Raw genomic sequence first — 108,005 nt, forward strand, 5'->3', positions numbered from 1 at the left:
ACGGCGTGGCGGTGGAAGAAGGTGCCACGGCCGGAGTCTTCACCGGTAAAGCGGATGCGGGACCCCTTGTCCACCAGAGTGGCGTAGGCCAGGGTCTCGGCAAAGCCCCAATCCACCAGCTTCTCGCCAGCGGCCATCAGACGGCGGTCTTCGTAAATCTTCTCGACCTGACGCTGTAGCACGTGAGTGGCCGGATACTGGCTCACCCGCTCGCCGAGGCTCTTGAGGTGATCCATCGGCACGGCACTCTCATAGGCCATGTTCCAGTCGTGGCCCAGATAAGGGGTCCAGTCGACGGAGTGCAGCTCCATCGGCCGCCACTCCTTGCTCACCCGCTCGCCGCGATCCAGCGCTTCGCGATACTCGTTGACCAGTTCGGTCGCCCGCTCCTGGGCGAGGCTCCCCTCAGCCACCAGCTGATCGGCGTAGATCTTGCGCGGGGTCGGGTGCTGCTTGATCTTCTGGTACATCAGCGGCTGGGTCGCGCTCGGCTCGTCCGCTTCGTTGTGACCGTGACGACGGTAGCAGACCAGTTCGATCACCACGTCGCGTTTGAAGGTGTTGCGGTAATCCAAGGCAATCTGGGTCACCAGCACCACGGCTTCCGGATCATCCCCGTTGACGTGCAGCACCGGCGCCTGCACCGCCTTGGCGATGTCGGTGCAATATTCGGTGGAACGCAGGTCACGGATATAGGAGGTGGTGAAACCAACCTGGTTGTTGATGACGATGCGCACCGTCCCGCCTACACCATAGGCGCGGGTCTGGGACATGTTGAAGGTCTCGGCCACCACGCCCTGACCGGCCATGGCCGAGTCACCGTGAATGGTGATGGGCAACACGCTGGAGCCATCCTTGTCACCGCGACGATCCATCCGGGCACGGACCGAGCCGATGACCACAGGGTTGACGATCTCGAGGTGGGAGGGGTTGAACGCCAGCGCAAGGTGGACGTTGCCACCCGGGGTGGCGAAGTCGGAGGAGAAGCCCATGTGGTACTTCACATCACCGGTGCCCCAGGATTCGCCATGCTTACCGGCAAACTCGTCGAACAGATCCTGAGCGCGCTTGCCCAGCACGTTGATCAGCACGTTGAGGCGACCGCGGTGGGCCATACCGATAACGGCCTCTTTGCAGCCCTGCTCACCGGCGCGACGGATCAGCTCCTTGAGCATGGGGATCATGGCGTCGCCACCTTCCAGCGAGAAGCGCTTGGCTCCCGGGAACTTGGCGCCCAGATATTTCTCCAGCCCTTCGGCGGCAGTCAGGCTCTCGAGGAAACGGGTCTTCTCTTCGAGGGTGTAGCTCCCCTTCCCCTCAATGGATTCGAGACGCTGTTGCAGCCAGCGCTTCTCTTCCGTGGAGGTGAGGTGCATGTAGTCGGCGCCGATGGAGCCGCAATAGGTCTTCTTCAGCGAGGCGTAGAGGTCGGAGAGCACCATGGTCTCACGACCGATGGCGTAGGAGCCCACATTGAAGGTGGCCTCCATATCTGCGCCCTGCAGGTTGTGGAACGCAGGCTCCAGTTCGGCAACGGTTTCACGCTGCCACAGGCCCAGCGGGTCCAGATTGGCATTCTGGTGACCACGGAAACGGAAGGCGTTGATCAGCTGCAATACCCGCACCTGCTTGGCATCCACTTGCGGATCGGAGACGGGGGCACTGTAGCGAGAGGGATCCTTGGCCAGACGACGGAAATAATCGCGGACCTGGGAGTGGGGTTGTTCAACCGCATGGCCATTGACCTGGGGCAGCTCGCTAAACAGGCTGCGCCACTCGTCGGACACGGAGTCAGGATTTTCCAGGAAGGATTCGTACAAATCCTCGATATAGCTTGCATTCGCACCAGCCAGGTGAGATGACTCCAACCAGGCCTTCATCACGCCGTTATGCATTTCTATCCCTTGTACTTCTTGTTACTGCTGCGCAGCTTGTAGGGGTCAAATAGCCATCCTGCCACGGGTGGGATGGCTATCCAGAGGTCGGGCCAGCACCTGGCCGGCCCTGATACTAAACAGCCCGATTGAGCAACATCGACTTGATCTGGCCAATCGCCTTGGTCGGGTTCAAGCCTTTCGGACAGACGTTCACGCAGTTCATGATGCCATGGCAGCGGAACACGCTGAATGCGTCGTCCAGATTCCCAAGTCGTTCGGTGGTCGCGGTGTCGCGGCTGTCAGCCAGCCAGCGGTAGGCGGCGAGCAGCCCGGCCGGACCGATGAACTTGTCGGGATTCCACCAGAAGGAGGGGCACGAAGTAGAGCAGCAGGCACAGAGAATGCACTCGTACAGGCCGTCAAGCTTGGCGCGCTCTTCGGGGGATTGCAGGTGCTCACGCACCGGCGGCAACTTGTCATCATTGATGAGGAAGGGTTTGACCTTCTCCCACTGGGTGTAGAACTGGGTCATGTCGATCACCAGATCACGGATCACCGGCAGGCCGGGCAAGGGGCGGATAACGACGTTATTGCCCTTCTTCAGCAGGTCGGAGAGCGGGGTGATACAGGCAAGACCGTTCTTGCCATTCATGTTGAGACCGTCTGATCCACAGACCCCTTCGCGGCAAGAGCGGCGGAAGGCGAGCGTGGGATCCAGCTCTTTCAACTGGATCAGTGCGTCGAGCACCATCATGTCGGAACCTTCAGGAATATCAAGACGATATTCCTTCATATGGGGGACGTTATCAACATCCGGATTGTATCTGTAGACAGAGAATGTGACGTTCATAGGGCTGGCTCCGCAATCAGTAAGTCCGGACCTTGGGCGGGAACGCCTCACGGGTCTTAGGTGACATGTTGACAGCGCGACGGGTCATGGACTCGGTGTCCGGATGATAGAGGCTGTGGCACAGCCAGTTCTCGTCGTCGCGATCCGGGAAGTCAAAGCGGCAGTGAGCACCGCGACTCTCGGTACGGAAGTTGGCGGCAACCGCCGTGGCAAACGCCGTCTCCATCAGGTTGTCCAGCTCCAGGCACTCGATGCGCTGGGTGTTGAACTCTTTGGAGGTGTCATCCAGACGGGCTGACTTGAGGCGCTCGCGGATAACCTTGAGCTCGGCCAACCCTTCTGCCATCGCCGCACCTTCGCGGAATACGGAGAAGTTGTTCTGCATGCAGCGCTGCAGGTCTTTGCGGATCTGCACCGGGTCTTCGCCGTTGCGGGTATTTTCCCAGCGGTTGAAGCGGGCCAGTGCGGCATCGAGATCCGACTCGGAAGCATCGCGGCCGTGATCCATCTCGCCCAGGGTGTTGACCAGATGCATGCCGGCCGCGCGGCCGAACACCACCAGATCCAGCAGGGAGTTGCCGCCCAGACGGTTGGCACCGTGTACGGAGACACAGGCAATTTCGCCCACCGCAAACAGACCGACCACCGGCACATCGTTGCCGTTCTTGTCCTGGGTCAGGCACTGGCCATTCACGTTGGTCGGTACGCCGCCCATCATGTAGTGGCAGGTCGGGATGATCGGGATCGGCTCTTTGACCGGGTCCACGTGGGCGAAGGTGCGAGAGAGCTCGCAGATGCCCGGCAGACGGGATTCCAGCACCTCTTTGCCGAGGTGATCCAGCTTCAGCTTGATGTGCGGGCCCCAGGGACCATCGCAGCCACGGCCTTCACGGATCTCGATCATGATGGAGCGGGCCACCACGTCGCGACCGGCCAAGTCCTTGGCGTTCGGCGCGTAACGCTCCATGAAGCGCTCGCCATCTTTATTGAGCAGATAGCCACCTTCACCACGGCAGCCTTCAGTTACCAGCACCCCTGCCCCGGCGATGCCGGTCGGGTGGAACTGCCACATCTCCATGTCCTGCACGCCGACACCGGCACGCAGCGCCATACCGACACCGTCACCTGTATTGATGTGGGCGTTGGTGGTGGACTGGTAGATACGACCGGCACCGCCAGTCGCCAGCACGGTGGCCTTGGCCTTGAAGTAGACCACTTCACCGCTCTCCATATCGATGGCGGTACAACCCACCACATGGCCATCCTGGTTTTTCACCAGATCCAGCGCATACCACTCGGAGAAAACGGTGGTCTTGTTCTTGACGTTCTGTTGGTAAAGGGTGTGCAGCAGGGCGTGGCCGGTACGGTCGGCGGCCGCTGCGGTACGAGCAGCCTGCTCGCCACCGAAATTCTTGGACTGACCACCAAACGGACGCTGGTAGACAGACCCGTTATCGAAACGGGAGAAGGGCAGCCCCATGTTCTCCAGCTCATAGATAGCCTCGGGACCGGTTTTGCACATATACTCGATGGCTTCCTGATCACCGATGTAATCGGAACCTTTTACCGTGTCATACATATGCCACTGCCAGTTGTCATCGTGGGCATTGCCCAGCGCAACCGTGATCCCGCCCTGGGCGGAGACAGTGTGAGAACGGGTTGGAAAAACCTTGGACAACAGAGCGCAGCTCTTGCCGGACTGGGCAATCTGCAGCGCGGCGCGCATACCGGCACCACCGGCACCAATCACCACCGCATCAAATTCACGAGTTGGAATAGTCACCTTACACACCCCACAGCACGACGAAACCCGTCATCAGATAGACAAACAGCACCACGACCAGGGCAAATTGCAGCGCCCCGCGCAGCCCTACCGGCTTGATATAGTCAGTCAGCACCTGCCACAGACCAATCCAGGCGTGGATCAGTACGCAGAGCAGGGTCAACAGGGTGAATACTTTGGTGAATGTTTTGGCGAAGAAGCCTGCCCACACCTCGTAGGTGATGTCGTTGAACGCGACAAAGCCCACCAGATAGAGGACATAACAGGTCATGATGAGGGCGGTGGCGCGGATCAGGATGTAATCATGAACGCCGCTGCGCCCGAAGGTTGCAGAATTGGTTACCATACAAGCACTCCCGCCAATACAGCCAGGATCGCGGTGATCACGAAGGCCACGCGGGCGCTCTGATTGCCGGATTCCAGCTCTTCCCAATAGCCCATATCCATGACCAGATGACGCAAGCCGCCCACAATGTGGTATGCCAGCGCAGTCAGGATCCCCCACAGCACGAGTTTGACCAGGAAGTTGTCCATGATGGCAACCACGGTTTCAAACCCTTCGGGAGAGGCGAGTGAAGTACCAAGCATCCACAGCAAGATGCCCAGTGCAACAAAGGTAATGACCCCTGAAACACGGTGCAGGATGGATGCAATGGCAGTGACAGGAAAGCTGATCGTCTGTAGGTCGAGGTTGACCGGTCTCTGTTTGTTTTTCACGCTTGCCCACTCAGCTCCATTGAGCACGTTAGTTATTGTTTTAACTCACACTTGAGGGCACGGAATGGTGATTGTTGGTTTTTTGTTACCAAAACACTCTGAAAAAGCCAAAACGCGAGTTTTCGGTTTCACATCAGGCTTTGCCAAAGCGTTTCAAACACCCGCAGCCATGACCCACGTGGCGCAGTATATCGGCGGCCTTAACCGAAGACAATCAATTAGCTACAAAGAAAACACAAAACCGCAAACTCGATCGCATATTTAATTTAACATTTCATTAATGCCATTAATGGGGTTCCAGCAAAATTGACATTGATAAGGAACTCTGTTTCAAATAAGGCGCTCCAGCCACTTCGGTATGGGTAACAACCTTTGCCAGCGTCATAAAAGTCGTAATAGAGTAGGACTGGAACCAAATTATAAAGAGCAAAGGAGACGTGCTATGGCTGATAAGATAGCCACCCTACACCTGCCCGGAAAAGATCCGGTCGAACTGCCGATCCTCTCCGGCACCATCGGCCCGGATGTTATCGATGTCAGAAAATTGGGATCACAGGGGTATTTCACCTTTGACCCCGGTTTTATGGCGACCGGTTCTTGCAAATCTGCCATTACCTACATTGACGGGGATCAGGGTGTCTTGCTGCACCGTGGTTACCCCATCGCCCAATTGGCCACCCAGGCCACCTATCTGGAAGTCTGCTATATCCTGCTGTACGGCGAAGCGCCGACCAAGGCCCAATATGCCGAATTCGAACGCTTAGTCACCCGCCACACCATGGTGCACGAGCAGATCGCCTTCTTCTTCCGCGGCTTCCGTCGCGACTCCCACCCCATGGCCATCATGTGCGGTGTAGTCAGCGCCCTCTCCGCCTTCTATCACGATGCCCTCGACATCAATAACGAGCAGCATCGCGAGATCTGTGCCTTCCGTCTGCTCTCCAAGATGCCGACTCTGGCAGCCATGTGTTACAAGTACTCCATCGGCCAGCCGTTCATGCAGCCGCGTAACGCCCTCTCCTATGCCGGTAACTTCCTGCACATGATGTTTGGCGTGCCGACCGAAGAGTACAAGGTCAACCCCATCGTTGAACGCGCCATGGATCGAATTTTTACCCTCCATGCGGATCACGAGCAGAACGCCTCCACCTCCACCGTTCGTCTGGCTGGTTCCTCCGGTGCCAACCCGTTCGCCTGTATCGCCGCGGGGATCGCCTCCCTGTGGGGACCGGCCCACGGTGGTGCCAACGAAGCCTGCCTGCGCATGCTGGAAGAGATTGGCTCGGTGGATCGCATCCCCGAGTACATCGCCAAGGCCAAGGACAAGAATGATCCGTTCCGTCTGATGGGCTTCGGTCACCGCGTCTACAAGAACCACGACCCCCGTGCCACCGTGATGCGCGAAACCTGCCACGAAGTACTGACCGAGCTGCAGATCAAGGATCCGCTGCTGGACGTGGCCATGGAGCTGGAACGTATTGCGCTCTCCGACCCCTACTTCGTCGAGAAGAAACTCTACCCGAACGTAGACTTCTACTCCGGTATCATCATGAAGGCGATCGGCATCCCGATGAGCATGTTCACCGTGATCTTCGCCATCTCCCGCACCATCGGCTGGATTGCCCACTGGAACGAGTTCCACTCAGACCCGGACAGCAAGATTGGTCGCCCACGCCAGCTCTACGTAGGCCACCCGCTGCGCGAGTTCACTCCACTCGAGCAGCGCTAACCACTGCGCTGATATGGTTTGTTACAAAGGCGGTCATTGACCGCCTTTTTGTTTGCCGCTCTAATGCCCCCTTTCGCGTTAAGGAGTCCATTATGAAACCACTGTTTATCAGCGCAGCCTTGCTGCTGACCGCCTGCCAGAGCACCCCCGCCTCGTCACAGGGGGAGACCCTCTATATCAACAGCCAGTTGGTCGATTGCGTCGGAGTTGGCCCAATGCAGTGCATGCAGGTTCGCAGTGATGAGCAGCAGCCCTGGACGCTGTTCTACCAAAATATTGAAGGTTTCCAGTTCGAGCCTGGCTATCGCTACCAGCTCACTGTCAGCAAAGAGCCGCTCACCGATGTGCCGGCCGATGCTCCCTCCGTGCGCTATCAGCTGATCCAGGTGGTGAACAAGGTCGCCAGCAAGTAACAAACACGATCAAAAAAACGGGGGATGGCTGATGCCATCCCCCGTTGGTTTATGGGTACTGCGCCTCATCAGGCACGATCAGGTCGTCGCCAGCGCCATATGCAGCAGCGGATAGGGCTTGCCCTGACCATCCAGCGGCGAGCGACCCGTCACTGTGAACCCCATCTTCAGATAGAAGCCCACCGCCTGTTCGTTCTGCTCGTTAACGTCAACCTGCGTCGCGCCGCACTGGCGGATGGCATGTTCCACCAGCCGGCGACCCACGCCACTGCCGCGCTCCGCCGGCGCCACAAACAGCATCTCTATCTTGCGATCGCACAGCCCGCAAAAACCGGCAATGCGCCCTTCCTCCGTCCGGGCACAGTGCAGTGTCACCGCATCGAAGTAGTGCTCCAGAATAAGCGGTTTAAGCGCGAGGATCTCGGCCTCGGGCAGGAAGTGGTGGGTCGCCCGAACAGAGGCCTCCCACAGATCGATCAGGGCCGGATAATCGGCCCGGGATACCGGAACAATCGTCATGAAATAACTCGATATGATAACCAGCGGGAAGAGACACCTTCCCGCTGGCAACGGTGATTAGCGCGCCTGCACCGCCTGCAGTAGCACCGACATATCAGCGCCAAAGTTGCGGCTGCGGATCGCCTCGCGAATATCCGCTTCGCTATAACGGCTGCCCGGATAGACCACCACACAGGAGGTGTCGCCAGGCTTGAGGAAGTGGGTCTCGCCAAACGGGGTATAACGGGTGGCGCCGATACTGATGAGCGCGTGGGGAGGATGCCCCGCCTGCGCCAGCAGCCCCTGAATGTGCTCCGCCGGCCCTTCATCCTGCTGATGATTGAACTTGTCGATGGCCCAGTCGAGCAGCTTGCCGTGGAAGTAGCTGTAGTCGATGGCGGCGCTATCTACCCCGTAGGCGTGCAGCTCACCGTCCCGCTCCAGATAGCAGGCGATGCGATAGTCATCGAGCTCGCAACCGGCGGTAAAACCGGAAAGCGGCAGCAGCTTGGCCGCCAACCCCTTGCTCTCTTCGCCCCAGTTCTTTTTCTCGCTGATCTTCTTGGCGTTGGGACGACGGATGGAGCAGTCGTTATAGGCACCAAAGGCACGGGGATGGATCGCCACCACCTGCTTGTCGGCATACTCCAGCTCGCACCAGAGGGCTACTTCCGGCTCGATCTGCACCTTCTCGTCACCGCTGACCGCCGCTTCCGGCAGGAAGATCGCCTTGTCGCTCAACGGGAATACCCCGAGCTGACCCGGATGGCCCGGCACGAAGAAGGGGAACAGCGCCTTGGGCGCCGTGGTATCGCGCACCACGACCGCCACGAAATCCGACGCTTCACCCGCCTGCTCCAGATGACCGGCGAAATTGCCCGCTACCCCGAGTCCGATAAACTTGCTCTCTGCTGTCACTTGCATCTTGCTCACCTGCATCTTGCCAACGCAAGGTAGCAGGCTCGTCGCCTACTACCGCTAAAGTGGCAAGATTAAACCACAAGGACCCCGCCTTCGCCCAGTCCGGCCCTGTCGTGGTGTGCGCCAGTCCGCTTTTTTAGGGACGAGAAGGCTGTGGTGAACCAGCCATTGCGCACTCATTCAGCTACGCGGTCACCGCGCTGGAAACAGTGCGTTTCCGGCATCTCCCCTCTTTCTCCTTGGGACTCAACTTCATCTTTGTTAGGCTGCCGGCATGCAAAACAACTGTGCGCTTGAGTGCGCCACTGCTCATCACGGCAACCCCATTGGAGAGAAAACAGATGATCGACAAACTCGCCTGGCTCACCTTTAAAGATCAGCAACTGCTCTGCGCCCGCTCCCACGGCAAGGGCATCTATTACATCCCGGGCGGCAAGCGGGAACCGGGCGAGAGCGACGAGGCGGCGCTGATCCGCGAGATTGAGGAGGAGCTGGCTGTCACCCTGCAACCCGACACCCTGCGCTTTGCCTGCGAGTTCAGCGCCCAGGCCGATGGCAAACCGGCAGGAGTCGAGGTGAGACTGCGCTGTTACACCGGCAAAACAAGCGGCACCCCGATCGCCTCGGCAGAAATTGCCGAGCTGCGCTGGCTCGACAGCTCTCACCTCGATGAGCTCTCCCCCGTCTCCCGCCTGCTGTTTACCTGGCTCGTTGAGCAGGGGCTGATCCGCTGACAAGCCGTACTCGCGGCGAGCATAAGTACCTCCCTCATATGAACCAACGGTGGCAATCAGCCACATAACAGCGCAACGACAAGGATGTCAGATGAACATTGTGGAAGTTAAGAGCGCAGCAACCTACCAAAGTGCGCTCATCACCCTGCTGCAAGATTGTGTCGATAGCGGCGCCTCGGTCGGCTTTTTACCGCCGCTGACCATGGAGGAATCTGCCCGCTACTGGCAAGGAGTTGACGCGGATCTGGCGACAGGTCACCGAAAGCTGTGGCTTGCCCTTGAGCAACAACAGATTGTGGGATCGGTTCAGCTCGCGCTCTGTGGCAAGGCCAACGGTCGCCACCGGGCCGAAGTGGAAAAACTGATGGTACTGCAAACGGCGAGAGGCAAAGGTGTCGGTCGTGCGCTGATGCAGGCCTTGGAACAAGGCGCCCATGCCGCGGACCGTTCGCTGCTGGTGCTGGATACTCGCGCCGATGATGTGGCCTCCCACCTCTATCGTCAACTCGGCTATCTGGAGGGGGGCCAGATCCCGAGCTTTGCACGCAACGCCGACGGCACCCTTGCAGCAACCGCAATCTTCTACAAACTGCTCTGACTATCTCCTATCTCTTATCCACATACAGCAGGGCCGCACCAAGCGGCCCTGCTTGTTGCCAGCGTGACTGTTTGTTGCAGCAATATGGCTTGCGACGGATTGCCACGATAGAGCCATTGCTCCTGTATGCCTCAACACCGCCAATTGCTCACCCCAAAATACAACCAAATAAACAGAAAGATTAATTAATGATTAAAACACCCCCCTTTTCTTCTTCATCTATTGCCTCATCAGGCGTATCGTGAGAGACCCATTTGATAATCAAATCTATGTTGTTCACTGCCTTGAGGAATAATGGATGCCCACTTTGTCCCGTACAGTTACCTCCCCCAAAAAGTTCATCATCGGTCAACACCTTCTCCCGCAACTCCATGAGCACGTTAAAGATTTTGGTGACTATGCGTTACTCATCAGCGATGAGTTCATTCTGGAGCGGGTACGGGAAGAAGCTTTGGCGGGGCTCCTGCAGGCAGGCCTCAGGGGAGTGGTCGACAAGTTTCGCTATGAATGCACCGAACAGGAGATCCACCGCCTGACCCACCTTGCAGAGCAATATGGTGCGAACGTGATTGTCGGGATCGGCGGCGGCAAGACGCTGGATGTCGCCAAGGCCGTGGCCTTCTATCTGCGCCGTCCGGTTGTGCTGTTCCCGACGATTGCCTCCACAGATGCTCCCTGCACGGCACTGGCGGTGATCTACAACCAGGCGGGGGAATTTGAGCGCTATCTGTTCCTGCCGCAAAATCCGGACGTGGTGCTGGCTGACACTGCCATCATTGCCGCCGCCCCTCCCCGCTTCTTTTCCGCAGGCGTTGGCGATGCCCTGGCCACCTATTTCGAGGCGCGCGCCTGCTATCGGGCGGACGGGCTCAATCTGGTCGGCAAGCGCCCTTCACGTACTGGCCTTGGTCTGGCACAGCTCTGTTACGAGCTGCTTGGTGAGAACATCGAGCTGGCCATGGATGCGATACGCCACCATGTCTCGACTCCGGCGCTGGAGCAGGTTATCGAGGCCACCATCTACCTCAGTGGCGTCGGCGCAGAAGCCGGTGGGCTGGCCGCCGCTCATGCAATCAACAATGGCATGTCACTGATCGCGGAACTCCATCGTGCCCAACATGGCGAGAAGGTGGTCTTCGGCCTGCTGACCCAACTCGTGCTTGAGCGCGCCCCGCAACATGAGCTTGATGAGGTGTTTCGCATCATCGACTGTGCAGGCCTGCCCATGACACTGCAAGAACTGGGGCTCACCCACTTTGATGAAAGCGAGTGGCGCAAGGTGGCGCAGCTGGCCTGCGATCCCCTCGATACCATGGGCAACATGCCGATGACAGTGAGTGAACAGGATGTCTACGCCGCCATGGTAGCGGCCAATGCCATGGCTGAGCGTTATCGCCTCTGCCATCCCCGCATCTGATTGCTTGCCGCACTAAATAGGCAAACAGTAAAAAGGCTTGCCCATTGGCAAGCCTTTTTCATCTGCATCCCCCCCCCTTGTCGGGGTAGACGAAAGTCCGCGTTGACTCAGGGGAGTTTCACCGCTCGCACTTCAACCTCTGGCAGGGCGAAGGCATCTTGCGCGGTGATGAGTTGCAGCTCGTAAGCCTGCTGGCGCCAGGTCTCCTGCAGCACCGCATCCACCGAGGCGTTGGTGCGCTCGAACGCGCTAACCGCATCGTGACCGGCCAGCAAATTGGCCAGCATCAGGGCGCTGATAAGATCGCCAACCCCCACCGGCTGGCGGGCAAAGTCATAGAGCGGACGGGCAATCAGGTAATCCCCTTGCGGGGTCGCCAGCAGCATCTCGAAGCGGCTGGAGTCCTGCGCCGCACGACCGAGATGCTTGACCAGCACCAGCTTGACGCCGCGGGCCAGCAGCTGATGGGCAGCCGCGCGGGTCTGATCCAGATCAGCCAGATGGGTATCGCAGAGGGTCTCCAGCTCCAGCAGGTTGGGGGCCATCATGTCGGCCACCGGCAGCGCCTGCTCGGTCAGGAAACGGGTGACGCCGGGAGCGACGATACACCCCTTCTCCGGGTGCCCCATCACAGGGTCGCAGAAGTAGATGGCATCGGGGTTGGCCGCCTTGACGGCGTTGACCACGGTCAGGATCTCGTCTCCCTGTTCGGCGGAGCCAAGATAACCGCTCAGCACGGCGTCACACTGGCTCAACACCTCGATATTGCCCAATCCTTTCACCAGCGCACTGATATGACCCGCCGGCATCGCCATTCCCTGCCACCCCTGGGCATATTGGGTGTGGTTGGAAAACTGCACCGTGTTGATGGGCCATACATCCATACCAAGGCGACGCATGGGGAAGACGGCCGCGCTGTTGCCGGCACAACCAAAGACCACGTGGGACTGAATAGAGAGAACGGATTTCATCGGGAATACCACAGCAAAGGATCAGCAAGGTGGGCAATATATCGGATGAAGATAACGATGCGCCACCTTGGCGCGGGATGAACAGGCAATTTCCTGACTAAAGACAGGTTTTTTACGCCATTTGGCCCGCGTCAACAGGGTGAGCGGCGCCATGATCCGCCGCGTCCGTCCGTCACATCCCGTTACGTTCAACAGCATGACGGGCAAAGTGATAGACCCATCCCTCATCACAAGGCATGTCACTGGGTGGCGAAATCAGCTCAGGCAATACCGTCACCTTGCCACCAGCGGCATATTGCAGCGCCATCAGGGCGCAGAGCGCCGCATCGTAGCGATCGGTGCCGACCAGCACATCCGCAGGCAGCTGTGCCGCCAGCTCGGGCCATGCCGGGGAGGCCTTGCCGCCCACTTTGGCCAATGCCGGATAGACCTCCAGCACGGCGCGACTGGTCTTCGGAGCAACGGTCGGCACCAGTTGCAGATCCGAGAGTCGCGGCAGCATGGAGAGCGCTAGGGTGGCGTTGTTGCCGAGCCGGTCGAAGGTAGCCGACAGCGGCTTCTTGCCGTACTGCTGATACAGCCAGCGCTCGCAGTCGCGGTAGGCGTAGGGGTTGTCTATCTCCCGCTCGGGCACGGCACAGCTGTGTGGCTGGCCATTGAGCAGATCCCGCAAGGCACGGGGAAAGGCGAGCGGAGCATCGATACCGAGCGCCAGTTGCGGGCAGGCTTCTACCTGCATCAGGGTCAGCTCGTTTTGCAGGGCCGGACGCAGCAGGGCGGCCAGATCCGGCGCCACCCGCGAGCTCAGACGAAACAGCGGCGACACCCCGAGCCAGTGCAGGCGGTTGGATTCGGCCTGCCAGCCCACCACGGCCACAGCCTGGGCACTGCCCTGCCAGCCACGCACATCCCAGCCGATCCCGATTGCACTCATCTGCCCTGCCGTCATCAATTACCTCTGTTCGCCTGTCACAAGTTGCAAGAGACACAGGGTAATCAGCAGAGGCCCTTAACGCAAAGCGAACCGCCCACTCAGAACGATTTCTGGAAGTTCACCAGTGGCAGAATGGGGAACACGCCGTTGGCGGCATAGTTGGCCAGCCCGATCTGCAAGCCGTCGAGGTGCTTGGTCGCATTGATAAAGCCAATCTGGAAGGTGGTACGCTCGGCATAGTTGACGAAGCCAACGTTGGCCAGCGCATTGCCCTTGGCGATATTGACCGCCCCCCAGTTAAGCCCCTGCACATTGTTGGTCAGGTTGACCAGCCCCAGATTGACGCCGGTATCCTGCCCTTCGTGCCAGTTGATGGCGTTGATGGCGACCCCGCCAAACTGGTGGCGCACCCGACCAGCACCGAGGAAGATCCCGAGCTGCAGGCCGCTGAACTGATCCACATCGGAGAGGGCGAAGATCGGCAGATCAATACCCTTCACCTGACCGGTCCGACCGTAGAGCAGCGAGGCGCGCGCCCCTTCCACCTGATGGGACGCGGGCAAATTGACCCCGGGCAGCGAGACCTGCACCGGAGTACTGGCCTGCGCGACACCGCACAGAGTAAGGGCGCTGCATGCCAGCAGCAGGCGGGAGAGTGTCATGGAAAGTTCCTTGGGCCATTGAGAGTGGCCCGATCCTAACAGTCAGGGGAGAGTGTGGGCACACCAGCAGGGACGAGGTGCGTCACGATACGTCACGGTTGGCCCTCTCACCTCTCCATCAGGACTTGCGAAAGCGCCACCTCAAGAACAATCGGCCACTTTTTCGCAGCGAGTGGCCCCTCTTCCTTTCTTTGCCTGAGCGAACTGCCTAAAATAGTCGCCCTGCTGTATCCGGCATTCATCCATCTAGAGGATTTCCCATGGAGACGTTTCTGCTCGAAGGTCACCCCTTCGTTGCCTTGTGTGACCTTATCAAACATCAGGGGTGGGCCGATTGTGGCGGCGCCGCCAAAGCCCTCGTTGCCGAAGGGCTGGTCGAGGTGGACGGTCAGGTGGAGACCCGCAAGCGCTGCAAGATCGTGGCCGAACAGGTGGTCAACTTCAACGGCATGAAGGTTGTGGTGAAAGAGGGCGTCAGCCCGGAGATTGGCTAATCCCGTCTTGGGGAGCCACTCTCCGGCAACCCGCTAGCTGGCCTTGATCGACAGGGTCAGCACAAAACGCGCCATCGCCTCATCCCCGTTCAATGACGGACAGGTGGCCACCACCCGGATGGGGCGATTGATGCGCTGACCGCTTGCCAACGATTCGTCGATCATGGCATCAATCTCCTCCCCCGCTGCGCAGTCGAACTGCACATCCCCCTCCGGTCGTTTCAAAAACTCCCCCTGCACATCCTTGAAGGCGAAGTGCACCTTCTTGCGCCGCTGCCGCCCCTTCTCCATCACCAGCAGACCGCCCACCAGATCGGCGCCAGTCGCCAGCGCACCAAAATACATGCTGCCCAGATGGTTTCGGGTACGCCAGCCAAGGGGAATGCGAATGCGCAGCGCCTTGGCGTTCATCTCTTCGATGATCGGGGCACAAAACCCGATGACGGGAATGTAGCGCCAGGCAAATAGCCGGAGCGCCAGATTGGCTTTGAAGCGTTGCAAATCCATATGCGAACTGATCCGATGAGTTAATGTAAACAACATGTTGCCTGCATCTGCGTCATTCGACAAGCACAGGGATCACGCTTACGACCTTTTGCCCAACCCAAAAAAACAGAGGAAACCGCACCGGTTCCCTCTTTTCGTTCATGTCGCTGTTACAGCAAATGTGCCGATCAGGCGCGCTTCTCTTCGAGCCAAGCCCCCTGACTCTGCATCTCGAACAGCTGGGCATAGTGACCGCCGAGGGCCATCAACTCACCATGGGTACCCCGCTCATTCACCTGACCGCGGGAGAGCAGCAGGATCTCGTCCGCATCGACGATGGTCGAGAGGCGGTGGGCGATGGCGATGGTGGTGCGGCCACGACGGGCAGCAGAGATCGCCTGCGACAGCGCCAACTCGGTCTGGGAGTCCACGCTGGCCGTCGCTTCATCCAGAATGAGGATACGCGGATCTCCCACCAGTGCACGGGCAAAGGAGAGCAGTTGCCGCTGGCCGGCGGAGAGGTTCTTGCCCCCCTCCTCCATCAAGGTGTTGATCCCCTGTGGCAAGCTGCGCACAAAGTCGGCCAGCTGCACCTCGCTCAACGCCTGCCAGAGCCGCGCTTCGTCTATTCCGGCGCGGCCGAGACGCAGGTTCTCCGCCAGGGTGCCGACGAAGATAAAAGGATCTTGCTGCACCAGCCCGATGCTGCGGCGCACCGCCGCCAGCGACAGGGTATCCAGTGCGTGATCATCGAAGCGGATCTGCCCCTGAACCAGCGGATAGAAGCCCATCAGCAGGCTGATAATGGTGGACTTGCCGCTGCCGGTATGGCCCACCAGCGCCAGCATCTGGCCCGGTTTTGCGGCAAAACTGACCTCCCGCAGCACCTGCTGCTCACCATCGTAGGAGAAGCTCACCCGCTCGAAACTGACCCGCCCTTCTAGCGGGATCATCTCGCCCTCGGTGCTTTCGCGGGTTTCATCGAGCAGGGCAAAGACCCGCTCCCCCGCCACCATCGCCTGCTGCAACTGGTTAAGCTGGTTGGTCATCTCGATGAGCGGCTCGATCATCCGGCCCAGATAGCTGATAAAGGCGTAGAGCACCCCTACCTGAATAGCACCCGCGTGGCTCCCCCCCTCATGAGCAAACAGCGCCAACAGGCCAATCAGCACCATCATGTAGAAGAGATCGATGAGCGGACGCAGCAAAATGCCGTTGATCTTGAGGCTCTTGATCCGTGCCGACCAGTGTTGCTGGTTCACCTCGGCAAAGACGTTGGCAAAGTGGCGCTCCTGCACCATCGCCTGAATAACCGGCATCCCCTGCAGCGACTCGTTGAGGCGGCTGTTGATGTCGGAGAGCAGACTGCGGGTCGCTCGCACCACCGGCACGCTCAGTTTCTGGTAGAGCCACATCACCCCACCCACTGCGGGCAGCAACAGGGAGCAGACCAGCATCAGCCGCAGATCCAGCAGCGCCATCGAGATGAGGATGCCGCACAAGAGCACCACTTTTTGCACCAGCAAGCCGATCACCTGCACATAGAGGTTCATGATCGCCTCGGTGTCGTTGGTGATGCGGGAAATCAGCGAGCCGGATCGATGCTTGTCAAAGTAGCGGGCCGGCAAGCGGATGGCGGTGGCAAACACCTGCTCGCGCAAGGTTTGCACCACCGCCTGGGCGATACGGTTAAAGCGCAGGGATTGCAAATAGAAGCCCGCCGCCGAGAGTACCTGTAAGCCCAGATAGCCCGCTGCAATCAGGGCTATGGTGGGCAGCACGATATTGCGAGGCGCCAGATAGTCATCGATAAAGAGCTTGATCAGCAGCGGCCCGGCCACTTCGGCGCCGGTGGCGAGCAGCAGGCAAATCCCCGCCTGGATCAGCCAGCGAGGATACTGGGCGCAGTAGGCGAGCAGTCGTTTAATGGTCGGATTCACAGGCTCTCCTCCACCGCTTCTTCGAGACGCTGATAACGCACCATATCTGCATACCAGCCATTGTGCGCCATCAGGGCACCGTGATGACCTCGCTCGCTAACGGCCCCCTGCTCTAGCACCAGGATCTCGTCGGCCTGCTCCACCGCCGTCATGCGATGGCTGACCAGGATCAGGGTGCGACGATGGGCTTTGAGAGCGTGCAGAATTTGCTGCTCGGTGTGGGCATCCACCGCCGAGAGCGCATCATCGAGCACCAGAATGGGCGCCTCCAGCAGCAGGGCGCGGGCAATAGCCAGCCGCTGTTTCTGGCCGCCGGAGAGGGTCACTCCTTTCTCGCCCACCTCGGTCTCATAACCCTTGGGGAAACGCACGATATCATCGTGGACACAGGCAATACGTGCCACCCGTTCGACCTCCTCGCGGCTCGCATCGGGTTTGCCCAGGGCGATATTGGCGGCGATAGTGGTGGAAAACAGGAATGGCTCCTGCGGCACATAGGCAAACTGGCTGCGCAATGTGGCGAGCGGCAGCTGGTCAATCAGAACGCCACCCATGACAATCGAACCGTGGGTCGGATTGGCAAGGCGCATCAACAGCTTGAGCAGGGAGCTCTTGCCTGCCCCGGTGCGCCCCACCACCCCGAGCATCCCCCCTTGCTTGAGGGTAACGTCGATATCCGCAAGCAGGGTGCGCTGCTCAAGTTGATAGCTCACCCCTTTGATCTGCAAAGGAAAGGCAGAGGTAAACGCGGCCGGCTGGGCGGGCTCTTCGATATCGCTGCGCTCCCCCAGCAGGCTTTCGATACGGGAGTAGGCGGCGCTGCCCCGCTCGATGATGTTGAACAGCCAGGCGATGGCAAACATCGGCCAGATCAGCTGGCCGAGGTACATGGTGAAGCTGGTGAGCTCACCCAGGGTCAGCTCATCGCGCAGCACCAGCACACTGCCCCCCGCCACCGCGAGGAAGTAGGAGCAACCGATACAGAGATAGATGACCGGATCGAACTTGGCATCGATGCGGGCCACCGCCATATTGCGCTCCCCCGCCTGTTTGGTCAGCTCGGCAAAGCCTTCATCTTCCAGCGATTCAACCGCATAGGATTTCAACACCCGCACGCCGGAAAGGGCCTCCTGGGTCTTGTTGTTGAGCTTGGAGAAGGCCCCTTGCGCCGCCTTGAACTGGGTGTAGATCTGGGTGCCGAAGCGGTTCATGAAATAGGCCATCACCGGCAGCGGCAGCAAGGAGAGCAGCGTCAACTGCCAGGAGTACTGGCTGCACATGATGGAGAGCACCAATACCCCGACCATGATGGAGTCCACCAGAGTCAGCACCCCTTCGCCAGCGGTCATCTCCACCGCCTGAATGTCATTGGTGGCATGGGCCATCAAATCGCCAGTACGGTGGCGCTGATAAAAATCGGGGCTCATCCGGGTGAAATGACTGAACAGGCGATTGCGCAACACATAGGCCAGACGGTAAGAGGCACCAAACAGCATCACCCGCCAAACGTAGCGCAGCAGATAAATCAGCACACCCAGACCAAACAGCCCCGCCAGATAGCGCATCAGGGTGCCATTGTCGAGACCGCCTTTGGTGATGCCATCCACCACCCAGCCCACCACTTTGGGCGGAATAACGGTCAACAGGGCCACCATCAGCAGCAGGGAGATGGCAGCCAGATAACGGGGCCACTGCTCCTTGAAAAACCAGCTCAATCGTAGAAATACGCTCACACCACCAACCTTTAGCGCTCTCTGCCCGTGACCGCTCCAAGGAGCGGCCATCAGAGAAGCCACGCAGAAATAGAAGAATGAAAACAATCGCCTCCGGCTGGAGGCGATTCGAACGAAAGCTCATCATATCCCGAACCGGGATGGTTGAGAATAATTACTATTTAATTCACTGTGACATGCGATCATCACCTGATGAATAGGGATTATACGAATTTTCATGCTGCTCACCGGTCAACAGGAAGTGTGACACCTCTTCCCGGGTCTGGCTGAACACCTGTTGCAACTGCTCCAGATCCGTCTCGCTTAGCACCTCGTTTTGCCGCAAGCGCCACTCCAGCTCGCCAGCCACCAATTGCAGACGGGCCGCCGAGATATTGGCAGACACCCCCTTGAGGGTGTGCAGCAGCTTGCTGGCCACCTCGGGCTGCTGACGGCGCAGGGCGGAGCGGATCTCCCACAGATCGTCCTTGTGCTCCGACATGAACAGCTTGAACAGGATCTGCAATGCCTCCTTGTCCTGCTCCAGCCGCTTGAGTGCATCCTGCAGATCGAGGATCCCGATCATATCCGGCGGTTTCACCTCCATGATCCCCGCCTGCTCCACCCCTTGCGGCTTTACCCACTGCAGCAGGTTGTTGTAGAGATCCAGCTTGCTCACCGGCTTGGTGACATAGCCATTCATCCCCACCCCCAGGCAACGCTCCTTGTCACCGGGCATGGCACTGGCGGTGAGGGCAATGATGGGCACATCGTGTTTGTCGACCATCTTGCGGATCTGGCGGGTGGCATCGAGTCCGTCCAGCACCGGCATCTGCAAATCCATCAGGATCACGTCAAAAGGCTGCTCGGCGACCCGCTCCACCGCCTCCCGACCATTGCTGACCACACACACTACCGCATCGACGCGCCGCAGATATTCGATGATAAGCTGCTGATTAACCCGGTTGTCTTCCGCCAACAGCACTCGGGTGCCCTGCAACAGGGATTTGAAGTGTTGCTGATCCCCCTGTGCCTCGGCCTTGCGCAGGTTGAGCTCGTAGGAGCTGCCGTTGAGCAGTTCGTCCACCTTGGCCAGCAGGGCATTTTCGGTCATCGGTTTGGGCAGAAAATGGGTCAGCCCCATGCTGTCCATCCGGGCGTGCAGCCCCTCTCTGGCCCAGGCGCTGATCATCAGGATGGGGATCCGCCGCCACTGGCTGTGCTGATACATCTCCAGCGCCAGATCGAGCCCATCCTCCTGACCCATGCGCCAGTCGAGGATCGCCAACCGCAGATTCGGTCCCTCTTCACGGAGCAGCTGACGGGCGCGGGAAAGGGAGTTGACCGGCAGCACTCGCACTCCCGCCCGAGTCAGAATGTCCCGGGCCAGATCCAGCACCAGTTCGTTGTCATCCATCACCATCACCAGCGGCTGGTTTTCGAAGAATACTTTCCGTCCAGCGACGCCGTAGACCGCCTGCGCCATCGGAATATCGAACTTGAACAGAGAGCCGACGCCAGGCTTGCTCTCTACGGTGATCCGCCCCCCCATCAGCTCCACCAGCCGCTGGGAGATGTTGAGCCCAAGACCCGAGCCGCCATATTTTCGGGTATTGCCCGCCTCCAGCTGGGTAAACGCCTGAAACAGTTGGGTCTGCTTCTCTTCGGCAATGCCGATTCCGGTATCGCGCACACTGAAGCGGATCCGCATTGGGTGAGGATTGGCCAGCTCGATGCGGACTTCGACTTCACCGCGTTCGGTAAACTTGATGGCGTTGTTCACCAGATTGACCAGCACTTGTCCCAATCGCAAGGGATCCCCACGCAAGAAGACCGGCACCTCCGGTGACTTGCGAATAACCACTTCCACGTGTTTGCGCTCCGCCAGATCGGCAAACATGCCCGCCAGCGAATCGAGCTGCTCGCTGAGATCGAAGTCGATCTCCTCCAACGTCAGCTTGCCTGACTCCACCTTGGTCAAATCAAGGATGTCGTTGATCAGCAGCAGCAGGGTATCGGATGAGGATTTGATCTTGCCCAGATAGTCCCGCTGTTGCTGATCCAGTTCGGTCTGCAGTGCCAGCGAGCTAAAACCTATGATGGCATTCATGGGGGTGCGGATCTCGTGGCTCATGTTGGCCAGAAAATCGCTTTTGGCCTGGGCCAGCAAGCCGGTCTGGCGCGACAACTCGCTCAGCTTCTGGTTGCGGCGCCACAGGGTGAAGGCCACCAGCGCAAAGCAGATCAAGGCCCCGCACAACACCATCAGATAGAAGCGGTTCATCAAAGAGGAAGCGCGCTCCAGCTTGTCGAGTTTCCAGCGCACCAGACTCTCGATCACATGCATGTCGATGAGCTGGTAACGCAAGGTGTGATAGGCCATCACCTGCTGGCTCACCTCCTTGCTCAGGCGGATCAGGGTAGCGATATCCGGCAAATCGCCATAACGGGATTGCAACTGCTGCTGCAACTGGTTCAGCGCAGTCTGTTCACGTTTGTCCCAACTGCGCTGTAAATAGCTACTCAGTTGCGCAAGCTCCTCCAGATCGCGATGAAGCGCACTGTCTGACGGGCTTATCCCCCGCACCTTTTTAATCTGGGCCTGCAGGGGCGCATTGAGGTACTCGATAGCCATCTCAATGGCATGAAGCCTGGCCAGCGCCATCAGATAGGTGTCCATGTCCTCAAGCAGTGCCTGGGAGAGATCGTCTTGCACCAGCTCGGGATCGCTTCTGACTTCCCGTACAAAACCGTCAAGGGTGATGGATAACTGGTTCAGTCGCTGCTGGACATTGCTGTCATTGGCCTGCTCCCGCCCAAGCAGATAGACGGTATCGGCGTTGATCCGGTTCAGCACCACCTCGGCCGCGTCGTTCAGGTCGTGGGCCTGTTGCTGCTGACTGAGCGACTGCCAGCAGTAGCCCGAAAAGGCGAGCAGCAAGGCAACGATCAGCCCTGGCACAGCACGGTTTTTCCGTGATCCTTTATTCATCCCGTCTCGACTCTCATCTGGTGGTCGCTGAATTATCCGGTCAGGCAATGAACCCAGGGGGAATTATCCACTCCCGCTGGGCACTGTGTTACCGTTATTGCTCTGATATTTCGCTATTGTTTCGCGATTGCTTCATTCTGGCTTCTCATCATATCCCCGGCCAGAGCTGATTTAGAAGGAACCAATTATGTCATTTATCACTACTTATTGTAGCCACTGCTTTACCAGGAACCGCCTGCCCGTTACCCATATCGATACATCTGCCAAATGCGGGCGCTGCAAAGCCCTCCTGTTCAGCCAGACCCCTTGCCTCGGGAAGGCGGATAACTTCGATACCCTGATCAACTCAGATATCCCGGTCGTGGTCGATTTCTGGGCCAGCTGGTGCGGCCCCTGCCAGCAGTTTGCTCCGGTATTTCATGAGGTTGCCCATGAACTCGAACCACGGATGCGCTTTGTCAAAGTCGATACCGAGCAGCAGAGCACCATTGCCGCCCGTTACGCCATTCGCAGCATCCCCACCCTGATGGTCTTCAAACAGGGCAAACTGGTGAACCAGATAAATGGCTCCTTGCCCAAGAGCATGTTCAAGCAGTGGCTGGAACAGTTCATGGATGTTTGATTTATATTTCGCACATGTTTTATTTATGTGTTCATTTCCTCATTTTTATCAATGAGTATGTGAGTAGAGGCTGATTTTCAACATGTGAGCCTGTTTCAAACAAGTGAACGGATGTAATCTCGGCAACACAAAAACAACCATAAATTAACCGAGAGAACATTATGCACACATCAGCTGTACCCTCTGCTCCATCTCGCTGGCTGGACATCAAATCAGGGATCGTCATCCTGGATGTCCTGCTACTTTGTGCCATGCTCGCCTGGCTCCCGTTTGACCCCATGGTCAACAAGGGGCTGGGCATTCTGGTCTTTATCGCCATCCTCTGGCTGACCGAAGCACTGCACGTCACCATCACCGCGCTGCTGGTACCCCTGCTGGCTACCGTGCTCGGGGTGTTTGACATGAGCAAATCCCTCACCGATTTTGCCAACCCGATCCTGTTCCTCTTTTTTGGCGGTTTCGCCCTCGCGGCAGCCCTCTCAAAACAGGGACTGGATACCCTGATGGCAGGCAAGGTGATGCACCTGGCCAATGGTCATCTGGGTTGGGGCGTCATCCTGCTCTTTACCATCACAGCCGCCATGTCGATGTGGATCAGCAACACCGCTACCACCGCCATGATGCTGCCACTGGCGATCGGTATGCTGGCACGCCTCGATAGCAAAAAAGAGCGCGCCACCTTCGTCTTCGTATTGCTGGGGATCGCCTACAGCGCCAGTATCGGCGGCATCGGTACCCTGGTGGGTAGCCCACCCAACGCCATCGCTGCCGCCCAGATGGGGATTGGCTTCACTGACTGGATGAAATTCGGTGTTCCAGTAGTGCTGATCCTGATGCCCTGCGGCATTGCCCTGCTCTATCTGGTAACCCGCCCGCGTCTCAGCCACCGCGTCGAGATCCAGGATGTCACCATCAACTGGACCCGCGAGCGTAAAGTGACGCTGGCAATCTTCCTGACCACCGTTGTGCTCTGGATCGGCTCACAACCCATCTCCAACGCCTTTGGCGGTATTCCGCAACTCGACACCCTGATTGCCATGGGCGCCATCGTGGCCATCGTGGTCAGCCGTGTCGCCAGCTGGGATGACGTCAACCAGAACACCGACTGGGGCGTGCTGATGCTGTTTGGCGGCGGTCTGACCCTGAGCGCCATTCTCAAGGCCACTGGTACCAGCGCCTTCCTGGCCAGCCATCTGTCGGCCGTGCTCTCCAACGCCAACATTTTTGTCGTGTTGCTTATGCTGGCCGCCTTCGTGGTGTTCCTGACCGAGCTGGTCTCCAACACCGCCACCGCCGCGCTGTTGGTTCCCCTGTTTGCCGGTGTCGCCGAGGCGCTGGGTGTATCACCTGTGGTGATGTCGGTGTTGATCGCTATCGGTGCCTCCTGTGCCTTTATGCTGCCAGTCGCCACGCCGCCCAATGCCATCGTCTTTGCCAGTGGCCACATCCGCCAAAGGGAGATGATGAAAGCCGGTATGGCTCTGAACGTGGTCTTTACCGTGTTGCTCGCCCTGCTGGCCTACTTTGTTGGCGATATCCTCTGATCCAGCTCCCCCCAATAAACAAAAACCCCCGCATTGCGGGGGTTTTCTCATTTATGAATCTGATTAGCCGATGTTGCAGGCCTTCAGATCCCATATCCGATCCACATAGTCCTGAATAGAGCGATCGGAGTTGAACTTGCCCATGGTGGCCGAGTTGATGATGGCCTTCTTCGCCCACAGTGCCGGATCCCGATACCAGGTATCGATCAGCTTGTGTGCATCCGAGTAGGACTGGAAGTCCGCCAGGGTCAGGTAAGGGTCTCCCCCTTCCAGCAAGGAGCGCTTGATGGAGGCCAGCTCACCCGGACGACCCGGCGTGAAGTAGTCGGTATCAAACCAGTCCAGCACCGCTTTGAGCTCGGAGTTGGCATAGTAGAAGTCATACGGGTTGTAACCGCGCGCCTTCAGCGACTTCACCTCGTCCACGTTCAGACCGAAGATGGCACAGTTTTCGGCACCCGCCTCTTCAGCGATCTCGATGTTGGCGCCGTCCAGCGTTCCGATAGTGATCGCACCGTTGAGCGCCATCTTCATGTTGCCGGTACCGGATGCTTCGTAACCTGCAGTGGAGATCTGCTCGGAGACATCTGCCGCCGGGATCAGCTTCTCGGCCAGGCTCACGCGGTAGTTCGGCATGAACACCACTTTCAGCTTGCCCTGGATACGGGCGTCGTTATTGACCCGATCCGCCAGCTTGTTGATGGCATAGATGATATCTTTGGCCAGCTTGTAACCAGGCGCCGCTTTGGAGCCGAAGATGAACACGCGCGGGTGCATGTCATAGTCCGGGTTGGCCAGCAGACGACGATAGAGCGCCATGATGTGAATGAGGTTCAGCTGCTGGCGCTTGTATTCGTGCAGACGCTTAATCTGAACGTCAAAGATCGCCTCGGCACTGACATCGATACCGGTTTCGTCCTTGATGACCTTGACCAGCTTCTCTTTGTTGTGACGCTTGATGGTCATGAACTGCTGCTGGAACGCCTTGTCATCGGCAAACTTCACCACGCCACGCAGTTTGTCCAGTTGCAGCGGCCACTCCTTGCCCACTACTTCGTTGTAGAGGCCAGCCAGTTCCGGGTTGCACGCCAGCAGCCAGCGACGCGGGGTCACCCCGTTGGTCACGTTGCACATTTTTTCCGGCCACAGCTCGGCATACTCGGGGAAGAGATCTTCCTTCACCAGCTTGGAGTGGATCTCGGCCACACCGTTCACTTTGGACGAACCGATCACGCACAGGTTGCCCATGCGAACCTTGCGCACATCTCCCTCTTCGATGATGGAGAGCTTGGCTTTGATAGCATCGTTGCCCGGCCACTTGGGCTCCACCAACTCGTTCAGGAAGCGGGCGTTGATCTCGTAAATCACCTCCAGATGGCGAGGCAGTACTTTCTCGAACAGGCTGACCGACCACTTCTCCAGCGCTTCCGGCAGCAGAGTGTGGTTGGTATAAGAGAAGACCTGATAGCAGATAGTCCAAGCGGCATCCCAGTTCAGATCTTCCTCGTCCACCAGCACCCGCATCAGTTCCGGGATGGCGACAGTCGGATGAGTATCGTTGAGCTGAATGGCAATTTGCGCGGCAAAGTTGCTGAAGTCACTGCCATGGACCCGCTTGTAGCGGCGCATGATGTCCTTGATGGAGCAAGCACAGAAGAAGTACTGCTGGATCAGACGCAGCTCTTTACCGGCATCGGTCTCATCGTTCGGATAGAGTACCTTGGAGATGGTCTCGGCCTGGGCTTTTTCAGCCTGGGAGTCGATATAACCACCAGCGTTGAACACATCCCAATCGAAAAACTCGGAGGCGCGGGATTCCCACAAACGCAGGATGTTGACGGTATGACCGCCAAAACCGACCACCGGAATATCCCAAGGCACCCCTTTAATCTTGCGACCGGCGTGCCATACCTTTTTCAGGCCGCCATTGTCACCAAACACGGTCTCGACGTAGCCATAGAGCGGCACTTCTTGCACCGACTCGGGACGGCAGATCTCCCAGGGGTTGCCATATTCACGCCAAGAGTCCGGACGCTCGATCTGGCGGCCATCCTGGATTTCCTGACGGAACAGACCGTGTTCGTAGTGGATACCGTAACCAACCGCCGGATAGTTCAGAGTGGCCAGCGAGTCAATAAAGCAGGCAGCCAGACGACCCAGGCCGCCGTTGCCAAGTGCCATGTCCGGCTCTTGTTCGCACAGGTCGGTCAGTTCCAGACCGAGTTCGCCCAGCGCCTCTTCGCAAGTCTTGTAGAGTGAGAGGTTGTGCAGGTTGTTGGAAGTCAATCGTCCCATCAGGAATTCAGCAGAGAGATAGTGAATCGCACGAGTATCTTTCTTGAAATGAGTCTGCTGAGTGCGGGTCAGGCGCTCGTACACCTGTTCATTGACAGCCGCAGCTGTGGCTTTCCACCACGCTTCGGGAGAGGCTTTCTGTTCGCTTGTTCCCAAGGTAGAACGCAGGTGACGCACGATACTCGCCTTGAGCTGATCTTTATCCAGTTGGAGATCCTGGTCTGTCTTCTTCTTGGTAGCCATAAACCATATTCCTTCGTTACAAATAAAATTGTTATCCCGCTTGCGGGACCGGCGCTGTTGTTATCTCAAAATATGTACCGGCGTGAGAATACTAACTAAAGCGGCAGAATTAAAAGTTAACGCAAGTCACACTTTAACCGATAAAAACAGCCTGAAAAGCTTGAAAACCCTTTCCTTTAATTGATCGAGCAAAAACAAATATTTTCTTTATTATCAGTAACTTAATGAAATAATAAAAATATTCTGGCATGAATAGGTTTTCAGAGATTGCCAAGCCTTGAAAATCCCTGAAAATAGGCAGCAAGACGGCACATTGAAACCGGTTTCAATGTGCCTGAAAAATTACCGTATAAATATGAAGCAATCATTGCACCCTTAAAGATGTGCTTTGAACTGATTACTCAATGGATCGTAATGGTACCCAATCTGATCCAGACGTCCTGCCAACTGCTCTTCACTCATATTGTAATAGGCCAGCAGCTCCTCCAACCCGTCACACTCAAGCCTTAGCTTCTCATTGATGATGCCCAGCAAGATGTTGGCATCAAGACGTTGCAAGGTACTGATATCCATGGCGGCACCTCCTGTAAATGACCTGTATAACCATGGGCGGTTACGCAAGGTTTGTCCATAGTACGAAAAACACCCAACCAGCTTTGTATTAAATAGTGTTTAAAAACATAACCTTACTAACGACACATGCCAACACCATCACATTTTTCAGCAAAAACACCTTGTCACTGCCACAGGATAGAACTACTGTATGCACATACAGCTTGGATATTCATACAGGAACCCCATATATGAACCAGCCCCTGCACTCACTGCCCTTTGCGATGAATCGTGTCATGAGCAAGCCCTGGCCAACCAGAACCGCCTGCAAAGCGGAGCTGGCTCATTATGGTGTGACTATCCAGTCTGATGATCAGTTTCTGAGCGAGCTGACAAAGCTTGGGGAGGCTCATACCGGCTGGATCTTGTTGATCGCCCCGCCGGGACGCCCCACAGTCAGCCGTCTGGAAGAGCGAGGTATCGATCCCAAGAGAGTGCTGGTGGTACATAGCCCCAAAATCAAGAACTGGCAGCAAACCCTAGAGCGCAGTCTGGGCAATGGTCACTGCGCCGCCGTATTTACCTGGCTACCCGAGCAGATCGAGCTGGATCACGTCAAGCTGCAGCGACTGGGACAGCAATCTGGCGTACTCACCCGCTTCTTTGGCGCGAAACGGACTAACCTCGGCACACCTCTGCTGGCCTATGCAGAGCAAGATATTTATCTAAATCACTAAGTTAAAATTTGGCCCATTCTTGGGCATGGCTGCAACGACAAAGCCATTGCCATCATTACTCAGTAAAATCCTAGCAAAATAAAAAGCGCCTACATTGCTGCAGGCGCTTTTCATTGGCAGCCAAGCGGGCCATTGGGCCTACTTACACCTTCACGCAAGATTACTCTTCGGGACAGGGTGCCAGCACCACCCGGCGGCGACCCATCACCACCGGACGCACCAGCAGCTGTGCCAGCAAGACACCCAGCAGGGTCAGCCCACCCCCGATCAGGTGATAGCTGGTTAACCGCTCACCCAGCAGGGTGATGGCAAGGCCAGCCGTCATCACCGGCAGCAGGTTCATAAAGATGGCGGTACGGTTGGCACCGAGCAGAGCGATACCCTGCATCCAGAGCCAGGGCGAGAGCGCCGAAGTGGGGATACCGGCATAGAGGATCAGCCACAGGGCCCGACCATCCGGCCACTGGCCATCCACCAGCAAAAAGAATGGGGTCAGGATCACCACACTGCAGATCACCTGACCGTAGAGCAGCGACCAGTTGTCGAGCCCCAGATCCCACTTCTTGAGCAGCACGCTGTAAAGGGCATAAGTACCGGCCGAAATCAGCATATAGACAGAGCCGATATGAATGCCTTGGGTAAACAGCCGGGTCGGATCCCCCTGCCCCAGCAAGATAGACAAGCCAAGGATAGAGAGCAGCGCCCCCAACACGGCGCCCCAGGTGGGCCGCTCGCGCAGCAGCCAGATGCTGAACAACACGGTCAGCAGCGGCGTCAGTCCCATCATCAACCCCATCTCTGTGGCCCCCAACGTTTGCGCCGCGTAGTACCCAAAAGTCTGGTTGAGCACCATGCCCAGCGAAGCCAGCATGGCGATCTGCCAACAGCCGGCGCGCAAGCGGGCACGCATACGCCATACCCGACGGGCCAGAAACGGACTTAATACCAGCGCAGCCACCACCCAGCGCGACCAGGCCAAGGCTGCCGGGGACAACACACCAACCGCCAGTTTGCTGACGATACCATTGCCAGCCCAGATGGCAATGCAGGAGAAGGGAAACAGAAAGGCAAGGGGCATGAGAGGATCCAGACCGAAGAGACAACAGCGGGCCAGTATAGGGGGCGATGGGAGAGAAACAAAGGTGTGGGCCTGAACAGCCACATGGTGAACGCCAGTCGCCAGAAACAAATATGCCCGCAAAAGTGCGGGCATATCAGTGCAGAAACAGGTTCAGAAGCGCATCACGCGGCATCCATGTGCAGTCTGGAGATCAGCTCGTTGACCTCGGTGACTGTCTGGCGGTGGGGAATATCCGCCGGATTCGGCATCAGCAACAAACCGGATTGGAAATCAAACCGCCCCCGACCATGGATGTAAATCCGACCTTTAAAGAAGGTTTTGACATGCTTTGCCACCATCAGTGGCAGGTACTTCTTGAACACTCTCATCGTTTGCAACCTCTTGCAGTTGTATCCGTATGACAGCAGCTTCTGCGAATTAATTCCGTAAATTATTTATAAAAATCCGGAAAACTCGCCCATCTCTTCCCAAAAAACTCAATCTATAACTTTTTATTAACTTTTAGCCTATTGTATGCGGCCCTTCGAGCCAGAGCAAGGCTCCTTTGCCATCAAGCCACTCGATACAGGCGATCCCCGAGGTGGCAAACATGGGTGCTCCTGCGGCCGGGCAGAGGCTTTGTACCAGATAACCCACCAGCGGCAGATGGCTGACCATCAGGATCTGGTCATGTTGTTCAGCCAGAGTGGTGAGGTAGCTGGCCACGAAAGCGGGATCACCGTAAGGGGTAATGTCGCCACTCTCTTCAACGGCTGCTGCGTCAGGTAATTCACTGCATATGGCTTGCCAGGTCTGGCGTGCCCGCAGATAGTTGCTGTGGATCACCCGATCCAGCGGGCCAATCAGCTGAGGCGCCAACCAGCGGGCCATCTGGATAGACTCTTCAATACCCTGCTCGGTCAATGGACGCTGTTCATCTGTTTTCGCATTCATGCCAGCCTGGCCATGACGCATGATATAGATCTTCATTACAACCTCGCCCAACGGGCCTGTTTTGATAGCCGGGGGATCTTACCCCGCCACGGGTGTGGAAACAATTGCGCTACCTCTCAGAAAAGGGTTTGCCTGACGGGATAGCGGGGTCGATAATCATGTTTAAATTCAAATAAATCCAACGTGAGTCACACGCCAATGAGCCCATATGCCAGTCCCAATGACCATCGGCAATACCATTTTCTGGAGCTGGCCAACCGGCTCAGGGTCTTGTTGATTTGTGATCCCGACACCGACAAATCCGCCGCCTCGCTGGCAGTCAATACCGGCCATTTTGACGATCCCGCCGACCGGCAGGGAATGGCCCATTTTCTGGAGCACATGCTGTTTCTCGGCACCTGCACCTACCCCAAGCCTGGTGAGTACCAGCAATTTATGAGCCGTCATGGCGGCAGCAACAACGCCTGGACCGGTACCGAGTTCACCAACTTCTTCTTCGAGATCGACAACGGCTTCTTCGAAGCGGGGCTGGATCGCTTCTCCCAGTTCTTTATCTGCCCCACCTTTGATCCGGAGTGGGTGGACAAGGAGCGTAACGCGGTTGACTCCGAGTATCGCCTCAAGCTGCAGGACGACATGCGCCGCAGCTATCAGGTGCATAAAGAGACAGTCAACCCGGCGCACCCCTTCTCCAAGTTCTCGGTGGGCAACCTCGATACCCTGGCCGATCTGCCGGGGCGGGATCTGCGCTCCGACCTTATCCGTTTTTACGAAAGCCATTACAGCGCGGATCGCATGGCGCTGGTGATGATCTCGCCGGAATCAATCGATACCCAGTTGCAGTGGTGCTGTCGCTACTTTGCTCCCATTTTGAATCGCAATTTGGGAACCCCGACCCTCACCATGCCGCTCTACCGGCTCGATGATCTCGGCGTGCGCATCCACATCAATCCGGTCAAGGAGACCCGCAAGCTGTCGCTGAGCTTCCCCTTACCCAATGTGGACGAGTTTTACGACAAAAAGCCCCTCACCTTCCTGAGCCATCTGATTGGTTATGAGGGGGATGGCAGCCTGCTCTCCCTGCTCAAGGCGAAAGGCTGGGTCAACCAGCTCTCGGCGGGCGGTGGCATCAGCGGCGCCAACTTCAAGGATTTTGGCGTCAACTTCGGCCTCACCCCTCTGGGCCTTAAGCATGTGGACGACATCCTCGCCGCCCTGTTTGGTTATCTGAAACTGATCGGCCGCGAAGGCCTGCAGAGCTGGCGCTATGACGAAAAACGGACCGTACTCGAATCGGCGTTCCGTTTTCAGGAGCGCGGCCGCCCCCTCGATACGGTGTCGGGGCTGGTGCTCAACCTCTTTAGCTACAAACCAGAGGATCTGCTCTACGGCGACTACATGATGCGCGAATATGACGAGGGGCTGATCCGCCGCTTCCTCGCCAAGCTCACCCCGCACAATTTGCGTATCACCATCACTGCGCCGGAAGTGGCGACCGATCGGCTGGCCCGCTGGTATCAGACCCCCTACAGCGTGGCGACCATTACCGAGGCCGAGAAAATTCGCTGGCAGCAGAGCGAGCCGGATCCGGCGCTGGCGCTGCCCAAGCCCAACCCCTTTATCAGCAGCCGGCTCGATCCGCGCACGCCAGAGCTTGCCGCCGACATGCCCGCCTGCCTTATCGATCGCCCCGGTTTTCGCCTCTGGCACCTTCATGAGCACCTGTTCAGCGTGCCCAAGGGCAATCTCTATATCTCCATCGATAGCGAACATGCGGTCAAAAATCCGCGCAATATCGCCATGGCGCGCCTCGCCGTGGAGCTGTTGGCCGACCACCTCAACGCCCTCACCTATCCAGCGGAGCTGGCGGGGCTGGGTTACCAGATCTATGCCCATCAGGGGGGTTTTACCATCAACCTGAGCGGCTTTGCCGACAAGCAGCCGCTGTTGCTCGACATGATCCTCGGCAACCGCACCTTGGGGTATCCGGATCCGGGCCGCTTCGCCGAGATCAAGGAGCAGCTCATCCGCAACTGGGACAACCAGTCCAAGGCGCGCCCCATCTCCCAGCTCTTTAACCAGCTCACCAGTTTGCTGCAACCGAACAACCCGCCGTTCGAGCAGTTGCTGCGCCACCTGCGCACCGTCGAGCTGGAGGAGATGCCCGGCTTCGTGGCCCAGCTGTTTGGCGAGGTGCATGTCGAGGCGCTGGTACACGGCGACTGGACTGCCGCCGAAGCTCTGGAGCTGGCCGCCCTGATGGAGCGCCACCTGAGCGATATCAATGGCACCAGCAGCAAGCCGAGCGGCGAGACCCGTCGTCCGCTCATCTCCATTCAGGACAGGGGCACCCTTATTCGCGAGCAGGGTTGCGATCACGAAGACTCGGCACTGCTGGTCTACTACCAGTCCCGCACCACCCGGGCGCGGGATCTCGCCTGCTTCACTCTGGCAAACCACATCATGTCCTCTACTTTCTTCCACGAGCTGCGCACCCGCCAGCAACTGGGGTATGTGGTGGGCGCTGGCAACCTGCCCCTCAATCGCCACCCGGGCCTGATCTTCTATATCCAGTCGCCGGTGGCGGGGCCGCAGATCCTGCTCGATGCGGTGGAGGAGTTTATCGACCTCTTCCCGCTCGCCATGCTCGAATTCACCGAGCAGCAGTGGCAGGAGAGCAAGGCGGGGCTGCAAGCCCAGCTGAGCGAGCGGGATGCCAACCTGCGCAGTCGCGGCCAACGGCTGTGGGTCAGCATCGGCAACAAGGATCTGGGTTTCGATCAGCGGGAGCGGGTCTGCGACGAGGTGGGCAAGTTGAGCCGCGCCGATCTGGTGCGCTTTATCACCCAACTGCGTTCGCGCACCTCCGATCGGCTGATCCTCTGCAGCTATGGTCAGGGGCACGAACATGACGAGCGGATCACCGGCCAGTTTATCGACGATCCACGGGCATTTCGGCTCAATGCCGCCACCTTCGAGGCCTGATCAGGCCTCGACATCCCCCGTTTTTCCTTCCCACCGCAAATCGCAGGCAATAAAAAGCCGACCCATCAGGGTCGGCTGGAAAAACCATAATAATTGCGACCAAAGCCGCCAAAAGTGAACATGAGCGTGAAAATCAGACACTGAGTTGCTGATCAGCAAGCGGGAAAGACCCGATACTCGCTTTGCAATGCCAACAGTGATTGAGAAACAGCCTCATATTAGGCACTCCCCCCGCCAATCACGTTGATCTACGTCAAAGGAGGTAGCGAAGAGCGCGTAGCCCGACGATTTGTCGGCGCAGATCACCCTTTGCCTGCCGTTAGCCACGGCGAACCAACCGGTAGGCCACCTCATCGAAGTAGGAGAGCTGACCCGACAGCACCCGCGGGTGATCCACCTCGGCGGCGCGCCCCAGCACCTCGATACGAAAATCGCGCTCGAACAGGGCTCGCACCTCCATCTCACCCACCGAGAAGGGGGGCTGACTCTGCTGCTCAGGCTGATATTCGAGGGTCACCAGCAGGATCTGGCCACCGGTCTCGACCAGCGAACTGATCAGGGCCGCATACTGGCGACGCATCGCGGTCGGCAGAGCGATCAGCGCCGCGCGGTCATAGACCAGCCGGTAACGGCGACCCAGACTCGGGGCGGCGAAAAAATCCCCCTGAAAAATGCGCAGGCTGTCCACCTGATGGCACTGATAAGGGCCCACCTCGCTCACGGTCGCGGCGAGCTGGTTTTCACTGAAGAACTGACTGACGGCAAGGCTCGATAGCTCGAAACCGTCGACCGGATGACCCTGAGCGCTCAGCCAGAGCATGTCGCGAGACTTGCCACACAGGGGAACCAGCACCGGCTCGTCCGCTTGCTGGGCTGACCACCAGGATTGCAGCCAGTGGTTGAAGTCCGCCTGATGAAAGCCAATCCGGTTCTCTTCCCAACGCTGATGCCAAAACGCAGCTTCCATCGTTATTACCCTTCTGTACTAAAGATGCCTCAATATCACAACTTAGCCGGCACCGCGCAACCCTCTGCCCTCCCCTTTTTGCCGCGCAGTCTCTGCGTGTTATCGGGCGAATGGCGGGACGTCCCCTTGCCGTGCGCCTCACTGTCGCAATGATCGCTATTGGATACGCTTATGACGGGCAGTGGCATACCAACCCATGCAAAAACGTCATGGGTGTATGGCGATGAAGGAATGAAAGGAATGACGTTGGCAAGCCAAAACGTGCCTGCCAACGCCAGAAAGATCACGACAGTGTGGCGCGAACGACCGCCAGCTGACGCTCGATATAAGCAAAATCGGGACGATCGACGGGGAGTTCCGAGAGGCAGGCCGCTTTGAGCTGATGCAACCCATCAAGCGGTGAGTCTTGCGTATCGCAATGGGCCAGCAGCTCTTCCAGCAGGCAGCCAAAGGCGCGCACTTCCAGTCGTTCAAGGCCCAGCGCCCGCTCGCAGTCGCTGCGGCCATACAAAGAGGCGGCACCGAAATCCCCCAGCAGGGCGCGAGCCGGTGCGTCAGACCCACGGGCAAACAGAATATTGTGACCGTAGAGATCCCCGTGCATGATGCCCGCGCGATGCAGATGGCCCGCCACCGAGGCGATGCCATGGGCCATCGCCAGCGCATCCGGCACACTCAGATGCAGCCCCTCGGGATAGACATCCCGGGTGCAGGAGTCCAGGCTCGGCGGCCCGGCCAGATTGGCAAAGTCCGGGTCGATCAGCTCCATCACCAGCGCCGGAATGCCGGAGGGGTGATCCGCCACCTTGCCTATCACCTTGATAAGGTTAGGATGAGTGCCCGCCGCCAGCGATGCCGCCATCTCGCAGCGGGGCAAGCCATCGCTGGTCACCGCCCCCTTGAACAGCTTGACCGCCACCTGACTGGCATCGCCTCTATCGCTCGCCTGAATCACTGCATCAGCTGGATTAGCCACAAGGGTGGCGCGATGGATAACGCCGGATGCTCCCTGCCCCAGCAGCTCGCCCAGCGCCAGCGTCTCCCAGGAAAGGGGTTCTACATGGACATCATCGATGGCCCGCTCCTCCGCCCCTTCGCTAAAGGGGTTGCCTGAGTAAGCGAGCCATGAAAGGCGAGGCAGCGAGAGCAGCCACTCGGGGAAGCGTTCGATGCGGTTGGCGGCGATACGCAGCAGCTCCAGATTGCGGCAGTTGGCAAGGCTCGTCGGCAGCTCGCGCAGGCGGTTGCCCGCCAGCATCAGCTTTTGCAGGGCGTCGCACTGGCCCAGCTCATCGGGCAGCCTTTCAATTGCGTTATCAGTCAGGATCAGCCAGCGCAACCCCGCAGGCAGCGCCCTGGCCGAGACGGTAGCAATCCGGTTGGCCTTAAAGCCCACCATGGTGAGCGCGGGACAGCGCCCCAGCACCTCGGGCAGCTCGGTAAAGCGGTTCTCGGAGCAGAAGATGATGCGCAGTTTGCCAAACCCGGCCAGCTCGTCAGGGAGCGTGCTTAGCTGGTTGCCGGTCAAATCCAGCACCTCCAGCGTCTCTTTCAGGCTCAAAATCTCGCTGGGGAACTCCGTCAGGTTTTCACAAAGCTTCAGATGGCGGGCACCGCACAGTTCACCTGCGCGCAGCTGTTCCAGAGTATGCATAACCGTTTCTCAATCCTGATGATCTGCCTGATGGCACAGCGACCATCAACGCGCGCCGAACTCGGGTCCGGCGATTTTAAAGGGGGGCATTATAAAGAATTCGGGGCGCAGTTCGCCCCTTTTGTTGCCGCAAAGGCCTGTATCGACATGTAGCAAAACGACTTGGGAACAAAGAGAGCAAGATTCGGGTCGTTCCAGCGAGGAGTGGTTGCCATAGTGGGGGCCAAACCCAAGTCGGTTGGAACCTATTGGAGTTCCAACCCACAGCCAACCCTGTGTACCACTTAGCAGGCGCACAACACACTCAGCGAGGGAACTGCCATGTCATTACTGTCCAACAAGGTCGCCATTATCACCGGCGCCAGCTCCGGCATCGGTCGCGCCAGCGCCATCCTGTTTGCCCAGGAGGGAGCAAGCGTCGTCGTCGGCGCCCGCCGCAAGCCCGAGCTGGATCTGCTGGTGGAGGAGATCCGCCATGAGGGGGGCCAGGCGGTGAGTCTGGCGGGGGATGTGAAAAGCGAGAGTTACGCCCGCGATCTGGTGGAGCTCGCGCTAACCCGTTTCGGCGGGCTCGATATCGCCTTCAACAACGCAGGTACCACAGGCACGCCGGGCAGCGTAGAGCAGCTTGAGCTGACGCAGTGGCAGGAAATTCTGGATACCAACCTCACCAGCGCCTTTGTGGGAGCCAAGTACCAGATCCCCGCCATGCTGGCGCGTGGCGGCGGCTCGCTTATTTTTACCTCTACCTTTGTCGGCCATACCCTGGGGCTGCCCGGCATGGCGGCCTATGCGGCGAGCAAGGCAGGACTCATTGGCCTGACCCGTGTGCTGGCTGCCGAGTATGGGGCACAAGGGATTCGGGTCAACGCCCTGCTGCCGGGGGGCACCGACACCCCCATGGGGCGGGCTTTTGCCAATACGCCAGAGAGCCTCACCTTTGTGCAGAATATGCATGCCCTCAAACGGCTGGCCCAACCGGAGGAGATCGCCCGCTCGGCCCTTTATCTCGCGTCCGATGCATCCAGCTTTACTACCGGCATTGCCCTGCTGGCCGATGGTGGGGTATCAATTTGTCGTACATGACGTTGTCGCCCCCAAGATCCTGCGACCGAAACCTTATCGTGAGAGCGCCTTATGTCTGATTACGCCCGCATCGCCGATGCCATCCGTTTTATCGCAAGTCAGGTGGAGCGCCAGCCCACTCTGGACGAGATAGCGGCGCACGTTCACTTAAGTCCCTTTCACTTCCAGCGGCTGTTCAGCCGCTGGGCCGGAGTGACGCCCAAACGCTATCTGCAGGTGCTGACCCTGGAGCGGGCCAAGGCGCTGTTGCAGGAGTCGCGCCCGCTGCTTGAGGTGGCAGATACCCTGGGCCTTAGCAGCGGCTCGCGGCTCTACGATCACTTCGTGCAACTCGAAGCGGTAACGCCGGGCGAGTACAAGCAGCGCGGGGCCGGACTGGTTATCGATCACGGGGTGCACGACACCCCCTTCGGCCAGGCATTCGTCGCCCTGACCCCGCGGGGGGTGTGCAACTTCTCGTTTCTCGATGAAAAGGCCCCAGAGGCACCGCTGGCCACCCTCGCCCAGCACTGGCCTGCGGCAACGCTGCAAGAAGCACCATCACGCACTCAAGGGGTCATCAACACCATGTTCGATGGCAGCAAGGCGCCGGATCGCCCCATCTCGTTGCACGTGAGCGGCACCAACTTTCAGATCAGCGTCTGGCGGGCGCTGCTGCAGATCCCGCCCGCCAAGGTGGTGAGCTACGCCCAGGTGGCGAACGCCGTCGGCAACCCCAAAGCCGCCCGAGCCGTGGGGCTGGCGGTGGGCGCCAACCCCGTCGCCTTGATGATCCCCTGTCACCGGGTCATCCAGCAAAACGGCAAACTCGGCGGCTATCACTGGGGCGAGACCCGTAAACAGGCGATACATGCCTGGGAAGCGGCGAGGTATGAGTAAAGGCGGCTTTTTTCAGCCCGCCTGATGAGGAAAACAGGCATCTTGGTAGTGAGTCAGCAGACAATCAGGCCACGCCAGACAGCGGGCGGCGATATAAAGCAGGGAGACCTGAAGAATCGGGGCGCAGATCGCCCCTTTTGTTGCTTTGGCAAGGCATGGCGCTCAGCCGCCCCACCTCAGCGAATTGACGAAACAGGTAGGGTGCAATAAGCGCAGCGCATTGCACCATTTGCCGAGCAGCTCTTGGGCAAGGTATGAGGAACAAAAGTAGAGGTGCAATTTCATTGCACCCTAAGGTACCGGCTTTGATCGCCAACAGTTCCATACCGGCAACTTGTCAGGTATTCTCGCGAACAATTCTTGACTCTATCATCAGTTGTTCACCTTTATCAGTTAAGGACCAAAATAAAGCCATGCCCCCTTTAGTAGTTTTCAAATACTGTGTTTTTATCAGTCCATATGCTTTTAACTGTATTGTGACAGTTTTGAACTCTTGATCATTTAACGTATGAGAATAACCTTTACTTTCAATTAATTGATGAAGGGATGTAGCCAAAGTTAATTTAACAGATGTGTCATTAGGATGTTCAACAATATAAGGGGCTATGAGGGAGAATAGCTTGCGCCAAGAAATTTCTGAAGTGAAATCATATGTACCGACTCCATAATTTCGACCATGATTTACTTTATAGGTACCATGCAACGTTATTGTTGAGTCTATATCGGCTATACCATTGATAGTTGGTGTTAAATCAGCACTTAGCTTAGATAACTTGCCTTGAAGCTCAATGTTTTGTTTTCTGAGATCATTAAGCTCTAAAAGTAAGTCTTCGCTGGCAATATTACTGGCTCTAACCCAGCCTACAGCAGGATACATTTTAATTGTCTTTGAAAGACTAAGAGCTACAAGACCCGGTAATTCATTAGCTTGATTCCAAAACTTGATCAATCTGCCGTCCATCACTTTATCTTTGAACCTCAATAGCTTTGCTCTGAGGTGGGGATCTTGCTCAGATTTTCCGAAAGGAATGTCATCAGGTGAACCGTGAACCAAGGCTACTACTTTCAATCCATTTTCAACAGCATAATCAAATTCTTTTTCCGTGTAGCTGATACCTTCATCGGTAGTTGATCCGTATCGGCCACCTATGATTAGAAGGTAGTAATCACAATCATCAATGACACTTTTAATAAATTCCCATTGTTCTTCATCAGCAGCTGGGAACAACTCCATTCCAGCAGGAATACAGTCCATTTCCATCAAAGCTTGCAATACATGCTGACGTTCCTTTTTTAAGTCAGCATATGTTGAACTAACAAATACCTGATATCTTTTATTCATCTAATTCCTTCCGAGTTCTAGGCGGCCTTCTAGCAGAGATTGGATGAAAGGTGGAACTAATCCGATATTAAAACCTTCCATATCACTCAGCTCAGTATTCATATCCGCAAAAAATCGTTTTAAATAGAAATTACTAACCAATCTCTGGCAACTTAGCATACTCGCTGAAATTTCCTCTTGTCTCTATGACTTACGCAGTACAAGATAAAAATAAATCAGCTATGGAAAACTCCATCAATATGAGCAATGCCTGCTCTGTAATGTGCTGACATAAACTACGGCAACCCCCAATTTGCAGGATTTCGCTCACGTTGTTCCTCTAGCTTGATTAATAAACGTCCCCTAAGAAGAAATATCCTATTGGTTATCCTAACGAGCAAGGCAGATAAGCAAAAGCGAATGATGATAGTTTCCTGAGCAAGATCAACAAATTAATCAATAAGTACAAATACCGACCACGCATCAGAGGTAACTGGTGGTGGAAATAAGAAAGACGCCCTAAGGCGTCTTTCTTTTATCTGGAGTCTGGAGCAAACCGGTTAGGAGATCTCCCCCTCCCCGCCTTGCCCCGCAACCCTATCAGATCGGGGTGATGGAGGTGATATGGGCCGAGCCATCCAGAGACTGGAAGATCTGCACCACGGCTTCACCATGGATCGGTTTGGCAAGCGGCACAGTGCTCTTGCACTTGAAGCGGTAGTTGGTGCCAGCCACCACCTGGGTGGAGACTTCAAAGGGTACGTACTGCACCCCGACAAATCCTTTCAGCGCCTGATCAAATACCGCCTGATCCTCGGCGGTCAGCTTGTGATATGCGGTCCATCCACCCACCAACACTGCTTGTTCTGACATATCAAACTCTCCGTGCTCTATGATCCCGACTCGTTTGGCCGTTCGGGCTGCGCCCCGTTGATTCAAGTGGTTTCCGGTCTCCACCGGGGGTCGTCACTGCCGGTTGGCGCGATGACGATAGGCAAATTTACGCAGCTATCTGCAACTGGATCAGCCCTCCCCCCAGCCACAAGCCGCTGTTGACAGCGGGCTCAATTGGCATGAGAGAGCCTAGTGCGAGATGGCAAAAATGCCCCTGTCACATATGACAGGGGCAAGGTGGCGAAAAAGCTGCTCGAAAAAAGAAAATATGTGGCGCAAACGATTGAGAAAAGAAAAGACGCCTCAAGGGCGTCTTTTTTGCATTTTTATGCTCGAAGGGTAGAAGGGCTAGCGCCGCTTATTCCCATTCGATGGTTGCGGGCGGCTTGCCGGAGACGTCGTACACCACGCGGGAGATACCGTTGATCTCGTTGATGATGCGGTTCGATACGTGACCGAGGAAGTCGTACGGCAGATGTGCCCAGTGGGCGGTCATAAAGTCGATGGTTTCGACGGCGCGAAGCGCAATGACCCAGTCATATTTGCGACCATCGCCCATCACGCCAACGGAGCGCACCGGCAGGAAGACGGCGAACGCCTGGCTGACCTGGTTGTAGAGGTCGGCTTTGCGCAGCTCTTCGATAAAGACCGCATCGGCGCGGCGCAGAATATCGCAGTACTCTTTCTTCACTTCGCCAAGGACGCGCACACCCAGACCCGGGCCCGGGAACGGGTGACGGTAGAGCATGTCGTAGGGCAGACCCAGCTCCAGACCAACGCGGCGCACTTCGTCTTTGAACAGCTCGCGCAGCGGCTCGACCAGACCCATCTTCATCTCTTCCGGCAGGCCGCCGACGTTGTGGTGAGACTTGATGACGTGGGCTTTGCCGGTCTTGCTGGCAGCGGATTCGATAACGTCCGGATAGATGGTGCCTTGTGCCAGCCACTTGGCGTTTTTCAGCTTTTTCGCTTCATCGTCAAACACTTCGACGAAGACGCGGCCGATGATCTTGCGCTTGGCTTCCGGCTCGTCAACACCAGCCAGGGCAGAGAGGAAGCGCTCTTCCGCTTCAACCTTGATGATGTTGAGACCAAAGTGATCACCAAACATCTCCATCACCTGCTCGCCTTCGTTCAGACGCAGCAGACCGTTGTCCACGAAGACGCAGGTCAGGCGATCGCCGATGGCGCGGTGCACCAGCATGGCAACCACGGAGGAGTCGACACCACCGGAGAGACCGAGGATCACTTCATCGTCGCCCACCTGCTCGCGGATGCGGGCAACGGCGTCGTCGATGATGGTGGCCGGGGTCCAGAGGCATTCGCAGCCACAGATATCTTTGACGAAGTGCTCCAGCATGCGGGCACCCTGACGGGTGTGGGTCACTTCCGGGTGGAACTGCACGCCGTAGAAGCGCTTGGCCTCACACGCCATGGCCGCGTGCGGGCAGGTCGGGGTCTGGGCGATGGTGGCGAAGTCGGCCGGAATGGTGGTGACCTTGTCACCGTGGCTCATCCAGACATCCAGCAGGGCATTGCCGTTGTCGGCGATGGCATCTTCGATGTTGCGCAAAAGCGCGCTGCTCTTGCCAGCTTCGCCAAGCACTTCCACCTTGGCGTAACCGAATTCACGCTCGGTAGAGGATTGCACCTTGCCACCCAGCTGCTCGGCCATGGTCTGCATGCCGTAGCAGATGCCGAACACAGGGACACCGGCGTTGAACACATACTCGGGGGCGCGCGGGCTGCCCGCTTCGGTGACGGACTCGGGGCCGCCGGAGAGGATGATACCGCTCGGATTGAATTCGCGGATCTGCTCTTCGGTTACATCCCAGGCCCACAGTTCGCAGTAAACGCCGATTTCGCGCACGCGGCGGGCGATCAGCTGGGTGTACTGGGAACCGAAGTCGAGGATAAGGATACGGTGCTGGTGAATGTCTTTAGTCATTTTATTCCTGCATCAGGCTGATGTTGTCACAAAGGGCACGGGATAAAAAAGGGTGGAAAAACGGGGCGCAGGGCCCCGTTTTATCAGCCCATCCGATAGTTGGGGGCTTCTTTGGTAATGGTCACATCGTGGACGTGGGACTCTTTCATCCCGGCGCCGGAGATGCGCACAAATTCAGCTTTGGTGCGCATGTCGTCGATGGTGGCGCTGCCGGTCAGGCCCATGGAAGAGCGCAGGCCGCCCATCTGCTGATGGATGATCTCTTTGAGGCGACCCTTGTACGGCACGCGACCTTCGATGCCTTCCGGCACCAGCTTGTCGGCGGCGTTGTCGGTCTGGAAGTAGCGGTCGCTGGAGCCTTTGGACATGGCGCCCAGAGACCCCATACCACGGTAGGATTTGAAGGAGCGACCCTGATAGAGCTCGATCTCGCCCGGCGCTTCTTCAGTACCGGCGAACATGGAACCGACCATGACGCAGCTGGCGCCCGCGGCAATGGCCTTGGCGATGTCGCCGGAGAAGCGGATACCGCCATCGGCAATCACCGGAATACCGGTGCCTTCCAGCGCGTCAACGGCGTCGGAGATGGCAGTGATCTGGGGCACACCCACGCCGGTTACGATACGGGTAGTACAGATGGAGCCCGGGCCGATACCAACCTTGACCGCATTGACACCGGCAGCAGCCAGCGCCTTGGCGCCCGCGGCGGTCGCCACGTTGCCACCGATGATCTGCAGATCCGGATAGGCATCGCGAGTGGCCTTGATGCGATCCAGCACGCCCTGGGAGTGGCCGTGGGAGGAGTCGATCAGCAGCACGTCTACACCGGCTTCCACCAGCGCAGCGACGCGCTCTTCGTTACCGGCACCGGCACCGACCGCAGCACCGACCCGCAGACGCCCCTTGTCATCTTTACAGGCGTGCGGCTTGCGCTCAGCTTTCTGGAAATCTTTAACGGTGATCATGCCCTTGAGTTTGAAGTCGGCGTTCACCACCAGCACTTTTTCGATACGGTGCTTTTGCATCAGGGCAACCACCTCTTCACGAGGGGCCCCTTCACGCACGGTGACCAGACGATCTTTCTGGGTCATGATCTGTTCAACGGTCTGGGAGAGGTCAATCACGAAGCGCACGTCGCGGCCGGTGATGATACCGACCAGCTGATTGCCGTCAGTCACCACGGGGTAACCGGCGAAGCCATTCTTGTGGCTCAGCTCCTTGATTTGGGCGATGGTCATGTCAGGGCGCACGGTGACGGGGTCAGTGACCACGCCGCTCTCGTACTTCTTGACCTTGCGCACTTCGGCAGCCTGCTGCTCGATGGACATGTTCTTGTGGATAAAGCCGATACCGCCTTCCTGGGCCAGTGCGATAGCCAGACGGGCTTCGGTCACTGTGTCCATGGCAGCGGAGATCATCGGGATGTTCAAGCTGATGGCGGAGGTCAGCTTGGTACGCAGATCGGCAGTATTGGGAAGAACTTCGGAGTGGGCGGGAACCAACAGTACATCGTCGAAGGTTAACGCTTCTTTGGCAATCCTGAGCATGGCAATATCTCACCGTTGAGGAAGTGGGGGTGTAAAATATTGCCGACGAAGTTTACTCACGCATTGGTCACTGGTAAAGAAGTTTTTTGAATTTTTTATGGCATAGCCCTCTTTTAGGCGGCCAAAACGCCAAAAAACCAAGATTATCAGTACGAAAAGCGCCATTTCGGGGCAAAAGAGTTGGCTAACCGGTGATTTATGCAAAACCGGTAGGTGCCGACGCAGTACAACCCCCATGCATCGGGATGATCGACAGGGGCTCAGGGGGCAAGCGGCCTCTGACCACCCTCCCCTTGTCTTGTGTCCTTGTATTGTCTCTTGCCCTCGCGGCGACCACTCGCACCGGTATCATTCTCTTCTCAATGTCCTTTGCTCGGTCTGGATAATAAATTTCGCCCGCTGCCAATATATATTTTCTGGCACAACAAGGGTTGCCTCTCTTTATTATTTTCGCCCAACCATCCGCAGCAAGGTATTATCTTTATCCAGCAGATGATGTTTCAACGCCCCGACAATGTGCACCAGCAAAAATGCCAGCATGACATATGGCAAATATATATGGACTGTGTGAGCAATATCCCGAACGGATTCACTGAATGGAATCACATTGGCCGGCTCATGGATGTCTGGATTCATCGGGATAATAGACCAGCCAAATATCGCGACACCTCGGCCAGCCGCTGCGGAATAACAGAGACCGGACACCGGAATAAGCAGCGTTGAAATCAGCAAACCCCAGTGGATCGCCCTGGCTGCCAATGCCTCGTAAACAGGATATTGACGCACAGGCTCAGGCCACCCTTTAACAAGGCGGAGAATGGCGCGGGGCAGGATCAAGATCAGTGCAATCACCCCCAGAGATTTATGCAGGGCATAGAGATCCCATATTTCAAATTTCACCATCAGATAACCGACAAGGGTCAGGCCAATCATCAGCAAGGCAACCAACCAGTGCAGCAAACGGGTCGTCAAAGTTAAGTGGGTTGAGGGATTCATAAGCTACTCCAAACTGGGGGCGAGTGAACGCAGGTCAAGATGGTGGCGTCGTGAACATCAGCAGCACCTGAGATATCAACGGCATCTAGGCAAGCCGCAACGCGGCCAGATGCAGGCAAGCACGAGGGCTTTTATCGGGAGCCATACTACCTGCACGGATAAACGGCAGCGTTTCCAATCTTGCTTTTCTGCTGCTGGCGCCGCCTGCTTAACGCCCTCTCCCTGTTTCGGGTTAAGATAGCGGCCATCGTTTTATCCCGGCCCAGCCGGGGCAGACCACAGGTACGCCTTTGAACCGATTTACCCCATCCAGTGCGGCGAACGGCCGCGAGCAGCAGGTCTTTACCGTCACCCGCCTCAACAGCGCCGTGCGCATGATCCTGGAGCAGGATCTGGGGCTGGTGTGGCTGACCGGCGAGCTCTCCAATCTGGCGATGCCAAGCTCCGGCCACTGGTATTTCTCGCTTAAGGACATGTCGGCGCAGGTGCGCTGCGCCATGTTCAAGGGCAACAACCGGCGGGTGACGTTTCGCCCGCAGGATGGCATGCAGGTGCTGGTGCAGGCGCGGGTCTCTCTCTATGAGCCGCGCGGCGACTACCAGCTGATCATCGAATCGATGCAACCCGCAGGCGATGGCGTGCTGGCCCTGCGTTTTGAAGAGCTCAAGCGCCGTCTCGGCGCCGAGGGGCTGTTTGACGAAAGCCGCAAGCGGCCGCTGCCCCGTGAACCACGGGCGGTGGGCCTTATCACCTCCGCCACAGGTGCCGCCCTGCACGATATGCTGACGGTGCTTAAACGGCGCGCGCCGGATCTGCCGGTCTTTATCTACCCGACTCAGGTTCAGGGGAGCGCCGCCATCAGCCAGATCGTCGCGGCGATCGCCAAAGCGAACCAGCGCGCCGAGGTGGATGTGCTGATCGTCGGGCGCGGCGGCGGGTCGCTTGAAGATCTCTGGTGCTTTAACGAAGAGGCGGTGGCCCGCGCCATTGCCCACTCCGCCATACCGGTGGTGAGCGCAGTGGGCCACGAGGTGGATGTCACCATCAGCGACTTTGCCGCCGACTTGCGCGCCCCTACCCCGTCGGCTGCCGCCGAGCTGGTGGCGCCGGATCAGAGCGCCCGTGCCCAGCGTCTCGTTCACCTCAAGCAGCGACTGCTGCAGGCGATGAGCCGCCAGCAGACCGCCGCCCGCCACGATTTCATCCTGCTGCAAAAGCGGCTCGACCATCAGGATCCGAAGCGGCGGCTGGAGCAGCAATCCCAGCGCCTCGACGAGCTATCTACTCGTTTGCAGCAGCTGCTACGCCAGCGGCTGCATCAGGGTGAGCGGCGCCTCGCCAACCTTGAGCTGCGCCTGCAGGGCAAGAGCCCGGAGAGATTGCTGGCTGCCGGCAAGCGCCGCCACCAGCTGGCCGAGGAGCGGCTCTATGCCCTGATTGCCAAGCGGCAAGACCTTGCTAGTCACCGCCTCGCCATGCTCACCGCCCGCCTCGACGGGGTGAGCCCGCTTGCTACTCTCGGTCGCGGCTACTCCATCACCCGCACTGCGCGTGGCGAAGTCATTAGTCGCGCCGATCAGGTCAACAATGGCGACGAGCTCATCACCACCCTGGCGCAAGGGAGCCTGCAGGTACGGGTCGAGGGGATCGTCAAGGGCTCTGCGCAGTAGGTCGGTTGCATCAAACCACCAGCCAATCTGCTATTCAGCCCGGCAATCAGCCAAAAACAAAGGCCACCACCGCAAACACGGTGGTGGCCTTTTTTATCTCGGGTGCTGGCGCCTGCTCACCCCTTGGCGCGGCGCGCCACCAAGGTGAACTTGTAATCATCGCTCTTGAAGAAGTTGCGACTGAACTCGAACACGGTGCCATCTTGCAAAAAGCCACGGGAGACCTTCTCGATAATGGGCTTGGCGGGATCGATACCTAGCGCCTCCACCACCTGCGCCGAGGGGAGCACCGGAATGATCTCCTGCTCGCTGCGGTCGATCACCAGCTGCTTCACCTCTTCGATGTAGTGGTACTTGGAGCCCTGCATCACCGCATAGCTGAGGTCGGGGAAGAGAGCGAGCGGCATCCAGGTCTCCTCCAGCGTCACCGCGATCTGGCGAATAAAGCGCACCCGCTTGACGTAATAGACCAGCGCCCCTTCCAGCAGATTGAGCCGCCCGGCCAGCTCGCTGCTCGCCTTGATCACCTCGAAGGCGAGAATGTCGCTGTGGGTCTCGGCCCCCGGATCGGTCACCTTCTCATAGAGGCTGGTGAGCTGATAGATGTCGTAGTTCACCTTCTCCTGCCGCACGTAGCTGCCGCTGCCCTGAATACTCTCGATGACGTTGAGTTCGGTCAGCTGCTTGAGAGCCTGACGCACCGTCACCCGGCTCACTCCGAACTGCTCGCGCAGCTCGGCTTCGGTGGGCAGGGCATCGCCGGGAGCCAGCTCCCCTTGCGCAATCCACTGCTGGATGGTGTCGGCTATCTGGCGATACATGGGTTTTTTCGACACGAAAGGCCACCTCGTCGGCTCTGCGCCATGATAAATGGAAGAGGCGTCATTCTACCCCAGTTACCGGACAGACAAAACGGCTCAGCCTCATTTGACCTAACAAATCACCCCGACCAGACAATACAAAAACAATACAAATAACGAATTGTATGATACCACTCACAAAAATCAGTCGGCCGGTTTGTTAGCATCGCTGTCACTTTCACCATGACGGCTTGCTGGCAAGCCAACCTGACAGAGGATCATCATGAATCTGACCAGTCTTACCGGCCCCCATCTCATCACGCTGCAAACCCGGTTTGCCGATCGGGATGTGGCCATTCATGCCCTGGCTGATCGGCTCGATCAGGCCGGCAAGCTGCACGACAAGGCCGCCTTTCTGGCCGCGGTCATGGCCCGCGAGGCACAGGGCCCCACCGCCCTTGGCGAAGGGCTGGCAGTGCCCCACGGCAAGTGCGATGCGGTGCGCGAAGCGGCCTTTGCCGTCGCCACCCTGAGCGAAGAGCTGGGCTGGGAGGGGATCGACGGCCCCGAGCCGGTCAACCTGATCTTCATGCTGGCGATCCCGACCGATCAGGCGGGCTCCACCCATATGCAGCTGCTCACCACCCTCACCACCGCCCTGGTGGATGACGATACCCGCGAGGCGGTGCTGGCGGCCCAAAGTGCCGAGCAGCTGATGGCGCTGCTTGATGGTGATGGGGATAGTGGCAAGCAACCAGCAAAAGAAGACAACTTAGATACAAATAGACCCACTGTGGTCTGTGTCACCGCCTGTCCGGCGGGGATCGCCCACACCTATATGGCTGCCGAGTATCTGGAAAAAGCGGGGCGCAAGCTAGGCATTCGGGTACTGGTCGAAAAGCAGGGTGCCAACGGCATCGAGGATCGCCTGCCGCAAGAGGCGCTCGATGCTGCGGTGGCCTGCATCTTCGCCGCCGAGGTGGCCATCAAGGAGCAGGAGCGTTTCGCCGGTATCCCCCGGATCGAGACGCCGGTGGCCGAGCCCATCCGCCATGCCGAGCGGATCCTGAATGACGCGCTGGAAGCGGCCAAGGCCGGTCGCACCGCCCCGACGCCCAACACCAGCCAGAGCGACGCGCAGACCGGCAAGAAGGTGAGCCTCAAGACCGAGCTCAAGCAGGCGCTGCTGAGCGGCATCTCCTTTGCCGTGCCGCTGATCGTGGCGGGCGGTACCGTGCTCGCCGTCTCTGTGCTGCTGGCCCAGATCTTCGGCCTGCAGCATCTGTTTGATACCGAGAACTCCTGGCTCTGGATGTATCGCAAGCTGGGCGGCGGCATGCTGGGTACCCTGATGGTGCCGGTGCTGGCGGCCTATACCGCCTACTCGCTGGCTGACAAACCGGCGCTGGGCCCAGGCTTTGCGGCGGGACTGGCCGCCAACATGATTGGCTCCGGTTTTCTCGGCGGCGTGGTCGGCGGTCTTATCGCCGGTTACCTGATGCGCTGGGTCAAGCAGCATGTGCGCCTTAGCCCCAACTTCAACGGCTTTCTCACCTTTTATCTCTATCCGGTGATCGGCACCCTGGTGGCGGGCAGCCTGATGCTGTTTGTCATCGGCCAGCCGGTAGCCTGGCTCAACAACAGCCTCACCGAGTGGCTCAACGGCCTCTCCGGTACCAATGCGCTGGTACTGGGCGCCCTGCTCGGCTTTATGTGCTCGTTTGACTTGGGTGGCCCGGTCAACAAGGCGGCCTACGCCTTCTGCCTCGGCGCCATGGCCAACGGGGTTTACGGCCCCTACGCCATCTTCGGCGCGGTCAAGATGGTCTCGGCCTTTACCGTCACCTTCTCCACCCTGCTGGCGCCGCGCCTGTTCCAGACCTTCGAGATCGAGACCGGCAAGTCCACCTGGCTGCTGGGGCTGGCGGGGATCACCGAGGGCGCCATTCCGATGGCCATCGAAGATCCGATCCGGGTGATCGGCTCCTTCCTCGCAGGCTCGGTGGTCACCGGCGCCATGGTGGGTGCCATGGGGATTGGTCTCTCCACCCCGGGGGCCGGCATCTTCTCCCTGTTCCTGCTCCACGATGGCGGCCACGGCGCCCTGATGGCGGCCGCCGTCTGGCTCGGTGCGGCGCTGGTGGGCACCCTTATCTCCACTGTGGTGCTGATCGGCTGGCGCCGTCACGCCATGCAGCGCGGCACCTATCAGGTGGTCACCGCAGAGTAAGGCTCATCTTCACCACCGTTTTTTCAACAGACTATTTTTCCGCACGGCAGGCAAGGGCCGCCGTGCGTCAGCAAAGGATCATTGTCATGACAGTTTCACGAGTTCACATCACGCCGCACATGCACTGGGATCGGGAGTGGTACTTCACCACCGAGGAGTCCCGCATCCTGCTTGTTAACAACATGGCGGAGATCCTGGCGCGGCTTGAATCCGACCCCGACTACAAGTTCTATGTGCTGGACGGCCAGACCGCGGTGCTGGAGGATTATTTCGCCATCCAGCCCGAGAACAAGGCCCGGGTGAAGGCGCTGGTGGAGGCGGGCAAACTCATCATCGGCCCCTGGTACACCCAGACCGACACCATGCAGGTAAGCGGCGAGTCCATCCTGCGCAACCTGCTCTACGGGATGCGCGACTGCCTTAGCCTTGGTGAGCCGATGAAGATCGGTTACCTGCCCGACTCGTTCGGCATGTCCTCCCAGCTGCCCCACATCTTCAACGGCTTCGGGATCGATCGTGCCATGTTCTGGCGCGGCTGCTCAGAGCGTCACGGTACCGACAAGACCGAGTTCCTCTGGCAGAGCAACGATGGCAGCGAGGTGACCGCCCAGGTACTGCCGCTCGGCTACGCCATCGGCAAGTATCTGCCGGAAGATGAAGCGGGCCTGCGCAAGCGGCTCGAATCCTACTTCGAGGTGCTGGAGAAAGCCTCGGTCACTCAGGATATCCTGCTACCCAACGGCCATGACCAGATGCCGCTGCAACAGAACATCTTCGCCATCATCGACAAGCTGCGGGAGATCTACCCCCAGCGGGAATTCCACATGAGCCGCTTCGAGCAGGTCTTCGAGCGCATCGAGGCGTGCCGCGATCAGCTGGCCACCCTCAAGGGGGAGTTCAACGACGGCAAATACATGCGGGTACACCGCACCATCTCCTCCACCCGGATGGACATCAAACTGGCCCACGCCGCCATCGAGAACAAGATCGTCAACATCCTCGAGCCGCTGGCGAGCATCGCCTGGGCGCTCGGCTTTGAGTACCACCACGGGCTTTTGGAGAAGATGTGGAAGGAGATCATGAAGAACCACGCCCACGACAGCATCGGCTGCTGCTGCAGCGACAAGGTGCATCAGGAGGTGATGACCCGCTTCATTCTGGCCGACGACATGGCCGAGAACCTGATCCGCTTCTACATGCGCAAGATTGTCGACAACATGCCGGTGGCACTGTGCGAAGACGGCATGCAGGTGGCCGACAAACTCTGCCTGTTCAACCTGATGCCCTTCCCCCGTCAGGAGGTGATCAATACCAGCATCCGCATTCGCGCCCAATCCTTTGCACTGCGCGATGAAGCGGGCCAACCGGTCCCCTACTTCATCCGCGCCAGACGCGAGATTGACCCGGGTCTGGTGGACAGACAGATCGTGCACTACGGCAACTACGACCCCTTTATGGAGTACGACATCCAACTCTGCCATCCGCTGCCGGCTATGGGCTACTGCACTCTGCATATCGAGGGCAACCAGCCGGGAGTGGAGCAGCCGGTGACGGCCAGCGGCGAGCTGCTGGAGAACGATTTTTACCGCATCGCCCTCAATGACAATGGCACCCTGCAGATCCTGGACAAGCTGCGCGGCACCACATTTGATCAGGTACTCACGCTGGAAGAGGGCTCCGATGATGGCGACGAATATGACTACTCGCCATCGCGGGACGAGTGGCTGCGTTACTCCACCGAGTTTGCGGTGACCCGTGAGGTCACCCATCAGGCGTGGCAGAGCATCGCCACCCTCAAGCTTCGCATGGCCTTGCCTGCCAACCTCGCCGAGCGGGCCAGCCGCCAGTGCAGCGGCCACCTTGATGTCACCTGCCGCATCACGCTGGCGCACCAGAGCCCGCGTATCGATATCGAGCTGGAGCTCGACAATCAGGCCGATGACCACCGGGTGCGGGTGCTGATCCCCACCCCCTTCCCAAGCGACACCGTAGTCTCCGACAACCAGTTTGGCTGCATCACCCGCCCCACCCGCGACAGCGCCATGGCGAACTGGGAAGCGGAGGGGTGGAAAGAGGCACCCATTCCGGTCTGGCAGCTGATGAACTTCGTCGCCCTGCAAGATGGCAAGCAGGGGCTGGCGGTGCTGAGTGACGGTCTGCGCGAGTTTGAAGTGATCGGCGAGCAGTGCGACACCCTGGCACTCACCCTGCTGCGCGGGGTCGGCGTACTCGGTAAAGAGGAGCTGCTGCTGCGCCCGGGTCGCCCCTCCGGCATCAAGCTACCCACCCCGGACTCTCAGGTGCGCGGCAAGCTCAGCTGCCGTTTCAGCCTGCTGGCGTTTGCCGGTGATCACATCAGCGCCAACGTGATGCAGGCGGCGCGCAGCTACCTCACCCCAGTGCGCTGCTACAACAAGATCCCGTTCGATGCCATGAAGCTCAACAAGGCGAGCTTCACCACCCCGCTCCACTTCAGTCTGCTCTCCATGGATCCCTCCGGTCCGGTGCTGAGCGCCCTGAAAAAGGCAGAGGATGAAGAGGCGCTGGTGATCCGGGTCTACAACCCGAGCGAGCAGGCGGTACTAAAGGGTGGCAAAGTGAGCAGCGAACACGCCCTGAGCGACTGGCAAGCGGTGCGGATGGACGAACAGCCCCTCCCCCTTGAACTGGCCGCTGGCGAGTTTGGCGAGCTGGCGCCGTGCCACTCCCGCAGCGTGCGCTTTCGGGTGGCTCGCGGCTAACCGCCGGTAACACCCACAGGTAGCAACAGGCGGGGAAGAGTCATCCCCTCCCCGCCTGTTTATCCCTCAGGCAGGCCTATCCAGCTTGATAAAGACATAAAAAAATCCCCGCCAATTGGCGGGGATGTTTATTGGGTTCTGCTTCATCCCGCGAGCGGGAGAGCCCGCTTAGCTGGCCTTGCGCAGGATCTGCTCAAGGTAGTCGGCGAAGCGGTGACCGTGATGCTCCAGCAGTTTCGGGAACATGGAGATGGAGGTCATGCCCGGGAAGGTGTTGATTTCATTCAGCAGGATCTCCCCCTCCTCGGTCAGGAAGAAGTCGATGCGCGAGAGATGGGTCAGTTTCAGCTGACGGAACGCCTTGAGGGCATACTCGTGGATCGCATCGGCCTGCGCCTGGGTCAGCCCCTCGGCACGCAGTGCCGTCTCGGTATGGCTGGCGCTGCTGTACTTCTCTTCATAGGTGTAGAACTTGTCCTGCGGCACGCAGATCTCGCCCGGATAGGTCGCCACCAGCTCGTCACCGTACTGGTAAACCGCCACTTCCAGCTCGCGCGGCTTGACCGCTTTTTCGATCAGTACCTGTTCGGAGTAACCGAAGGCATCGGCAATGCCCTTTACCAGATCCACTTCGTTGCTGGCCGAATAGCAGCCAACGGAAGAGCCCTGGGAGGCCGCCTTGATAAAGACCTTGCCCCACTTGGCCAGCGCGGCCTTCGCTTCGGCCAGCGCCGCCTCATTTTGCTCGGTCAGGAACAGGTACGGGGTGTTGGGAATGCCGATGGCGGAGAGCCACAGCTTGGTGCTGATCTTGTTGAAGCAGATCTTGCTCGCCTCGGCATCGCAACCGAGATAAGGCAATCCGGCCAGCTCGAGGAAGGATTGCAGATCGCCGGTCTCACCCGGGTAGCCGTGGATGCAGGGCACCACGTAATCCACCGGACGGGCCACGCTGTCGAACGAAAGCAGCTTGTCGAGCCCCAGCTTGCACTCGCGGCCATCGGCACTGAGCCAGCGATCGGCGAACATCTCGACGCGGGTCACTTCGACACCGGGCAGAAGGCCCAGTTGTTGCTCGAGGAAATTGGCGCTGCGCAGAGAAACTTCGTGCTCTGAGCCACCGCCGCCGCACAGCAGCAAGACATGCATGTTCTTCATTAGATGTGATCCCTTGGGAAAAGCGGCCTCGTCATGACCATTTGATAAGCCAACCACCATAAAAACCGGACGAAGCCAGATACGAACATAAGTGCGCGCCAGTGTAGCAAGGGAGATCAACCCTTGTCAGCTGATGGGAGACCCATGACCCCACTTCTTGCAGTGAAAAGTCTCCCCAGTGTCAAAATCGGGACACATTGCCCCTCAGCGCGGGGGATCGACCCTTCCCATGCCGTTGCCATTGACCCGAAACCAGCCGGCAATGCTGTAGCGCTCGCGATTGGCAGGCAGCACCTCGTGGGGAAACTCCTCGGAGAGAAACATGACCAGCCGCCCTCCCTTGGGGCTGACATCCATCAGAAACTGCTCCTTGTCGTCATACATGCGCAGCACTCCACCCGCTTCGGGCAGCCAGTCGTTGTTTAGGTAAAACACGGTGGTAAGACGGCGGTTGGAGCGACCGGCAAAGGCATCCCGATGGGTGGCGTAAAAATCCCCGCTGCGATAGCGGGCGAAGTGGGCCTCGTAGTCGAACAATCCCAGCATCAGCATCCGGTTGGCGGCAAGACGCAGGGACTCCATCCGGGCGAGGTAGTCGGCCACCGGCGCACCGAGGGAAGGCTCCAGCCAGTGGATCTGATCACGGCGAATATCGGGATTGCCCTGGTGCAGGGCGTCACGGCCGATCCCGGCCGGTTGCCATTCGCCTGGCAAACAGGCTTTGAGGGCATCCACCTCGGCGGCGGTCAAAAAATCATCCACTATCACCCATCCCCGGGTGTAAATGGCATCCATGGCAGCTTGATAGTCCAAGATTGGCTCACAATGAGTGGAAAGAGGGCGCTTTGTAGCGACTTACCGGCAAAGTCACAAACCGGTTTGCTTCTCTTGAGAAGTCCCAACATCAATACGCGAGTTGCTGCCCGCCGCCCCGCATTTTTGTCGCCAGTTGTGATCCCGCCCTGCCAAAGAGCGTATTGGCTGTCGAAACTGTGATGGCCCTTGCAATCGGGACGAGGAGGCGCCGCGGCCTCCTTGCGGTACCAGGAGCCAGCCGATACCGTATCCGCATCGCCATGTTGCTGTTCATCCGGCGCTTGTCTCTGTCACCGACCGAACTACTCACGGCACAACCCGCGCATCACCCACGAAAGGATCTTCTCATGCCTCTGCCCGATCTCACTTTGCAACGACTGGATGGTACCCCCTACCCGCTGACTCAACTGGCAGGCAAGGTAGTGCTGGTGGTCAATGTGGCCAGTCGCTGCGGCTTTACTCCACAATATGAAGGGCTGGAAGCCCTCTATCGGGAGCTAGGCCCCAAGGGGCTGGTGATTTTGGGCTTCCCCTGCAACCAGTTTGGCAATCAGGAGCCGGGGGATGCGGACGAGATCGCCCGCTTCTGCTCCCTCGACTATCCGGTCAGCTTCCCCATCATGGCCAAGTGCGATGTCAACGGTGAGCATGCCCACCCCTTCTATCAGTGGCTCAAGCAACAGAAACCGGGCTTTCTTGGGCTGGAAAACGTCAAATGGAACTTCACCAAGTTCCTGATCGACCGCGATGGCAATGTGGTAGAGCGTTTCGCCCCCCAGGCCAAACCGGAGTGCCTGGCCGAGCAGATCCGCGAGATGCTCTGATGCTCCCGCACCGTTTTACGCCACTGCGTTGAACGATTGTATGGCGGCCGGTGCGACAGCTACTGCGCAGCGGCCGCTCTTTTGCTATATTACGGCCCCACTATCTTTTCCATATCGTGGCTGGCCCCAATATGCTGGCTGCCCGTTGAGCCAAAGGCTCATCTCAGGAGTTTCTCTCGAACATGTCATTCAACGAACTGGGTCTGTCTCCGCATATTCTGCGGGCCGTCAAGGAGCTGGGTTACGAACAGCCAACCCCCATCCAGCAGCAAGCGATTCCGGCCATTCTGGCCGGTCAGGATGTGCTCGGCGGCGCTCAGACAGGCACAGGCAAAACGGCCGGTTTCACCCTGCCGATGTTGCAGCGTCTGCTGGCCAACCACGGTCGTGGCCGTCGTCAGGTGCGCGCACTGGTACTGACCCCGACCCGCGAACTGGCGGCACAGGTGGGCGAGAGCATCATCAAGTATGCCCACCACCTACCGTTCAAGACGCTGATCGCCTATGGCGGTGTCAGCATCAAGCCCAATCTGGACGCCATCAAGCTGGGGGTAGACATTCTGGTCGCCACCCCGGGCCGTCTGCTGGATCTGCTGACCCAGGGCGCCCTGACCCTGAGCCAGCTGGAAGTGCTGGTGCTGGATGAAGCGGATCGCATGCTCGACATGGGCTTTATCGTCGACATCCGCCGCATCATGAAGGCGCTGCCTGCAGAGCGGCAAACCCTGCTCTTCTCTGCCACCTTCTCAAACGACATCAAGGCGCTGGCGGATGACCTGCTGAACGACCCCACCCTGATCGAGGTGGACCCCAGCAATACTGCCGCCGAGCAGGTGACCCAACGCATCATTCAGGTGGATCGGGAACGCCGCCGCGAGCTGCTCTCCCACATGATTGGCCGTGGCAACTGGCAACGGGTGCTGGTGTTTGTTCGCACCAAGCAGATCGCCGACCGCCTCGCCCAGCAGATGCAAAAAGATGGCCTCAATACCGTGGCGATCCACGGTGACAAGAGCCAGGGTGCCCGCAACCGGGCGCTGGCCGATTTTCGCAGTGGCGAGGTGCGGGTGCTGGTAGCGACCGATATCGCCGCCCGCGGTCTGGACATCGATCAACTGCCCTACGTGATCAACTTTGAACTGCCCCAGATGGCGGAAGATTACATCCACCGTATCGGCCGTACCGGCCGCGCCGGTCGTGGCGGTGAGGCCATCTCGCTGGTCAGCCAGGACGAGCTGGGTCAGCTCAAGGCTATCGAAGCCCTGATCGGCCAATCCCTGACCGTGGAGATCCTGGAAGGGTATGAGCCAAGCGGCAAGCCGAGTCGCCAGACTCTGCCGGGCAGCAAGCCGGTGCAGAACCCGCCTCGGTCTCGCGGTCATGCCAACGCCAAGAGCAGCAATGCCAAGGGCAAGCCAGCCGCGGGCAAGGGCAAAGCCAAAGGTGACGCCAGCAAAAATCCCGCCCAGTCTCCTCAAAACAAGTCCCGCAAGCGGGAAGTGGTGGGCGAGGATATCGGCTTTACTCCGATGCGCCGCCTGCCCAAGGCGATGCGCGACAGCTATCAGGAGAGCAGCGACGAGTAAGCTCGCGCGACGCTAACTGCCAAGCCAAAAGAGGGAGCCTGCAAGGCTCCCTCTTTCGTTATGGATCGCTCGGAGCCATGCAAGTGCTCCGTGCAAATGCTCCGCTCGGGCTCAAACCAGCGAATGGCGTACCGCGGCAGTACCATGGCTGGGCGGCGCTGAACCATCGAGCGGATTGAGCTGCAAGAACTCGAACAAGCCAGCCTGCATATTGACGTTCCAGAAGCGTCCGGCGAGGGAGAGTTGCAACCGTGCATTCTCGATCTCGGCCAGCCCGTGCTGCTGCCAGGCGGCAAAAAGCGGCATCAGATGGGTCAGCAAAGGCGCTGGCAGACGATCCAGCGCCAGCACACCACTGTCGAGGGCGCCACGGAGCAGACCGTCCATCCTTGCATTGGGATTGCGTCCCATCACCATCCCGGGCGCCCGCTTGCCACTGGCCAGCGCGTCATGCCAGGGGGCCAGATCCCGTCCATACATCAAGCCATGGCCAAGAATACTGCCCCCCGCACCGGCGCCAAAGGGGAGGATCTCCGCACCGCGCTTGGCCATCTGGTTATAACGGCTCTGCTCGGCCGGGCTGCGCCGCCAGTGACTGCAAGAGAGACGCTCCCAGCCGTGGGCTTCCAGTTGCGCCCCGCCATAGGCATACATGGCCGCCCGCTGCTGGCCATCGGCGAGCCAATCCAGAGTGCCCTTCTCCTGCGCCCGCTCCAGATTGGTGCCCTGCATGGCGATGAGCTGGTAGAGATCGACCCCGTGTACACCACTCGCCATCACATCGCGGATATCCTGCTGCCACACGGCATCATCCTGACCGGGCAGACCAAAAATGAGATCCGCCACGATCACAGCCGCATCATCACGGGTCAGCTCACCCAGACGGGTCAGCAGCGTCTCCCTGTCATCGAAACGGGCCGCCTGCTGACGCACCCGGGTATCAAAGCTCTGCACCCCGAAGGAGAAGCGGTTGAAGCCCCCCGCCAACGCCACCTGCCATTTCTCATCATCAAAGCCGTTGAGACGCCCCTCCAGCGTCACCTCTGCATCCGTCGCCAGCGGAAAACGGCGGATCACGGCGGCCAGCATGGCCAGCTCGTCGGCGCTCATGTCGGTCGGCGTACCGCCCCCCACATAGACGGCTGAAAATGGCATGCTCTGCGCCAGCGGGGTGTCAGCTGCCTGCGCAAGGGAGGCGCACAAGGCGTTGACATAGCGGTTGATCCGCGCCGGGTTGGCGCCATTTTCAAAGAAATTGCAGAAGCTGCAGCGCTTTCGGCAAAACGGAATATGGATGTAGAGGGCGCGCTCCTCAGCTTCACTCTCTCGCTGCCACCAGCTCTGCCAGCCAGCCTCATCCAGCGGGAAGGGGCGCATCCCTCCCCGACTGGCGTGAGCCGAGGTCTTGGCGCTAAAGGCAAACTTGAGGGGATCCGGCGTGGCAATACCGGTCATGGAAGGGGTCAGATTCATGATGGTCACTATTATCAGCAAATAATGACAATGATAACGATAATCGTTACTGGCAATTTGTTCTGGATCAACCCGAGGAGCCACCCCCCTCCCGAAAGGCATTTTGGCAACCTGTATTACCGATCTGCTTAACAGATTATTTACTCAAGAGTGGTTATCGTGTGCCGATAGAGAACCATCTCCCGCCGTTTCTTCGTCTACGATCAAGATGATACGGGATCACATAACAACACCAAGCGCATGGAACTTGCCCAAAATGCATAACCTCTCCTTGAACTGGAAAATATTCCTCCCTCTTGCGCTGGTCATCAGCACCACCTTTGGCCTCTGCTTCGAACTCTCCGCATGGCTGCAACGGGATCTCGCCATCCGGCTGGCAGAGGAGAAAGTTGAGAGCATGGCCAACACCTATATGGATCAGGTGAACGTGCTGATGATGACCGGTGGCATGGCCAACCGGCAGATAGTGCAGACCAAACTCAAGAGTGAAGCGGGCATCGTTGAGGCCCGTCTGGTGCGCGCGCCGGCCGTCAGCAACCTGTTTGGCCCGGGTTATCCGGATCAGAAAGCGCAGGATCCCCTCGATGAGCGTGCCATCAATCAGGGCGAAGCCATCCTGGAGCAGCAGGGCAACCGGCTCACCCTGATCAAACCGTTCAAAGCCTACAAGGAGTATCGCGGCACCCAGTGCCTCACCTGTCACCAGGTCAATGAAGGAACCGTGATGGGGGCAGTGCGGATCAGTTATGACCTCAGCCACACCTTCGGCGAGATCCGCCACAACAACCTGATCCTGAGCGGCAGCCTGGCCGCCGTCTTTAGCCTCGGCTTCGGCTTGCTCTGGTGGGTATTGCAACGCTACGTGAAACACCCCCTGCGCCAGTTGCAGCTCACCATGATCCGGATGGCCAAAGAGCGCGACCTCGCCCTCCCCCTGGTCAATCACAGCCGGGATGAACTGGGCCAGATGACCCGCGCCGTCAATGATATGGTGCAGGGATTCCGCCACAGCCTGCAGGAGGTGGAAGGGGCGACCCACCAGCTCTATCAGGAGTCGAACCAGATCCGTCAAGTCGCCACCCAGACCGAAAACTCGGCCCGCCAGCAAGAGGGGATGACCACCCAGGTCGCCGCCGCCGTGAGCGAACTGGCCGCCAGCTCTCATGAAGTGCGCGAACATGCCCGCCACAGCGCCGAGCTCTCCGCCCTCACCAATCAGGATGCCGCTGACACCAGTCGCCTCGCCCAGCACTCCATCACCGATATGGGCGAGATGTCGGCAGAGATCGATCGAGTGGATCAGGTGATCCAGCAACTCGACAGCCGCTGCCTAGCTGTTGACGGCGTGCTAGAGGTGATCAAGGGGATTGCCGATCAGACCAACCTGCTGGCCCTCAACGCTGCGATTGAAGCAGCCCGGGCAGGTGAGCAAGGCCGTGGCTTTGCGGTAGTGGCCGATGAAGTGCGGGCCCTCTCCAACCGCAGCCGCGCCGCCAGCGAAGAGATCTCACAGATGATCGCCGCCCTGCAAAATGAGGCCCAGAGCGCAGTTACGGTGATCGGGGATGCAAAAAGCAAAGCCGATGAGAGCATCAGCAAGACCGAAGCGACCTTGGCAGCCATGCAGAACATCATCGAGCGCATCGCCCGCATCAACGATCTCAACGCCCAGATGGCCCAGTCGGCCGAAGAGCAGGACAGGGTCTGCCATGAGGTAGACAGCTCGGTGAGCGATATTCGAAATACCTCCAACGACACCCTGGGTCAGGCGCACGCCGCCAACCTCGCCAGCATTCAGCTGGTGGAGCAGTGCCAGAAACTGGAGGCTCTGCTGAAAACCTACCGTTGGTAATCCACTTCACCAACGAAAAAGCGCGACCCGAGGGTCGCGCTTTTGTTTTGATTCGATTTGGCCAAACGGTCGCTTGCTGCTCCAGCGGCGCGTTGACGATTAACAGCGCCGCCGGGATGACTTTAGCGGGCGTTACGGGTTGCGACGGCATCCGCCAGGTTGCGCAGCAACACTTCGGTATCAGCCCAACCGATGCAGGCATCGGTGATGCTCTGACCAACAGTGAGTTCACACCCTTCCACCAGATCCTGACGGCCTTCCACCAGATGGCTCTCCACCATCACACCAAACACCGCCTTGCTGCCGGCACGCAGTTGGCCGGCTACATCTTCAGCCACCACCATCTGGTTCTTGAACTGTTTGCTGCTGTTGGCGTGACTAAAGTCGATCATCACCTTCTGTGGCAGACCGGCCTTCTCCAGCCCCTTCACAACTTCGCTGACATGGGCGGCGCTGTAGTTCGGCTCACGACCACCACGCAGAATGATGTGACAATCCGGGTTGCCGCGGGTCGCCACGATGGCGGAGTGACCGTATTTGGTGACCGACAGGAAGTGGTGCGGCGCACTGGCAGCGCCAATGGCATCGATGGCAACCTTGATGGTGCCGTCAGTGCCGTTCTTGAAGCCCACCGGACAGGAGAGACCGGAGGCCAGCTCGCGGTGTACCTGGGATTCGGTGGTACGGGCACCGATCGCGCCCCAGCTCATCAGATCCGCCACATATTGCGGGGTGATCATGTCGAGGAACTCGGAGGCAGTTGGCAGCCCCATGTCGTTGAGATCCAGCAACAGCTTGCGACCAATGCGCAGACCGTCGTTGATCTTGCAGCTATTGTCGAGGTACGGATCGTTGATCAGCCCCTTCCAGCCCACTGTGGTGCGCGGTTTTTCGAAGTAGACCCGCATCACGATCTCCAGCTGACCTTTCAGCTCGTCGCGCAACGCCTTGAGGCGCTTGCCGTACTCCAGCGCGGCAACCGGATCATGGATGGAGCAAGGACCAATCACCACCAGCAGACGATCATCTTCGCCGGCCAGGATATTGTGAATGGCCTGACGGGATTCAAAAACGGTGGACGAGGCAACCTCGGTAGCCGGAAACTTCTCAAGCACCGCAACCGGGGGTAATAACTCTTTGATTTCACTGATACGAACGTCGTCGGTTTGATGCTGCATGACAAGGCTTCCTGCTAGATGACTGCGATTAGGAAATCTCAACATAGCCCGCGACCGCGCATGTGTAAATAGGAAATTACAGCAATCACAAAACTATTTTATATGGCAATCTTGCAAGTTATTGAAATGATGCTAAGCGAAATGACGATACTGGTGAGGAAGGCAAAAAGGCCCGCTCAGCGCGGGCCCGAAGTGTCGGTGATGACGGGTTTGTCAGTGATCAGCCACGCTGGCTGATACTGGCCAGCTTGTCGAAGTAATCCGGGAAGGTCTTCGACGTGCACTTGGGATCATTGATGGTGACCGGGGTATCCGACAACGCCACCAGCGAGAAGCACATGGCGATACGGTGATCGTTGTAGGTATCGATCTCGGCGTGCTTGAGCTGCATTGGCGGGGTCACTGTGATGAAGTCATGCCCCTCCTCCACTTCGACGCCCAGCTTGCGCAGCTCGGTCGCCATGGCGTGCAGACGATCGGTCTCTTTCACCCGCCAGTTGTAGATATTGCGAATGGAGGTCGGCCCCTCGGCAAACAGCGCGGCAACCGCGATGGTCATGGCCGCATCGGGAATATGGTTCATGTCCATATCCACTCCGTGCAGCGGTGCCTGCTCCGCCTCGATAAAATCATCGCCCCAGGTGATGCGCGCGCCCATCTTCTCCAGCACGTCGGCGAAGTGGATATCACCCTGAATGCTGTGCTTGCCAATACCGGTGACCCGCACCTTGCCCTTGATGGCACCCGCCGCGAGGAAGTAGGAGGCGCTCGAGGCATCCCCTTCCACCAGAAAGTCACCCGGGCTGATGTAGGTCTGGTTGCCCTTGATGTAGAACAGCTTGTAGTTGTCGTGCTCGATGACCACCCCGAACTGCTTCATGATGTGCAGAGTGATGTCGATGTAAGGCTTGGAGACCAGCTCCCCCTTGATGTGGATCCGGGTATCACCGGCCGCCATCGGGGCTGCCATCAAAAACGCGGTCAGGAACTGGCTGGAGACGGAGCCATCGACGTGCACATCGCCGCCCCACAGCCCTTTGGCATCCACCACCAGCGGCGGATAACCATCGTGTTTCAGGTACTGGATATGGGCACCCGCTTCACGCAGGGCATCCACCAGATGGCCGATGGGACGCTCTTCCATGCGCGGCTCGCCGCCCAGGGTATATTCACCGGAGCCCAGGCACAGGGCGGCGCACAGCGGTCGCATCGCAGTACCGGCGTTGCCAAGGAACAGATTGACCGGCTCTTTCACCGCGAAGCTGCGGCCCAGACCCTGCACGGTACACTCGGTCTTGTCGGCGGAGAGCTTGTACTTGACCCCGAGCTGGGTCAGCGCAGCCAGCATATGACGAATGTCATCGCTGTCGAGCAGGTTGGTCAGACGGGTGGTGCCACGGGCCAGCGCCGCCAGAAGCAGCGCACGGTTAGAGACACTCTTGGAGCCGGGCAGATTAACCTCACCGGCCACACGACAAATGGGTTCCAAACGCAACGAATTCATAGACTTCCTGTGCTATCTCAAAAATAAACGCCTGTCCGGACGTTAACAGCCTGCGTCCCGCTCGGCAAGGGCACTTTCAGGGGAAATCGCACGGTAAACGCCAGCGCGCTGGTTCTGTTGAAAAAAAGACGCCGGGGTATCCCCGGCGTCTTGAATCACTGCAATAGCTGGAAGCGGCTCACGAGTTGTCACGAGAGGCCACCAGCAAACAAATAGGGGCACTCTTCTCAGCCGTTGCGCTTGGCAAAGTCATCCATAAAGCTCACCAGGGCCTTCACCCCCTCCAGCGGCATGGCGTTGTAGATGCTGGCGCGCATGCCACCGACAATGCGGTGTCCTTTGAGGGCCAGCAGGCCAGCGGCTTCCGATTCGGCCAGGAACTGCTTGTCCAGCTCGGCATTTTTCAGCTGGAACGGGATGTTCATACGCGAACGGCAGCTGACATCCACCTGATTGCCATAGAAGCTCGACTGATCGAGATAGTCATAGAGGAAGTCGGCCTTCTCCTTGTTGCGCGCCTCCATCGCCTCGAGGCCACCCTGTTCTTTCAGCCACTCGAACACCAGACCGGCCAGATACCAGGCGTAGGTGGGCGGCGTGTTGAACATGGAGTCGTTCTTGGCAGTGAGTTTGTAGTCAAAAATCGAGGGGACATCGGCTCTCGCCTGCTCCAGCAGATCATCGCGCACGATGGCGATGGCAAGCCCGGACGGCCCGATATTTTTCTGGGCACCGGCATAGATAATGCCAAAGCGGCTCACATCGAGAGGACGGGAGAGAATGGTGGAGGAGAGATCCGCCACCAGCGGCACCTCGCCAGTGGCCGGGATGTCGAACATCTCGATGCCGTCAATGGTTTCGTTCGGGCAGTAGTGAACATAAGCCGCATCGGCGCGAAACGCCGGGGTCGGCAACAGGTGGGAGATCCCCTGCTCGTTCTTGGCAACCCCCTGGAAGGTCTGGATATCGCCATACTTTTTGGCTTCATCCACCGCGCTCTGGGACCAGACACCGGTCAGCAGGAAGTCCGCCTTCTTGTTGGCCCCGCCCAGCAGGTTCATGGGCACGGCGGAGAACTGACCGCGGCCGCCACCGTGCATGAAGAGCACCTTGTAGTTGTCCGGCACCGCCAGCAGCTCGCGCAGATCAGCTTCGGCCTTCTCGGCAACCGCCATGTAGGGCTTGCCGCGATGGGAAAGCTCCATGACCGAGGCTCCCAGCCCCTGAAAATTACAAAATTCGCGCTGGGCGCGCTCCATGACTTCAACCGGCAGCATGGCGGGGCCGGCGCAGAAGTTGTAAATCTGTTTGCTCATGACGCTTTCCGTGAGTGGATGAGAGTAATCGATGACTTGTCAGGTTTTACACAAGAGCAGCCAGCGGATCAAAGGCTTTTTGGGAGCTGGCTCAACCTTTTACCGTCACTCTGCGTCCCCCTTGCAGTAGAAAAAGCCCTGAACGGGTCAGGGCTTGCAGGGAACATGCACAGAAATGGCGGGCAGAGCGCATAAACGACCACAGCTCAGCCATTTCTGATAAATTTACAGTTTGGCGGTGAGCTCCGGCAGCAGGGTGAACAGATCCCCCACCAGTCCGTAGTCCGCCACCTGAAAGATGGGGGCGTCGCTGTCCTTGTTGATGGCAACGATCACTTTCGACTCCTTCATCCCCGCCAGATGCTGGATGGCCCCCGAAATGCCGACCGCGATATAGAGCTCGGGCGCCACCACCTTGCCGGTCTGCCCCACTTGCAGATCGTTGGCGACATATCCCGCATCAACGGCGGCTCGCGATGCCCCCACTGCACCGCCCAGCTTGTCGGCCAGCGCTTCTATCAAAGCAAACTGCGTCTTGGAGCCCAGTGCCCGGCCACCGGAGACAACCACCCGGGCGGCGGTCAGTTCGGGCCTGCTGGAGCGCACCGCGCGGCGCTCGACCAACCGGGTACGACCAGCGAATTCGGGCACGGCCAAGCGTTCGATGGGAGACTGCCCGCCCGTCGCCGCCTTGGCAAACGCGGTAGCCCGCACCGTCATCACTTTGACGGGCGCCGAGCTCACCACTCTGGCAATGGCATTGCCCGCATAGATGGGGCGCAGGAAGGTGTCGCTGCTCTCGATAGCCGTCACCTCGGAGAGCATCTCCACCCCGAGCCGGGCCGCCATCTGTGGCAGCAACGCCTTGCCCATGGCACTCGCCGCCATCAGGCAGTGGCTGTAACCTTCGCACCAGCTGGCCAGCAGCTTGTCGACCCCATCCAGCAGCCCGTCGGCCAGCAGGGGATGTTCGGCAAGCAGAACCTTGTCGACACCGCTGAGGGCTGCCGCCTGTTCACCCGCCTCGGTCAGCCCCTGACCCAGCAACAGCAGGTCAACTTGACCGCCGATGGATCCGGCGGCGGTCACCAGTTGTGCCACGTTGTCGGCCAGATGGCCCTGATGATGTTCGGCAATGATCAGCACGCTCATGGCAGCACCTTCGCTTCGTGTTTGAGTTTGTCCACCAGCTCGTCCACCGAGCCCACCTTGATCCCGGCGCTGCGGGCTGGCGGCGCCATCACCCCGAGCAAGCGGGTCTGATTGGCCACCTCAACGGCGAGTGTAGAGAACGGAGCGCTATCAAGCGGCTTGCGCTTGGCCTTCATGATGTTGGGCAGCGAGGCAAAGCGCGGTTCATTCAAACGCAGATCGGCGCTCACCACCGCAGGCAAAGGCATGCCCAGGGTCTCGAGGCCACCGTCGATTTCGCGAGTCACCAGCAGCTCTCCCGCTTCCACCTTGAGGGCGGACGCGCAAGTCGCCAGCGGCCAATCATTGAGGGCAGCCAGCATCTGGGCCACCTGATTGTTGTCGGAATCGATGGACTGCTTGCCGAGCAGCACCAGATCCGGCTGCTCCTGCTCACACACCTTGTGCAAGGCGCGGGCAACCGTCAGCGGGGTGAGCGTCTCATCGGTGACATAATGCAGCGCCCGATCCGCCCCCAACGCCAGCCCATGGCGCAGTTGCTCGGCGGCAGCGTCAGGGCCGAAGGTCACCACCACCAGCTCGCTGGCGATACCCACTTCCCGCAGCCTGACCCCCTCCTCCACCGCAATTTCACAAAAGGGGTTGATCCCCATCTTCACATTGGCCAGCTCCACGTCGGAGCCGTCTCCCTTCACCCGGATCTTGACGTTGTAGTCGACTACCCGTTTGATTGCGACCAGCAGCTTCATGGGGTCATGCCTCGTCTCTTTGGATTGAATTCATTAGTGTGCCTCTGCGTTTGTTGCAGTACGCTCTTCCCTGATTTTTTGCTTTTTCTTGCTCAGTTTTGCTTACAACTGCTTTACGTTTACGTAAACTACCAGCATTACCCTAGGCCAACCAGAGCGCAGAGGCAAGATGGAACGGGAAGCAATGGAATTTGATGTCGTCATCGTCGGCGGCGGTCCGGCGGGGCTCAGTGCAGCCATCGCCCTGAAACAGCAGGATGCCACTCTCTCCGTCTGTCTGCTGGAGAAAGGGGCAGAGATCGGCGCCCATCTGCTCTCCGGCGCCCTGTTTGATCCCGTCGCCTTGCAAGAGCTGCTGCCGGATGGCTGGCAGCAAGCACCGCTCGGCGTGCCGGTCAGCGACGATCAGGTACATCTGCTGCAAAGCGAGCAACGCTCCCTGCAACTCCCCGCCTGGGCCGTGCCACCCCGGATGCACAATGAGGGCTGTCACATCGTCAGCCTAGGCAATCTCTGCCGCTGGCTCGGCCAGCAGGCGGAAAAACTGGGAGTCGAAATATACCCGGGGTTTACCGCCAGCGAACTTATCATGGAAGCGGGCCGGGTCAAGGGGGTCATCACCGGCGATCTGGGGCTGGATCGCGCTGGCAACCCGAAAGCTGATCATGTGCCCGGCATGGCGCTGCTCGGCCGCTACACCCTCTTTGCCGAAGGGGCCCGCGGCCATCTCGGCAAACAGCTGATCGCCGACTTCAACCTGGCAAGCCCTGCCCAGCCCCAGCACTATGCCATCGGCTTCAAAGAGCTGTGGCAACTGCCTGCAGGTCGGGGCAAGGCGGGACAGGTGCTGCACGGCAGTGGCTGGCCCCTTGGCAAGCAAGGGGGCGGCAATAGCCACGGCGGTTTCTATCTCTATCAAATGGAGGGGGATCAGGTTGCGGTCGGGCTGATTGTCGATCTCAACTACCAGAATCCCTGGCTCAGCCCGTTCGACGAATTCCAGCGCCTCAAGCATCACCCGCTTATCGCCGACCTGCTGCAAGGGGGGGAACGCATCAGTTACGGCGCCCGCGCCATCACCAAAGGGGGCTGGCACGCTCTGCCCCGCATGCACTTCCCGGGTGGCCTCCTTATCGGCTGCGATGCCGGTACTCTCGACTTTTCCCGCATCAAGGGGATCCACACCGCCATGAAATCGGGGATGCTGGCGGCAAAAACCGTCGCGATGGCACTGCGGGGGGGCGATGAGGGGGGACGGGACCTAGCCCAGTATGGCGACGAGCTGCAACAGAGCTGGCTGGCCCGCGAGCTCAAGGCGGCGCGCAACTTCGGCGCGGCTCTTCACAACTATGGTCCTTGGTTGGGCGGTGCCTTCAACTGGCTGGAGCAACGGCTGTTTGGCGCAAACTCGCCCTTCAAGCTACTCGATAAGGCTCACGATTATCGTCAGCTACGCGTGGCCAGCCGCTGCAAGCCCATCCATTATCCCAAACCCGATGGCAAGCTGAGCTTTGACAAGCTCTCGTCTGTGTATCTCGCCAACACCAGTCACGACGAGGATCAGCCCTGCCACCTCAAGCTGCAGGACGCGCGCATTCCGGTAGAGGTCAATCTGCCCACCTGGGCCGAACCCGCCCAGCGCTACTGCCCGGCAGGGGTATTTGAGGTGCTGGAGGCGGACGGCGCGACAAAACTGCAGATCAACGCCGCCAACTGCATCCACTGCAAAACCTGTGATATCAAGGACCCCAGTCAAAACATTATCTGGACACCGCCACAGGGGGGCTCAGGGCCCAATTATCCGAATATGTGATGAAGCGGGGCAGCGGCAACAAGCAGCCCCAGCTAGCCCTCCCCCAGCCAAAGGCTGGGTTCTCCCCCGCATAGTCGCTCAGGTGATCCGACCTCGCTGTTTTTTTGAACAAACAGGCTGAATCCCTGATGAATAGCCCCTGACAAGCGCGGCCCGCCCCTGTATAGTTCGCCGCATTCAGGTTTTCCATCGGCCCGATCTGCTTATCCACGGGATCGCCTTCTGCAGCGATCTAAGGCCGCATGACCTGTGCAACCATCCCTGATTACCCATGACTTTTTAAGGGGGGACAGATGATCACCGCCTACATTCTCAACAACAAGGTGCTGGACATAGTCACGCTCGGGCCTGACGACATAGTACCTGACAACACGGTCTGGCTGGATGCCTACAAGCCGGACACGGCAGAGCGAGAATGGTTGACGGGCCTGTTCCTGGAAGAGGTCCCCGACAAGGAAGAGCTCGACGACATCGAAGCATCCGCCCGTTTTTACTGGGATACCGATGGTCTGCACATTCACTCCCTGTTTCCCCAGCGGATCGGTCGTGACACCAAGGGTGTCCACGTCTCCTTTACCCTGCGCAACAACCTGCTGATCAGCATTCGCGAAGATGACATCGGGCTGGTGCGCCTGCTGCGCCACTATATGCGCCAGGATCGGCTGGAAGTGGAGGATGCCCTCGACATCCTGCTGGAGGTGCAAAACCTCAAGGTGGAGTACCTCTCCGACCTTATCGAAGATGGTTACAAAACGTTGGAGAACACCGCCGATCAGATCTTCGAGCCGGATCAGATCAACCCCATGCTCAAAGAGTTGATGGCACAGGAAGAGGCCAACGGCCAGATCCGTCTCTCTCTGCACGATACCCGCCGCGCCCTGCGTTTCCTCAAACGCAGCCTGCGCCAGCGCATGAGCCTTGAGCAGAACAAGTGGATCGACGAGATGCTGCACGACGTGGAATCCCTGTTGCCCCACACCCAGTTCTTGTTCGACAAGATCAACTTCCAGCTGGAGGCCTCCATGGGGGTCACCAATCTGGAGCAGAACAAGGTGATCAAGATCTTCTCGGTAGCCGCCGTGATCTTCCTGCCGCCGACCCTGATCGCCAGTATCTACGGCATGAACTTTGGCCGCATGCCGGAGCTCGCCTGGGAGTATGGTTATCCCATGTCACTGGTGCTGATGGTGATGTCATCGCTCGGCACCGGCCTCTTCTTCAAGCGCAAAGGCTGGCTGTAACGCCGCCGACGCGCGCTGCGATATCTGAAGAAACGGATTGGGGGGCATGGCCCCCCGATTAATTTGCGCCACGCCCAACGCCTTGCAAAGGGCGCTTCGTCGCCCCATATCCCCTCCATCACTCAATTCAAGTGGATAACGGGCAACCATGACCCTCTACCCCGAACACCGATATGACGATCACGGCCAGTTGCGCCCGCCCCTCTGGTTCTGGCCCATCGCCCTGTTGCTGACCCGCTCGGTCTGGCTCTTTTTGATGGCAGGGGTCACCCGCGAGAGCGGCAGCGAGATCCTGACCCTCTTCTATCCGGACAAGATCACCCTCTACATCAGCCTGCTGACCGACGTGCCCGCCATCCTGGCGTTGCTCGCCTGCGGCGGCACCTATCAGCAGACCCAAAGCATTCGCGCCAGACTCCGGTGCCACAGCCCGCTGCTGCTACTCTGCTCTGCCGTCAGCGGCCTGCTGATGCAACTGCACAGCCTCAATCTGCAGAAGTGGTCGTTCAGCTGGCCCACCGCACTGGTGCTGGTCGCCAGCCTCTGGTCACTCTGGTATCTGCTGCGCAGTCGCCAACTACGGGAATATGCAGCAGATCAGCCCCACTGACGGGGCTGACACCTATTGACGAGTGACCCGGATCTGCAGGGTCTGGCGCTCGCTCTGGCTGCCTCGCCCGCCCTGTAGCTGGGTGCCGAGGCTACTCCCCTGATCCGCTGAGCTGGTCGAAAGCTCTCCCACCGTCAGCCACTGGCCCGGGGCCCCGCTCACCTCGGTGGCACTCTGCCCACGATTGATGGTGCCCTGATCCAGCCTCGCCTGTTCGCTGCTCAGCGCAATCTGCACCCGATCCCCAATCAAGGTGGCCGTGGCATAGAGGCCGTTCACCAGCGGCATCATCCCCACCACGGCTCCCCCATTCCACTGATAGAAGGTAACCGGTTGATAGGAGCCCATCTGCAGCAGCACGGGACGGCCAGACAGCCCGCGCACCTGCCAGCTGTCGTTTTGGCTGCGCTGGTACTGCTGGGCGTTGCCATCGACCAGCCACTGCCGCTTGGCCTCGTCGCGACTGATTGAGCCCCCCAGTTGCTGACCGCTGGCGGCACCATCGACCCGCCACTCGATAAGCAGGCTTTGCGGTGGCTGGTTGATCTGCGCCAGCGTGGCTTCGGCCTCCTGCAGCTGGGCTGGCGTCCCGCTCAGCACCAGCTGATTCCCCATGGCGCTGACCCCAAGCTGGGGATAGATCTCCTTGAGGGTCTGCACCGCCGCCTGCGCCTCGAAGACCGGGATCACCTTCACCTCGGCCCACAACGACGGGCTCCAGAGTCCCATCATGCAGCCAAGCCACAGCAGCACCCTGCGGCCAACCTTGCCCATCCGAACCATTACGCTCTCCTCGTTCTCTGTGCTCTTCTCGCTCTCTGTTCTCTCTCTGCTCAGGCGTAGACCTGCGCCCGCAGCCAACAGCTCAGCCCTATTCCGCTCACTCGTCGATGATGAACCCGGCGGTTGCCAAAAAACAATCGGGAATGCAGCAACTCCGTGATTTCCCACGGTATGAGGCTCTCATTCCACGCCCGTTATCGCGTAAGATAGCGCCATCATAGTTGCCCAAGCGGAATCCATCATGTTGAAACAGCTGTTGTTACTCCCCCTCGCCCTGCTGCTGGGGGCCTGCTCCCTGACCCAGTACAACGTCAGCGAGGCCGAAATCAACCAGTACCTCAAAGATCAGGTCTCTTTTGAAAAACAGCTGGGGATCCCCGGTATCATGTCGAGCAAGATCCGTCTGGATGAGATGCAGAGCCGTATCGGCCGCAAACAAGCAGGTCGCATCGAGCTGGACGCCGCTGGCGACCTGCAGGTGAGCAGCCCCCTTGGCAGCCAGCAGATGAAGATCCGCTTTGCCCTGAGCGCCCGCCCGGACTATGTGGCCGATCAGGGCGCCATCTATCTGCGCGACCTTGAACTGGTCTCGGTCAAGACCGAGCCGGCCGATATTGGGGCTGCCCTCACCCCGCTGCTGCCCACCTTCAATCAGTCGCTCTCCCTGTTCCTGTCGCAGACCCCGGTCTACCGCCTCGACAGCAGCCGCAAGAACGAAGCCAGGATCAAGGAGAAGGTCGAAGCCCTCAAGGTAGAGCCGGGCCGTCTGGTCATCCCGTTCAAGCTGCTCTGATCCCCGCAGCGCTGGCACTTTCAGCGCGTTCAACAGATAACCGTCCTCTTCGACAGCGCACATCCAGTTTAACGTGCAGCCGAATGGGGCGGTTTTTTACTTCTCAAGTCCCCGCCAACACAGCATAATGCAGACCATTCTCATTTAGATTCGTCATGAGAAGCGTCAATAATAAAACCAATGGTGAGAAGGGACATGAGAAAAACCGTACTGGTTCAGGCGATCGCCTGCGCACTGATCAGCGGCGCCGCACACGCTGCCGTCAAAGTCGAAGACAAGACATTCAATACCGCCGCCAACATGCTGGCCTATACCGAATTCGAGCTCTCCGGTGAGCCGCTGGCCGAAGCGCTGGGGCTGGATCTGGATGTGCTGGATGCCAACCGTGCCGATGAGCCGACCCCGTTCGACTTCGCTGCCGGCATCGAATCCTACGAATACTCCGAAGAGGCGATGTACGCCCTCAACTACCAATCCGGCATGGGCCCGCATCTGGTGAACGGGCCGCAAAACCTGGCCCGTGGCGGCACCATGGCATCTCTGGGGCAACGGGTGTTGGCCATGGCCGATGCCGTTGGCTTCCCGGCGGATGAAGTGCCGCAGGGCATGTATCCCCTCTCCCTGCCCTACGCCTCCGCCAATCCGGAGTTTGCCCAGGCCGTCAACGCCACCCCGGTCAATGGCGACCAGATCACCATCAAGACCGCCAAAGGGACCGAGAAAACCGTCAAGACCCAGGTGCCCGCCTACTTCCGTGACTACAGCACCCTGCGCTGGAGCGGTAGCGACAACCTGCTGGTGCCCGCAGCGGTGGGCGGTATCCTGCTCAAAGAGGTGATGTGGTCGCAAGACTTCCTCGGCGGCATGCACGTGGCCGAGACCGATGAAGAGGTAGAAGCCGCCTCCGCCACCATGGATCAGGATGGCAAGCACAAGCTGGGCGTCTCTGCCGCTGACGGCTTCAACGGCATGATGCTGACCGAGCAATCCATCGACAAGCTGGCCATCATGCAGAACCAGCTCGGCTTCGATGGTAAACAACTGGGCGCCAAGATCACCCCGCAGTACGAACCGGCCAAGGGCGTGATTTACTTCCCCCATCAGGTGAAAGTGACCGAAACCAGCAACAACGATGCCGGTGCCATCGGCAAGCTGGAGGTGGTGGATGGTTCCGCCCAGCTGCGCGATGCCTGGATGATGCTGTGGCCGCTCTCCGAGTTCTATGCCTTCAGCGATCAGCGCAGCGCCAACACCAACCAGAACCCGGCCTTCCACGCCGTGTTTGACGGTGCGCCGTTTGCCGCCGCACCTGCTGCCAACAAGACCAATGACCTGGGCAAAGCGGTCGCGGGCAGCGATGCCTTCTCGCTGGCGATCAATCTCTCCAACCTCACCTTCAAGAACCTGGCAGCCCTGCACTTTGATACCAAGGCTGGCACCCTGGTCGACAGCTGGCAGGCAGGCAAACAGGGTAAGCACGTCACCACCTTTGACGCCGCTTACGCACTGGTCGCCCTGCAGATCTTCCAGCGCGCTCAGGATGCGCTGCCGGTTGGTTACGCCGCCGGTGACAATGGCGAGCTGAACCTCAAGACCCAGCAGGGTCAGCAGGCGCTTGAGCTTATCCGCAAACAGGCCGATTTCATCCTTGCCAACCTCAAGGGCAAAAATGGTCTGGTGCATGACGGCATCACCCTGGGTGGCAAGCTCGATGCCGGCCACTCCATCGATACGCAGTTCGCCGCCATCCGTGGTCTGACCGCGGCGTTCCTCGCCACCTCCGATGCCAAGTACCGCACTGCCGCCCGCGAGCTGTTTATCGCTGCCGACAAGGCCTACTTCAATGCCAAGGCGGGCACCTGGCTGGCGGGTAAACAGGGTGAATACACCCCCTGGACCCAGGCTGCCATCTCCGGCGCCCTGCGCTCTGCCATGCTGAACCTGCGCAACGAAGGGGCCGAGAAGGCGCCCGAGCTGGAGCTGGCCAAGCTGACCGGTCAGTACGTCAGCTGGTTCCGTGGCACCGTCAACGGTGGCATGCAGATGGCCGAGTGGATCGGTGACTCCGGCGAGAACATCATCGAAGGTGCCGGCAGCGACACCGATGAAGATGGCGTACCGCAAGTGACCGCTGCCGGTGGCAAGCACGGCACCGCCATGGTGATGGCCGCCAAAGCAGTGGTTAGCGAGTAATCCTCGCCATTCACCAGCATGAAAAAGGGAGCCAAATTGGCTCCCTTTGCATTACAGCGTCTGACACAGTTTCAAGGGCCTTCCTCAAACCAGCTTGTCCAGCATCTCCTTGGTCACCAGCACAATCCCCTGCTCGGAGCGGTAGAAGCGGCGGCTATCCTCATCGGCATTCTCGCCCACCACCAGCCCATCGGGCAGCACACATCCCTTGTCCACCACCACCCGGCGCAGACGGCAACCGGCGCCAATCTCGACCCCGGGGAAGATGATGGCCTGATCCAGGGTGCAGAAGGAGTGCACCCGCACATTGGTAAAGAGCACCGAGTTGAGCACAAATGACCCACTGACGATGGTACCGCCCGAGAACATGGAGTTGATGGTCATGCCGTGCTGACCATTGCGGTCCTGCACAAACTTGGCCGGTGGCGTCAGGGTCTGGCTGGTCCAGATGGGCCAGTTCTGATCGTAGATATCGAGCTCGGGCAGCACGGAGGCGAGATCCATGTTCGCTTCCCAGAAGGAGTCCAGCGTACCCACGTCACGCCAATAGGGCTTTTGCCCCTCGCGCGCGCCGACACAGGACATGTTGAAGGAGTGAGCAAATGCCATCCCCTCCTCCACGATGCGGGGGATCACATCCATCCCGAAGTCGTGTTTGGAGTCCTGATTGAGAATGTCCTCCTCCAGCAGTTGGTAGAGGTACTCCGCCTCGAAGATATAGATCCCCATGGAGGCCAGCGAGCGATCTTCGCAACCCGGCATGGCGGGCGGATTGGCCGGTTTTTCGACGAAGGCGCGGATCTTGCGCTGCTCGTCGATATCCATGATCCCGAAGGCGGATGCCTCGGCCCGCGGCACCTCGATACAAGCCACAGTCACCTTGGCGCCAAGGCGCACATGGTCGAGCAGCATGGCAGCGTAATCCATCTTGTAGATGTGATCCCCCGCCAGTACCACCAGGTATTTGGGGCCGTAGTCGCGGATGATATCGACGTTCTGATAGATGGCATCGGCGGTGCCGCGATACCAGTGCACCTCGTCCACCCGTTGCTGGGCAGGAAGCAGGTCGATGAATTCGTTCATCTGGTAACGCAGGAAGGACCAGCCCGATTGCAGGTGACGCAGCAGGCTGTGGGATTTGTATTGGGTGACTACACCAACGCGGCGGATCCCCGAGTTGATACAGTTGGAGAGCACAAAATCAATGATCCGGAATTTGCCACCGAAATGGACGGCAGGCTTGGCGCGGTTGTCAGTCAACTGCTTCAGGCGACTACCACGTCCACCCGCCAGCACCAGTGCCATACTCTGGTTCAATAATTGTCGTGCTTTGGCACTATTTTCGGGCTCTAACAACATGATTTACCTCTGCCTTGTTTGATCTATTTTCAACTCATCTTCGCCTGTTTCGGCACCTGTGAAAGTGGTTTCACTCACATTTAACCGATCTCAATTGACCCTTTTCACCGAGTTGCGAGGAATAGCATGCTTTGCTCCGCCAGCTTGGTTAAAATTCCCCCACAAAGCAGCCACTTCAAGGATGACAAGATGGTTCACAAGCTCGGACGTACCCTCTTTCTGATCGCCACCATAGTGACCATACCCCTGCTGCTCCTGCAAGCAGTTTGGTTGGCCCTTCAGAGCACACCGCTCACTTTGGCCATTATTCTGGCCACCACACTGCTTGGCATGATCCTGTTGTTGATGCTGGCCATCCGCACCATGGATGGCATGCTCCAGCATCAGGAGCTCACCTGGATCAAGGCGATCAGAGGGCGGGATCCCTCACAACTCGATGAGCCCGCCTCCCAGGAGGTGCTGCAACAGCTGCTGGAGCAGTTCGAAAGCGCCGAGCAGAGCGCCCATCGCCAGCTGACCGAGCTCAGCAACCTGGCCACCACCGACGAGCTGACCCAGCTACTCAACCGCCACGCATTTCGCCGCGACATGACCGAGTTGCTGCAGCGGGATCAGGACACCCAGACCGCGACCCTGGTGCTGATCCGTGCCACCGAGCTTGGCAAGATCAACGCCCAACGCGGCTTCCAGTCTGGTGATGCCTACATCAAGGACATGGCGGCCCTTATCAAGCGGGTGGTAAGCCGCTTCCCGGGCAATCAGGTCTACCGCATTTCGGGGGCCGATTTCGCCGTGCTGGTGCAACCGGTGGCCAATATTCCTCCCCATCTGCTGGGACAGGATTTGAAGGTGGCCTTCGATCACTATCAGGATCAGCACGAGCTGGAGAGCACCGGTTACTCGGGGCTGACCAAGCTCAGCAGCGGCCAGAAAATCGAAGCCGTGCTGGCCAGAGCTGATCTGGCGCTGGCTCGCGCTCAGACCGAAACCATCAACGGCTGGGCCATCCAGCAGGATGACAGCGCCTCCGATCTGCAGGGGCAACACCACTGGCGCGATGTGCTGACAGAAGTGCTGGCGCAGGAGCGGCTCAGCTTTACCTACCAGCCGATCCAGCCCCTGCACCGCAGCATGCTGGCTTACAACGAGATCTACACCCGCTTCAGCGGCAATGATGGCACTGCCCTGCCCACCGACACCCTGTTTGCCATGGCCCAGCGGCTGGATATGGTGATGCGGCTGGAGCAGCTGGTCATTACCCACATCATGCGCCAGTATCGGGCCTTTGGTGCCAACCAGAGTCGCTGGGGGATCAACCTCTCCCCCAACCTGCTGCAAAACAGCGCCTTCCTGATCTGGCTTGACCGCCAGCTGCTCAAAGATCCCAATACCAGCGCCAATCTGGTGTTCGAACTGGATGAAGAGCATCTGGAACGCAACCTGACCGGAGCCAAGCGGGTGTTTGAATTGCTGCGCCGCAACGGCAGTCGCTCGGCCATCGCCAATTTCGGCAAGGGGATCGGCTCCTTTACCCTGTTTCGCGAGCTCAAGCCCGACTATATCAAGCTGGACCCTGCCCTGATCACCGGGCTGGAGCAGGATCAGACCAACCAGCAGTTCGTGCGGATGATCGTCGATGTATCACATCGGATGGGGTGTCAGGTCATTGCAGAGGGGGTAGAACAGCTTGGTCAGAAACAGCTGCTGCAGGGGATGTACGTGGATGGCTTGCAGGGCTATCTGATCGCCCGGCCGCAACCGCTGCGACCGGATATCAGCCAGCTGGGGCTCTTTACTGAGGATGCTTCAGCTTCAAAAGGGTCAGAATGATGTCATTGAGCTGGCGATAACGCTCCAGCTCCTTCTGATCGTAACGGGTAGCCAGTGTAGTAGGATTGTGGCGGTTTTTGAGGTAACGGTTGATTTGCAGGCGATTGAACCCCGCCACCTGATAGACCTGGCCAAGCAGGGTATTGAGTTCATCGTGCTCCAGACCGGCTCTGGCCAGATAGTCCCCATCGGCGGGACTCTCGGTCTGGTGGCTCCACTTGCCAATGCGACCACTCTCCTGCAGATAGCTGAGCCACTGCTCGATATAGAGGGGTTTGCACCCCGCCAACAGATTGAAAAAGCCCACCGCATCGCAACGACAGCCGCTAAGGAGCACGACCGCCAGCTGATCATCATCGCACTGGAAGGTCACAGGTCCGGCTTGCGCCCAATCGAGCGCCTGCACCCGAATGCTGGCCTTCTCACCCGCAGCTCCCGTTACGTCGAATACAAACATGGCGCTCCTCCCTTGGCAAAAGGTTGATGATGGACCATCCCCCTGACAGGTGCAAAGGCAAATCGGCTTTTAACTCATCAATCGGGCCATTCGACCATAAAAAAGACCGGCACCCTCACGGATGCCGGTCTTTGTCCCGATGGCCTGTGCGTTCAGGCCATCAATGGAGGCGCTTTCAGGCGTCCAGTTCAACCAGTGCCTTGGCCAGCTCGATGGGTTCGAGCTCCTGACCTTCCAGATCGGCGTTCCAGTTCGGGCCGACCAGCACATCGTCTTCATCCAGATCGTTGATCCAGATATCGAGAAACTCTTCCAGATCGATCACTTCCGGCTCGTAATCGGCCCACTCGTCGACGCAGTGCAGACGAGCGTCCTCTTCGGCAGACCAGAGCGGCATCACGTCGGCATCTTCAAATTCGGCTGAGCGGCAGACGACCCAGTCTTCCCCATAGCGCAGACCCCATACCTGACCCGACTCGCGGACTTGTTCGATAAACAGTTGGAAATTGGCGTCAAGGTTGTCGTTAAGCATGCTCATGGGGTTCTCTCTTTCTTTCGGGTGCTGCGGCATTGTCGGGCGACAATACGATGGCCAAATGGTGTCGTAAAAGTGACATGGACTCAAGCATATTGGGGTTATTCCGGGAAAAAAGCCGGGATAACTCATATTTGCCTGCAAAAACGCCTCCCGATGGAGGCGTCTTGCAGATTCAGGAGATCAACGCTCCCAGTAAACCTCTTCCAGACTGTCCTCTTTCTCCGGCAAACCGCGGGAGAGACGGGGGCTGCTCTGGGCCAGCACCTCGTAGCTGACGCGGTTGGCGTATTTGCACACCTGGGCCAGTGAGGAGTAGGTCAGGAACTCGGAGATGTGCTTGGCGGAGTTGGGCACATTCATCCGATGGTAGGAGTTGGCCACCATGTCGTGCAGCACGGCGGAAAGCGCGCCATCCCCTGCCCCGTTGGTGTTCTTGATCTTCTCCGGGCCACCCATGTACGGGGAGATGTGGGAGTAGATGCGGGCCGGTTTGCGGCACTTGGCGCGGGCCATCGGGCGGCTGAACTCATACATATTGAATTCGGGGATAACACCAGGCAACAGGGTATGAGTGGTCTCGCGCTTGTAGTCCTCGTCGGTATAACTCGCCATGTAGAGGCCGATGGGGCCAGCAGTACAGAGCACCATATCGGCCCAGTCGAGCGCCTTGTCGGCAGCACCGAGCGGATCAGCGATACCGGTCAGGGCTTCACCTTCGTCTTCGTTCATCGCCAGCACGGTCACGTTCTCGGCAATGAAGTCGCGCCACCACTGGGGGTTTTCGTCGATGACGAAACGGGTGCCCAGGGTCAGCACCACGGGAATACCGGCCTCGCGGGCATAACGCACCGCGGTCATGGCCGCCTCTTTCATCGGATCACCATCGTCACCACGCACCAGATAGGCGGTGATCACCAGGGCTGACGCCCCTTTGATCACATCCTCCGGAATGTGCTGCACATCCAGCTGGTTCATCTTGCCGGCGTTGATGCCGAAGCTGCGCTCGCCGCACTCGGTAATGAAAGTGAAGCAACGGCCGATGGGGCCATCAACCGGCTGCAGGTAGTCCAGATTGACGCGGGAAGAGGTGTTGCACAGATAACGGTAGGCGTAGCAGCCGATGCGAATGTCCTGACTCATCACACCCAGCAGGATGGAGTGGGAATCGGCCAGCACCGAGTAGTTGTGTACCGTGTTGCCAATGGTGCCACCGGCAAACTCGCTCACTACCATGTTGTTGGCCTTGAGCTCGTCATAAATCCGTTCGGCTACATCGTCATTGATAACGACGGAGTGCCCCTTGCTCAGACCATAACGGGTCAGAAAGTCTTCATCCACATGGGCTTCGATATCAACCAGGGTCTGATCAATCCCGACGACGTAGGCTTTGCCCAGCTCGGTTAACAGGGGATTTTGCGGCACCAGGGGATCGCGTCTGTCGACAGGGAAGTAGTGTTTGGACTTGCGCTGACCGGGAAATTTCATGGCAATGTTCTGTGCTCTGGGGGAAAGAGGGGCGGGATTTTAACACAATCCGCCGCCCCGAAAAGTCGCCCTGTTTAAATAATGGAGTCAGTATAGACAAGGCCTGCAAGGAAAAACGTTTGCCTTTTCACCATAAAAAAACCACCCCGCCCGGGGTGGTTCCATAGCATACAAAAGCGACTGATTTCAGGCAGCTGCCATACCCTGCAACAGAGCCAGCACTGTGAAGAGGCCGAGGGCGAGCCAGAACAGCAAGGTGCCCAGAAAACGGGGCACATTGGGGGCTTTGGGGATCTGGATGCCGATGGCATGCAGGATGCGGCCGACCAACAGCATGGCGCCACCGGCATGCAGCCAGAGCACACCGGCACCGGAGAGCTCGCACAGCGCCATCAGCAGCAGGGTCAGCGGCACATACTCGGCAAAATTGCCGTGGGCCCGGATCGCCGCCAGCAGCTCGGGGGCTTCCCCCTGCCCTATCATCACCCCGAACTGGGCGCGGCGTCTGACCACCCAGAAGGAGAGCCCCAGAAACAGCAGCCCCAGCAGGCCTGCGTATATCAGCGTGATATGTACCATGACTCGACTCCTTGTTTGACTGACTGCCGGTCACTCATGCCAATTCGCGGCAGATGAGCGAGACCATCATCCTGATATGGGCCTGATCGCTGTTGAGGGCCGGAATATATTCAAACCGCTCGCCACCGGCCTCCATGAAGATCTCCCGATTCTGTACCTGAATTTCCTCGAGGGTTTCGAGGCAGTCGGCCGCAAAGGCAGGGCAAATCACATCGAGTCGCTTGACCCCGGCGGCCGGCAGGCCAGCGATGGTCACGTCGGTGTAGGGCTTGAGCCACTCCTCCTTGCCAAAGCGGGATTGGAAGCTGGCGGTCCACTGCCCGGCCTCCAGCCCGAGCGCCTCGGCCAGCAGAGTGGCGGTGTAGCGACACTGGTGACCATAGGGGTCCCCTTCGTTCTCGTAGCGCTCGGGAATACCGTGGAACGACATCAGCAGGTGATCACCCTGACCGTGCAGCTCCCAGTGACGGCGCACGCTCATGGCCAACGCCTGAATGTATTCGGGATGGGCGTGATAATCACGAATGAGCCGTACCACCGGCAGATTGCGCTCTCTCTTCATCGCCTTGCTCCAGGCATCGAAGACCGAGGCGGTGGTACTGACCGAATATTGCGGATAGAGCGGCAACAGGATCACCCGGTTGACCCCTTTGGCCTTGAGCGCCTGCCAGCCATCATTCACTGACGGGGAACCATAGGTCATCGCCAGCTCCACCGGCACCTCGACCCCCTCCCGCTTGAGCTCCTGCTCCAGTGCGGCGCGCTGCTGCTTGCTTATCACCATCAGCGGCGAGCCCTGCTCGGTCCACACCTGCTGATAGAGCTTGGCCACTTTGGGCGAGCGCGTCGGCAAGATGATGAAGTGGAGCAGCGGACACCAGAGGTAACGGGGCAAGTCCACCACACGGGGATCGTGCAGGAACTGGCTGAGGAACGCTTTGACGGCAGCGGTGGTCGGTGCGGCTGGGGTACCCAGATTGACCAGCAATATTCCGGTTTTCGTGGTCACGTTGGCTTCCTGTCTATCTGTCATTATGCAAAAAGGGCCCGACAGGGCCCTTCTCTTTATTTATCTGATGGCACGGGAAACAGTGCCGGCAGCAAAGATCAGCCCAGAATGGTGGCAAGCTGCTTGCTGACCAGATCAACCGGCTGGGTGCCGTCGATCTTGACGTAACGGGTGTGGCCCGCTTCCGCCTCTTTGCCGTAGAAACCGATCAGCGGCGCGGTCTGCTGATGATATACATCCAGACGCTTGCGTACTGTGGTCTCTTCGTCGTCGGCGCGGATCACCAGATCTTCACCGGTCACGTCATCCTTGCCTTCCACTTTCGGCGGGTTGAACACCACGTGGTAGGTACGGCCGGAGCCGGAGTGAACGCGACGGCCGCTCATGCGCTTGACGATCTCTTCGTCCGGCACATCGAACTCCAGCACGAAATCAACCACGACACCGGCGTCCTTCATGGCTTGCGCCTGGGGAATGGTGCGCGGGAAACCGTCCAACAGGAAGCCTTTGGCGCAGTCCGGCTGAGCGATGCGCTCTTTAACCAGACCGATGATGATGTCGTCAGAGACCAGCTGACCTGCGTCCATCACAGCTTTGGCTTTCAGACCGAGCTCGGTGCCCGCTTTGATCGCCGCACGCAGCATGTCGCCGGTGGAGATCTGGGGAATACCGTGTTTTTCCATGATGAACTGAGCCTGGGTACCTTTGCCGGCGCCCGGAGCCCCCAACAGAACAATGCGCATACACGCTCCTATTGATTGGTTATTCAAATCTTGCGAAGGCAAAAAAGTACACGGTTTCGCCCGTTTCTACAAGGGTGAGCCACCTGAATGAGCACTTTATCGCCACAATAACCGGCTGATCGAACAGGATTTCATCGCAAGGTGAAGACGCAAAAATAGCCAGGGATTCAGCATAGAGCGCCAAAAACAGGAAGGAGGTACGGCAGAAAAAAAGATCCCGGCTCAGGGCCGGGAATTGCGCTCAAAGTAACTACTTGTCGCTCGTAGTAGGAACAGGGCAATAGTAGGTTGCCCCCTGTGCGTCAACAACTGTCAGATGTGACAGGCAAGCCGCTATGGAACCGAAACTGCGGATCCGGCGCGCAGATAAGCTCGGCTTCCAGTTTGCCAAAGAAGGCCACCCGCTCGCTGATATCCTCCCCTGCGTACTGTTCGGCCAGGCTCAAGTAATCCTGATAGTGGCGCGCCTCGGAGCGCAGCAAAGAGACATAGAAGCGGCTCAGCTCCTCGTCCAGATGGGGCGCCAGCTTGGCAAACCGCTCGCAGGAGCGGGCCTCGATATAGGCGCCGATGATCATCTTGTCGACTATGGTGGCCGGTTCATGTGTGCGCACATGCTGCATCAATTGGCGGGCATAGCGGGAGGCCGTCACCGGCCCGTACTCGATACCGCGGGCCTGCATGATCTCCAGTACCTGCTCGAAGTGATGCAGCTCCTCCTGAATGAGCCGCACCATGGGAAACAGCAGCGGATTGCGTTCCAGCTCGGCAAAGACCGAGCGATCAGACTCACCCATGGTGCGTTTGCCCAGGATCTCGGCCTTCTCCGGGATGGCATCCAGCTCGCGATAAAACTCCAACTTGGGCAGCAGATGGCGCTTGCCCTTGGGCAGGCAGTAGCGGCGTACCAGACTGTGGGCGGTGAGTGCGGCCTTGGTCTCGCAGTTGGCGTGATCGATGAGCAGGGTCGGCAAACGGGCCGGATCCCGCGCCATCTCCACCCACTCATCCGGGGTCTCGCACTGCAGAAACTGGCGCACTGGGGCTAGCAGATCATCCATCTAAACTCTCGTTTGTTAAACACGCCGGTTAAAAGCGTATCGGTCATATATGTTGCCGCCTATGCTAGCGGATCCCGCTGGCCATGCCCATATCCGGCAAGATAAACGGATGTTTTTCAAACAGATATCACCTCTCCCTTCTGCCCGTGCGAGGTAGAAACGACAATGGGGGCCACTGGCCCCCATCTCGCTATCCCATCCGGCAAAACCGCAAACGTTTAACTGCCTTCGTTAAAAATTTCCAGATTGCTGGTGCCTTCCTGCCATTCACGCACCGCTTTGGTATCATCGTTGCGCAAGGCATTGAGGTGATCCAGATAGGACTGGTCCACGTCGGAGGTGACGTAGTGGCCATTGAAGACCGAGGTCTCGAAGTGACGCAGGTCCGGGTTGATCTCCCGCACTGCCGCTTCCAGATCTTCCAGATCCTGGAAAATCAGGCCGTCGGCGCCAATCAGCTTGCACACCTCTTCCACTTCACGGCCGTGGGCGATCAGCTCGTTGGCGGTGGGCATGTCGATACCGTAGACGTTGGGGAATCGAATTTCCGGTGCCGCCGAAGCGAAGTAAACCTTGGCTGCCCCTGCTTCACGGGCCATCTGGATGATCTGCTCGGACGTGGTACCGCGCACGATGGAGTCATCCACCAGCAACACCTTCTTGCCCTTGAACTCGGAGCTGATGGCGTTGAGCTTGCGACGCACCGACTTTTTGCGCTGGGTCTGGCCCGGCATGATGAAGGTACGTCCGATGTAGCGGTTCTTCACGAAGCCCTGACGGTATGGCAGGTCCAGGGTGTGGGCGATCTCCAGCGCCACGTCACAGGAGGTCTCGGGGATGGGAATGACCACATCGACGTCGAGATCTTCCCACTCGCGGGCAATCTTTTGACCCAGCTTGCGGCCCATGTTGAGGCGGGCAGCGTAGACCGAGACTTTGTCGATGCACGAATCGGGACGGGCGAAGTAGACATATTCGAAGATGCAGGAGCTCATCTGCGGGTTCTCCGCACACTGCTCGGAGAAGAGCTGGCCCTGCTCGGTGATGTAGATGGCTTCACCCGGCGCAATATCCCGTACCGTCTCGAAACCGATGGCGTCGAGCGCCACGCTCTCGGAGGCGAGCATGTACTCCACCTGGCCAAGCTCGTCCTGACGACGACCGAGGATCAGCGGGCGAATGCCGTTGGGATCACGAAAACCGATGAGACCATGGCCAATCACCAGCGAGACCACCGCATAAGCGCCGCGGATCTGCTGATGGGTTCTGCGCACCGCGGCGAAGATATCTTCGGGACGCAGGGCCATCTTGTCACAGCGATCCAGCTCGTGGGCCAGCACGTTCAGCAGCACTTCCGAGTCGGAGGTGGTGTTGATGTGGCGACGGGCGACCTTGAACTGCTGCTCCTTGAGCTCCTTGGCGTTGGTGAGGTTGCCGTTATGGGCCAGCACCATGCCGTAGGGCGAGTTCACATAAAAAGGTTGGGCTTCAGCGGCACTTGAGCTACCTGCGGTGGGATATCTGACATGACCTATGCCGATGTTCCCTTGCAAACGCTGCATGTGGCGCACTTCAAACACGTCCTTCACCAGGCCATTGGCCTTGCGTTGCCGGAAGTTTCCACTATCAATGGTCACGATCCCGGCGGCATCCTGTCCCCTGTGCTGCAACACCGTCAAGGCGTCGTAGAGGGCCTGATTGACGGGGGTGGTGCCAACTATACCGACAATACCACACATGTCTTTGCTACCTCGAAGTCACTATACCTGTTTAAGAAAACTGGATGAGTTCAACATGAACCCGAAAAACCACTGGATCACCGGCTTGAACTCCGGCACCAGCTTGGATGCCACCCACCAGTCGCTCTGGGAGAGGCTGGTGAAGGTATCCATGAAAAAAAGCAGGGCACTGACGATCAGCACCCCGCGAATTGCACCGAAGCAGACCCCCAGCACCCGATCGGTACCGGAGAGACCCGTCTTGTCCACCAACAGGCCCACCACATAGTTGACCACGCTGCCGAGGATCAGAGTCGCCACAAACAGCGCCGCGATGGCCAGACCGTTGCGAACCAGCGCGTCGGAGAAGGAGGTGAAATAGACGGCGAGATCGGGATAGAAATGGCTGGCAATAAAGAAGGCGACGAACCAGGTGACAAGAGACATGGCCTCCTTGACGAAGCCGCGCACCAGGCTGATGAGAGCAGAAAAACCGACGATGCCGATGATGGCGTAATCAATCCAGACCATAGAAAAAGATGTCCTGCGAAATTGCGGCGCAGTCTAACAAAAACGATTGCGCATTGCTTGATAAAAATGTGTTAACTGTTCAAAGCGACGCCGAAAAGCCGCATTTTTTCAGCACTAAAACGGTTGATCGGCGCCAGAATGCACAACGCCATGGCAATGCCATGGCGTTGTGGTCTGCGGCGTGAGCTTACCCGATGTGGGTCAGGCCACCCATGTAGGATTGCAGCGCAGCCGGGATGGCGATGCGGCCATCTTCCTGCTGGTAGTTTTCCATCACGGCAACCAGAGTACGACCCACTGCCAGACCGGAGCCGTTCAGGGTGTGCAGCAGCTGCGGCTTGCCGTCGATACGCACGCGAGCCTGCATGCGACGCGCCTGGAAGTCGGTGCAGTTGGAGACGGAGGAGATCTCGCGGTAAGTGTTCTGGGCCGGCAGCCACACTTCCAGATCGTAGGTTTTGGAAGCGCAGAAGCCCATGTCACCGGTAGAGAGCGCCATCACGCGATACGGCAGCTCCAGCAGTTGCAGCACCTTCTCGGCGTGACCCACCATCTCTTCCAGTGCATCCCAAGATTTCTCCGGGTGAACCAGCTGAACCATTTCGACCTTGTCGAACTGGTGCATACGGATGAGGCCACGGGTATCACGACCGTAGGAACCGGCTTCAGAGCGGAAGCAGGGGCTGTGAGCGGTCATCTTGATTGGCAGCTCTTGCGCGTCAAAGATCTCGTCACGGGCCATGTTGGTGAGCGGCACTTCGGAGGTCGGGATCAGAGAGAACTTGCGCACCTTGCCCTCTTCTTCCCCTTCACCCTCGATACCGGTGTTGAACAGATCCTGGGCAAATTTCGGCAACTGACCGGTGCCATAGAGGCTGTCCGGGTTCACCAGATAGGGCACGTAGCACTCGGTGTAACCGTGCTGCTGGGTGTGCAGATCCAGCATGAACTGAGCCAGGGCACGGTGCAGACGGGCAATCTGACCCTTCATCACCACAAAACGGGTACCGGAGAGTTTGACGCCATTCTTGAAGTCAACGCCCTTGGCCGCTTCGCCCAGATCGATGTGATCGCGTACCGGGAAGCTGAACTCGCGCGGGGTCCCCCAGCGGCGCACTTCCACGTTGTCGTTCTCGTCACGGCCCACCGGAGTAGTTTCGCTCGGCAGGTTGGGGATGGCGTCGGCAATGGCTTTCAGCTGGGCCAGTAGGGCATCCAGCTCGACCTTGCTGGTTTCCAGCTCGTCGTTGATTTTGGTCACTTCGGCCTTGAGCGGGGCAACATCTTCACCACGACGGGCAGCTTCACCGATGGATTTGGAGCGGGCGTTGCGCTCGGCCTGCAGCTCCTGGGTACGGGACTGCAGATCCTTGCGTTTCTCTTCCAGAGCGTTGACAGCCGCTACGTCCAGAACGTAGCCACGTGTCGCCAGACGAGCGGCAGCCTCTTCGATATCGCTGCGCAGATATTTGGGATCCAGCATGGTTTACCTACTTTTTTAAAATGGGATCTGGGCCTGAGTCGTCATGACGGGCTGGGAAACAGATCCGGAAGTTAACATCGGTTGGCGCACCCCAATCGTCTTCAGAATCGGGCCTTAACTATCACAGGCCTTCGAGATCAAGAAGATGGCGCAAGGCCAAGACAAGCGGGGTCAGACGGGCAGTGTAGCAGACCGCCCCCCCGCCCGAACAGGGACTATTTGTGTCGTTTTTACCGACTTTGACACGCAAACCGTCCTGCATATTCAAACGCCTGACCAATTTTCAGCCACGCGGGGTAACAAAGGGGCTATTTGCCCCGTTGCTGCGGACTTTGCCTGTCCAGTTCATGGAGGTAATCGAGCTTCTGACCAATCTGCTTTTCAAGGCCGCGATCGGTGGGCTGGTAGTACTGCTTGCCCGCCAGCTCGGGCGGAAAATACTGCTCGCCCGCAGCATAAGCGCCCGGCTCGTCATGGGCGTAGCGATACTCGGCGCCATAGCCCAGATCGCTCATCAATTTGGTCGGCGCATTGCGCAGGTGTACCGGCACCTCGAAGTCAGGGAGGTTTTTGGCATCATGAAGCGCCGCCTTCCAGGCGGTATAGACCGCATTGCTTTTCGGGGCGCAGGCGAGATAGACGATCGCCTGGGCGATGGCCCGCTCCCCTTCCGCCGGCCCGATCCGATGGAAGCAATCCCAGGCCGACAGGGCGACCTGCATGGCGCGCGGATCGGCATTGCCCACATCTTCCGAGGCAATCGCCAGCAAGCGGCGGGCGATATAGAGGGGATCGCAACCGGCGCTCACCATACGGGCATACCAGTAGAGCGCCGCATCCGGCGCCGAGCCGCGAATGGATTTGTGCACCGCGGAGATGAGGTCGTAGAAGTGATCGCCCCCCTTGTCGAAGCGGGCCACGTGCTCCCCCACCACGGCAGCGAGCAGGGCACTGTCGATCACCCGCGCCCCTGTGCAGTCGGTTTCGGCCATATCGGCCAACAGCTCCAGATAGTTGAGGGATTTTCGCCCGTCCCCATCCACCGCCTTGGCCAACGCCTCTTTGACGCCGGGGGCAAAGGTGAGTGCCGGATCATTGAGACCACGGGGATCGGTCATCGCCTGATCGAGCATGGCGAGAATATCGCTCTCCTCCAGTCGCTTGAGCAGATATACCCGAGCTCGTGAGAGCAGTGCGTTATTGAGTTCGAACGAGGGGTTTTCGGTGGTGGCACCGATAAAGGTGATGGTGCCATCTTCGATGTGGGGCAGGAACACATCCTGCTGGCTCTTGTTGAAGCGGTGCACCTCATCCACGAACAGGATGGTACGCACCCCGCGCCAGCTGTTCTCCTTCGCCTTGTCGATGGCGGCACGGATCTCCTTGATACCGGAGGTGACCGCAGAGAGTCGCTCCACTTCCGCCTGACAGTAGTGAGCCATCAGCTCCGCCAGCGTGGTCTTGCCGGTACCGGGCGGCCCCCACAGGATCATCGAGTGGCAGTGACCCGCCAGGATCGCTTTGCGCAGGGGCTTGTCAGCCCCCAGGATATGTTGCTGACCGATATACTGGTCGAGGTTTTGCGGCCGCATCCGGGCCGCCAGCGGACGAAAATCCGATGAGAAATCCAGCGACAAGTTACTCATCTGTATTGACCACCCAGCGTCACGCCACTCGCCTTTGACTGGTGCGGTGGCGAGCAATCAAACGACCGCTTGCTCATTAGCGCTGGTCGTCCAGCTCGACCCCCTTCGGGATCTTGAAAACAAATTCGTTGCCCTTGAGCACCGGCTTGCGGTTGAAGCTGCTCAGGGTGAATTCACTCCACTGCCCTTGCGCCTCTTTCACATCGAAACGACTGATGTTGTCTTGTCTGTCGAAGGTGACACGGAAGGAGGCAATCAGCTCATCCTTGTTGCGGCTGGTGACGGTGTAGACATCCCCCTGCTGGGTCACGTCATAGTTCTTCCAGAACTTGTCGTCATTGCCGGCGATCAGAATAAAGGGGGTGTTGAGCACCGCATCTTTCAGCTTGAGGGCGGTGACCTGCTCGACGAAGGGATCATAGACCCAGACATCCTGACCATCTGCCACGATCAGGCTCTCGTCCGGCGAGGTAGTGTGCCAGTTGAAACGGTTTGGCCGCTGCACCAGCAGGTCGCCGCTGGCCTTTTGCAGCTCCTTGCCCTTGCTGTCATAGACGGTCTGGGCAAATTTGGCGGAGAAGAGGCTCACCCCCGCCAGCTTCTGTTTGAGATCGCTGGCCGCATCGGCCCACACCTGGCTGCTGGCCATCAGCAGCACGGTACCCATCAACAGTTGTTTTTTCATCACGCTCTTCATAAAGACGCTCTCGATAAAAGGCCACGCCCGCGGAGGGCATGGCCAGGGATAGTATGAAACGGTGAGGCTTAGTCCCGCACCGGCGGCGGTGCCAGCACGTCGCGCTGACCATTGCCACCCGGTGAGCTGACGATGCCCTGATTCTCCATCTGCTCGATGAGACGGGCTGCCCGGTTGTAACCAATCTTGAACTTGCGCTGGACGCTGGAGGTCGAGCCACGGCGGGACTCCACCACGAAAGCGACCGCTTCGTCGAACAAGGGGTCGAGCTCTTCATCGCCACCACCGCCATATTCGCCGCTGCCACCTTCGCCACCCGACTCACCGGAGAGGATCTCTTCGATGTAGTTCGGCTCGCCGCGCAGTTTCCAGTCCGCCACCACCTTGTGCACTTCGTGGTCATCGACGAACGCACCGTGTACCCGGGTCGGGTTGGAGGTCCCAGCCGGCATGTAGAGCATGTCGCCCATACCAAGCAGAGATTCGGCGCCCCCCTGATCGATGATGGTGCGCGAGTCGATTTTGCTCGATACCTGGAACGAGATCCGGGTCGGGATGTTGGCCTTGATAAGACCGGTGATGACATCCACCGACGGACGCTGGGTCGCCAGAATAAGATGAATACCGGCGGCCCGCGCCTTCTGGGCGATACGGGCGATCAGCTCTTCCACCTTCTTGCCGACGATCATCATCATGTCGGCAAACTCGTCCACCACCACCACGATGTGGGGCAGTTTCTCCAGCTCCGGCGGCATCTGATCCATGGAGTCACCCGGGCGCCACAACGGATCCAGCAGGGGTTCCCCCTCCTCGATGGCGGCCAGTACTTTGTCGTTGTAGCCCTTGAGGTTGCGCACCCCGACCGCCGACATCAGCTTGTAACGGCGTTCCATCTCGCCCACACACCAGCGCAGGGCGTTGGCGGCATCCTTCATGTCGGTCACCACCTCGGTCAGCAGGTGCGGGATCCCTTCGTAGACCGAGAGTTCCAGCATCTTGGGGTCGATCATGATGAAACGCAAATCATCGGGGGATGACTTGTAGAGCATCGAGATGATCATGGTGTTCACCCCCACCGACTTACCGGAACCTGTGGTACCGGCCACCAGCAGGTGCGGCATCTTGGCCAGGTTCACCACCACCGGCTCGCCGGCAATGTCCTGACCCAGGCCCATGGTGAGCGGGTTGCGGCTATCGCGGAAAGCATCGCAGTCGAGGGTTTCGCGCAGGTAAACGGTCTGACGCACCCGGTTGGGCAGCTCGATACCGACATAGGTTTTACCCGGGATCACTTCCACCACCCGCACGCTGCTGGCAGACAAGGAGCGGGCCAGATCGCGCGAGAGGTTGGTGATCTTGCTCGCCTTCATGCCCGGCGCCAGATCCAGCTCGAAACGGGTAATGACCGGGCCCGGATAGACACCGACCACCTTGGCCTGCACGTTGTAGTCGGCAAGCTTGGCCTCCACCAGACGGCCCATGCGATCCAGCTCATCCTTGCTCATCATCTGGGTCTTGGCGGGTGGACGGTCGAGCAGCTCGATACTCGGCAACGGCGGCAGCGTAGATTGCGGACGACGCTTGGGCTTGGTCGGTGCGACGGCTACCGGTGCGGCGATCTCGTCGTCCCCTTCGGCCCAGGGCAGATCCAGATCGTCATCATCATCGGCCACAGCCAGTACCGGCTGACGGCGCCCATTGGCGGCCGCCACCGCACGTTTGGGCTTGGCAGCCGGAGCCGGCTCGTCCTCTTCATCATCAAACTGGGGATCGAACTCGAAGGTATCGTCGTCGAGTTCCGGCAGCCACTCTTCGGAGGCAGCCTTCTGGTTCTTGGCCTTGGGCTTGCGAGTCCAGCTGGTGTGCGGCTCATCTTCCTCGTCATCAAACGCGATGGCCCCTACCCCGCCTTCCAGCAAGGGATCCGGCCCCTCGTTGCGGGGTTGACGCCAGCCACCGGTCAGCCAGCGGCCGAGGGTGGTCGGGAAGTGGTAAACAGCGCTGACCGAACCGGTACAGGCCGCGCCGATCTGCTCGACGATGGTGAGCCAGGACCAGCCGGTAAACAGGGTGATGCCGGTTGCCACGAAGCAGAGCAGCATCAGGTTGGCCCCGACGCCGCCAAACAGCGGCACCACGGCAGAAGCGATCACATCCCCCACCAGACCACCGGCGGAGAAGTTTTGCATATCGTTGAAGTTCATGCTGGCAATGGCCGACATGCCGAGCACGGTCAGGATAAAGCCGATGATCCGCACCCCCAGGGTGAGGTAATCCACATCGAGCAGACGGCTCGGGCGCCAGAAGAGACTCCAGCCCAGCAGCACCACCAGCGGCGGCACCAGATAGGAGAAGGCACCAAAGGTAAACATGGTGATATCGGCGAGCCAGGCACCGGCACTACCGGCGAGGTTCTTTACCTCCCCTTGCCAGGAGGTCTGGGACCAGCCGGGATCAGCGGGATGATAGGACAACAGGGCAAGCAGAAGATAAGCAGCCATCAGGGTGATGGCGATCAAGACGGCTTCGAAGATCCGTTGTGTACCTGATAAAGGAGTAAACAGCTTTTTATCGGCCAAACTCCGGCTCCTTTCTGAAAACATGTAATGCAGGAAATAAGGGGGCCTAGTATCCCCGAAAAGCCCATCGATTGTCAGCCAGAGCCTGATGGGACGGGGCCATATTTGCAATTATCTTTACAAGAAGAAACGAGCGGACCGGCCGCTCGTTTCTGACTGTCATGGTGTCTCATATGGGAAAGATACCACGGCATAACCTGCTTTATCGGGTGCTGATCACCAGACGACTGCTCTGCTTGACCTCTTCCATCACCACGTAGGTGCGGGTGTCATTGACACCGGGCAGACGCAGCAGGGTTTCCCCCAACAGACGGCGGTAAGCCGACATGTCGCTGACTCGGGTCTTGAGCAGATAGTCGAAGTCACCGGAAACCAGATGACACTCCTGGATCTCTTCGAGCACCTGAACAGCCTTGTTGAACTGTTCAAACACATCAGGCGCCCCGCGATTGAGGGTTATCTCTACAAACACCAGCAGAGATGCGTCCAGATAATGAGGGTTCAGAATAGCGGCATATCCTTCGATATAACCTTGTCGCTCGAGGCGACGAACCCGTTCCAGACACGGTGTAGGACTCAGGCCAACTCGCTTGGACAACTCAACATTCGAAATCCTGCCATCCTTTTGCAGTTCATTAAGAATGTTGCGGTCAATCCTGTCCAAATCCTTTAGCCGACTCTTAGCTTCCATCATTTTATTCCATCCTTTGGCTATTTTTTGGTAAGAATCACCAGTCATTTTATAATTATGGTCACAAATCCTGTCAATACCTGAATATACTAGGCGCAAATGTTGGTTAACATTTTGGCAACATGAAACACCAATCTATAGACGAGGGATAGCATGATTATCGGTGTACCTAAAGAGATAAAAAACCATGAATACCGCGTAGGCATGGTTCCGGCCAGTGTACGTGAACTGACAGCACGAAACCATACTGTTTTCGTCCAAAGCGGTGCCGGAAACGGCATTGGCTTCAGCGATGCAGATTATATCGCTGTTGGAGCCGAAATTTTGGCCTCTGCAGCAGAGGTTTTCGCCAAAGCCGAGATGATCGTCAAGGTCAAGGAACCTCAGCCTGTCGAATGTGCCATGCTGCGTCCGGGTCAGACCCTGTTCACCTATCTGCATCTGGCGCCAGACTTGCCCCAGACCGAAGCCCTGCTGAAAAGCGGCGCCATCTGTATCGCCTATGAAACCGTCACCGACGGCCGTGGCGGTCTGCCCCTGCTGGCCCCCATGTCGGAAGTGGCCGGACGCATGTCTATTCAGGCGGGTGCCCAAGCGCTGGAAAAATCGCGCGGTGGTAGCGGTGTGCTGCTCGGCGGCGTACCCGGTGTCGAACCAGCCAAGGTGGTGATCATCGGTGGCGGCGTGGTCGGCTCCAATGCAGCCCGCATGGCCATTGGCCTGCGCGCGGATGTCACCATCCTCGACAACAACGTCGATACCTTGCGTCGTCTCGATAACGAGTTCCAGGGAGCAGCCAAGGTGGTTTACTCCAACAGCGAGACGCTGGAGCGCCATCTGCTGGCGGCCGATCTGGTCATCGGCGGCGTGCTGGTGCCGGGTGCCACTGCGCCAAAACTTGTCAGCCGTGACCACATTGCGCGCATGAAGCCGGGTTCTGCCATCGTCGATGTGGCCATCGATCAGGGCGGCTGTGTGGAAACCTCCCACGCCACCACCCACCAGGATCCGACCTATATCGTCGATGAGGTGGTGCACTACTGTGTCGCCAACATGCCGGGGGCGGTGGCCCGCACCTCGACCGTGGCGCTCAACAATGCCACCCTCCCCTTTATCATCAAGCTGGCCCAGCAAGGGTATCGTCAGGCACTGCTGAGCGACCCCAACCTGTTGCACGGGCTCAACGTGATGGAGGGCAAGCTCACTTGCAAGGAAGTGGCCGTGGCACATGGCCTTGCCTACACGGATCCCCTAACCCTGCTGAACTGATCTGCGCTGGCCTGCGCCAGTTGGAGATGAGTGAAAATCCGCCCGCGATGGGCGGTTTTTTTATTCCTTTATTTTGCATGTCACCCCTTGTGAACACGATTAGTGCAATCGACTCACCAGCCTTTGACCCCGGATCACGAATTACCTACAATCGCGCAAACTCATCACATCCCGGAAATGACATCATGAGCCAAGTCACTCACAGCAAATTGCTGATCTTAGGGTCAGGCCCGGCCGGTTACACCGCGGCCGTCTATGCCGCCCGCGCCAACCTCAATCCCCTGCTCATCACCGGCATGCAGCAAGGGGGTCAGCTGACCACCACCACCGAAGTGGAGAACTGGCCAGGTGATCCGGAAGGGCTGACCGGCCCGGCCCTGATGGAGCGCATGAAAGAGCATGCAGAGAAGTTCGATACCCGCATCCTGTTTGATCACATCAACAGTGTCGAACTGACTCAACGCCCGTTCCGTCTCAAGGGCGACAACGGCGAATACACCTGCGATGCCCTGATCATCGCGACCGGCGCCTCCGCCAAGTATCTGGGTCTGCCCTCCGAAGAGGCCTTCAAGGGTCGCGGCGTCTCCGCCTGTGCCACCTGTGACGGTTTCTTCTACCGCAATCAGGAAGTGGCGGTGATCGGCGGCGGCAACACCGCAGTTGAAGAAGCCTTGTATCTGGCCAACATCGCCAAGAAGGTGCACCTGATCCACCGCCGCGACGAGTTCCGTGCCGAGAAGATCCTGATCAAACGTCTGCACGACAAGGTCGCGAGCGGCAACATCGTGCTGCACACCCACCAGACCCTGGACGAAGTGCTGGGGGATCAGATGGGGGTCACCGGTGTGCGCCTGCGCAACACTCAGGACAACAGCACCAGCGAGCTGCCGCTGATGGGGGTCTTCATCGCCATCGGCCATCAGCCCAATACCCAGATCTTCGATGGCCAGCTGGAGATGCAAAACGGCTATCTGAAGGTACGTGGCGGCCTCGACGGTTTTGCCACCCAGACCAGCATTGAAGGTGTCTTCGCTGCCGGCGACGTGGCCGACCACAACTACCGTCAGGCGATCACCTCTGCCGGTACCGGCTGCATGGCAGCCCTCGATGCCGAACGCTACCTCGACGCGCAATAAACAAGCGTAGTTGTGATATAAGGCATACCAGTCGGTATGCCTTTTTTATTTAAAGGAGTCTAATGAAACAGAAGATATTGATTGTCGAAGATAGCCTGACCATCCGCCGTATGCTGACTCAGGCCATTGCCCAGCAAACTGGCCTCGAGATTGACGCCTTCGATACCCTCGAAGGTGCCCGTCACTGTCGGGGAGAGGAGTATGTGGTCGCGCTGGTGGACTTGACCTTGCCGGATGCGCCCCGTGGCGAAGCGGTCAACGAGCTGCTGGCTCGAGGTTTGCCGGTGGTGATCCTCACTGCCGACATCAGCGAGGATAAACGTGCCGCCTGGCTGGAAACCGGCGTGCTGGACTATGTGATGAAGGATTCGCGCCACTCGCTGCAATATGCCGTCAGTCTGGTGCACCGCCTCTATCTCAACCAGTCCATCGAAGTGCTGGTAGTCGACGACTCACGCACCTCCCGTCACCGCACCATGGCCCAGTTGCGCAAGCAGTTGTTGCAGGTGCATGAGGCCAGTCATGCCCGTGAAGCGATGGCGATGCTGGAGCAACACCCGGACATCCGGCTGGCACTGGTCGACTACTATATGCCGGATATCGATGGCATCAGTCTGGTGCGGATGCTGAGAGAGCGATACAGCAAGCAGCAGCTCGCGATTATCGGGATCTCGGTCTCGGACAAGCGCGGTCTCTCTGCTCGCTACCTCAAGCAAGGCGCCAACGACTTTCTCAACCAGCCGTTCGAGCCGGAAGAGCTGCAGTGTCGGGTCAGCCACAATCTGGAAGCGCTCGAGCAGTTCAACAGCATTCAGGAGTCAGCCAATCGTGACTACCTGACCGGTCTCTACAACCGGCGCTACTGGTTCAACGAAGGGCAAAAATGGTTTGAAGAGCATCAGCGTCAGCAGACGCCTCTTGCACTCTGTGTGCTCGATGTGGATCACTTCAAGCAGGTCAACGATCACTGGGGCCATGCCATCGGCGATCAACTGCTCTGCCATCTGACCCGGCTACTGACCCAGTTCTTCCCCGATGCCATGATCGCCCGATTTGGCGGAGAGGAGTTTGCCATGATGGTGCCTCACTGTACCGTCCCCGTGTTGATCAAGCGTCTTGAAGGGCTGCGTCAGCAGCTGCGCCAGCAACCCTTGTCACCGGAAACCCCGCTGTTTGTTCGCGCCTGTTACGGTGTGATCAGCGTCGGGCGGATATCCATGGACGAGGCGCTGAGCGTAGCGGATCGGCTGCTCTATCAGGCAAAGAACACCGGTCGCGACAAGATAGTCTCTCAAGAGACAGCTATCTGAATCCTCAGGGCATCAGTCCCGTGTATTACCGCCCGACAGACTTTCCACCAGGAGAGTCTGCGGGTTCCTTTCCTTCCACAATCTCCCCATCACCATGACTATCGAAAGTCAGTAGGTCTTGTCGACCCGCACCCCATCATCGAAGTAGAGAATGCGCACCTTGTCCCCATTGGTAAAAACCATGGCGGGATCATAATCCTGGATCACGTTGATAAGGGCATTTTGCTCGTTGCGGATCAGCAGCTCCACCAACTTGTTTTCCACCACGGTTCCCCCGGACTGGTATTGCTGCGCAGCTGCAGCTCCCGCCAGCGCCCCGACGGCGGTGGCGATTTCACGACCATGACCGCCGCCAAACTGGTTGCCCAGCAGGCCGCCCAACACGGCACCACCCAGCGTCTTCCAGCCAGAGTGCTCGGACTCCAGGATCTGGCGCTGGGTAATATTGCGCACCGTTTCGACCTGACCAAACACCACCTGATTGACTGGCCGCGCGGTATTGCGCTGGTAGACTTCCGCCCCGGCGGGCGCCGTGACAAAGCAGAGCAAGCTGGATACTATCAGGATAATGGCCTTCATCTATGAACCTCGTTGCCTTATGTCTCGCTATCTTACCCAACTGGATGATGAGCTTTGCTGGTTTCCCGACCCCAGCCATGCGCTGGAAGAGCCCAACGGCTTGCTGGCGATCGGCGGGGATCTCTCCCCTGCCAGATTGCTGGCAGCTTACCACAAGGGGATCTTCCCGTGGAATGAACCCCACCAGCCGACCCTGTGGTGGTCACCGGATCCCCGCGGGGTGATCCGTCCCGACCAACTCCATGTGGGGCGGACACTGCAGAAGATTATCCGCCGTACCCCATTCGATCTTTCCGTCAATCGCGCCTTTAATGAAGTCATCACCGCCTGCGCCGCCCCTCGTCGCACTGCCGATGGCACCTGGATCAGCCAACCCATGATCGAGGCCTACCAGCAGTTGCATCGGCTGGGTCATGCCCACTCGATCGAGATCTGGCAGGAAGGAGAGCTGCAAGCGGGACTGTATGGCCTCTCTATCGGCCGACTGTTTTGCGGTGAATCCATGTTCAGCCGGATTGATAACGGCGCCAAACTTGCCATGGTGGCACTCTGTCGACACTTTTCACTCCATGGTGGAGCACTTATCGATTGCCAGATGCAGAATCCGTTTCTGGCGACCCTGGGTATCGAGGAGTGGCCAAGGGCCCGTTTTCTGGCCGAGCTGGCGCGCCTTGGCCATCAACCACTGTTGGCTTCCTGCTGGCAAGAGGGGGAGATCAGCCTATGACTGAAGAAGTGATCCTTAAAGTAGGGCTGACTCCCAAGCATCCCTGCAGTTATCTGGACCATGAGCAGGAGCAATTGCTGGTACTGATGGATCACAATCTGCTCAACGCCAACGGCTACGAGAGATTGTTGACTGCCGGTTTTCGCCGCAGTGGCAACGACATCTATCGCCCCCACTGCCCGGCGTGCCATGCCTGCCAATCCCTTCGAATTCACAGCGAGCGCTTTCGTCCCAGCCGTGGCCAGAAGCGGATCCGCCAGCTCAACAAAGATATCGAGATCGTCCTGAGCTACGACGACAAGCCCGAGTATTACCTGCTCTACGAACGTTATATCCGCGAACGCCACCACGATGGCAGCATGTATCCCCCCAACCGCAGCCAGTATCGTGGGTTTCTCCATTGTGACTGGATGCCGCCGCTCTACCTGGAGATGCGCAAAGATGGCCGCCTTATCGGTGTAGCCACCACAGACCTGCTGCCCCACTCCTTGAGCGCCATGTACACCTTCTTCGATCCTGACTATGCCGATCGCTCCCTGGGCACCTTTGCCATCCTCTGCCAGCTCGATCTGGCCAGGCGAACCGGGCGAAGCTGGCTCTATCTTGGCTATCTGGTAGAGGCGTGTCGCAAGATGAATTACAAACGCAATTACCTCCCTCATGAACTGTTAATTCAGGGGGAATGGAAAAATATCGACACCAAGCCCGAGTAAACTTTACACATAGCCTTAAATCCGGCATGATCCAGCGGTTTTTTGTTGTGGCTTATCAAGAGGATTCAATGGCTAAAGAAGACAGTATTGAGATGCAGGGCACTATTCTCGAAACCCTGCCCAATACCATGTTCCGTGTGGAACTGGAGAATGGTCACGTGGTTATCGCTCATATTTCAGGCAAGATGCGCAAAAACTACATTCGTATCCTGACTGGAGACAAAGTAACGGTAGCACTGACTCCCTACGATCTCTCCAAGGGACGTATTGTTTTCCGCTCTCGCTAAGCCAGGAATTCAGCAAAAAACCCCAACCTTTCGGTTGGGGTTTTTTGTCGTTTTCTGATCACTAACGCTTAGTGGGAAACAGCTTCAACATTGACCTGAAAATCAAAGCTGAGGCTGTCATTTACCAACTCAACCTTCACAATTCCCCCGTCAACCAGTGAACCAAACAGGATCTCGTTGGCCAGGGGTTTCTTGAGGTGCTCCTGGATTACCCGACCCATCGGTCTGGCGCCCATGGCTCTGTCATATCCCTTCTCTGCCAACCAGTGGCGGGCACGCTCTGACACCTCGAGAGAAACTCCCTTCGCATCCAGTTGAACCTGCAATTCGACAATGAACTTGTCGACCACCTGATGGATCACTGTCATATCCAGATGGTTGAACCAGATGGTGTGATCAAGCCGGTTGCGAAACTCCGGACTGAAGGTCTTGTTGATCACCGCCATGGCATCGTGGCTCAAATCCTGTTGCTGGAAGCCAATAGATTTGCGCTGAGTCTCCTGCAAACCGGCGTTGGTAGTCATCACCAAAATGACGTTACGGAAATCCGCCTTGCGCCCGTTGTTGTCGGTCAAGGTGCCGTTGTCCATCACCTGCAACAGCAGATTGAATACGTCCGGGTGAGCTTTCTCAATTTCGTCAAGCAACACAACGGAATGAGGATGCTTGATCACCGCATCAGTCAACAGACCACCCTGCTCAAAACCAACATAGCCGGGAGGCGCACCAATCAGACGTGAGACGGTGTGACGCTCCATGTACTCGGACATATCAAAGCGCAGCATCTCGACACCCAATGCCTTGCCCAACTGCTGGGTCACCTCTGTTTTACCAACACCGGTAGGACCGGCAAACAGGAAGCAACCAACCGGGCGACGCTCGTTACCCAAACCTGAACGAGAGAGGCGAATCGCATCGGTCAGCACCTCGATGGCTTTATCCTGACCAAACACCACCATCTTCAGATTGCGCTCCAGGTTCTTCAGTACTTCTTTATCTGAAGAGGAGACTGATTTTTCCGGAATACGGGCGATCTTGGCCACAATGGACTCAATTTCCTGCACATTGATCACTTTCTTGCGCTTGCTCGCAGGCAGCAACCGTTGACCGGCGCCAGCCTCGTCGATCACATCGATCGCCTTGTCGGGTAAGTGACGATCATTGATGTACTTGGCAGAGAGCTCGGCAGCTGCCCGGATCGCCTTGGCGGTATAGCGCACGCCGTGGTGAGCTTCATAGCGACTCTTGAGGCCCATCAGGATGCGAGTGGTGTCATCGATAGTCGGCTCGACAATATCGATCTTCTGGAAGCGACGGGCCAACGCACGGTCTTTCTCGAAGATCTGGGCGTACTCCTGATAAGTGGTGGATCCCACACAGCGGAGCAAACCATTGGAGAGCAGCGGCTTGATCAGGTTGGCTGCATCCAGCTGACCACCGGATGCCGCACCGGCACCGATGATGGTATGGATCTCGTCGATAAAGAGGATGGCCCCTTCCTGACGCTCAATCTGCTTGAGCAGTACCTTGAGGCGCTTCTCGAAATCACCACGGTACTTGGTGCCCGCCAGCAGAGAACCCATATCCAGCGAATAGATGGTACTGCCCGCAATCACCTCGGGCACATCGCCTTTAACGATTCGATAGGCCAGACCTTCGGCAATGGCGGTTTTCCCCACACCCGCTTCACCCACCAGCAGCGGGTTGTTCTTGCGACGACGGCAGAGCACCTGAATGGTACGGTTGAGCTCCTGATCACGACCAATCAGCGGATCGATGCGCCCTTCCAGCACCAGCTGGTTCAGGTTGGTGGCAAAGCTCTCGATCTGGGCGGCCGAGACATCATCATCAGACTCGGGATTGTTATTGCTGCCGAGATCAGGCTTGCTGTCCTTGCGAACCCCGTGGGAGAGGAAATTGACGACGTCGAGACGGCTGATCTCGGCTTTTTTCAGGAAATAGGCAGCTTGTGACTCCTGCTCACTGAAGATAGCAACCAGCACGTTGGCGCCGCTGACTTCGGTATTGCCGGAGGATTGCACATGGAAGACGGCACGCTGCAACACGCGCTGGAAGCCCAGTGTCGGCTGGGTTTCCCGATCTTCATCATCGCGCGGTATGAGCGGAGTAGTTTGGGTGATGAATGCGCGGATCTCCTTGCGCATCTGCTCAACATCGGCACCACAGGAGCTCAGCGCCTCATGGGCTGAACTGTTATCCAGAAGGGCTAACAACAGGTGCTCGACGGTCATGAATTCGTGGCGCTCGTCACGGGCCAGTTTGAAAGCCTCGTTCAGCGTCTTTTCTAGATCTTTATTCAACATAGGCACCTCCCCTAGTACAGCTACAATGTGGTGTCACACTCGCCATCAAGTCATCAGATTCAAGCCTTTTCCATAGTACAGAGCAGTGGATGTTCGTTGTTACGTGCATAGGTGTTGACTTGGACAACCTTGGTTTCGGCGATCTCTGCGGTAAACATGCCGCAGACACCCTTACCACTATAATGCACACTCAGCATGACCTGAGTCGCCTTGTCCAAATCCATACCAAAGAACTTTTGCAGCACCTCCACCACAAACTCCATGGGCGTGTAGTCATCGTTGTTCAACACAACCTTATACATGGGTGGCGGCTGCAGCTTTGTTTTCTCTGCTTCTGCAATCTCTTCATTAGCAAAGAGTTCTTTCTGCTTGCTCATAATCGCGCTTTGGTACCTCTAGATTACTACCGTCTAACACAAGGTTGTCAATAGACTTGTTAACCAGATCACATCAGCTGTTAACAACTTCTTGACTCGCTCAAAAGTTAGACTAGATTGGTTACTTGCTAATCTGTGCCCGTCTGCTATGGGCCCATGTCCCTAGTTATAAAGGGCTGGCGCAGGTTACTCAACGACTTCTGGGTAATCAATAAAAGGATGTAGAAGTATGGCAACCGGCACAGTTAAGTGGTTTAACAACGCAAAAGGATTTGGGTTTATCTGTCCGGAAGGGGGCGGTGAGGATATCTTCGCTCACTACTCCACGATTCAAATGGAGGGCTACAAGACCCTGAAAGCGGGTCAGGCTGTCAATTTTGAACTGCAACAGGGGCCGAAAGGAAATCACGCCTCTGTGATTGTGCCAAACGAAGCACAAAATATGTAAATAACACCCGTTGGATAAATAAAAAACCGGTTCCTCTCTGAGCAACCGGTTTTTTATTGTCAGATTTCTGGCGAATCCTGCCTCCTCACGGGATCACAGGGTTATCACCAGCCATAATCAGTCGTGATATTCACTGCAGGCGATCAGGGTATTTTCCATCAGGCTGGCGACCGTCATCGGGCCCACACCACCGGGTACCGGAGTAATGAAGGAGGCATGGCTGCGCGCCGTCTCAAACTCCACATCACCGACCAGCGAACCATCAGCCAGGCGATTGATGCCCACATCAATTACCAGTGCTCCCGGTTTGATCCACTCCCCAGGTATGAAGTTGGGCTTGCCGACTGCGACAACCAGCAGATCGGCACGGCGTACCTGATCTTCCAGATCCCGGGTAAAACGGTGACAGGTCGTGGTCGTGCAGCCCGCCAGTAGCAATTCGAGGGTCATGGGACGCCCGACGATGTTGGAAGCACCGACCACAACGGCGTGCAAACCATGGGTTTTGACACCGGTGGTCTCGATCAGTGTCATGATCCCTTTCGGAGTGCAAGGGCGCAGCGCCGGAATACGTTGGGCCAGACGACCGACGTTATACGGGTGAAATCCATCTACATCCTTGTCAGGCTGGATCCGCTCCAGCACCTGAGTGGTATCAAAGTGATCCGGCAACGGCAGCTGAACCAGAATGCCATCTACGTGGCTATCCGCATTCAGTTGTTCAATCAGCGCCAGCAACTCTTCCTGACTGGCGGTTGCACTCAGATCATAGGAGCGGGAGAGAAACCCCACCTCCTCACATGCCCGGCGTTTGCTGCCGACATAGACCTGAGAGGCGGGATCCGCCCCCACCAGAATGACTGCCAGCCCTGGAGCCCGTTTCCCTGCCGCCAACCGCTGTTGGACTTGCGCCGCGACCTGGCTGCGAATCGTTTGCGCAACCTGTTTTCCATCTATGATTTTGGCAGACATCGTTCTCCACTCACCATGTGTTCAACTGCCGCGCATTGTCGCATTTTTTTAGCCGGGATGTTAGCGGCAGACGCACGCCAGACCTGTAGCGGGCAATAAGTAGGCACTTGAATTTACTGGGGGAAAAAGTCGTTGACGCTGGCCCTTACGCTTGGCTATGATGCCCGCCCGTTGCCCAGTACGACTCATGTCGATATGCTGGTCAGGGATTTTCGGTGATTAGCGCAGTCCGGTAGCGCATCTGGTTTGGGACCAGAGGGTCAAAGGTTCGAATCCTTTATCACCGACCATGTTCATCGACTCGTCCTCAAGACGTGTTGATATAAAGCGCCCTTAGCTCAGTTGGATAGAGCAACGGCCTTCTAAGCCGTGGGTCGCAGGTTCGAATCCTGCAGGGCGCGCCATTGATGTTCCCCAATCCTTCTGGATTGGCGAGCGTTGATGAAAATTTCAGTGGTGGCTGTAGCTCAGTTGGTAGAGTCCCGGATTGTGATTCCGGTTGTCGTGGGTTCGAGCCCCATCAGCCACCCCATTATTCTGTCGATAATCGCCGTAAGGTGATGTCCATCGACCTGGTGCAGTGACCTTCTGGTCTGCTCCGCAAAAAACCGGCCTTGGCCGGTTTTTTTGTTTTTGCGCTCGACAGCGCCTTACCTTGTCTGCAAGGCCATCATCCTCTAGATCGATAAACGCGGCTCTGCCCATTTGTCACGATGTGCGCCTCCCCATCGATACACACAGCCACACTCCCCCACACATCAGCCTGCCTAGTTCTTTTTCTGTATTTCCCAGGCGCCATTGATATGCTGATCGCTCTTCTTCTCTCCTGCTTCCCGTTGGAGCTTTTCTATGCAACGCATTCTTTTTGTCGAAGATGATCCCGAGATTGGCCAACTCATCAGCAGTTGGCTCGGTCGCCACGATATGGACGTGATCCTCGAGCCCAGAGGGGATATGGCGCTGGCTCGGGTCGAGGCCGAACAGCCCGATCTGGTGCTGCTCGATATCATGTTGCCGGGGCAGGATGGCATGTCCCTCTGTCGGGATCTGCGGCCGCGCTTCGACGGCCCCATCGTAATGCTCACCTCGCTGGACAGCGACATGAACCAGATCCTGAGTCTGGAGCTAGGCGCCAACGACTACATCCTTAAAACCACCCCGCCCCCCGTGCTACTGGCCAGACTGAGGGTGCAGTTTCGCCAGCACCAGCAAGCATCAACCCAACCGGCAGCCACCAGCAGCGTTCCACAGCAACTGCAATTTGGTCGGCTGCGGGTGGATGGCCCGGGGCGAGATGTGCTGCTCGATGGCGAGAGCGTTGCCCTCTCGACCGCTGACTTTGATCTGCTGTGGGAGCTCGCCTGTCACGCGGGCCAAATTTTGAGTCGGGAAGCCCTCTTTCGCAGCTTGCGCGGCCGGGAGTATGACGGCCAGGATCGCAGCATGGATGTGGCCATCTCCCGCCTGCGCCGCAAACTGGGTGATAACCCTGACAACCCGACCCGGATCAAGACGGTGCGCCAGAAAGGCTACCTCTTCGTCCCCCACGCCTGGGAATAACCCTCTTTCGGGAGCACCGCCATGCGCCGCCTCTTTATCCAGTTCTATCTGTTGCTGATCGGCTGCTTCACCCTGGCCATCCTGCTGGTTGGTGTGGTATATCAGGTGACCGCCGAACGGGCGGGTGATCGCTATCTCGAACGCATGATGCAGGGCTCTCTTGGCCTGTTGACCGGCGAGTTGGCAAGAACCCCGCCAGAGCGCTGGCCCGATCGGCTGGCCGAGCAGAGCAGTCAGTTTACCCTCCCCCTCAAGATCGGCGAGCTGGTGCGCCAGCCCCTGACCAGCGAGGATCAAGCCTTTCTGGCCGCCGGCAACATTGTCATCGTCGAGGAGGATGACACCTTCCTGCAGCGCATCCCCGATACCGATCGGGTGCTGATTGTCGGCCCTGTACCCTACCTCTCCTACCTGCACGAGCTGCACTGGGTCGATGTGGGGCTGCTGCTGGTGATCGGCCTATCCCTCGGCCTGCCCATTCTGCTCTGGTTGCGTCCCCACTGGCGCGGCTTGCAGCAGTTGGAGCAAACCGCACGTCGCGTAGGCGATGGGGATCTCTCCTGCCGAACCAATCTGCCACCGGGCAGCAGTCTGGCCCGGGTGGGACGCACCTTCGATCAAATGGCGACCCAATTGCAGGCCATGATTGCCAGCCGCAAGCAACTGACCGATGCCATCGCCCACGAGTTGCGCACCCCGCTGGTCCGGTTGCGCTATCGGCTTGCCATGCTCGATCCTGCCCCTGCCGAGCAGGAGCAGCAGGCGCTGGAGCGAGATCTGGGAGCGCTGGACGCCCTGATCGAAGAGATGCTCACCTACGCTAAGCTGGATAGACCCGAGCTGCCGTTGCAGCGCGACGAGCTTGAACTCAGCCACTGGGCACAAGCGCATCTTGGCGACTGGCAAGCGCTGGCCCCCGAGAAGAGGCTCACCCTCGATCTGCCGCCACGTCACATGTCCTGGTGCGGCGATCAGCGTCTGCTGACGCGCGCGGTGGAGAACCTGATCGGCAATGCTCTGCGCTACGCCGAGAGCGAGGTCACCCTCTCCATCTCGCGGCTACAGGAGAACTATCTGCTGGAGGTGAGCGACGATGGGCCGGGGATCGATCCGGCGCTGGCGCCCCAGATCTTCGAACCGTTCGTGCGCCTTGATCAGAGCCGGGATCGTCGCACCGGCGGCACCGGGTTGGGACTGGCCATCGTGCGCAGCATTGCCCGTCATCACGGGGGGGATGTGGCGTTGCTGGCCAGTGACCACGGCGCCCGCGTCTGCCTCACCCTGCCTGTACATTTGGATACAAACCGTCACCAACCGCTCACTGAAGGGCCGCTGCAACCGTCATAGGATGACTGTCATGGAGAACGCTCCATAACATCAACCCGAATAAGGAAATTGAACATGAAAAAGATCATTCCCCTGACCCTGGCAGCCGTCTTCGCCCTCACTTCCGGTTTCACCATGGCGGCCACCCCGACCAAGACAGCCACGCCGCAGACGACCCAGACCAAGGTGGTGAAAAAACACCATAAAGCCACCCACGCCAAGACCCCTGCCGTCAAAGTCGCGCCGAAAACCAAGTGATCCAACCGGTCACTGGATAACACAGAGGGAGGCTGACGCCTCCCTTTCCATCTCTTCCCGAAATTTTCCTGACGAGCGCCTCCCTCGTCCAAACCGGATCCACGACCCGGCCCCCCCTTTGCGGGAAACGGTCAATGACCACAGGAACATGGCATGTGGCGTCATCTGCTTAAATGGCTCGGCCCCTTGTGCAGCTTGCTGCTGCTCGGCACCGCACTGACCGTGCTGTATCACCTGACTCAGGCATGGCACTGGCACGATATTCGTGTGGCCATCTGGTCCCAACCCCTGCCGCGACTAGCGGGCGCCCTGTTGCTGACCCTGCTCAGTTATGGTTGCCTCTGCAGCTATGACATACTGGCGCTCCATGCGCTGGGCAAGCGCCTTCCCTGGCAACAGGTCAGCATCACCTCCTTTATCGCATACACCTTCTCCAACACCCTGGGATTTGCCCTGCTGACCGGCACCTCGGTACGCTATCGCCTCTACTCCGCACTGGGGCTCGCCACCGGGGAAGTGGCCCGCGTGGTGCTGTTCTGCTCCATCACCTTCTTCCTCGGCCTGTTGGCGTGGGGAGGTGGTGCCCTACTGACCTGCGATGTATCACAGCTGCTGCCTGACTGGCCGCAATGGGCAGGTACTCTACTCAGGCTGGCGGGCGTCATGGCTCTGCTGTTGGTGGCCAGCTACCTCTGCTGGCCCGCCCCACGTCTCTCCTGGCGGAAACACACGCTGACCCTGCCCGGCTTCAAGGTTCGTCTGTTGCAACTGTTGGTCGCGCTGGCTGACTGGATGGCCGCCGCTGCCGTGCTGTTTGTGCTGTTGCCCACCGATAGCGTCCCCTACCCCGTGCTGCTCAGTGCCTTCGTGCTGGCCAGCTTCCTCGGGGTGCTGGCCCACGTGCCGGGCGGGATTGGGGTGTTCGAAGCGAGCATGAGCCTGTTGCTGGCTAACTATCTGCCAACCGACAAGCTGCTCGCCTCGCTGCTGCTCTATCGCTGCATCTATTACCTGCTTCCCTTTCTCTGTGCCCTGCTGCTCTTTGCGAGTCAGGAGATGCTGCAACAAAAAGCGCGCTGGCAGCGGCTACAGGGGCTGATGAGCGCAGTGCGCGAATTTCTGCCTGCCCTTATCAGCATGGGCACCTTCGCCGCCGGTAGCCTGCTGCTCTGCTCGGGGATGATCCCGACCATGCGCAGCCACATCGAGGTGTGGCTGCAAGTGCTGCCGCTCCACCTGCTCGAGCTCTCCCACGTGCTCGGCAGCGTGAGCGGTATCCTCCTGATCCTGCTGGCGCGCAGCCTCTATCGCCGTCACGACGCCGCGTTTCGCATCACCCAGCTGCTGCTGGCTCTGGGTATCGCCTTCTCCCTGCTCAAGGGGGGGGACTGGGAGTCAGCCCTGCTGCTTGGCAGCTTCCTGCTCATCATGACCCCCTGCCGTTCTCTCTTCTATCGCAAGGGGTCGCTGCTCTATCCCCAGTACACCCCGGGCTGGCTCATCTCGGTCGGCGCCGTGCTGTTGGGAGCACTGTGGCTGCTGCTCTTCTCCTACCGTCAGGTGGAGTATGACCACGCCCTCTGGTTCCACTTCTCACCCCATAGCGAGGCGGCCCGCGGCCTGCGCGCCATGGGGAGCGTGGTGGCCGTGCTGGCCTTGGCCGGGGTTGCCCAGTTGCTTGCGCCGCTGCGCGTGGTCGGTGAAAAGCCGGACAAGGAGACGCTGGCGCGCGCCCACGAACTGGTGGTGCGTGAAGGGGGGATCCACGGCTATCTGGCCCAGTTGCAGGACAAGTCCCTACTGTTCCACCCCGCCGGTGACGCCTTCCTGATGTATGGCATCGAGGGCAACAGCTGGATTGTAATGGGGGATCCGGTCGGTCGCCCCGAGCAGATCGAAGAGCTGCTCTGGCAATTTCGCGAGCTGTGTGACGAACACGACGCCAATCCGGTCTTTTATCAGGTGTCAGCCCGCTATCTGCCGCTCTATCTGGAGCTGGGGCTGATCCCCTTCAAGCTCGGTGAAGAGGCGATGGTCGATCTGGCTACCTTCGATCTGGCAGGCAGCCGCCTGCGCAACCTGCGCCAGAGCCACGCCAAGGGCAAACGGGAAGGATTGACCTTCGAGGTGGTCGAGGCAAGTGCGGTGGCCCCCCTGCTGCCCAGATTACAGACCGTCTCCGATACCTGGCTGCAGAGCAAGATGGGCAAGGAGAAGGGCTTCTCGGTCGGCCGTTTCGAGCCTGACTACCTGACCTTGAGCCCGGCTGCGCTGGTGTGGCACGAGGGGCAGATCGTCGGCTTTGCCAACCTCTGGGTGAGCGACAACAAGGAGACCCTCTCCATCGATCTGATGCGCTACAGCCTGGATACCGGCACCGCCCCCATCATGGATTTTCTCTTTGTCGAGCTGCTGCTGTGGGGCAAGGCGCAGGGGTACGCCAGCTTCAATCTGGGGATGGCCCCCATGTCCGGGTTCAACGATCACCCGCTCGGCAGCTACTGGGCCCGCCTTGGCAATACCCTGTTTGTGCGTGGCAGCCGTTTTTACAACTTTCAGGGGCTCAGACGCTACAAGGAGAAATTTTCGCCCCGCTGGGAACCCCGCTACCTGCTCTGCAGCAGCAAGCTGGTACTGCCCAGAACCCTGACTCACCTGATCACCCTGATTAGCCGCGGCCCGCTGGGGCTAATCAAGAAATAGGAGCATGGCCAATGAGAGCCCTGATATTGCTGTTACTCAGTCTCGTACTGCCCGTTTCATCTTTTGCGGCGCACGCCGCCCCGGTCAAGGATGACCTGAGCCTGATTGAGCTGCCGGTCAAGCAGCCATCCGACGCCCCCATGGTGATCTTTCTCAGCGGGGATGGTGGCTGGGCGGCCCTCGACAAGGGGTTGAGCGCCCAGTTTCAGCTGCACGGCATGCCGGTCGTGGGCTGGAGCTCCCTCACCTACTACTGGAAGAAGAAAACCCCGGAGCAGGTGACCGCCGATCTGGAGCGGATCCTCGACGATTATCAGGCCCGCTGGCAGCGCCCCCGCTGGCTGCTGGTCGGTTTCTCGTTTGGTGCAGAGATTGCCCCCTTCGTCATCAACCGGTTGCCGGAGCACTATCGTCAGGGGCTGGTCGGGGCCGTGATGCTCTCCCCCTCCACCAGCTCGGATTTCGAGATCCACGTCAGCGATATGCTGACCCACAAGGCGCGCAGCTACCCGACCGAGCCGCAGGTGAAGACCATCCGGGATCTGCCGATGCTCTGCCTGCAAGGTGCCGATGATGATGACGGCGACCGCCTCTGCCCCCGTCTCAACCAACCCAACGTCACCAGCGTCACCCTGCCGGGAGGACACCATTTTGACGATAACTACCCCCAGCTCTATCAGGCCATCACCAAGCATCTGAACCTGTCCCCGGACCCGCTGACTATGGAGCATTAACCGGCATCACCACGGAATGCCTTTCAAGTACCGAGCAGGGCAAATCAGCGAGCAATGAAAAGGGCCTCTCTTGCGAGAGGCCCTTGTACTGAATCGGGCGGAAACTTTAAAAGGATCGACCAATGGGTTGGCCGTGGCGTCAAAGTCACCGAGGCTTTTCACTGCGATTGCCCAAGCGGTTCAGCCTGATGCGCCATCAAGAATGAAGATTCGCATTCCTATGCCTGCAACCACGCGGGGATTGCGCCAGAAAGCAAAAAGCCCTGATGTTTCCATCAGGGCTTTGCAATTTGGCGGTGAGGGAGGGATTCGAACCCTCGATACGTTGCCGTATACACACTTTCCAGGCGTGCTCCTTCAGCCACTCGGACACCTCACCAAA

93 protein-coding genes and 4 tRNA genes (1 of these 97 only partly in view) are annotated in these 108,005 nt (G+C 58.6%); 41 read left to right on the forward strand and 56 right to left on the reverse strand.

Translation table 11 applies throughout. The features are described 5' to 3' along the window. The 5 genes from sucA to sdhC form a co-directional block, all read right to left on the reverse strand. Nucleotides 1-1,895: the 5' portion of a 2-oxoglutarate dehydrogenase E1 component gene (sucA, locus tag AB5Z05_RS01825; RefSeq protein ID WP_139732041.1), read on the reverse strand. 913 nt of this gene lie to the left of the window's left edge; 1,895 of the gene's 2,808 nt are visible here — the first part of the coding sequence; the start codon lies at nucleotides 1,893-1,895; its stop codon lies off the left edge, out of view. A 115-nt stretch (nucleotides 1,896-2,010) separates the two neighbouring features. Further along, nucleotides 2,011-2,727: a succinate dehydrogenase iron-sulfur subunit gene (locus AB5Z05_RS01830; RefSeq protein WP_005333549.1), complete on the reverse strand. Its 717-nt coding sequence runs from the start codon at nucleotides 2,725-2,727 to the stop codon at nucleotides 2,011-2,013. Between the two features lie 16 nt (nucleotides 2,728-2,743). Beyond that, nucleotides 2,744-4,510 (reverse strand): succinate dehydrogenase flavoprotein subunit, encoded by a 1,767-nt coding sequence (gene sdhA, locus AB5Z05_RS01835; RefSeq protein WP_139471773.1) that lies wholly within the window; start codon nucleotides 4,508-4,510, stop codon nucleotides 2,744-2,746. Nucleotide 4,511: 1 nt separating this feature from the next. Continuing rightward, the gene (gene sdhD, locus AB5Z05_RS01840; protein ID WP_005333558.1) at nucleotides 4,512-4,856 is read right to left on the reverse strand and encodes a succinate dehydrogenase, hydrophobic membrane anchor protein; all 345 of its coding nucleotides are present in this window, start codon (nucleotides 4,854-4,856) and stop codon (nucleotides 4,512-4,514) included. Further along, nucleotides 4,850-5,227, reverse strand: coding sequence for a succinate dehydrogenase cytochrome b556 subunit (gene sdhC, locus AB5Z05_RS01845; RefSeq protein ID WP_005333571.1), 378 nt, complete (start codon nucleotides 5,225-5,227; stop codon nucleotides 4,850-4,852). The genes sdhD and sdhC overlap by 7 nt, the downstream gene beginning before the upstream one ends. Nucleotides 5,228-5,291: 64 nt before the next feature. Here sdhC and AB5Z05_RS01850 point away from each other — a divergent pair, with 64 nt between their 5' ends. The 3 genes from AB5Z05_RS01850 to AB5Z05_RS01860 all read left to right on the forward strand — a co-directional run bounded on the left by AB5Z05_RS01850 (nucleotide 5,292) and on the right by AB5Z05_RS01860 (nucleotide 7,369). After that, the gene (locus AB5Z05_RS01850) at nucleotides 5,292-5,492 is read left to right on the forward strand and encodes a hypothetical protein (protein ID WP_124929313.1); all 201 of its coding nucleotides are present in this window, start codon (nucleotides 5,292-5,294) and stop codon (nucleotides 5,490-5,492) included. A gap of 177 nt (nucleotides 5,493-5,669) precedes the next feature. Further along, a complete protein-coding gene (locus tag AB5Z05_RS01855; protein ID WP_005333572.1) occupies nucleotides 5,670-6,956 on the forward strand; it encodes a citrate synthase in 1,287 nt (428 codons plus the stop codon). Nucleotides 6,957-7,048: 92 nt separating this feature from the next. Next, a complete protein-coding gene (locus tag AB5Z05_RS01860; protein WP_368149968.1) occupies nucleotides 7,049-7,369 on the forward strand; it encodes a DUF4377 domain-containing protein in 321 nt (106 codons plus the stop codon). Between the two features lie 78 nt (nucleotides 7,370-7,447). Here the strand turns inward: AB5Z05_RS01860 and AB5Z05_RS01865 are convergent, their stop codons facing one another. Together AB5Z05_RS01865 and AB5Z05_RS01870 are read right to left on the reverse strand one after the other, a co-directional pair. Next, complete coding sequence (locus tag AB5Z05_RS01865) at nucleotides 7,448-7,888, reverse strand: acetyltransferase (RefSeq protein WP_368149969.1); 441 nt, start codon at nucleotides 7,886-7,888, stop codon at nucleotides 7,448-7,450. A gap of 57 nt (nucleotides 7,889-7,945) precedes the next feature. Then, on the reverse strand, nucleotides 7,946-8,791 hold the full coding sequence (locus AB5Z05_RS01870) for a DUF5718 family protein (protein WP_368149970.1): 846 nt from the start codon (nucleotides 8,789-8,791) through the stop codon (nucleotides 7,946-7,948). A gap of 338 nt (nucleotides 8,792-9,129) precedes the next feature. Here AB5Z05_RS01870 and AB5Z05_RS01875 point away from each other — a divergent pair, with 338 nt between their 5' ends. From AB5Z05_RS01875 to AB5Z05_RS01885, 3 genes are all read left to right on the forward strand, one after another. Continuing rightward, nucleotides 9,130-9,522, forward strand: a complete 393-nt coding sequence (locus AB5Z05_RS01875) for an NUDIX domain-containing protein (protein ID WP_368149971.1) — start codon at nucleotides 9,130-9,132, stop codon at nucleotides 9,520-9,522. Nucleotides 9,523-9,613: 91 nt separating this feature from the next. Further along, the gene (locus AB5Z05_RS01880; protein WP_368149972.1) at nucleotides 9,614-10,120 is read left to right on the forward strand and encodes an N-acetyltransferase family protein; all 507 of its coding nucleotides are present in this window, start codon (nucleotides 9,614-9,616) and stop codon (nucleotides 10,118-10,120) included. A 298-nt stretch (nucleotides 10,121-10,418) separates the two neighbouring features. Continuing rightward, complete coding sequence (locus tag AB5Z05_RS01885) at nucleotides 10,419-11,537, forward strand: glycerol dehydrogenase (RefSeq protein WP_368149973.1); 1,119 nt, start codon at nucleotides 10,419-10,421, stop codon at nucleotides 11,535-11,537. Nucleotides 11,538-11,644: 107 nt separating this feature from the next. On the opposite strand, the gene pdxY is transcribed toward AB5Z05_RS01885, so the two are convergent. The 3 genes from pdxY to AB5Z05_RS01900 form a co-directional block, all read right to left on the reverse strand. Next, the gene (gene pdxY / locus AB5Z05_RS01890; RefSeq protein WP_043824274.1) at nucleotides 11,645-12,508 is read right to left on the reverse strand and encodes a pyridoxal kinase PdxY; all 864 of its coding nucleotides are present in this window, start codon (nucleotides 12,506-12,508) and stop codon (nucleotides 11,645-11,647) included. A 172-nt stretch (nucleotides 12,509-12,680) separates the two neighbouring features. Next, the gene (locus AB5Z05_RS01895; protein ID WP_307896683.1) at nucleotides 12,681-13,457 is read right to left on the reverse strand and encodes a DUF429 domain-containing protein; all 777 of its coding nucleotides are present in this window, start codon (nucleotides 13,455-13,457) and stop codon (nucleotides 12,681-12,683) included. Nucleotides 13,458-13,540: 83 nt separating this feature from the next. Further along, a complete protein-coding gene (locus tag AB5Z05_RS01900; RefSeq protein ID WP_005333596.1) occupies nucleotides 13,541-14,104 on the reverse strand; it encodes a hypothetical protein in 564 nt (187 codons plus the stop codon). 260 nt (nucleotides 14,105-14,364) lie between these two features. Here AB5Z05_RS01900 and ybcJ point away from each other — a divergent pair, with 260 nt between their 5' ends. After that, nucleotides 14,365-14,598: a ribosome-associated protein YbcJ gene (gene ybcJ / locus AB5Z05_RS01905; RefSeq protein WP_005361116.1), complete on the forward strand. Its 234-nt coding sequence runs from the start codon at nucleotides 14,365-14,367 to the stop codon at nucleotides 14,596-14,598. Between the two features lie 33 nt (nucleotides 14,599-14,631). Here the strand turns inward: ybcJ and AB5Z05_RS01910 are convergent, their stop codons facing one another. The 4 genes from AB5Z05_RS01910 to AB5Z05_RS01925 all read right to left on the reverse strand — a co-directional run bounded on the left by AB5Z05_RS01910 (nucleotide 14,632) and on the right by AB5Z05_RS01925 (nucleotide 21,728). Continuing rightward, complete coding sequence (locus tag AB5Z05_RS01910; RefSeq protein WP_005352552.1) at nucleotides 14,632-15,105, reverse strand: DUF4442 domain-containing protein; 474 nt, start codon at nucleotides 15,103-15,105, stop codon at nucleotides 14,632-14,634. 167 nt (nucleotides 15,106-15,272) lie between these two features. Further along, the gene (locus AB5Z05_RS01915) at nucleotides 15,273-17,024 is read right to left on the reverse strand and encodes an ABC transporter transmembrane domain-containing protein (protein ID WP_368149974.1); all 1,752 of its coding nucleotides are present in this window, start codon (nucleotides 17,022-17,024) and stop codon (nucleotides 15,273-15,275) included. Next, nucleotides 17,021-18,757 (reverse strand): ABC transporter transmembrane domain-containing protein, encoded by a 1,737-nt coding sequence (locus AB5Z05_RS01920; RefSeq protein ID WP_368149975.1) that lies wholly within the window; start codon nucleotides 18,755-18,757, stop codon nucleotides 17,021-17,023. The genes AB5Z05_RS01915 and AB5Z05_RS01920 overlap by 4 nt, the downstream gene beginning before the upstream one ends. 166 nt (nucleotides 18,758-18,923) lie before the next feature. Further along, nucleotides 18,924-21,728: a response regulator gene (locus AB5Z05_RS01925; RefSeq protein WP_368149976.1), complete on the reverse strand. Its 2,805-nt coding sequence runs from the start codon at nucleotides 21,726-21,728 to the stop codon at nucleotides 18,924-18,926. Between the two features lie 187 nt (nucleotides 21,729-21,915). Between AB5Z05_RS01925 and trxC the strand changes: the two genes are divergently transcribed. Both trxC and AB5Z05_RS01935 read left to right on the forward strand, forming a co-directional pair. Further along, nucleotides 21,916-22,350, forward strand: coding sequence for a thioredoxin TrxC (trxC, locus tag AB5Z05_RS01930; RefSeq protein ID WP_047438874.1), 435 nt, complete (start codon nucleotides 21,916-21,918; stop codon nucleotides 22,348-22,350). Nucleotides 22,351-22,511: 161 nt separating this feature from the next. Continuing rightward, nucleotides 22,512-23,894: a DASS family sodium-coupled anion symporter gene (locus AB5Z05_RS01935; protein ID WP_005333606.1), complete on the forward strand. Its 1,383-nt coding sequence runs from the start codon at nucleotides 22,512-22,514 to the stop codon at nucleotides 23,892-23,894. A gap of 63 nt (nucleotides 23,895-23,957) precedes the next feature. Here AB5Z05_RS01935 and AB5Z05_RS01940 read toward each other — a convergent pair whose 3' ends face one another. Together AB5Z05_RS01940 and AB5Z05_RS01945 are read right to left on the reverse strand one after the other, a co-directional pair. Beyond that, a complete protein-coding gene (locus AB5Z05_RS01940) occupies nucleotides 23,958-26,432 on the reverse strand; it encodes a glycogen/starch/alpha-glucan phosphorylase (RefSeq protein WP_043824469.1) in 2,475 nt (824 codons plus the stop codon). A gap of 375 nt (nucleotides 26,433-26,807) precedes the next feature. Further along, nucleotides 26,808-27,005, reverse strand: coding sequence for a DUF4250 domain-containing protein (locus AB5Z05_RS01945; protein WP_127006571.1), 198 nt, complete (start codon nucleotides 27,003-27,005; stop codon nucleotides 26,808-26,810). A gap of 230 nt (nucleotides 27,006-27,235) precedes the next feature. On the opposite strand from AB5Z05_RS01945, the gene AB5Z05_RS01950 reads away from it, so the two are divergent. After that, nucleotides 27,236-27,721 carry a cell division inhibitor gene (locus AB5Z05_RS01950; protein WP_005333614.1) on the forward strand — a complete coding sequence of 162 codons (486 nt, stop codon included), beginning with the start codon at nucleotides 27,236-27,238 and terminating at the stop codon, nucleotides 27,719-27,721. 160 nt (nucleotides 27,722-27,881) lie between these two features. Here AB5Z05_RS01950 and AB5Z05_RS01955 read toward each other — a convergent pair whose 3' ends face one another. The 3 genes from AB5Z05_RS01955 to sixA form a co-directional block, all read right to left on the reverse strand. After that, nucleotides 27,882-28,799 carry a DMT family transporter gene (locus AB5Z05_RS01955; RefSeq protein WP_127006572.1) on the reverse strand — a complete coding sequence of 306 codons (918 nt, stop codon included), beginning with the start codon at nucleotides 28,797-28,799 and terminating at the stop codon, nucleotides 27,882-27,884. A 164-nt stretch (nucleotides 28,800-28,963) separates the two neighbouring features. Beyond that, nucleotides 28,964-29,170: a DUF1107 domain-containing protein gene (locus tag AB5Z05_RS01960; RefSeq protein WP_005336998.1), complete on the reverse strand. Its 207-nt coding sequence runs from the start codon at nucleotides 29,168-29,170 to the stop codon at nucleotides 28,964-28,966. 133 nt (nucleotides 29,171-29,303) lie between these two features. Then, nucleotides 29,304-29,771, reverse strand: coding sequence for a phosphohistidine phosphatase SixA (gene sixA, locus AB5Z05_RS01965; RefSeq protein WP_005336999.1), 468 nt, complete (start codon nucleotides 29,769-29,771; stop codon nucleotides 29,304-29,306). A gap of 162 nt (nucleotides 29,772-29,933) precedes the next feature. On the opposite strand from sixA, the gene AB5Z05_RS01970 reads away from it, so the two are divergent. Then, the gene (locus AB5Z05_RS01970) at nucleotides 29,934-32,720 is read left to right on the forward strand and encodes an insulinase family protein (protein ID WP_127006573.1); all 2,787 of its coding nucleotides are present in this window, start codon (nucleotides 29,934-29,936) and stop codon (nucleotides 32,718-32,720) included. 319 nt (nucleotides 32,721-33,039) lie between these two features. On the opposite strand, the gene AB5Z05_RS01975 is transcribed toward AB5Z05_RS01970, so the two are convergent. Further along, nucleotides 33,040-33,687 carry a thiopurine S-methyltransferase gene (locus AB5Z05_RS01975; RefSeq protein ID WP_005337003.1) on the reverse strand — a complete coding sequence of 216 codons (648 nt, stop codon included), beginning with the start codon at nucleotides 33,685-33,687 and terminating at the stop codon, nucleotides 33,040-33,042. Nucleotides 33,688-33,970: 283 nt separating this feature from the next. Beyond that, nucleotides 33,971-35,341: a leucine-rich repeat-containing protein kinase family protein gene (locus AB5Z05_RS01980; RefSeq protein WP_127006574.1), complete on the reverse strand. Its 1,371-nt coding sequence runs from the start codon at nucleotides 35,339-35,341 to the stop codon at nucleotides 33,971-33,973. 321 nt (nucleotides 35,342-35,662) lie between these two features. On the opposite strand from AB5Z05_RS01980, the gene AB5Z05_RS01985 reads away from it, so the two are divergent. Both AB5Z05_RS01985 and AB5Z05_RS01990 read left to right on the forward strand, forming a co-directional pair. Beyond that, nucleotides 35,663-36,427, forward strand: coding sequence for an SDR family oxidoreductase (locus tag AB5Z05_RS01985; RefSeq protein ID WP_127006575.1), 765 nt, complete (start codon nucleotides 35,663-35,665; stop codon nucleotides 36,425-36,427). 51 nt (nucleotides 36,428-36,478) lie between these two features. Continuing rightward, a complete protein-coding gene (locus AB5Z05_RS01990; protein WP_115521931.1) occupies nucleotides 36,479-37,306 on the forward strand; it encodes a bifunctional transcriptional activator/DNA repair enzyme AdaA in 828 nt (275 codons plus the stop codon). A 337-nt stretch (nucleotides 37,307-37,643) separates the two neighbouring features. Here the strand turns inward: AB5Z05_RS01990 and AB5Z05_RS01995 are convergent, their stop codons facing one another. The 5 genes from AB5Z05_RS01995 to AB5Z05_RS02015 form a co-directional block, all read right to left on the reverse strand. Next, nucleotides 37,644-38,648, reverse strand: a complete 1,005-nt coding sequence (locus AB5Z05_RS01995; protein WP_120414420.1) for a DUF4062 domain-containing protein — start codon at nucleotides 38,646-38,648, stop codon at nucleotides 37,644-37,646. 579 nt (nucleotides 38,649-39,227) lie between these two features. Continuing rightward, the gene (locus AB5Z05_RS02000; RefSeq protein ID WP_139401676.1) at nucleotides 39,228-39,500 is read right to left on the reverse strand and encodes a hypothetical protein; all 273 of its coding nucleotides are present in this window, start codon (nucleotides 39,498-39,500) and stop codon (nucleotides 39,228-39,230) included. Nucleotides 39,501-39,879: 379 nt separating this feature from the next. After that, entirely contained in the window at nucleotides 39,880-41,469 is a 1,590-nt protein-coding gene (gene guaA, locus AB5Z05_RS02005; RefSeq protein WP_127006577.1) for a glutamine-hydrolyzing GMP synthase, read from the reverse strand. A gap of 83 nt (nucleotides 41,470-41,552) precedes the next feature. After that, nucleotides 41,553-43,016, reverse strand: a complete 1,464-nt coding sequence (guaB, locus tag AB5Z05_RS02010; RefSeq protein ID WP_005360033.1) for an IMP dehydrogenase — start codon at nucleotides 43,014-43,016, stop codon at nucleotides 41,553-41,555. Nucleotides 43,017-43,460: 444 nt separating this feature from the next. Then, nucleotides 43,461-44,012 (reverse strand): cytochrome b, encoded by a 552-nt coding sequence (locus tag AB5Z05_RS02015; RefSeq protein ID WP_368149977.1) that lies wholly within the window; start codon nucleotides 44,010-44,012, stop codon nucleotides 43,461-43,463. A gap of 290 nt (nucleotides 44,013-44,302) precedes the next feature. On the opposite strand from AB5Z05_RS02015, the gene xseA reads away from it, so the two are divergent. Then, nucleotides 44,303-45,682 (forward strand): exodeoxyribonuclease VII large subunit, encoded by a 1,380-nt coding sequence (xseA, locus tag AB5Z05_RS02020; RefSeq protein ID WP_368149978.1) that lies wholly within the window; start codon nucleotides 44,303-44,305, stop codon nucleotides 45,680-45,682. Between the two features lie 116 nt (nucleotides 45,683-45,798). Here the strand turns inward: xseA and AB5Z05_RS02025 are convergent, their stop codons facing one another. After that, nucleotides 45,799-46,518: a GntR family transcriptional regulator gene (locus AB5Z05_RS02025; protein WP_368149979.1), complete on the reverse strand. Its 720-nt coding sequence runs from the start codon at nucleotides 46,516-46,518 to the stop codon at nucleotides 45,799-45,801. 247 nt (nucleotides 46,519-46,765) lie between these two features. On the opposite strand from AB5Z05_RS02025, the gene mngA reads away from it, so the two are divergent. Together mngA and mngB are read left to right on the forward strand one after the other, a co-directional pair. Next, the gene (mngA, locus tag AB5Z05_RS02030) at nucleotides 46,766-48,712 is read left to right on the forward strand and encodes a PTS 2-O-a-mannosyl-D-glycerate transporter subunit IIABC (protein ID WP_368149980.1); all 1,947 of its coding nucleotides are present in this window, start codon (nucleotides 46,766-46,768) and stop codon (nucleotides 48,710-48,712) included. An 86-nt stretch (nucleotides 48,713-48,798) separates the two neighbouring features. Continuing rightward, the gene (gene mngB / locus AB5Z05_RS02035; protein ID WP_368149981.1) at nucleotides 48,799-51,453 is read left to right on the forward strand and encodes a mannosylglycerate hydrolase; all 2,655 of its coding nucleotides are present in this window, start codon (nucleotides 48,799-48,801) and stop codon (nucleotides 51,451-51,453) included. Between the two features lie 168 nt (nucleotides 51,454-51,621). Here mngB and AB5Z05_RS02040 read toward each other — a convergent pair whose 3' ends face one another. Both AB5Z05_RS02040 and AB5Z05_RS02045 read right to left on the reverse strand, forming a co-directional pair. Then, nucleotides 51,622-52,611, reverse strand: a complete 990-nt coding sequence (locus tag AB5Z05_RS02040) for a D-alanine--D-alanine ligase (RefSeq protein ID WP_179901893.1) — start codon at nucleotides 52,609-52,611, stop codon at nucleotides 51,622-51,624. A gap of 204 nt (nucleotides 52,612-52,815) precedes the next feature. Further along, nucleotides 52,816-53,424: a 2OG-Fe(II) oxygenase gene (locus AB5Z05_RS02045; RefSeq protein ID WP_058057456.1), complete on the reverse strand. Its 609-nt coding sequence runs from the start codon at nucleotides 53,422-53,424 to the stop codon at nucleotides 52,816-52,818. A 350-nt stretch (nucleotides 53,425-53,774) separates the two neighbouring features. Here AB5Z05_RS02045 and AB5Z05_RS02050 point away from each other — a divergent pair, with 350 nt between their 5' ends. Together AB5Z05_RS02050 and AB5Z05_RS02055 are read left to right on the forward strand one after the other, a co-directional pair. Further along, nucleotides 53,775-54,251 (forward strand): glutathione peroxidase, encoded by a 477-nt coding sequence (locus AB5Z05_RS02050; RefSeq protein WP_368149982.1) that lies wholly within the window; start codon nucleotides 53,775-53,777, stop codon nucleotides 54,249-54,251. Nucleotides 54,252-54,433: 182 nt separating this feature from the next. Further along, nucleotides 54,434-55,837 carry a DEAD/DEAH box helicase gene (locus AB5Z05_RS02055; RefSeq protein ID WP_368149983.1) on the forward strand — a complete coding sequence of 468 codons (1,404 nt, stop codon included), beginning with the start codon at nucleotides 54,434-54,436 and terminating at the stop codon, nucleotides 55,835-55,837. Between the two features lie 111 nt (nucleotides 55,838-55,948). Here AB5Z05_RS02055 and hutW read toward each other — a convergent pair whose 3' ends face one another. Continuing rightward, the gene (hutW, locus tag AB5Z05_RS02060) at nucleotides 55,949-57,310 is read right to left on the reverse strand and encodes a heme anaerobic degradation radical SAM methyltransferase ChuW/HutW (RefSeq protein ID WP_368149984.1); all 1,362 of its coding nucleotides are present in this window, start codon (nucleotides 57,308-57,310) and stop codon (nucleotides 55,949-55,951) included. 256 nt (nucleotides 57,311-57,566) lie between these two features. Here hutW and AB5Z05_RS02065 point away from each other — a divergent pair, with 256 nt between their 5' ends. Then, nucleotides 57,567-59,162, forward strand: coding sequence for a methyl-accepting chemotaxis protein (locus tag AB5Z05_RS02065; RefSeq protein ID WP_368149985.1), 1,596 nt, complete (start codon nucleotides 57,567-57,569; stop codon nucleotides 59,160-59,162). 122 nt (nucleotides 59,163-59,284) lie between these two features. Here AB5Z05_RS02065 and aroG read toward each other — a convergent pair whose 3' ends face one another. The 5 genes from aroG to AB5Z05_RS02090 form a co-directional block, all read right to left on the reverse strand. Continuing rightward, nucleotides 59,285-60,340, reverse strand: a complete 1,056-nt coding sequence (gene aroG / locus AB5Z05_RS02070) for a 3-deoxy-7-phosphoheptulonate synthase AroG (RefSeq protein ID WP_005351268.1) — start codon at nucleotides 60,338-60,340, stop codon at nucleotides 59,285-59,287. Between the two features lie 220 nt (nucleotides 60,341-60,560). After that, the gene (gene aroA, locus AB5Z05_RS02075; RefSeq protein WP_368149986.1) at nucleotides 60,561-61,844 is read right to left on the reverse strand and encodes a 3-phosphoshikimate 1-carboxyvinyltransferase; all 1,284 of its coding nucleotides are present in this window, start codon (nucleotides 61,842-61,844) and stop codon (nucleotides 60,561-60,563) included. 227 nt (nucleotides 61,845-62,071) lie between these two features. Further along, a complete protein-coding gene (serC, locus tag AB5Z05_RS02080) occupies nucleotides 62,072-63,160 on the reverse strand; it encodes a 3-phosphoserine/phosphohydroxythreonine transaminase (RefSeq protein ID WP_110303871.1) in 1,089 nt (362 codons plus the stop codon). A gap of 225 nt (nucleotides 63,161-63,385) precedes the next feature. Further along, nucleotides 63,386-64,312: an electron transfer flavoprotein subunit alpha/FixB family protein gene (locus tag AB5Z05_RS02085; RefSeq protein WP_368149987.1), complete on the reverse strand. Its 927-nt coding sequence runs from the start codon at nucleotides 64,310-64,312 to the stop codon at nucleotides 63,386-63,388. After that, on the reverse strand, nucleotides 64,309-65,061 hold the full coding sequence (locus AB5Z05_RS02090) for an electron transfer flavoprotein subunit beta/FixA family protein (RefSeq protein WP_227273526.1): 753 nt from the start codon (nucleotides 65,059-65,061) through the stop codon (nucleotides 64,309-64,311). Before AB5Z05_RS02090 ends, AB5Z05_RS02085 begins: the two co-directional genes overlap by 4 nt. A 169-nt stretch (nucleotides 65,062-65,230) precedes the next feature. Between AB5Z05_RS02090 and AB5Z05_RS02095 the strand changes: the two genes are divergently transcribed. The 3 genes from AB5Z05_RS02095 (at nucleotide 65,231) to AB5Z05_RS02105 (ending at nucleotide 68,725) form a co-directional block, all read left to right on the forward strand. Next, the gene (locus AB5Z05_RS02095; RefSeq protein ID WP_368149988.1) at nucleotides 65,231-66,874 is read left to right on the forward strand and encodes an electron transfer flavoprotein-ubiquinone oxidoreductase; all 1,644 of its coding nucleotides are present in this window, start codon (nucleotides 65,231-65,233) and stop codon (nucleotides 66,872-66,874) included. Nucleotides 66,875-67,167: 293 nt separating this feature from the next. Beyond that, entirely contained in the window at nucleotides 67,168-68,115 is a 948-nt protein-coding gene (gene corA / locus AB5Z05_RS02100; RefSeq protein WP_005337059.1) for a magnesium/cobalt transporter CorA, read from the forward strand. A gap of 148 nt (nucleotides 68,116-68,263) precedes the next feature. Beyond that, entirely contained in the window at nucleotides 68,264-68,725 is a 462-nt protein-coding gene (locus tag AB5Z05_RS02105; RefSeq protein WP_368149989.1) for a DUF2919 domain-containing protein, read from the forward strand. 12 nt (nucleotides 68,726-68,737) lie between these two features. Here AB5Z05_RS02105 and AB5Z05_RS02110 read toward each other — a convergent pair whose 3' ends face one another. Beyond that, nucleotides 68,738-69,508, reverse strand: a complete 771-nt coding sequence (locus AB5Z05_RS02110) for a hypothetical protein (protein WP_368149990.1) — start codon at nucleotides 69,506-69,508, stop codon at nucleotides 68,738-68,740. A gap of 241 nt (nucleotides 69,509-69,749) precedes the next feature. Between AB5Z05_RS02110 and AB5Z05_RS02115 the strand changes: the two genes are divergently transcribed. Then, a complete protein-coding gene (locus AB5Z05_RS02115; protein ID WP_368149991.1) occupies nucleotides 69,750-70,301 on the forward strand; it encodes a lipoprotein in 552 nt (183 codons plus the stop codon). 195 nt (nucleotides 70,302-70,496) lie between these two features. Next, the gene (locus tag AB5Z05_RS02120; RefSeq protein ID WP_368149992.1) at nucleotides 70,497-72,494 is read left to right on the forward strand and encodes a hypothetical protein; all 1,998 of its coding nucleotides are present in this window, start codon (nucleotides 70,497-70,499) and stop codon (nucleotides 72,492-72,494) included. 84 nt (nucleotides 72,495-72,578) lie between these two features. Here AB5Z05_RS02120 and glgC read toward each other — a convergent pair whose 3' ends face one another. Then, a complete protein-coding gene (gene glgC, locus AB5Z05_RS02125; protein ID WP_368149993.1) occupies nucleotides 72,579-73,853 on the reverse strand; it encodes a glucose-1-phosphate adenylyltransferase in 1,275 nt (424 codons plus the stop codon). Between the two features lie 189 nt (nucleotides 73,854-74,042). Between glgC and AB5Z05_RS02130 the strand changes: the two genes are divergently transcribed. Continuing rightward, the gene (locus AB5Z05_RS02130; protein ID WP_139459495.1) at nucleotides 74,043-75,683 is read left to right on the forward strand and encodes an EAL domain-containing protein; all 1,641 of its coding nucleotides are present in this window, start codon (nucleotides 74,043-74,045) and stop codon (nucleotides 75,681-75,683) included. Here AB5Z05_RS02130 and AB5Z05_RS02135 read toward each other — a convergent pair. The 9 genes from AB5Z05_RS02135 to AB5Z05_RS02175 form a co-directional block, all read right to left on the reverse strand. Further along, on the reverse strand, nucleotides 75,646-76,140 hold the full coding sequence (locus tag AB5Z05_RS02135; protein WP_042055706.1) for a hypothetical protein: 495 nt from the start codon (nucleotides 76,138-76,140) through the stop codon (nucleotides 75,646-75,648). The genes AB5Z05_RS02130 and AB5Z05_RS02135 overlap by 38 nt on opposite strands. A gap of 175 nt (nucleotides 76,141-76,315) precedes the next feature. Further along, the gene (locus tag AB5Z05_RS02140) at nucleotides 76,316-76,678 is read right to left on the reverse strand and encodes a DUF2750 domain-containing protein (RefSeq protein ID WP_005337077.1); all 363 of its coding nucleotides are present in this window, start codon (nucleotides 76,676-76,678) and stop codon (nucleotides 76,316-76,318) included. Nucleotides 76,679-76,858: 180 nt separating this feature from the next. Then, nucleotides 76,859-78,163 carry an inosine/guanosine kinase gene (locus AB5Z05_RS02145; RefSeq protein ID WP_005337079.1) on the reverse strand — a complete coding sequence of 435 codons (1,305 nt, stop codon included), beginning with the start codon at nucleotides 78,161-78,163 and terminating at the stop codon, nucleotides 76,859-76,861. 186 nt (nucleotides 78,164-78,349) lie between these two features. Beyond that, entirely contained in the window at nucleotides 78,350-78,742 is a 393-nt protein-coding gene (locus tag AB5Z05_RS02150; protein ID WP_216950959.1) for an MAPEG family protein, read from the reverse strand. 34 nt (nucleotides 78,743-78,776) lie between these two features. Then, complete coding sequence (gene hemH / locus AB5Z05_RS02155; RefSeq protein WP_368149994.1) at nucleotides 78,777-79,751, reverse strand: ferrochelatase; 975 nt, start codon at nucleotides 79,749-79,751, stop codon at nucleotides 78,777-78,779. 98 nt (nucleotides 79,752-79,849) lie between these two features. Beyond that, nucleotides 79,850-80,494 carry an adenylate kinase gene (gene adk, locus AB5Z05_RS02160; protein WP_005337083.1) on the reverse strand — a complete coding sequence of 215 codons (645 nt, stop codon included), beginning with the start codon at nucleotides 80,492-80,494 and terminating at the stop codon, nucleotides 79,850-79,852. A 302-nt stretch (nucleotides 80,495-80,796) separates the two neighbouring features. Then, on the reverse strand, nucleotides 80,797-81,555 hold the full coding sequence (locus tag AB5Z05_RS02165) for a tRNA-(ms[2]io[6]A)-hydroxylase (RefSeq protein ID WP_368149995.1): 759 nt from the start codon (nucleotides 81,553-81,555) through the stop codon (nucleotides 80,797-80,799). 218 nt (nucleotides 81,556-81,773) lie between these two features. Beyond that, complete coding sequence (purF, locus tag AB5Z05_RS02170) at nucleotides 81,774-83,294, reverse strand: amidophosphoribosyltransferase (RefSeq protein WP_042063846.1); 1,521 nt, start codon at nucleotides 83,292-83,294, stop codon at nucleotides 81,774-81,776. Between the two features lie 21 nt (nucleotides 83,295-83,315). Beyond that, nucleotides 83,316-83,804, reverse strand: coding sequence for a CvpA family protein (locus tag AB5Z05_RS02175; RefSeq protein ID WP_005337086.1), 489 nt, complete (start codon nucleotides 83,802-83,804; stop codon nucleotides 83,316-83,318). An 8-nt stretch (nucleotides 83,805-83,812) separates the two neighbouring features. On the opposite strand from AB5Z05_RS02175, the gene AB5Z05_RS02180 reads away from it, so the two are divergent. Further along, nucleotides 83,813-83,989 (forward strand): hypothetical protein, encoded by a 177-nt coding sequence (locus AB5Z05_RS02180; RefSeq protein WP_155395816.1) that lies wholly within the window; start codon nucleotides 83,813-83,815, stop codon nucleotides 83,987-83,989. 2 nt (nucleotides 83,990-83,991) lie between these two features. Here AB5Z05_RS02180 and serS read toward each other — a convergent pair whose 3' ends face one another. From serS to lrp, 5 genes are all read right to left on the reverse strand, one after another. Then, nucleotides 83,992-85,287, reverse strand: a complete 1,296-nt coding sequence (gene serS / locus AB5Z05_RS02185) for a serine--tRNA ligase (protein WP_005337087.1) — start codon at nucleotides 85,285-85,287, stop codon at nucleotides 83,992-83,994. A 308-nt stretch (nucleotides 85,288-85,595) separates the two neighbouring features. Further along, nucleotides 85,596-86,933, reverse strand: a complete 1,338-nt coding sequence (locus tag AB5Z05_RS02190; RefSeq protein WP_368149996.1) for a replication-associated recombination protein A — start codon at nucleotides 86,931-86,933, stop codon at nucleotides 85,596-85,598. Between the two features lie 76 nt (nucleotides 86,934-87,009). Then, nucleotides 87,010-87,618, reverse strand: coding sequence for an outer membrane lipoprotein chaperone LolA (gene lolA, locus AB5Z05_RS02195; RefSeq protein ID WP_041202312.1), 609 nt, complete (start codon nucleotides 87,616-87,618; stop codon nucleotides 87,010-87,012). Between the two features lie 80 nt (nucleotides 87,619-87,698). After that, the gene (locus tag AB5Z05_RS02200) at nucleotides 87,699-90,209 is read right to left on the reverse strand and encodes a DNA translocase FtsK (protein WP_158113149.1); all 2,511 of its coding nucleotides are present in this window, start codon (nucleotides 90,207-90,209) and stop codon (nucleotides 87,699-87,701) included. A gap of 202 nt (nucleotides 90,210-90,411) precedes the next feature. Then, nucleotides 90,412-90,903, reverse strand: a complete 492-nt coding sequence (gene lrp, locus AB5Z05_RS02205) for a leucine-responsive transcriptional regulator Lrp (protein ID WP_005300047.1) — start codon at nucleotides 90,901-90,903, stop codon at nucleotides 90,412-90,414. A gap of 150 nt (nucleotides 90,904-91,053) precedes the next feature. On the opposite strand from lrp, the gene ald reads away from it, so the two are divergent. The 3 genes from ald to AB5Z05_RS02220 all read left to right on the forward strand — a co-directional run bounded on the left by ald (nucleotide 91,054) and on the right by AB5Z05_RS02220 (nucleotide 94,615). Continuing rightward, nucleotides 91,054-92,169: an alanine dehydrogenase gene (gene ald, locus AB5Z05_RS02210; RefSeq protein WP_058059143.1), complete on the forward strand. Its 1,116-nt coding sequence runs from the start codon at nucleotides 91,054-91,056 to the stop codon at nucleotides 92,167-92,169. Nucleotides 92,170-92,354: 185 nt separating this feature from the next. Then, a complete protein-coding gene (trxB, locus tag AB5Z05_RS02215; protein WP_019445530.1) occupies nucleotides 92,355-93,305 on the forward strand; it encodes a thioredoxin-disulfide reductase in 951 nt (316 codons plus the stop codon). Nucleotides 93,306-93,367: 62 nt separating this feature from the next. After that, complete coding sequence (locus tag AB5Z05_RS02220; RefSeq protein WP_127006600.1) at nucleotides 93,368-94,615, forward strand: diguanylate cyclase; 1,248 nt, start codon at nucleotides 93,368-93,370, stop codon at nucleotides 94,613-94,615. Nucleotides 94,616-94,723: 108 nt separating this feature from the next. On the opposite strand, the gene AB5Z05_RS02225 is transcribed toward AB5Z05_RS02220, so the two are convergent. After that, nucleotides 94,724-95,194, reverse strand: a complete 471-nt coding sequence (locus AB5Z05_RS02225) for a glycine zipper 2TM domain-containing protein (protein WP_058059142.1) — start codon at nucleotides 95,192-95,194, stop codon at nucleotides 94,724-94,726. A 19-nt stretch (nucleotides 95,195-95,213) separates the two neighbouring features. Here AB5Z05_RS02225 and aat point away from each other — a divergent pair, with 19 nt between their 5' ends. From aat to infA, 3 genes are all read left to right on the forward strand, one after another. Continuing rightward, nucleotides 95,214-95,921: a leucyl/phenylalanyl-tRNA--protein transferase gene (gene aat, locus AB5Z05_RS02230; protein ID WP_127006602.1), complete on the forward strand. Its 708-nt coding sequence runs from the start codon at nucleotides 95,214-95,216 to the stop codon at nucleotides 95,919-95,921. Continuing rightward, on the forward strand, nucleotides 95,918-96,634 hold the full coding sequence (locus AB5Z05_RS02235; RefSeq protein WP_127006603.1) for an arginyltransferase: 717 nt from the start codon (nucleotides 95,918-95,920) through the stop codon (nucleotides 96,632-96,634). Before aat ends, AB5Z05_RS02235 begins: the two co-directional genes overlap by 4 nt. A gap of 68 nt (nucleotides 96,635-96,702) precedes the next feature. Next, on the forward strand, nucleotides 96,703-96,921 hold the full coding sequence (gene infA / locus AB5Z05_RS02240) for a translation initiation factor IF-1 (protein ID WP_005300033.1): 219 nt from the start codon (nucleotides 96,703-96,705) through the stop codon (nucleotides 96,919-96,921). Between the two features lie 68 nt (nucleotides 96,922-96,989). Here infA and clpA read toward each other — a convergent pair whose 3' ends face one another. Next, on the reverse strand, nucleotides 96,990-99,245 hold the full coding sequence (clpA, locus tag AB5Z05_RS02245) for an ATP-dependent Clp protease ATP-binding subunit ClpA (protein WP_368149997.1): 2,256 nt from the start codon (nucleotides 99,243-99,245) through the stop codon (nucleotides 96,990-96,992). Between the two features lie 59 nt (nucleotides 99,246-99,304). Then, nucleotides 99,305-99,622 carry an ATP-dependent Clp protease adapter ClpS gene (gene clpS / locus AB5Z05_RS02250; RefSeq protein ID WP_005337111.1) on the reverse strand — a complete coding sequence of 106 codons (318 nt, stop codon included), beginning with the start codon at nucleotides 99,620-99,622 and terminating at the stop codon, nucleotides 99,305-99,307. Between the two features lie 229 nt (nucleotides 99,623-99,851). Here clpS and cspD point away from each other — a divergent pair, with 229 nt between their 5' ends. Next, nucleotides 99,852-100,070: a cold shock-like protein CspD gene (gene cspD, locus AB5Z05_RS02255; protein ID WP_005300025.1), complete on the forward strand. Its 219-nt coding sequence runs from the start codon at nucleotides 99,852-99,854 to the stop codon at nucleotides 100,068-100,070. A gap of 117 nt (nucleotides 100,071-100,187) precedes the next feature. Here cspD and folD read toward each other — a convergent pair whose 3' ends face one another. Next, a complete protein-coding gene (folD, locus tag AB5Z05_RS02260; RefSeq protein WP_368149998.1) occupies nucleotides 100,188-101,042 on the reverse strand; it encodes a bifunctional methylenetetrahydrofolate dehydrogenase/methenyltetrahydrofolate cyclohydrolase FolD in 855 nt (284 codons plus the stop codon). Nucleotides 101,043-101,255: 213 nt separating this feature from the next. On the opposite strand from folD, the gene AB5Z05_RS02265 reads away from it, so the two are divergent. The 8 genes from AB5Z05_RS02265 to AB5Z05_RS02300 all read left to right on the forward strand — a co-directional run bounded on the left by AB5Z05_RS02265 (nucleotide 101,256) and on the right by AB5Z05_RS02300 (nucleotide 107,623). Further along, nucleotides 101,256-101,332 (forward strand) — tRNA-Pro (locus AB5Z05_RS02265). Between the two features lie 37 nt (nucleotides 101,333-101,369). Next, nucleotides 101,370-101,446: transfer RNA gene (locus tag AB5Z05_RS02270), tRNA-Arg, on the forward strand. Between the two features lie 52 nt (nucleotides 101,447-101,498). Continuing rightward, a tRNA-His gene (locus AB5Z05_RS02275) sits at nucleotides 101,499-101,574 on the forward strand. Between the two features lie 317 nt (nucleotides 101,575-101,891). Next, nucleotides 101,892-102,602 carry a two-component system response regulator RstA gene (rstA, locus tag AB5Z05_RS02280; RefSeq protein WP_330124429.1) on the forward strand — a complete coding sequence of 237 codons (711 nt, stop codon included), beginning with the start codon at nucleotides 101,892-101,894 and terminating at the stop codon, nucleotides 102,600-102,602. Nucleotides 102,603-102,623: 21 nt separating this feature from the next. Next, a complete protein-coding gene (rstB, locus tag AB5Z05_RS02285) occupies nucleotides 102,624-103,949 on the forward strand; it encodes a two-component system sensor histidine kinase RstB (protein WP_118853938.1) in 1,326 nt (441 codons plus the stop codon). A 54-nt stretch (nucleotides 103,950-104,003) separates the two neighbouring features. After that, nucleotides 104,004-104,186, forward strand: a complete 183-nt coding sequence (locus AB5Z05_RS02290; RefSeq protein WP_005359970.1) for a hypothetical protein — start codon at nucleotides 104,004-104,006, stop codon at nucleotides 104,184-104,186. Nucleotides 104,187-104,339: 153 nt separating this feature from the next. Beyond that, a complete protein-coding gene (mprF, locus tag AB5Z05_RS02295; RefSeq protein ID WP_368149999.1) occupies nucleotides 104,340-106,889 on the forward strand; it encodes a bifunctional lysylphosphatidylglycerol flippase/synthetase MprF in 2,550 nt (849 codons plus the stop codon). A gap of 11 nt (nucleotides 106,890-106,900) precedes the next feature. Beyond that, entirely contained in the window at nucleotides 106,901-107,623 is a 723-nt protein-coding gene (locus AB5Z05_RS02300; RefSeq protein WP_368150000.1) for an AcvB/VirJ family lysyl-phosphatidylglycerol hydrolase, read from the forward strand. A gap of 291 nt (nucleotides 107,624-107,914) precedes the next feature. Here the strand turns inward: AB5Z05_RS02300 and AB5Z05_RS02305 are convergent. Next, nucleotides 107,915-108,002 (reverse strand) — tRNA-Ser (locus AB5Z05_RS02305). Nucleotides 108,003-108,005 lie beyond the last annotated feature (3 nt).

The organism is Aeromonas sp. R2-4, assembly GCF_040908365.1.
Taxonomy (GTDB): domain Bacteria; phylum Pseudomonadota; class Gammaproteobacteria; order Enterobacterales; family Aeromonadaceae; genus Aeromonas; species Aeromonas veronii.

Bases quoted from the DNA above. Each gene is read 5' to 3' on its own strand.
- AB5Z05_RS01830 (WP_005333549.1), bottom strand. From the start codon at position 2,727: ATGAACGTCACATTCTCTGTCTACAGATACAATCCGGATGTTGATAAC.
- sdhD (WP_005333558.1), bottom strand. From the start codon at position 4,856: ATGGTAACCAATTCTGCAACCTTCGGGCGCAGCGGCGTTCATGATTAC.
- AB5Z05_RS01850 (WP_124929313.1), top strand. From the start codon at position 5,292: ATGGTGATTGTTGGTTTTTTGTTACCAAAACACTCTGAAAAAGCCAAA.
- AB5Z05_RS01855 (WP_005333572.1), top strand. From the start codon at position 5,670: ATGGCTGATAAGATAGCCACCCTACACCTGCCCGGAAAAGATCCGGTC.
- AB5Z05_RS01860 (WP_368149968.1), top strand. From the start codon at position 7,049: ATGAAACCACTGTTTATCAGCGCAGCCTTGCTGCTGACCGCCTGCCAG.
- AB5Z05_RS01865 (WP_368149969.1), bottom strand. From the start codon at position 7,888: ATGACGATTGTTCCGGTATCCCGGGCCGATTATCCGGCCCTGATCGAT.
- AB5Z05_RS01870 (WP_368149970.1), bottom strand. From the start codon at position 8,791: ATGCAAGTGACAGCAGAGAGCAAGTTTATCGGACTCGGGGTAGCGGGC.
- AB5Z05_RS01875 (WP_368149971.1), top strand. From the start codon at position 9,130: ATGATCGACAAACTCGCCTGGCTCACCTTTAAAGATCAGCAACTGCTC.
- AB5Z05_RS01880 (WP_368149972.1), top strand. From the start codon at position 9,614: ATGAACATTGTGGAAGTTAAGAGCGCAGCAACCTACCAAAGTGCGCTC.
- AB5Z05_RS01885 (WP_368149973.1), top strand. From the start codon at position 10,419: ATGCCCACTTTGTCCCGTACAGTTACCTCCCCCAAAAAGTTCATCATC.
- pdxY (WP_043824274.1), bottom strand. From the start codon at position 12,508: ATGAAATCCGTTCTCTCTATTCAGTCCCACGTGGTCTTTGGTTGTGCC.
- AB5Z05_RS01895 (WP_307896683.1), bottom strand. From the start codon at position 13,457: ATGACGGCAGGGCAGATGAGTGCAATCGGGATCGGCTGGGATGTGCGT.
- AB5Z05_RS01900 (WP_005333596.1), bottom strand. From the start codon at position 14,104: ATGACACTCTCCCGCCTGCTGCTGGCATGCAGCGCCCTTACTCTGTGC.
- ybcJ (WP_005361116.1), top strand. From the start codon at position 14,365: ATGGAGACGTTTCTGCTCGAAGGTCACCCCTTCGTTGCCTTGTGTGAC.
- AB5Z05_RS01910 (WP_005352552.1), bottom strand. From the start codon at position 15,105: ATGGATTTGCAACGCTTCAAAGCCAATCTGGCGCTCCGGCTATTTGCC.
- AB5Z05_RS01925 (WP_368149976.1), bottom strand. From the start codon at position 21,728: ATGAATAAAGGATCACGGAAAAACCGTGCTGTGCCAGGGCTGATCGTT.
- trxC (WP_047438874.1), top strand. From the start codon at position 21,916: ATGTCATTTATCACTACTTATTGTAGCCACTGCTTTACCAGGAACCGC.
- AB5Z05_RS01935 (WP_005333606.1), top strand. From the start codon at position 22,512: ATGCACACATCAGCTGTACCCTCTGCTCCATCTCGCTGGCTGGACATC.
- AB5Z05_RS01940 (WP_043824469.1), bottom strand. From the start codon at position 26,432: ATGGCTACCAAGAAGAAGACAGACCAGGATCTCCAACTGGATAAAGAT.
- AB5Z05_RS01945 (WP_127006571.1), bottom strand. From the start codon at position 27,005: ATGGATATCAGTACCTTGCAACGTCTTGATGCCAACATCTTGCTGGGC.
- AB5Z05_RS01950 (WP_005333614.1), top strand. From the start codon at position 27,236: ATGAACCAGCCCCTGCACTCACTGCCCTTTGCGATGAATCGTGTCATG.
- AB5Z05_RS01955 (WP_127006572.1), bottom strand. From the start codon at position 28,799: ATGCCCCTTGCCTTTCTGTTTCCCTTCTCCTGCATTGCCATCTGGGCT.
- AB5Z05_RS01960 (WP_005336998.1), bottom strand. From the start codon at position 29,170: ATGAGAGTGTTCAAGAAGTACCTGCCACTGATGGTGGCAAAGCATGTC.
- sixA (WP_005336999.1), bottom strand. From the start codon at position 29,771: ATGAAGATCTATATCATGCGTCATGGCCAGGCTGGCATGAATGCGAAA.
- AB5Z05_RS01970 (WP_127006573.1), top strand. From the start codon at position 29,934: ATGAGCCCATATGCCAGTCCCAATGACCATCGGCAATACCATTTTCTG.
- AB5Z05_RS01975 (WP_005337003.1), bottom strand. From the start codon at position 33,687: ATGGAAGCTGCGTTTTGGCATCAGCGTTGGGAAGAGAACCGGATTGGC.
- AB5Z05_RS01980 (WP_127006574.1), bottom strand. From the start codon at position 35,341: ATGCATACTCTGGAACAGCTGCGCGCAGGTGAACTGTGCGGTGCCCGC.
- AB5Z05_RS01985 (WP_127006575.1), top strand. From the start codon at position 35,663: ATGTCATTACTGTCCAACAAGGTCGCCATTATCACCGGCGCCAGCTCC.
- AB5Z05_RS01990 (WP_115521931.1), top strand. From the start codon at position 36,479: ATGTCTGATTACGCCCGCATCGCCGATGCCATCCGTTTTATCGCAAGT.
- AB5Z05_RS01995 (WP_120414420.1), bottom strand. From the start codon at position 38,648: ATGAATAAAAGATATCAGGTATTTGTTAGTTCAACATATGCTGACTTA.
- AB5Z05_RS02000 (WP_139401676.1), bottom strand. From the start codon at position 39,500: ATGTCAGAACAAGCAGTGTTGGTGGGTGGATGGACCGCATATCACAAG.
- guaA (WP_127006577.1), bottom strand. From the start codon at position 41,469: ATGACTAAAGACATTCACCAGCACCGTATCCTTATCCTCGACTTCGGT.
- guaB (WP_005360033.1), bottom strand. From the start codon at position 43,016: ATGCTCAGGATTGCCAAAGAAGCGTTAACCTTCGACGATGTACTGTTG.
- AB5Z05_RS02015 (WP_368149977.1), bottom strand. From the start codon at position 44,012: ATGAATCCCTCAACCCACTTAACTTTGACGACCCGTTTGCTGCACTGG.
- mngA (WP_368149980.1), top strand. From the start codon at position 46,766: ATGAATCTGACCAGTCTTACCGGCCCCCATCTCATCACGCTGCAAACC.
- mngB (WP_368149981.1), top strand. From the start codon at position 48,799: ATGACAGTTTCACGAGTTCACATCACGCCGCACATGCACTGGGATCGG.
- AB5Z05_RS02040 (WP_179901893.1), bottom strand. From the start codon at position 52,611: ATGAAGAACATGCATGTCTTGCTGCTGTGCGGCGGCGGTGGCTCAGAG.
- AB5Z05_RS02050 (WP_368149982.1), top strand. From the start codon at position 53,775: ATGCCTCTGCCCGATCTCACTTTGCAACGACTGGATGGTACCCCCTAC.
- AB5Z05_RS02055 (WP_368149983.1), top strand. From the start codon at position 54,434: ATGTCATTCAACGAACTGGGTCTGTCTCCGCATATTCTGCGGGCCGTC.
- hutW (WP_368149984.1), bottom strand. From the start codon at position 57,310: ATGAATCTGACCCCTTCCATGACCGGTATTGCCACGCCGGATCCCCTC.
- AB5Z05_RS02065 (WP_368149985.1), top strand. From the start codon at position 57,567: ATGCATAACCTCTCCTTGAACTGGAAAATATTCCTCCCTCTTGCGCTG.
- aroG (WP_005351268.1), bottom strand. From the start codon at position 60,340: ATGCAGCATCAAACCGACGACGTTCGTATCAGTGAAATCAAAGAGTTA.
- aroA (WP_368149986.1), bottom strand. From the start codon at position 61,844: ATGAATTCGTTGCGTTTGGAACCCATTTGTCGTGTGGCCGGTGAGGTT.
- serC (WP_110303871.1), bottom strand. From the start codon at position 63,160: ATGAGCAAACAGATTTACAACTTCTGCGCCGGCCCCGCCATGCTGCCG.
- AB5Z05_RS02085 (WP_368149987.1), bottom strand. From the start codon at position 64,312: ATGAGCGTGCTGATCATTGCCGAACATCATCAGGGCCATCTGGCCGAC.
- AB5Z05_RS02090 (WP_227273526.1), bottom strand. From the start codon at position 65,061: ATGAAGCTGCTGGTCGCAATCAAACGGGTAGTCGACTACAACGTCAAG.
- AB5Z05_RS02095 (WP_368149988.1), top strand. From the start codon at position 65,231: ATGGAACGGGAAGCAATGGAATTTGATGTCGTCATCGTCGGCGGCGGT.
- corA (WP_005337059.1), top strand. From the start codon at position 67,168: ATGATCACCGCCTACATTCTCAACAACAAGGTGCTGGACATAGTCACG.
- AB5Z05_RS02105 (WP_368149989.1), top strand. From the start codon at position 68,264: ATGACCCTCTACCCCGAACACCGATATGACGATCACGGCCAGTTGCGC.
- AB5Z05_RS02110 (WP_368149990.1), bottom strand. From the start codon at position 69,508: ATGGTTCGGATGGGCAAGGTTGGCCGCAGGGTGCTGCTGTGGCTTGGC.
- AB5Z05_RS02115 (WP_368149991.1), top strand. From the start codon at position 69,750: ATGTTGAAACAGCTGTTGTTACTCCCCCTCGCCCTGCTGCTGGGGGCC.
- AB5Z05_RS02120 (WP_368149992.1), top strand. From the start codon at position 70,497: ATGAGAAAAACCGTACTGGTTCAGGCGATCGCCTGCGCACTGATCAGC.
- glgC (WP_368149993.1), bottom strand. From the start codon at position 73,853: ATGTTGTTAGAGCCCGAAAATAGTGCCAAAGCACGACAATTATTGAAC.
- AB5Z05_RS02130 (WP_139459495.1), top strand. From the start codon at position 74,043: ATGGTTCACAAGCTCGGACGTACCCTCTTTCTGATCGCCACCATAGTG.
- AB5Z05_RS02135 (WP_042055706.1), bottom strand. From the start codon at position 76,140: ATGTTTGTATTCGACGTAACGGGAGCTGCGGGTGAGAAGGCCAGCATT.
- AB5Z05_RS02140 (WP_005337077.1), bottom strand. From the start codon at position 76,678: ATGAGCATGCTTAACGACAACCTTGACGCCAATTTCCAACTGTTTATC.
- AB5Z05_RS02145 (WP_005337079.1), bottom strand. From the start codon at position 78,163: ATGAAATTTCCCGGTCAGCGCAAGTCCAAACACTACTTCCCTGTCGAC.
- AB5Z05_RS02150 (WP_216950959.1), bottom strand. From the start codon at position 78,742: ATGGTACATATCACGCTGATATACGCAGGCCTGCTGGGGCTGCTGTTT.
- adk (WP_005337083.1), bottom strand. From the start codon at position 80,494: ATGCGCATTGTTCTGTTGGGGGCTCCGGGCGCCGGCAAAGGTACCCAG.
- AB5Z05_RS02165 (WP_368149995.1), bottom strand. From the start codon at position 81,555: ATGGATGATCTGCTAGCCCCAGTGCGCCAGTTTCTGCAGTGCGAGACC.
- purF (WP_042063846.1), bottom strand. From the start codon at position 83,294: ATGTGTGGTATTGTCGGTATAGTTGGCACCACCCCCGTCAATCAGGCC.
- AB5Z05_RS02175 (WP_005337086.1), bottom strand. From the start codon at position 83,804: ATGGTCTGGATTGATTACGCCATCATCGGCATCGTCGGTTTTTCTGCT.
- AB5Z05_RS02180 (WP_155395816.1), top strand. From the start codon at position 83,813: ATGTCCTGCGAAATTGCGGCGCAGTCTAACAAAAACGATTGCGCATTG.
- serS (WP_005337087.1), bottom strand. From the start codon at position 85,287: ATGCTGGATCCCAAATATCTGCGCAGCGATATCGAAGAGGCTGCCGCT.
- AB5Z05_RS02190 (WP_368149996.1), bottom strand. From the start codon at position 86,933: ATGAGTAACTTGTCGCTGGATTTCTCATCGGATTTTCGTCCGCTGGCG.
- lolA (WP_041202312.1), bottom strand. From the start codon at position 87,618: ATGAAAAAACAACTGTTGATGGGTACCGTGCTGCTGATGGCCAGCAGC.
- lrp (WP_005300047.1), bottom strand. From the start codon at position 90,903: ATGATGGAAGCTAAGAGTCGGCTAAAGGATTTGGACAGGATTGACCGC.
- ald (WP_058059143.1), top strand. From the start codon at position 91,054: ATGATTATCGGTGTACCTAAAGAGATAAAAAACCATGAATACCGCGTA.
- trxB (WP_019445530.1), top strand. From the start codon at position 92,355: ATGAGCCAAGTCACTCACAGCAAATTGCTGATCTTAGGGTCAGGCCCG.
- AB5Z05_RS02220 (WP_127006600.1), top strand. From the start codon at position 93,368: ATGAAACAGAAGATATTGATTGTCGAAGATAGCCTGACCATCCGCCGT.
- AB5Z05_RS02225 (WP_058059142.1), bottom strand. From the start codon at position 95,194: ATGAAGGCCATTATCCTGATAGTATCCAGCTTGCTCTGCTTTGTCACG.
- aat (WP_127006602.1), top strand. From the start codon at position 95,214: ATGTCTCGCTATCTTACCCAACTGGATGATGAGCTTTGCTGGTTTCCC.
- AB5Z05_RS02235 (WP_127006603.1), top strand. From the start codon at position 95,918: ATGACTGAAGAAGTGATCCTTAAAGTAGGGCTGACTCCCAAGCATCCC.
- infA (WP_005300033.1), top strand. From the start codon at position 96,703: ATGGCTAAAGAAGACAGTATTGAGATGCAGGGCACTATTCTCGAAACC.
- clpA (WP_368149997.1), bottom strand. From the start codon at position 99,245: ATGTTGAATAAAGATCTAGAAAAGACGCTGAACGAGGCTTTCAAACTG.
- clpS (WP_005337111.1), bottom strand. From the start codon at position 99,622: ATGAGCAAGCAGAAAGAACTCTTTGCTAATGAAGAGATTGCAGAAGCA.
- cspD (WP_005300025.1), top strand. From the start codon at position 99,852: ATGGCAACCGGCACAGTTAAGTGGTTTAACAACGCAAAAGGATTTGGG.
- folD (WP_368149998.1), bottom strand. From the start codon at position 101,042: ATGTCTGCCAAAATCATAGATGGAAAACAGGTTGCGCAAACGATTCGC.
- rstA (WP_330124429.1), top strand. From the start codon at position 101,892: ATGCAACGCATTCTTTTTGTCGAAGATGATCCCGAGATTGGCCAACTC.
- rstB (WP_118853938.1), top strand. From the start codon at position 102,624: ATGCGCCGCCTCTTTATCCAGTTCTATCTGTTGCTGATCGGCTGCTTC.
- AB5Z05_RS02290 (WP_005359970.1), top strand. From the start codon at position 104,004: ATGAAAAAGATCATTCCCCTGACCCTGGCAGCCGTCTTCGCCCTCACT.
- mprF (WP_368149999.1), top strand. From the start codon at position 104,340: ATGTGGCGTCATCTGCTTAAATGGCTCGGCCCCTTGTGCAGCTTGCTG.
- AB5Z05_RS02300 (WP_368150000.1), top strand. From the start codon at position 106,901: ATGAGAGCCCTGATATTGCTGTTACTCAGTCTCGTACTGCCCGTTTCA.